Annotated in this window: 108 protein-coding genes and 6 tRNA genes (1 of these 114 only partly in view); 70 read left to right on the plus strand and 44 right to left on the minus strand. The window is 66.5% G+C overall.

Features of this window, described 5'->3' with window-relative positions; translation table 11 throughout:
• The 12 genes from AC1EJR_RS09630 to AC1EJR_RS09685 all read left to right on the plus strand — a co-directional run.
• The coding region (locus AC1EJR_RS09630) for a motility hub landmark protein FimV (RefSeq protein ID WP_477146989.1) at positions 1 to 2,252 on the plus strand (2,252 nt) is incomplete at its 5' end.
• Positions 2,253 to 2,384: 132 nt separating this feature from the next.
• A complete protein-coding gene (gene truA / locus AC1EJR_RS09635) occupies positions 2,385 to 3,206 on the plus strand; it encodes a tRNA pseudouridine(38-40) synthase TruA (protein ID WP_477106492.1) in 822 nt (273 codons plus the stop codon).
• The gene (locus tag AC1EJR_RS09640; RefSeq protein ID WP_092290126.1) at positions 3,193 to 3,939 is read left to right on the plus strand and encodes a phosphoribosylanthranilate isomerase; all 747 of its coding nucleotides are present in this window, start codon (positions 3,193 to 3,195) and stop codon (positions 3,937 to 3,939) included. The genes truA and AC1EJR_RS09640 overlap by 14 nt, the downstream gene beginning before the upstream one ends.
• Before the next feature lie 102 nt (positions 3,940 to 4,041).
• Positions 4,042 to 5,235 (plus strand): tryptophan synthase subunit beta, encoded by a 1,194-nt coding sequence (gene trpB / locus AC1EJR_RS09645; RefSeq protein WP_092290124.1) that lies wholly within the window; start codon positions 4,042 to 4,044, stop codon positions 5,233 to 5,235.
• Positions 5,235 to 6,119, plus strand: a complete 885-nt coding sequence (locus AC1EJR_RS09650) for a DNA-methyltransferase (protein WP_092290121.1) — start codon at positions 5,235 to 5,237, stop codon at positions 6,117 to 6,119. Before trpB ends, AC1EJR_RS09650 begins: the two co-directional genes overlap by 1 nt.
• Before the next feature lie 8 nt (positions 6,120 to 6,127).
• Positions 6,128 to 6,925, plus strand: a complete 798-nt coding sequence (gene trpA, locus AC1EJR_RS09655) for a tryptophan synthase subunit alpha (protein WP_441644002.1) — start codon at positions 6,128 to 6,130, stop codon at positions 6,923 to 6,925.
• A 193-nt stretch (positions 6,926 to 7,118) separates the two neighbouring features.
• Positions 7,119 to 7,991 carry an acetyl-CoA carboxylase, carboxyltransferase subunit beta gene (gene accD, locus AC1EJR_RS09660; RefSeq protein WP_092290111.1) on the plus strand — a complete coding sequence of 291 codons (873 nt, stop codon included), beginning with the start codon at positions 7,119 to 7,121 and terminating at the stop codon, positions 7,989 to 7,991.
• A gap of 84 nt (positions 7,992 to 8,075) precedes the next feature.
• Positions 8,076 to 9,386 carry a bifunctional tetrahydrofolate synthase/dihydrofolate synthase gene (gene folC / locus AC1EJR_RS09665; protein ID WP_477146990.1) on the plus strand — a complete coding sequence of 437 codons (1,311 nt, stop codon included), beginning with the start codon at positions 8,076 to 8,078 and terminating at the stop codon, positions 9,384 to 9,386.
• A gap of 50 nt (positions 9,387 to 9,436) precedes the next feature.
• On the plus strand, positions 9,437 to 10,180 hold the full coding sequence (locus tag AC1EJR_RS09670) for an SPOR domain-containing protein (RefSeq protein ID WP_092290107.1): 744 nt from the start codon (positions 9,437 to 9,439) through the stop codon (positions 10,178 to 10,180).
• 47 nt (positions 10,181 to 10,227) lie between these two features.
• On the plus strand, positions 10,228 to 10,725 hold the full coding sequence (locus AC1EJR_RS09675) for a CvpA family protein (protein WP_092290105.1): 498 nt from the start codon (positions 10,228 to 10,230) through the stop codon (positions 10,723 to 10,725).
• An 85-nt stretch (positions 10,726 to 10,810) separates the two neighbouring features.
• Positions 10,811 to 12,340 carry an amidophosphoribosyltransferase gene (gene purF, locus AC1EJR_RS09680; RefSeq protein ID WP_092290103.1) on the plus strand — a complete coding sequence of 510 codons (1,530 nt, stop codon included), beginning with the start codon at positions 10,811 to 10,813 and terminating at the stop codon, positions 12,338 to 12,340.
• Between the two features lie 24 nt (positions 12,341 to 12,364).
• A complete protein-coding gene (locus tag AC1EJR_RS09685; RefSeq protein WP_092290101.1) occupies positions 12,365 to 13,573 on the plus strand; it encodes an O-succinylhomoserine sulfhydrylase in 1,209 nt (402 codons plus the stop codon).
• 56 nt (positions 13,574 to 13,629) lie between these two features.
• On the opposite strand, the gene AC1EJR_RS09690 is transcribed toward AC1EJR_RS09685, so the two are convergent.
• A complete protein-coding gene (locus AC1EJR_RS09690) occupies positions 13,630 to 14,484 on the minus strand; it encodes an ABC transporter permease (RefSeq protein WP_477113290.1) in 855 nt (284 codons plus the stop codon).
• 1 nt (position 14,485) lies between these two features.
• Entirely contained in the window at positions 14,486 to 15,379 is an 894-nt protein-coding gene (gene nodI, locus AC1EJR_RS09695) for a nodulation factor ABC transporter ATP-binding protein NodI (protein ID WP_477113340.1), read from the minus strand.
• A gap of 127 nt (positions 15,380 to 15,506) precedes the next feature.
• Between nodI and AC1EJR_RS09700 the strand changes: the two genes are divergently transcribed.
• Both AC1EJR_RS09700 and AC1EJR_RS09705 read left to right on the plus strand, forming a co-directional pair.
• Complete coding sequence (locus AC1EJR_RS09700) at positions 15,507 to 16,037, plus strand: PaaI family thioesterase (RefSeq protein ID WP_092290095.1); 531 nt, start codon at positions 15,507 to 15,509, stop codon at positions 16,035 to 16,037.
• 38 nt (positions 16,038 to 16,075) lie between these two features.
• Positions 16,076 to 16,693 carry a LysE family translocator gene (locus AC1EJR_RS09705; RefSeq protein ID WP_092290093.1) on the plus strand — a complete coding sequence of 206 codons (618 nt, stop codon included), beginning with the start codon at positions 16,076 to 16,078 and terminating at the stop codon, positions 16,691 to 16,693.
• Positions 16,694 to 16,756: 63 nt separating this feature from the next.
• Here AC1EJR_RS09705 and rpsU read toward each other — a convergent pair whose 3' ends face one another.
• Positions 16,757 to 16,969, minus strand: coding sequence for a 30S ribosomal protein S21 (gene rpsU, locus AC1EJR_RS09710; protein ID WP_029044331.1), 213 nt, complete (start codon positions 16,967 to 16,969; stop codon positions 16,757 to 16,759).
• A gap of 486 nt (positions 16,970 to 17,455) precedes the next feature.
• Here rpsU and AC1EJR_RS09715 point away from each other — a divergent pair, with 486 nt between their 5' ends.
• Together AC1EJR_RS09715 and AC1EJR_RS09720 are read left to right on the plus strand one after the other, a co-directional pair.
• On the plus strand, positions 17,456 to 18,379 hold the full coding sequence (locus AC1EJR_RS09715) for an esterase/lipase family protein (protein ID WP_477146991.1): 924 nt from the start codon (positions 17,456 to 17,458) through the stop codon (positions 18,377 to 18,379).
• Between the two features lie 5 nt (positions 18,380 to 18,384).
• Positions 18,385 to 19,383 (plus strand): lipase secretion chaperone, encoded by a 999-nt coding sequence (locus AC1EJR_RS09720; RefSeq protein ID WP_477146992.1) that lies wholly within the window; start codon positions 18,385 to 18,387, stop codon positions 19,381 to 19,383.
• Between the two features lie 76 nt (positions 19,384 to 19,459).
• Here AC1EJR_RS09720 and AC1EJR_RS09725 read toward each other — a convergent pair.
• The 3 genes from AC1EJR_RS09725 to fdxA all read right to left on the minus strand — a co-directional run bounded on the left by AC1EJR_RS09725 (position 19,460) and on the right by fdxA (position 21,292).
• Positions 19,460 to 19,535 (minus strand) — tRNA-Asn (locus tag AC1EJR_RS09725).
• A 243-nt stretch (positions 19,536 to 19,778) separates the two neighbouring features.
• The gene (locus tag AC1EJR_RS09730) at positions 19,779 to 20,882 is read right to left on the minus strand and encodes an NAD(P)/FAD-dependent oxidoreductase (RefSeq protein WP_441643998.1); all 1,104 of its coding nucleotides are present in this window, start codon (positions 20,880 to 20,882) and stop codon (positions 19,779 to 19,781) included.
• Between the two features lie 86 nt (positions 20,883 to 20,968).
• Positions 20,969 to 21,292, minus strand: a complete 324-nt coding sequence (gene fdxA, locus AC1EJR_RS09735) for a ferredoxin FdxA (protein ID WP_092290086.1) — start codon at positions 21,290 to 21,292, stop codon at positions 20,969 to 20,971.
• A 378-nt stretch (positions 21,293 to 21,670) separates the two neighbouring features.
• On the opposite strand from fdxA, the gene AC1EJR_RS09740 reads away from it, so the two are divergent.
• From AC1EJR_RS09740 to rmuC, 6 genes are all read left to right on the plus strand, one after another.
• Complete coding sequence (locus tag AC1EJR_RS09740; protein ID WP_092290082.1) at positions 21,671 to 22,192, plus strand: hypothetical protein; 522 nt, start codon at positions 21,671 to 21,673, stop codon at positions 22,190 to 22,192.
• Positions 22,193 to 22,275: 83 nt separating this feature from the next.
• The gene (gene pncB, locus AC1EJR_RS09745) at positions 22,276 to 23,454 is read left to right on the plus strand and encodes a nicotinate phosphoribosyltransferase (protein WP_477109856.1); all 1,179 of its coding nucleotides are present in this window, start codon (positions 22,276 to 22,278) and stop codon (positions 23,452 to 23,454) included.
• An 80-nt stretch (positions 23,455 to 23,534) separates the two neighbouring features.
• Positions 23,535 to 24,221 (plus strand): LutC/YkgG family protein, encoded by a 687-nt coding sequence (locus AC1EJR_RS09750; protein ID WP_092290077.1) that lies wholly within the window; start codon positions 23,535 to 23,537, stop codon positions 24,219 to 24,221.
• A 132-nt stretch (positions 24,222 to 24,353) separates the two neighbouring features.
• Positions 24,354 to 25,793: a sodium:proton antiporter gene (locus AC1EJR_RS09755; protein WP_092290851.1), complete on the plus strand. Its 1,440-nt coding sequence runs from the start codon at positions 24,354 to 24,356 to the stop codon at positions 25,791 to 25,793.
• Between the two features lie 5 nt (positions 25,794 to 25,798).
• Positions 25,799 to 26,794 (plus strand): 2-hydroxyacid dehydrogenase, encoded by a 996-nt coding sequence (locus tag AC1EJR_RS09760; protein WP_092290073.1) that lies wholly within the window; start codon positions 25,799 to 25,801, stop codon positions 26,792 to 26,794.
• Between the two features lie 19 nt (positions 26,795 to 26,813).
• On the plus strand, positions 26,814 to 28,163 hold the full coding sequence (gene rmuC, locus AC1EJR_RS09765) for a DNA recombination protein RmuC (protein WP_477146993.1): 1,350 nt from the start codon (positions 26,814 to 26,816) through the stop codon (positions 28,161 to 28,163).
• Here the strand turns inward: rmuC and AC1EJR_RS09770 are convergent.
• From AC1EJR_RS09770 to AC1EJR_RS09790, 5 genes are all read right to left on the minus strand, one after another.
• Positions 28,141 to 28,422 carry a hypothetical protein gene (locus tag AC1EJR_RS09770; RefSeq protein ID WP_092290069.1) on the minus strand — a complete coding sequence of 94 codons (282 nt, stop codon included), beginning with the start codon at positions 28,420 to 28,422 and terminating at the stop codon, positions 28,141 to 28,143. The two genes, rmuC and AC1EJR_RS09770, sit on opposite strands and share 23 nt — an antisense overlap.
• Positions 28,423 to 28,633: 211 nt before the next feature.
• On the minus strand, positions 28,634 to 29,917 hold the full coding sequence (gene moeA, locus AC1EJR_RS09775) for a molybdopterin molybdotransferase MoeA (RefSeq protein ID WP_441590533.1): 1,284 nt from the start codon (positions 29,915 to 29,917) through the stop codon (positions 28,634 to 28,636).
• A 104-nt stretch (positions 29,918 to 30,021) separates the two neighbouring features.
• The gene (gene mobA, locus AC1EJR_RS09780; protein ID WP_441590532.1) at positions 30,022 to 30,621 is read right to left on the minus strand and encodes a molybdenum cofactor guanylyltransferase MobA; all 600 of its coding nucleotides are present in this window, start codon (positions 30,619 to 30,621) and stop codon (positions 30,022 to 30,024) included.
• Positions 30,622 to 30,669: 48 nt separating this feature from the next.
• A complete protein-coding gene (gene moaA / locus AC1EJR_RS09785; RefSeq protein WP_477146994.1) occupies positions 30,670 to 31,794 on the minus strand; it encodes a GTP 3',8-cyclase MoaA in 1,125 nt (374 codons plus the stop codon).
• 243 nt (positions 31,795 to 32,037) lie between these two features.
• Positions 32,038 to 35,256 (minus strand): Rne/Rng family ribonuclease, encoded by a 3,219-nt coding sequence (locus AC1EJR_RS09790; protein ID WP_477113291.1) that lies wholly within the window; start codon positions 35,254 to 35,256, stop codon positions 32,038 to 32,040.
• 894 nt (positions 35,257 to 36,150) lie between these two features.
• On the opposite strand from AC1EJR_RS09790, the gene AC1EJR_RS09795 reads away from it, so the two are divergent.
• Genes AC1EJR_RS09795 through AC1EJR_RS09810 form a run of 4 tightly spaced genes read left to right on the plus strand, consistent with a single transcriptional unit; the run spans position 36,151 to position 39,454 of the window.
• Complete coding sequence (locus tag AC1EJR_RS09795; protein WP_092290055.1) at positions 36,151 to 37,152, plus strand: RluA family pseudouridine synthase; 1,002 nt, start codon at positions 36,151 to 36,153, stop codon at positions 37,150 to 37,152.
• Between the two features lie 60 nt (positions 37,153 to 37,212).
• Positions 37,213 to 37,872, plus strand: coding sequence for an HAD-IA family hydrolase (locus AC1EJR_RS09800; protein WP_092290052.1), 660 nt, complete (start codon positions 37,213 to 37,215; stop codon positions 37,870 to 37,872).
• Positions 37,865 to 38,248, plus strand: a complete 384-nt coding sequence (locus tag AC1EJR_RS09805; protein ID WP_092290048.1) for a Rieske (2Fe-2S) protein — start codon at positions 37,865 to 37,867, stop codon at positions 38,246 to 38,248. The genes AC1EJR_RS09800 and AC1EJR_RS09805 overlap by 8 nt, the downstream gene beginning before the upstream one ends.
• A 42-nt stretch (positions 38,249 to 38,290) precedes the next feature.
• Positions 38,291 to 39,454 (plus strand): S49 family peptidase, encoded by a 1,164-nt coding sequence (locus AC1EJR_RS09810; RefSeq protein ID WP_477146995.1) that lies wholly within the window; start codon positions 38,291 to 38,293, stop codon positions 39,452 to 39,454.
• 6 nt (positions 39,455 to 39,460) lie between these two features.
• Here AC1EJR_RS09810 and AC1EJR_RS09815 read toward each other — a convergent pair whose 3' ends face one another.
• Positions 39,461 to 40,192, minus strand: coding sequence for an SAM-dependent methyltransferase (locus AC1EJR_RS09815; protein WP_092290043.1), 732 nt, complete (start codon positions 40,190 to 40,192; stop codon positions 39,461 to 39,463).
• Positions 40,193 to 40,195: 3 nt separating this feature from the next.
• Positions 40,196 to 40,798, minus strand: a complete 603-nt coding sequence (locus AC1EJR_RS09820; RefSeq protein WP_092290040.1) for a Maf-like protein — start codon at positions 40,796 to 40,798, stop codon at positions 40,196 to 40,198.
• 212 nt (positions 40,799 to 41,010) lie between these two features.
• Between AC1EJR_RS09820 and AC1EJR_RS09825 the strand changes: the two genes are divergently transcribed.
• The 21 genes from AC1EJR_RS09825 (at position 41,011) to nagZ (ending at position 60,511) form a co-directional block, all read left to right on the plus strand.
• Positions 41,011 to 41,628 (plus strand): YceD family protein, encoded by a 618-nt coding sequence (locus AC1EJR_RS09825; RefSeq protein ID WP_092290038.1) that lies wholly within the window; start codon positions 41,011 to 41,013, stop codon positions 41,626 to 41,628.
• Between the two features lie 122 nt (positions 41,629 to 41,750).
• Complete coding sequence (gene rpmF / locus AC1EJR_RS09830; RefSeq protein ID WP_008644820.1) at positions 41,751 to 41,930, plus strand: 50S ribosomal protein L32; 180 nt, start codon at positions 41,751 to 41,753, stop codon at positions 41,928 to 41,930.
• Between the two features lie 192 nt (positions 41,931 to 42,122).
• Positions 42,123 to 43,202, plus strand: a complete 1,080-nt coding sequence (plsX, locus tag AC1EJR_RS09835) for a phosphate acyltransferase PlsX (RefSeq protein WP_092290037.1) — start codon at positions 42,123 to 42,125, stop codon at positions 43,200 to 43,202.
• 78 nt (positions 43,203 to 43,280) lie between these two features.
• A complete protein-coding gene (locus AC1EJR_RS09840) occupies positions 43,281 to 44,261 on the plus strand; it encodes a beta-ketoacyl-ACP synthase III (protein WP_092290036.1) in 981 nt (326 codons plus the stop codon).
• A 79-nt stretch (positions 44,262 to 44,340) separates the two neighbouring features.
• A complete protein-coding gene (gene fabD, locus AC1EJR_RS09845; protein ID WP_477106505.1) occupies positions 44,341 to 45,270 on the plus strand; it encodes an ACP S-malonyltransferase in 930 nt (309 codons plus the stop codon).
• A gap of 18 nt (positions 45,271 to 45,288) precedes the next feature.
• Positions 45,289 to 46,038, plus strand: coding sequence for a 3-oxoacyl-ACP reductase FabG (gene fabG, locus AC1EJR_RS09850; protein WP_477146996.1), 750 nt, complete (start codon positions 45,289 to 45,291; stop codon positions 46,036 to 46,038).
• Positions 46,039 to 46,207: 169 nt separating this feature from the next.
• The gene (gene acpP, locus AC1EJR_RS09855) at positions 46,208 to 46,447 is read left to right on the plus strand and encodes an acyl carrier protein (RefSeq protein ID WP_477146997.1); all 240 of its coding nucleotides are present in this window, start codon (positions 46,208 to 46,210) and stop codon (positions 46,445 to 46,447) included.
• A 210-nt stretch (positions 46,448 to 46,657) separates the two neighbouring features.
• Positions 46,658 to 47,890 carry a beta-ketoacyl-ACP synthase II gene (fabF, locus tag AC1EJR_RS09860; protein ID WP_092290029.1) on the plus strand — a complete coding sequence of 411 codons (1,233 nt, stop codon included), beginning with the start codon at positions 46,658 to 46,660 and terminating at the stop codon, positions 47,888 to 47,890.
• Between the two features lie 183 nt (positions 47,891 to 48,073).
• Complete coding sequence (gene rpoE / locus AC1EJR_RS09865) at positions 48,074 to 48,673, plus strand: RNA polymerase sigma factor RpoE (RefSeq protein WP_092290028.1); 600 nt, start codon at positions 48,074 to 48,076, stop codon at positions 48,671 to 48,673.
• Between the two features lie 116 nt (positions 48,674 to 48,789).
• Positions 48,790 to 49,419: a sigma-E factor negative regulatory protein gene (locus AC1EJR_RS09870; protein ID WP_092290027.1), complete on the plus strand. Its 630-nt coding sequence runs from the start codon at positions 48,790 to 48,792 to the stop codon at positions 49,417 to 49,419.
• An 8-nt stretch (positions 49,420 to 49,427) separates the two neighbouring features.
• Positions 49,428 to 50,507 carry a MucB/RseB C-terminal domain-containing protein gene (locus AC1EJR_RS09875; RefSeq protein ID WP_092290849.1) on the plus strand — a complete coding sequence of 360 codons (1,080 nt, stop codon included), beginning with the start codon at positions 49,428 to 49,430 and terminating at the stop codon, positions 50,505 to 50,507.
• Positions 50,508 to 50,655: 148 nt separating this feature from the next.
• A complete protein-coding gene (locus tag AC1EJR_RS09880; RefSeq protein ID WP_092290847.1) occupies positions 50,656 to 52,149 on the plus strand; it encodes a DegQ family serine endoprotease in 1,494 nt (497 codons plus the stop codon).
• A 261-nt stretch (positions 52,150 to 52,410) separates the two neighbouring features.
• Positions 52,411 to 54,204, plus strand: a complete 1,794-nt coding sequence (lepA, locus tag AC1EJR_RS09885) for a translation elongation factor 4 (protein WP_477146998.1) — start codon at positions 52,411 to 52,413, stop codon at positions 54,202 to 54,204.
• A 71-nt stretch (positions 54,205 to 54,275) separates the two neighbouring features.
• Entirely contained in the window at positions 54,276 to 55,175 is a 900-nt protein-coding gene (lepB, locus tag AC1EJR_RS09890; protein WP_477146999.1) for a signal peptidase I, read from the plus strand.
• Between the two features lie 54 nt (positions 55,176 to 55,229).
• Entirely contained in the window at positions 55,230 to 55,628 is a 399-nt protein-coding gene (locus tag AC1EJR_RS09895) for a DUF4845 domain-containing protein (RefSeq protein WP_092290015.1), read from the plus strand.
• Between the two features lie 4 nt (positions 55,629 to 55,632).
• Positions 55,633 to 56,403, plus strand: a complete 771-nt coding sequence (gene rnc / locus AC1EJR_RS09900; RefSeq protein ID WP_477147000.1) for a ribonuclease III — start codon at positions 55,633 to 55,635, stop codon at positions 56,401 to 56,403.
• A complete protein-coding gene (era, locus tag AC1EJR_RS09905; protein WP_092290013.1) occupies positions 56,400 to 57,338 on the plus strand; it encodes a GTPase Era in 939 nt (312 codons plus the stop codon). The genes rnc and era overlap by 4 nt, the downstream gene beginning before the upstream one ends.
• A 5-nt stretch (positions 57,339 to 57,343) precedes the next feature.
• On the plus strand, positions 57,344 to 58,228 hold the full coding sequence (recO, locus tag AC1EJR_RS09910) for a DNA repair protein RecO (protein ID WP_441643994.1): 885 nt from the start codon (positions 57,344 to 57,346) through the stop codon (positions 58,226 to 58,228).
• A 4-nt stretch (positions 58,229 to 58,232) separates the two neighbouring features.
• Positions 58,233 to 59,015: a pyridoxine 5'-phosphate synthase gene (gene pdxJ / locus AC1EJR_RS09915; protein WP_092290012.1), complete on the plus strand. Its 783-nt coding sequence runs from the start codon at positions 58,233 to 58,235 to the stop codon at positions 59,013 to 59,015.
• Positions 59,012 to 59,428, plus strand: coding sequence for a holo-ACP synthase (acpS, locus tag AC1EJR_RS09920; protein ID WP_092290011.1), 417 nt, complete (start codon positions 59,012 to 59,014; stop codon positions 59,426 to 59,428). Before pdxJ ends, acpS begins: the two co-directional genes overlap by 4 nt.
• A 30-nt stretch (positions 59,429 to 59,458) precedes the next feature.
• Entirely contained in the window at positions 59,459 to 60,511 is a 1,053-nt protein-coding gene (nagZ, locus tag AC1EJR_RS09925; RefSeq protein ID WP_092290005.1) for a beta-N-acetylhexosaminidase, read from the plus strand.
• A gap of 72 nt (positions 60,512 to 60,583) precedes the next feature.
• Here nagZ and efp read toward each other — a convergent pair whose 3' ends face one another.
• Together efp and earP are read right to left on the minus strand one after the other, a co-directional pair.
• On the minus strand, positions 60,584 to 61,144 hold the full coding sequence (gene efp / locus AC1EJR_RS09930) for an elongation factor P (protein ID WP_092290000.1): 561 nt from the start codon (positions 61,142 to 61,144) through the stop codon (positions 60,584 to 60,586).
• Positions 61,145 to 61,268: 124 nt separating this feature from the next.
• On the minus strand, positions 61,269 to 62,438 hold the full coding sequence (gene earP / locus AC1EJR_RS09935; protein ID WP_477113293.1) for an elongation factor P maturation arginine rhamnosyltransferase EarP: 1,170 nt from the start codon (positions 62,436 to 62,438) through the stop codon (positions 61,269 to 61,271).
• 108 nt (positions 62,439 to 62,546) lie between these two features.
• Here earP and uvrC point away from each other — a divergent pair, with 108 nt between their 5' ends.
• The 5 genes from uvrC to AC1EJR_RS09960 all read left to right on the plus strand — a co-directional run bounded on the left by uvrC (position 62,547) and on the right by AC1EJR_RS09960 (position 65,868).
• Entirely contained in the window at positions 62,547 to 64,592 is a 2,046-nt protein-coding gene (uvrC, locus tag AC1EJR_RS09940; RefSeq protein ID WP_477147001.1) for an excinuclease ABC subunit UvrC, read from the plus strand.
• Between the two features lie 132 nt (positions 64,593 to 64,724).
• On the plus strand, positions 64,725 to 65,324 hold the full coding sequence (pgsA, locus tag AC1EJR_RS09945) for a CDP-diacylglycerol--glycerol-3-phosphate 3-phosphatidyltransferase (protein ID WP_477147002.1): 600 nt from the start codon (positions 64,725 to 64,727) through the stop codon (positions 65,322 to 65,324).
• A 188-nt stretch (positions 65,325 to 65,512) separates the two neighbouring features.
• Positions 65,513 to 65,588: transfer RNA gene (locus AC1EJR_RS09950), tRNA-Gly, on the plus strand.
• 62 nt (positions 65,589 to 65,650) lie between these two features.
• Positions 65,651 to 65,726: transfer RNA gene (locus AC1EJR_RS09955), tRNA-Gly, on the plus strand.
• A 68-nt stretch (positions 65,727 to 65,794) separates the two neighbouring features.
• Positions 65,795 to 65,868, plus strand: a tRNA-Cys gene (locus AC1EJR_RS09960).
• 89 nt (positions 65,869 to 65,957) lie between these two features.
• Here AC1EJR_RS09960 and AC1EJR_RS09965 read toward each other — a convergent pair.
• Positions 65,958 to 66,875, minus strand: coding sequence for a LysR family transcriptional regulator (locus AC1EJR_RS09965; protein ID WP_092289977.1), 918 nt, complete (start codon positions 66,873 to 66,875; stop codon positions 65,958 to 65,960).
• A gap of 97 nt (positions 66,876 to 66,972) precedes the next feature.
• Here AC1EJR_RS09965 and AC1EJR_RS09970 point away from each other — a divergent pair, with 97 nt between their 5' ends.
• Positions 66,973 to 68,058, plus strand: coding sequence for a YeiH family protein (locus AC1EJR_RS09970; protein ID WP_092289976.1), 1,086 nt, complete (start codon positions 66,973 to 66,975; stop codon positions 68,056 to 68,058).
• A 48-nt stretch (positions 68,059 to 68,106) separates the two neighbouring features.
• Here AC1EJR_RS09970 and AC1EJR_RS09975 read toward each other — a convergent pair.
• A tRNA-Leu gene (locus AC1EJR_RS09975) sits at positions 68,107 to 68,193 on the minus strand.
• Positions 68,194 to 68,371: 178 nt separating this feature from the next.
• Here AC1EJR_RS09975 and AC1EJR_RS09980 point away from each other — a divergent pair.
• From AC1EJR_RS09980 to AC1EJR_RS09990, 3 genes are all read left to right on the plus strand, one after another.
• Positions 68,372 to 68,701 (plus strand): hypothetical protein, encoded by a 330-nt coding sequence (locus tag AC1EJR_RS09980; protein ID WP_092289968.1) that lies wholly within the window; start codon positions 68,372 to 68,374, stop codon positions 68,699 to 68,701.
• Positions 68,702 to 69,028: 327 nt separating this feature from the next.
• The gene (locus tag AC1EJR_RS09985; RefSeq protein WP_477113294.1) at positions 69,029 to 69,259 is read left to right on the plus strand and encodes a hypothetical protein; all 231 of its coding nucleotides are present in this window, start codon (positions 69,029 to 69,031) and stop codon (positions 69,257 to 69,259) included.
• 185 nt (positions 69,260 to 69,444) lie between these two features.
• Positions 69,445 to 69,852, plus strand: a complete 408-nt coding sequence (locus AC1EJR_RS09990) for a heme-binding protein (RefSeq protein WP_092289966.1) — start codon at positions 69,445 to 69,447, stop codon at positions 69,850 to 69,852.
• Between the two features lie 201 nt (positions 69,853 to 70,053).
• On the opposite strand, the gene AC1EJR_RS09995 is transcribed toward AC1EJR_RS09990, so the two are convergent.
• The 4 genes from AC1EJR_RS09995 to AC1EJR_RS10010 form a co-directional block, all read right to left on the minus strand.
• On the minus strand, positions 70,054 to 70,380 hold the full coding sequence (locus AC1EJR_RS09995) for a hemin uptake protein HemP (protein WP_092289965.1): 327 nt from the start codon (positions 70,378 to 70,380) through the stop codon (positions 70,054 to 70,056).
• A gap of 225 nt (positions 70,381 to 70,605) precedes the next feature.
• A complete protein-coding gene (locus AC1EJR_RS10000; protein ID WP_092289964.1) occupies positions 70,606 to 71,019 on the minus strand; it encodes an ExbD/TolR family protein in 414 nt (137 codons plus the stop codon).
• 30 nt (positions 71,020 to 71,049) lie between these two features.
• A complete protein-coding gene (locus tag AC1EJR_RS10005; RefSeq protein ID WP_092289963.1) occupies positions 71,050 to 71,781 on the minus strand; it encodes a MotA/TolQ/ExbB proton channel family protein in 732 nt (243 codons plus the stop codon).
• 49 nt (positions 71,782 to 71,830) lie between these two features.
• A complete protein-coding gene (locus tag AC1EJR_RS10010) occupies positions 71,831 to 72,487 on the minus strand; it encodes an energy transducer TonB (protein WP_441590526.1) in 657 nt (218 codons plus the stop codon).
• A 458-nt stretch (positions 72,488 to 72,945) separates the two neighbouring features.
• Here AC1EJR_RS10010 and AC1EJR_RS10015 point away from each other — a divergent pair, with 458 nt between their 5' ends.
• Positions 72,946 to 75,246, plus strand: coding sequence for an AAA family ATPase (locus AC1EJR_RS10015; RefSeq protein ID WP_092289959.1), 2,301 nt, complete (start codon positions 72,946 to 72,948; stop codon positions 75,244 to 75,246).
• Between the two features lie 20 nt (positions 75,247 to 75,266).
• Here AC1EJR_RS10015 and murI read toward each other — a convergent pair whose 3' ends face one another.
• From murI to AC1EJR_RS10030, 3 genes are all read right to left on the minus strand, one after another.
• Positions 75,267 to 76,076: a glutamate racemase gene (murI, locus tag AC1EJR_RS10020; protein WP_477147003.1), complete on the minus strand. Its 810-nt coding sequence runs from the start codon at positions 76,074 to 76,076 to the stop codon at positions 75,267 to 75,269.
• 80 nt (positions 76,077 to 76,156) lie between these two features.
• Positions 76,157 to 77,680, minus strand: coding sequence for a fumarate hydratase (locus tag AC1EJR_RS10025; RefSeq protein WP_092289955.1), 1,524 nt, complete (start codon positions 77,678 to 77,680; stop codon positions 76,157 to 76,159).
• Positions 77,681 to 77,821: 141 nt separating this feature from the next.
• Positions 77,822 to 78,346: a TIGR00645 family protein gene (locus AC1EJR_RS10030; protein WP_092289953.1), complete on the minus strand. Its 525-nt coding sequence runs from the start codon at positions 78,344 to 78,346 to the stop codon at positions 77,822 to 77,824.
• 294 nt (positions 78,347 to 78,640) lie between these two features.
• On the opposite strand from AC1EJR_RS10030, the gene acs reads away from it, so the two are divergent.
• The 4 genes from acs to AC1EJR_RS10050 all read left to right on the plus strand — a co-directional run bounded on the left by acs (position 78,641) and on the right by AC1EJR_RS10050 (position 83,217).
• On the plus strand, positions 78,641 to 80,623 hold the full coding sequence (gene acs / locus AC1EJR_RS10035) for an acetate--CoA ligase (RefSeq protein ID WP_092289952.1): 1,983 nt from the start codon (positions 78,641 to 78,643) through the stop codon (positions 80,621 to 80,623).
• Between the two features lie 70 nt (positions 80,624 to 80,693).
• Positions 80,694 to 82,745, plus strand: coding sequence for a VC_2705 family sodium/solute symporter (locus AC1EJR_RS10040; protein ID WP_477104899.1), 2,052 nt, complete (start codon positions 80,694 to 80,696; stop codon positions 82,743 to 82,745).
• A 70-nt stretch (positions 82,746 to 82,815) separates the two neighbouring features.
• Positions 82,816 to 82,906 (plus strand) — tRNA-Ser (locus AC1EJR_RS10045).
• Between the two features lie 182 nt (positions 82,907 to 83,088).
• Positions 83,089 to 83,217: a hypothetical protein gene (locus AC1EJR_RS10050; protein ID WP_255370660.1), complete on the plus strand. Its 129-nt coding sequence runs from the start codon at positions 83,089 to 83,091 to the stop codon at positions 83,215 to 83,217.
• 11 nt (positions 83,218 to 83,228) lie between these two features.
• Here AC1EJR_RS10050 and AC1EJR_RS10055 read toward each other — a convergent pair whose 3' ends face one another.
• From AC1EJR_RS10055 to bcsB, 14 genes are all read right to left on the minus strand, one after another.
• The gene (locus AC1EJR_RS10055) at positions 83,229 to 83,462 is read right to left on the minus strand and encodes a hypothetical protein (RefSeq protein WP_092289943.1); all 234 of its coding nucleotides are present in this window, start codon (positions 83,460 to 83,462) and stop codon (positions 83,229 to 83,231) included.
• A gap of 167 nt (positions 83,463 to 83,629) precedes the next feature.
• Positions 83,630 to 84,343, minus strand: coding sequence for a GGDEF domain-containing protein (locus AC1EJR_RS10060; RefSeq protein WP_092290843.1), 714 nt, complete (start codon positions 84,341 to 84,343; stop codon positions 83,630 to 83,632).
• Between the two features lie 17 nt (positions 84,344 to 84,360).
• On the minus strand, positions 84,361 to 84,750 hold the full coding sequence (locus tag AC1EJR_RS10065; RefSeq protein ID WP_092289941.1) for a DUF1987 domain-containing protein: 390 nt from the start codon (positions 84,748 to 84,750) through the stop codon (positions 84,361 to 84,363).
• 22 nt (positions 84,751 to 84,772) lie between these two features.
• The gene (locus tag AC1EJR_RS10070; RefSeq protein WP_477147004.1) at positions 84,773 to 85,357 is read right to left on the minus strand and encodes a SiaB family protein kinase; all 585 of its coding nucleotides are present in this window, start codon (positions 85,355 to 85,357) and stop codon (positions 84,773 to 84,775) included.
• A 43-nt stretch (positions 85,358 to 85,400) separates the two neighbouring features.
• Positions 85,401 to 86,666: a SpoIIE family protein phosphatase gene (locus tag AC1EJR_RS10075; protein ID WP_441590522.1), complete on the minus strand. Its 1,266-nt coding sequence runs from the start codon at positions 86,664 to 86,666 to the stop codon at positions 85,401 to 85,403.
• Positions 86,667 to 86,784: 118 nt separating this feature from the next.
• Positions 86,785 to 87,054, minus strand: a complete 270-nt coding sequence (bcsR, locus tag AC1EJR_RS10080; protein ID WP_092445137.1) for a BcsR/BcsP family cellulose biosynthesis protein — start codon at positions 87,052 to 87,054, stop codon at positions 86,785 to 86,787.
• The gene (gene bcsG, locus AC1EJR_RS10085; protein WP_092289933.1) at positions 87,051 to 88,613 is read right to left on the minus strand and encodes a cellulose biosynthesis protein BcsG; all 1,563 of its coding nucleotides are present in this window, start codon (positions 88,611 to 88,613) and stop codon (positions 87,051 to 87,053) included. Before bcsG ends, bcsR begins: the two co-directional genes overlap by 4 nt.
• A 47-nt stretch (positions 88,614 to 88,660) precedes the next feature.
• The gene (gene bcsA, locus AC1EJR_RS10090; RefSeq protein WP_477113296.1) at positions 88,661 to 91,234 is read right to left on the minus strand and encodes a UDP-forming cellulose synthase catalytic subunit; all 2,574 of its coding nucleotides are present in this window, start codon (positions 91,232 to 91,234) and stop codon (positions 88,661 to 88,663) included.
• Positions 91,231 to 92,004 carry a cellulose biosynthesis protein BcsQ gene (bcsQ, locus tag AC1EJR_RS10095; protein ID WP_092289930.1) on the minus strand — a complete coding sequence of 258 codons (774 nt, stop codon included), beginning with the start codon at positions 92,002 to 92,004 and terminating at the stop codon, positions 91,231 to 91,233. Before bcsQ ends, bcsA begins: the two co-directional genes overlap by 4 nt.
• Positions 92,001 to 92,201, minus strand: coding sequence for a hypothetical protein (locus tag AC1EJR_RS10100; RefSeq protein ID WP_092289928.1), 201 nt, complete (start codon positions 92,199 to 92,201; stop codon positions 92,001 to 92,003). Before AC1EJR_RS10100 ends, bcsQ begins: the two co-directional genes overlap by 4 nt.
• A 6-nt stretch (positions 92,202 to 92,207) precedes the next feature.
• A complete protein-coding gene (bcsE, locus tag AC1EJR_RS10105; RefSeq protein ID WP_477113297.1) occupies positions 92,208 to 93,986 on the minus strand; it encodes a cellulose biosynthesis protein BcsE in 1,779 nt (592 codons plus the stop codon).
• Positions 93,987 to 93,996: 10 nt separating this feature from the next.
• A complete protein-coding gene (locus AC1EJR_RS10110; RefSeq protein WP_477147005.1) occupies positions 93,997 to 97,824 on the minus strand; it encodes a cellulose synthase subunit BcsC-related outer membrane protein in 3,828 nt (1,275 codons plus the stop codon).
• Positions 97,794 to 98,969, minus strand: a complete 1,176-nt coding sequence (gene bcsZ / locus AC1EJR_RS10115; protein ID WP_477147006.1) for a cellulose synthase complex periplasmic endoglucanase BcsZ — start codon at positions 98,967 to 98,969, stop codon at positions 97,794 to 97,796. The genes AC1EJR_RS10110 and bcsZ overlap by 31 nt, the downstream gene beginning before the upstream one ends.
• A 1-nt stretch (position 98,970) precedes the next feature.
• Complete coding sequence (bcsB, locus tag AC1EJR_RS10120) at positions 98,971 to 101,256, minus strand: cellulose biosynthesis cyclic di-GMP-binding regulatory protein BcsB (RefSeq protein ID WP_477147007.1); 2,286 nt, start codon at positions 101,254 to 101,256, stop codon at positions 98,971 to 98,973.
• Between the two features lie 338 nt (positions 101,257 to 101,594).
• On the opposite strand from bcsB, the gene AC1EJR_RS10125 reads away from it, so the two are divergent.
• Positions 101,595 to 102,446, plus strand: coding sequence for a D-amino acid aminotransferase (locus AC1EJR_RS10125; RefSeq protein WP_092289907.1), 852 nt, complete (start codon positions 101,595 to 101,597; stop codon positions 102,444 to 102,446).
• 57 nt (positions 102,447 to 102,503) lie between these two features.
• Positions 102,504 to 102,779: a hypothetical protein gene (locus tag AC1EJR_RS10130; RefSeq protein WP_441590516.1), complete on the plus strand. Its 276-nt coding sequence runs from the start codon at positions 102,504 to 102,506 to the stop codon at positions 102,777 to 102,779.
• 26 nt (positions 102,780 to 102,805) lie between these two features.
• Here the strand turns inward: AC1EJR_RS10130 and dgcN are convergent, their stop codons facing one another.
• Together dgcN and yfiR are read right to left on the minus strand one after the other, a co-directional pair.
• Positions 102,806 to 104,044, minus strand: coding sequence for a diguanylate cyclase DgcN/YfiN (gene dgcN, locus AC1EJR_RS10135; RefSeq protein WP_092289903.1), 1,239 nt, complete (start codon positions 104,042 to 104,044; stop codon positions 102,806 to 102,808).
• Complete coding sequence (gene yfiR / locus AC1EJR_RS10140) at positions 104,041 to 104,562, minus strand: regulatory sequestration protein YfiR (protein WP_441644005.1); 522 nt, start codon at positions 104,560 to 104,562, stop codon at positions 104,041 to 104,043. The genes dgcN and yfiR overlap by 4 nt, the downstream gene beginning before the upstream one ends.
• 183 nt (positions 104,563 to 104,745) lie before the next feature.
• On the opposite strand from yfiR, the gene AC1EJR_RS10145 reads away from it, so the two are divergent.
• From AC1EJR_RS10145 to AC1EJR_RS10160, 4 genes are all read left to right on the plus strand, one after another.
• Positions 104,746 to 104,961 (plus strand): hypothetical protein, encoded by a 216-nt coding sequence (locus AC1EJR_RS10145; RefSeq protein WP_092289892.1) that lies wholly within the window; start codon positions 104,746 to 104,748, stop codon positions 104,959 to 104,961.
• A gap of 139 nt (positions 104,962 to 105,100) precedes the next feature.
• Positions 105,101 to 105,523, plus strand: coding sequence for a YXWGXW repeat-containing protein (locus tag AC1EJR_RS10150; protein WP_092289890.1), 423 nt, complete (start codon positions 105,101 to 105,103; stop codon positions 105,521 to 105,523).
• An 87-nt stretch (positions 105,524 to 105,610) separates the two neighbouring features.
• Positions 105,611 to 105,835 carry a hypothetical protein gene (locus AC1EJR_RS10155; protein ID WP_092289888.1) on the plus strand — a complete coding sequence of 75 codons (225 nt, stop codon included), beginning with the start codon at positions 105,611 to 105,613 and terminating at the stop codon, positions 105,833 to 105,835.
• A 64-nt stretch (positions 105,836 to 105,899) separates the two neighbouring features.
• Positions 105,900 to 106,178, plus strand: a complete 279-nt coding sequence (locus AC1EJR_RS10160; RefSeq protein WP_092289887.1) for a hypothetical protein — start codon at positions 105,900 to 105,902, stop codon at positions 106,176 to 106,178.
• A 45-nt stretch (positions 106,179 to 106,223) separates the two neighbouring features.
• Here the strand turns inward: AC1EJR_RS10160 and AC1EJR_RS10165 are convergent, their stop codons facing one another.
• From AC1EJR_RS10165 to glpK, 3 genes are all read right to left on the minus strand, one after another.
• On the minus strand, positions 106,224 to 106,607 hold the full coding sequence (locus tag AC1EJR_RS10165) for a hypothetical protein (protein WP_092289886.1): 384 nt from the start codon (positions 106,605 to 106,607) through the stop codon (positions 106,224 to 106,226).
• A gap of 60 nt (positions 106,608 to 106,667) precedes the next feature.
• A complete protein-coding gene (locus AC1EJR_RS10170; RefSeq protein ID WP_477147008.1) occupies positions 106,668 to 108,296 on the minus strand; it encodes a glycerol-3-phosphate dehydrogenase/oxidase in 1,629 nt (542 codons plus the stop codon).
• A gap of 66 nt (positions 108,297 to 108,362) precedes the next feature.
• Positions 108,363 to 109,895, minus strand: a complete 1,533-nt coding sequence (glpK, locus tag AC1EJR_RS10175) for a glycerol kinase GlpK (protein ID WP_477147009.1) — start codon at positions 109,893 to 109,895, stop codon at positions 108,363 to 108,365.
• A gap of 54 nt (positions 109,896 to 109,949) precedes the next feature.
• Here glpK and AC1EJR_RS10180 point away from each other — a divergent pair, with 54 nt between their 5' ends.
• Both AC1EJR_RS10180 and purU read left to right on the plus strand, forming a co-directional pair.
• Positions 109,950 to 110,804 (plus strand): NUDIX hydrolase, encoded by an 855-nt coding sequence (locus AC1EJR_RS10180; RefSeq protein ID WP_441643981.1) that lies wholly within the window; start codon positions 109,950 to 109,952, stop codon positions 110,802 to 110,804.
• A gap of 68 nt (positions 110,805 to 110,872) precedes the next feature.
• Entirely contained in the window at positions 110,873 to 111,739 is an 867-nt protein-coding gene (gene purU, locus AC1EJR_RS10185) for a formyltetrahydrofolate deformylase (protein ID WP_477147010.1), read from the plus strand.
• Between the two features lie 172 nt (positions 111,740 to 111,911).
• Here purU and AC1EJR_RS10190 read toward each other — a convergent pair whose 3' ends face one another.
• Positions 111,912 to 112,682 carry a DeoR/GlpR family DNA-binding transcription regulator gene (locus tag AC1EJR_RS10190; protein WP_177219831.1) on the minus strand — a complete coding sequence of 257 codons (771 nt, stop codon included), beginning with the start codon at positions 112,680 to 112,682 and terminating at the stop codon, positions 111,912 to 111,914.
• A gap of 181 nt (positions 112,683 to 112,863) precedes the next feature.
• Between AC1EJR_RS10190 and AC1EJR_RS10195 the strand changes: the two genes are divergently transcribed.
• Positions 112,864 to 113,796 carry the 5' portion of an ABC transporter ATP-binding protein gene (locus AC1EJR_RS10195; protein ID WP_477147011.1) on the plus strand. It continues 186 nt past the right edge of the window, so 933 of the gene's 1,119 nt are visible here — the first part of the coding sequence; its start codon is at positions 112,864 to 112,866; the stop codon falls past the right edge of the window.

The following is a 113,796-nucleotide window of genomic DNA, read 5'->3' on the forward strand; positions in this document are numbered from 1 at the left end:
GTCCGGCTCCGGCCCCGCGCCAGCCGCGCCGCGCCGYCGCCCCGGCGGCCCCCGCATCGACCGACGGCGCTGCCGCCGGCGAGCCATACACGATCCAGCGCGGCGACACGCTGTCCAGCATTGCCGGCGATGCCGCGCAGGGCCAGGACGTGTCGCTCGAGCAGATGCTGCTCGCGCTGTATCGGAATAATCCGAATGCATTCATCGGCGGCAACATCAACCGGATCAAGTCCGGCGCGGTGTTGAAGGTGCCGAGCGCCCAGCAGGCGCAGTCCGTGAGCCCGCGCGAAGCTCGCCGCGAGGTCGTGGCGCGCACGCAGGGCTTCGACAGCTACCGCAGCCGTCTGGCCGCCGCCGCTGCCGCGAAGTCCGTGGAAGCGGGCTCGGGGCGTGAGCAGTCCGGCAACGTGACGGCGCGCGTGCAGGACACCACGGTGCCCGCCGCCGGTCCGCGCGACGAACTGAAGCTGAGCAAGGCAGACCGCGCCGCGCAGGCCAAGGCGCAAGCCCAGGCCGAAGCCGAAGTGGCCTCGCAGCGCAAGCTGAAGGACGCCGAGTCGAAGCTGGCCCAGCTCGAGAAGAACGTCACGGACATGCAGCGCCTGATGGAGCTGAAGAATGCCGAGATCGCCAAGCTGAACCAGGCCAAGGCGGCTCCGGCCCAGGCTGCTGCGCCGGCCACGCCGGCGGCCAGCACCGCGCCGACCGTGGTGCCCGCCGAGCCGGCCAAGCCCGCTGACACGGCGACTGCCGCGACGAGCACGGCCACGCCGACGCCGGCTCCGGCCGCCACGGCAGCTGCACCGGCCTCCGCAGCCGATGCCGCCGCGCCGGCCGCAGCCGCTGTGGCTGCAACGGCCGCCGCTTCGGCGCCGCAGGCAGACGCCGCCGCACCCGCCCCGGCCGCCGCCGCTTCCGCCCCTGTGGCCGTGAAGAAGCCCGCGCCGCGCGTGCAGCCCGCACCGGTACCGGAACCCTCGTTCMTGGACGAACTGCTGGGCAACCCGATGCTGCTGCCGGGCGCCGGCCTGCTGGTCGCGCTGCTGGGCGGCTATGCCGTCTATCGTCGCCGCCAGAAGCAGAAGACCGCTGACAAMGGCGGCTTCGGCGACAGCATCCTGTCGCAGGAAAGCACGGTGATGGCCGGTGGCCATTCGCTGTTCGGCACCGCCGGCGGCCAGAGCGTGGATACCTCGCAGCACAGCGTGTTCGGCGCCGATTTCCGGATCGGCAACAACTCGCCGGAAGCTACCGAGGTGGACCCGATCGCCGAGGCGGAGGTGTATATCGCCTACGGGCGCGACGTGCAGGCCGAAGAAATCCTGCGCGAAGCGCTGCAACAGAGCCCGGAGCGTCAGGCCATTCGCCTGAAGCTGCTGGAGATTTACAACACTCGCCAGGATGTGGAAGGTTTCCGAGTGATTGCAGAAGAAATGTTCGCCCAGACGGGCGGGCAAGGCGCGGACTGGCTGCAGGCCGCCGAAATGGGTCGCAAGCTGGACCCGAGCAATGCCTTGTATTTGTCGGTAGCGCCGGACGCCACGGCCGAAGTGGATACCACCACGCCGGTCGCGGACCAATGGCGCACGCAGGACCCCGCGCACAACCTCGAGCAACCGCCGCGCGAGCCCGCCATGGCGGATCTGGCGCTGCCGCTCGACGCCTTCCCGGCGCCCGCGCCGGGGGAGCCCATCGTGGCACCGGAGTCGGCCTCGCTGGTATTCGGTAACGAATTCCAAGCGGAACCGGTGGCACGTCTGGATGACGTACTCGACGAAAGCCACGACACCGGCCTCGACATGCCGGCTGACCTGGAAAGCCGCCACCTGGCCGAGGTGCCGGCGCTCGATACCCCGACGCGTTCGCGTCCGCTGGAGTTCGACATGTCGGGCATCTCGCTCGACCTGAACCCCGGCAGCGCCGGCAAGTCGGCGGGCAACGACCCGCTGGCCGACTCGGTGCCGCTCCCGGCGCCGACGATGCTGCAGAACGGCCGTCTGGCCGAGCCGATCGACCTGAGCCGCGTGACGTCCGAGGGCGGTGGTGACACCACCCACGGCGTGTCCGCCAGCACCCTGTCCGCCAACGGCATGGACGGCGGCCGCGACATGCAGATCAAGCTCGACCTGGCCCGTGCCTACATCGAGATCGGCGACAAGGAAGGGGCCCGCGAACTACTCCAGGAAGTGGTGGATCAGTCGCAAGACCCGCTCCAGGCCGAAGCGCGCACGCTGCTGCGCGAGGTGGCCTGACCGGTAGCGGTCACGCGTCGGAAAACGGCCTGCAAAGGCCGGTATGATGGAGGGCTTGCACGGCGCCACGCCGTTGCGGCCCGAAGCGATGCGCCGGAAGCGTCCCTTCCGGCGCATTTTCTTTTGGGATCCATGAATCGCATCGCCATCGGGCTTCAGTACGACGGGTCGGCCTTCTCGGGCTGGCAGGCGCAACCGCACCGCAATACCGTGCAGGACCACCTGGAAGACGCCATCGAGCGTTTTGCCGGGACTCGCCTGCTGACCACGGTGGCGGGGCGTACCGATGCCGGCGTGCATGCGCTCGGGCAGGTGATTCATCTCGATACCGAACTCTCGCGCGACAAGTTTTCCTGGGTGCGCGGCATCAATGCCTTCCTGCCGCCGTCGGTCGCCCTGCAATGGGCCGAGCCGGTGGACGAGGGCTTCCACGCGCGCTTCCTGGCGTTCGAGCGCAAGTATTACTACGCGCTCTACACCGGCCCGCACCGCGTGCCAATGCTGCATGGCCGCGCCGGCTACCTGATGCTCCCGCCGGGCCAGCAGCTCGACGTGGATGCCATGCGCGCCGCCGCGAGCTGCCTGCTGGGCGAGCACGATTTCTCGGCCTTCCGCGCCGCCGAATGCCAGGCCAAGTCGCCCATCAAGACGATGTACGACGTGACCCTGAAGGCCGACGGCAACTGGGTCTTCCTGCGCTTCCGCGCCAGCGCCTTCCTGCACCACATGGTGCGCAACCTGATGGGTTCCCTCGTAGCGGTAGGGCGGGGCCGCTATCCGGTGAGCTGGATGGCCGAAGTGCTGGCCGGCCGCGACCGCCGTCTGGCTGCGCCCACCTTCATGCCCGATGGCCTCTACCTGGCCGGCGTGAAGTATCCTGAGCCGTACCGGCTGCCCGCCGCGGACCCGTCCGCGAGCTTCTTCCACGGAGTCTTTACCGATGACGGCGCCTGATTTCAGCCAGATGCCCGGCCGCACCCGCGTCAAGATCTGCGGCCTGACCCGCGAGGACGACGTACGCGCCGCCGTGGATGCCGGCGCCGACGCCATCGGCCTGGTCTGCTACGCCGGCAGCCCGCGCTATGTGGACGTGGCGCGCGCGGCGGCACTGGCCGAGCGAGTCGCGCCGTTCGTCTCGGTGGTTGGCCTGTTCGTCAATGCCGATGCCGAGGAAGTGGCCCACGTGGCGGAGCGAGTGCCGTTGACGCTACTTCAGTTCCACGGTGACGAGACCCCCGAGCAGTGCGCGGAGATCGCCCGGCGCTGCCGGCTGCCCTTCATGCGTGCGGCCCGTGTTCGTCCGGGGCTCGATTTGGTAGAATTCGCCGATCAATACCGTGACGCCGCCGGCCTGTTGCTCGATGCCTTCGTGGAAGGCTATGGCGGTGGCGGCCACGTCTTCGACTGGACCCTGATTCCCGGCCAATGGCTTCCGACCGATCCGGCGCTGGTTTCCACCTCGCAGCCGGCACCCTCCGTGCCCCCCAAGGGCAGCCCGAACGCAAACGGCGCTCCTCGCATCGTTTTGAGTGGTGGGTTGAACGCGCAAAACGTCGCTGGCGCGATTGAGCGCGTGCGCCCCTATGCCGTGGATGTGAGCAGCGGCGTGGAGGCGTCGAAGGGCGTGAAGGACCACGCCCGCATTGCCGCGTTCGTGCGTGCCGTGCGCATGGCGGAAGCAGGGTGACCCGGGGCCTCCCGGACCCGTTCCCGCCGCCTGCCGGCCGCATCCCCGAATTTCAGCGCCCCTGCCCGAACCGGGCCGGTGCGCCATCCTGAGAGCCTGGACATGTACGACTTGCCCGATTCCCGTGGCCATTTCGGCCCCTATGGCGGCACCTTCGTTTCCGAAACGCTGGTTCACGCGCTGGACGAGCTGCGCGAAGCCTATGCGCAATCCCAGAACGATCCCGCGTTCGACGCCGAATACCGGCGCGAGCTGAAGCACTTCGTCGGCCGCCCGTCGCCGATCTACCATGCGCAGCGCTGGAGCGAGACGCTCGGCGGGGCCCAGATCTTCCTCAAGCGCGAAGACCTGAACCACACCGGCGCGCACAAGATCAACAATGTGATTGGTCAGGCGATTCTGGCCCGCAAGATGGGCAAGAAGCGCGTGATTGCCGAAACCGGCGCCGGCATGCACGGCGTGGCCACGGCGACGATCGCCGCGCGCTTCGGCATGGAATGCGTGGTCTACATGGGGGCCGAGGACGTGCAGCGTCAGGCCGCCAACGTCTACCGCATGAAGCTGCTCGGTGCCACCGTCGTGCCCGTGGAGTCCGGCTCGCGCACGCTCAAGGACGCGCTCAATGAAGCGATGCGCGACTGGGTGACCAACGTGGAATCCACGTTCTACATCATCGGTACCGTGGCGGGCCCGCACCCGTACCCGATGATGGTGCGTGACTTCCAGTGCGTGATCGGCGAGGAAGCCAAGGTGCAGATGCCCGAGCTGGCCGGCCGCCAGCCAGACGCGGTCATCGCGTGCGTGGGAGGTGGCTCCAATGCGATGGGCATCTTCTATCCGTATATCGACTATCCCGATGTGCAGCTGATCGGCGTGGAAGCCGCCGGCGACGGCCTGGAGACGGGCCGCCACGCGGCGTCGCTGACCGGCGGCTCGCCGGGCGTGCTGCACGGCAACCGCACCTACCTGCTGCAGGACGCCAACGGCCAGATCATCGAGACCCATTCGGTCTCGGCCGGCCTGGACTACCCGGGCGTGGGTCCCGAGCACGCGTGGCTCAAGGACATCGGCCGCGCGCAGTACGTGCCGATTACCGACGACGAGGCGCTCAAGGCCTTCCATGACTGCTGCCGCATCGAGGGCATCATCCCGGCGCTGGAGTCGAGCCATGCCATCGCCTACGCCTGCAAGCTGGCGCCGACGCTGCCGAAGGACAAGCTACTGCTGGTGAACCTCTCCGGACGGGGCGACAAGGACATGCACACCGTGGCCGAACGTGCGGGGCTGAAGCTCTGATGCAAGTGCTGCCTCCCGAATCCGACCTGCTGGACTCCTCCGCGTTGCGGCTCTATCAGGAAGACGTGCTGGAAGGGATCTCCAAGATCCCCGACGGCTCCATCGATCTCGTCGTGGCTGACCCGCCCTATGGGCTGGGCAAGGACTACGGCAACGATTCCGACCGCCTCTCGGGCCAAGCCTACCTGGAATGGTCCGAGCGGTGGATGGACGCCATCGTGCCGAAAATCGCGCCGCGCGGCTCGCTCTACCTGTTCTGCACGTGGCAGTACTCGCCCGAGCTGTTCGTGATGCTCAAGCAACGGTTGACCATGATCAACGAGATCATCTGGGACCGCCGCGTGCCGAGCATGGGAGGCACCACGCGCAAGTATTCGTCGGTGCATGACAACATCGGCTTCTTCGCCCGCCAGCGCGACTACTACTTCGACCTCGACCCGGTACGGATTCCGTACGACGCCGAGACCAAGAAGGCGCGCAGCCGGCCGCGCTTCGAGGGCAAGAAGTGGCTCGAGGTGGGATACAACCCGAAGGACCTGTGGAGCGTGTCCCGCATCCATCGCCAGGACCCCGAGCGCGCCGACCATCCGACCCAGAAGCCGCTCGAGATCGTGGAGCGGATGGTGCTGGCGAGCTGCCCGCCGGGCGGGCTCGTGCTCGATCCGTTCACGGGCAGCGGCACCACCGCCGTGGCCTGCGTGCGCCATGGCCGGCGCTTCGTCGGCTATGAGATGAATCCTGAGTACGCGCAACTGGTGCGCCAGCGGGTGGAGGCGGCGATCCCCCTGGTCACKCCCGCCGTGCCGGATCCGGTTCAACCCGCAGTACCCGCCGCCAATGACGATGCCGCGGAAGCCGATGCCGCCGTCCAACGCCTTATCTAATTCCTGACATGTCCCGCATCCAGAAGACTTTCGCGGCCTTGGCCGCGCAGCAGAAGAAGGGCCTGATTCCGTTCATCACCGCCGGGGATCCGGCGCCCGGCCTGACCGTGGACCTGATGCACGCGTTGGTGGCCGGTGGCGCCGATGTGATCGAACTCGGCGTGCCGTTCTCGGACCCGATGGCCGACGGCCCGGTGATCCAGCGCGCATCCGAGCGGGCGCTCGCGCAGGGCGTGACGCTGACGCAGGTGCTCGCCTGGGTCGCAGAATTCCGAAAAACCGACGCCAGCACGCCCGTCGTGCTGATGGGCTACGCCAACCCGATCGAGCGGATGGGCGACGAGGCCTTCGCCAAGGCCGCCCGCGCGGCTGGCGTGGACGGCGTGCTCGTGGTCGACTATCCGCCCGAGGAGTGCGAGGCGTTTGCCGCCCTGATGCGCGCCAATGAGATGGATCCCATCTTCCTGCTCGCCCCGACCTCCACCGATGCGCGCATCGAGGCGGTGGCGAAGGTCGCCAGCGGCTATCTTTATTACGTGTCGCTGAAGGGCGTGACCGGCTCGGCCACGATCGACCTGGAAAGCGTGGCGAGCCGCCTGCCACTGATCAAGCGCCACGCCAACCTGCCGGTGGGCGTGGGCTTCGGCATCCGCGATGCCCAGACCGCGCGCGCCATCGGCAGCGTGGCGGACGCCGTGGTGATCGGCAGCCGTCTGGTGCAACTGCTGGAAGACGCCCCGCGCGACCAGGCAGTGACCGCGCTGCGCGACTTCATCGCCGAAATCCGCCGGGCCCTGGACGCCTGAGCCACGGCAAAACGTGACGCCATGCCGACATCGACATGGCTTGATTGTGATCGATGTATCACAATCGATGCGATTTGCTTCGGCCAGACCGGCCCGGCATGGTAAATTCGCGGCCTGATTCCCTGTCGTCTCACCGTCAGCGCCTGCGCATGCAGGCTGGCGCGCGGACGGCGGCTATCCGTAAGGAGCTTTCATGAGCTGGTTGGATAAACTCCTGCCTCCCAAGATTCAACAGACCGACCCCTCCACCCGCAAGGGCATTCCGGAAGGGCTGTGGGTCAAGTGCCCGGCGTGCGAGTCCACGCTGTACCGGACCGACGTCGAGGCCAATCTGCACGTCTGCCCGAAGTGCGACCACCATATGCGCATCCGCTCGCGCGAGCGGCTGGACGCGCTGCTGGACGCCGAAGGCCGCTATGAAATCGGCCAGGAAATCGTGCCGGTGGACGCGCTGAAGTTCAAGGACACCAAGAAGTACCCGGACCGCATCAAGGCCGCCATGGAAGAGACTGGCGAGACCGATGCGATGGTCGTCATCGGCGGTGCCATCCACACCATTCCGGTGGTGGTGAGCTGCTTCGAGTTCGAGTTCATGGGCGGTTCGATGGGCTCCGTGGTGGGCGAGCGCTTCGCGCGCGGCGCGCAGGCGGCGCTCGAGCAGAAGGTGCCGTTTATCTGCATTACCGCCACGGGCGGCGCGCGCATGCAGGAAAGCCTGCTGTCGCTGATGCAGATGGCCAAGACCACGGCCATGCTGAACCAGCTGGCCAACGCCAAGCTGCCGTTCATCAGCGTGCTGACGGACCCGACCATGGGCGGCGTCTCGGCCAGCTTCGCCTTCCTGGGCGACGTGGTGATTGCCGAACCCAAGGCGCTGATCGGCTTTGCCGGCCCGCGCGTGATCGAGCAGACCGTGCGCGAGAAGCTGCCGGAAGGCTTCCAGCGTGCCGAGTTCCTGCTGCAGAAGGGCGCGATCGACATGATCGTCGACCGTCGCAAGCTGCGCGCCGAGCTGGCGCAACTGCTGGCGCTGCTGCAGAAGCAACCGGCGGACGCGGTAGCCTGACGCGATTCGTGTGAATGCAGGACAATGGCGCGGGTGCCCCCACCCGCGCCATTTTGTTTTTCCAGTTTTGAATCTGGTTTTCCCATGCCCATCTTCCACAATCTCCCCGACTGGCTGACCCATCTGGAAAGCGCCCACCCCGTGGGCATCGACATGGGCCTGACCCGCATCACGCGCGTCAAGGAAGCGCTGGGCCTGCGCATCGACGCGGTGGTCTTCACCGTGGGCGGCACCAACGGCAAGGGTTCGACGTGCGCGATGCTCGAGTGCATCCTGCTCGAGGCCGGCTACAAGGTCGGCATGCATACCTCGCCGCACCTGATCACGTTCAACGAGCGCGCGCGCATCAACGGGGAGATGGCCACGGACGCGCAGCTGCTGCCGCACTTCGAAGCCGTCGAGCGCGCCCGCACGAGCTTTGCCGATCCGGTCAGCCTGACCTATTTCGAATTCACCACGCTGGCCATCATCCACGCCTTCGCGGCGGCCGGGCTCGACGCCATCATCCTCGAAGTGGGCCTCGGCGGACGGCTGGACGCGGTGAATGTGATCGATACGGACTGCGCGGTCATCACCAGCGTGGACATCGACCATACCCAGTACCTCGGCGACACGCGCGAGAAAATCGGCTTCGAGAAGGCGGGCATCTTCCGCCCGAACGTGCCGGCGATCTGCGGCGACCCGATGCCGCCGAAATCGCTGATCGACCATGCGGAAGCCATCGGCGCGGAATTGTGGCTCGTGGGCCGCGATTTCCACCATCAGGCGGCCAAGGGGCAGGAACGGCAGCAATGGGACTGGATTGGTCCGGACCGCAAGCTGAACGGCCTGGGCTACCCGGCGCTGCGCGGCGCCAACCAACTGCTGAACGCCTCGGCGGCGCTCGCGGCGCTGCAGGCCATGCGTCCGCGCCTGCCGGTGAGCGCGCAGGAGGTGCGTAACGGGCTCGCCTTCGTCGAATTGCCGGGCCGGTTCCAGGTGATGCCGGGCCGTCCGGCGGTGATTCTCGATGTGGCGCACAATCCACATGCAGCCGCCACGCTGGGTCAGAACCTCGAGAACATGGGCTTCTTTCGCTACACCTACGCGGTGTTCGKGGCGATGGCAGACAAGGACATTGCCGGCGTACTAAGCCACGTGGCGGACAAGGTGGACCACTGGTGCTTCTGCGACCTGCCCACCGACCGCGCCGCCAGCGCGGCGGACCTGCGCGAGCAGCTTGAGGCAGGCGGCTTCCGCGAGGGCCCGGACAATACGGCCGCGTGCTTCTCCAGTCCGGAATTGGCGTATCGCGATGCCATCGAGAGAGCGACCGAGAATGATAGAATCCTGGTCTTCGGGTCGTTCTATACGGTGGCCGGCGTGCTCGCGTATCGCGCCACGCAGGCGAATTGATCGCCGCCGGAATGACATCGCACCGAATCACTCTCTAGGCATCGGCATCCATGGGCCTGCTTTCGCTGTTCTCGTCCCGCAAGGGCTCTGATCCGGCACCGGAGCGCGGTCGTCGTACGCGCGCGGATGTGGGCGCTGGCGTCGGCGCGTCGCGCCGGTTGAACGAGGAATACGCCGACGACACCCTCGACCCCGACTTCCCGCAGAAGCAACGCGCGCGGCGCCGCCTGATTGGCGCCGTGGTACTGCTCGTGGCGGCGGTCATCGTGCTGCCTATCGTCTTCGAACACAAGCCCCGTCCGGTATCGGAGGACGTGGCGGTCAAGGTAGCCAACGGGCAGGGCGCTACGCAGAAGCCGAAGGTGGAGGCGCGCAAGGCCGATCCGCTGCCACCCACGCCGTCCGCCACGCGCAATGACGCCGCGCTGGACGCCGGCGAGGAACTCGTCAGCGCGCCAGCCGCGGCCGACAAGCCGCGTGCCGATGCCAAGCCAGAAGCCAGGCCCGATACCAAGGTCGCCGAGACCAAGCCCGCCGACAAGCCGGCTGACAAGGCCACCGGCAGCGGCAAGTTCATGATCCTGATTGGCGCGTTCTCGTCCGAAGAGCGTGCGAAGAACTGGCTGGCCAAGCTCAAGGCGAGCAAGGTGCCGGCCTATGTGGAGAAAAAGACGCTTGCCGACGGCGAGCGGATCCTGCTGCGCGCCGGCCCGTTCACCGATCGTGACGCCGCCGATGCGGCCGACAAGAAGGTCAAGGCCGTGGGCCTGACCTCCAAGGTGGTGGAACTGTAAATCGCCCCCATCTGACGGGTCATCTGCCAGGAACAAGCGCCAGACGCATGGCTTTTACTTTTTTCGATTACGGCGTTGCCTTCATCCTCGTGGCCTCGGGCCTGATCGGCATCCTGCGCGGGCTGGTCCGCGAGGTGCTGGCCCTGGTGGGCTGGGTGGTGGCCTTCCTGCTGGCCTACCACTTCGGCGCGATGGCAGCCCAGTGGATGCCGGAAACGCTGCCCGGCGGGCAGCTCACGCGCAGTGCGCTGGGCTTCCTCGCAGTGTTTCTGGGTACCTGGATCGTGTCGGCACTGGCCGGCGCCATCCTCGGCCAGTTGCTGGAAACCACGGGCCTGAAGCCCGCGGATCGCGGCCTGGGGCTGGTATTCGGCCTCGCGCGCGGCGTGCTGATCGTGATGCTGGTCGTGGTGCTGGCCGGGCTCACCAAGCTGCCGGAAGAACAATTCTGGCGCGACGCGGTGTCGCGCCCCTATGTGATGCAGGCCATGGACGAGTTGCGGCAATGGCTGCCGCCGGACCTGGCCAAGTATGTAAAGACCTGAAGTCAACGCGGGTCCCGACGCCTCCTACCGGATTGCAGCCGGGACCGCGCCCCTGAATCAAAGTTGCCTTTCCTGGGAGTGCGGCATGTGCGGTATCGTCGGCGTGGTTTCCACCAGCCCTGTCAACCAATTGATCTATGACAGCCTGCTGCTGTTGCAACACCGCGGACAGGATGCAGCTGGCATCGCCACGGCCAACGGCAGCACCTTCCACATGCACAAGGCCAACGGCCTCGTGCGCGATGTGTTCCGCACCCGCAACATGCGCGGCCTGCCGGGCACGTCCGGCATCGGCCAGGTGCGCTACCCGACGGCCGGCTCCGCCTCGAGCGAGGAAGAAGCCCAGCCGTTCTACGTGAGCGCGCCGTACGGCATCATCCTGGCCCACAACGGCAACCTGACCAACTCGGAACAGCTGCGCGAGGAGATGTTCCGCCGCGACCGTCGCCACATCAACACGCATTCGGACACCGAAGTGCTGCTGAACGTGCTGGCCGACGAACTCCAGCGCGGCAGCGACGGCCTGTCCCTGGACCCCGAGGCGATCTTCAAGGCCGTCTCCGGCATGCATCGCCGCGTGAAGGGTGCCTATGCGATTACCGCCCAGATCGCCGGCTACGGCCTGCTGGCTGTGCGCGACCCGTTCGGCATCCGCCCGCTCTGCATCGGCAGCGTCGACACCCCGACGGGCAAGGAATACCTGATCGCGTCGGAATCCGTGGCGCTGGAAGGCATGGGTTATCGCATGGAGCGCGACGTGGCGCCCGGTGAGGCCATCTTCATCGACATGGACGGCAAGTTCTACAGCAAGCAGTGCGCCGAGAACCCGGTGCTGACGCCCTGTATCTTCGAGTACGTGTACCTGGCCCGCCCGGATTCGTGCATCGATGGCGTGCCCGTCTACGACGCGCGCCTGCGCATGGGTGACTACCTGGCCGAGAAGATCCGCCGCGAAGTGTCCTCCGGCGACATCGACGTGGTCATGCCGATTCCCGACTCGAGCCGCCCGGCCGCCATGCAGGTGGCCAACTCGCTCGGCGTGGATTACCGCGAGGGCTTCTTCAAGAACCGCTACGTGGGCCGCACCTTCATCATGCCGGGCCAGGCCGTGCGCAAGAAGTCGGTACGCCAGAAGCTCAACGCCATGGGCGTGGAGTTCAAGGGCAAGAACGTGCTGATCGTCGACGATTCCATCGTGCGCGGCACCACCTCGCTCGAAATCGTCCAGATGGCCCGCGACGCTGGCGCCAACAAGGTGATCTTCGCCTCGGCCGCGCCGCCGGTGAAGTACCCGAACGTGTACGGCATCGACATGCCCACGCGCAGCGAACTGGTGGCCCACGGCCGCACCGACGAGGAAGTGGCGCAGATGATCGGCGCCGACAAGCTCGTGTACCAGGACGTGGAAGCGATGAAGCAGGCCGTGCGCGACATCAATCCGGCGCTGCGCGACTTCGACGCCTCGTGCTTCGATGGCCGCTACATCACCGGCGATATCGACGAGGAATACCTGGTGCGCCTGGAGACGGCGCGCAGCCAGGCTGACCGCGACGGCACCAATGCCGACACGGAGCGCTCGCAACTGCATCTGCAGCGCTCGGGCAACCACGATTAATCCGATCAGAAGACAGCCAGCAGCATGAGTGAACCGTTCCAACCAGAGTCCCTCGGCATCGATACCCTCGGCGTGCGCGCCGGCACGCTGCGCAGCAGCGAGTTCATGGAGCACTCCGAGGCGATGTACCTGACCTCGAGCTTCTGCTTCCACAGCGCCGCAGAGGCGGCCGAGCGGTTTGCCAACTCGGAAGAGGGCTACACGTACTCGCGCTTCACCAACCCCACGGTGTCGATGTTCCAGTCGCGGCTGGCGGCGCTGGAGGGCGGCGAGGCGTGCATGGCCACGGCATCGGGCATGAGCGCGATCCTCTCCGTGGCGCTGGCGTCGCTGCAATCGGGTGACCATCTGGTCAGCTCGCGGTCGATCTTCGGCTCGACCATGACGCTGTTCAACACGATCCTGGCCAAGTTCGGCGTGGAGACGACCTACGTGGACACGGGCGACCTGTCCGCGTGGCGCGCCGCCGTGCGCCCGAATACGAAGCTGTTCTTCCTGGAAACGCCGTCGAATCCGCTGACCGAGGTCTCGGACATCGCGGCGATTGCCGACATCGCCCACAATGCGGGCGCGCTGTTCGTGGTAGACAACTGCTTCTGCTCGCCGGCGCTGCAGCAGCCGATCAAGTTCGGCGCGGACGTGGTGGTGCACTCGGCCACCAAGCACATCGACGGCCAGGGGCGGGTGCTGGGCGGCGCGGTGGTCGGCAAGCACGACTACATCATGGGCAAGCTTTTCCCGTTCGTGCGCACGGCCGGCCCGACGCTGTCCGCGTTCAATGCGTGGGTGATGCTCAAGGGCATGGAGACGCTGGCCATCCGCATGGAGCGGCATTCGCAGAGCGCGTTGGCGGTGGCCGAGTTCCTGGAGTCGCACCCGGCCGTGGCCAAGGTGTACCACCCGGCGCTGAAGTCCCACCCGCAGTACGACATCGCCATGCGCCAGCAGAGCGGCGGCGGGGCGATCGTCTCGTTCGAGCTGAAGGGCGCCACGCCCGAGCAGCAGCGCGCCAATGCCTGGCGAGTGATCGACAGCACGAAGGTGTGCTCGATCACGGGCAACCTCGGCGACACGCGCACGACCATCACGCATCCGTACACCACCACGCACGGCCGCGTGGCGCCGGAAGCGAAGGCGGCGGCGGGCATCACCGAAGGGCTGATCCGCTTGTCCGTGGGACTGGAATCGGTGGTCGACCTGAAGGCCGACCTGCTGCGCGGGCTCGGCCAGTAAGCCAGTAAGTCGTATCGTTTTAACCCCTCTCCCGGTGCCGGGAGAGGGCGTACCCCTCAGCGCAGCATCCTGCGCCGCAGCAGCACCAGCGCCACCAGCAGCGCGGCCACGGCGTACACCGCCAGCACGGCCAGGTGCAATCCCCCATGTTCCACCGGACGACCCAGCATCAGGGGGCGAATCAGCGCCACCGCGTGGGCCAGCGGCAAGACCTGCGTCGCGGCCTGGGCGCCGGTCGGCAATTGCTCCAACGGGAAGAACACGCCCGAGAGCAGCAGCATCGGCGTCATCACCAGCGTCTGGTAGAACATGAAGAAGTCGTAGCTCGGCGCCAGTGCCGTGACGATCATCGCCAGACTCGCGAAGGCGATGCCCGCCAGCACGATCACCGGCAGCGCCGCCAGCGCGCCCGGGAACTGCGCGTAGCCGAGCGCGCCCGCCACCAGCATGATCGCCACGCCGGACAGCACGGCCTTGCTGGCCGCCCAGAGGATCTCGCCCAGCACCACGTCGCCCAACGTCAGCGGGGCATGCATGATGGCCTCCCACGTGCGCTGCACGTGCATGCGGGAGAACGCGGAATACATCGACTCGAAGCTCGCCGACATCATCACGCTTGACGCCGTGGTGCCCGCCGCCAGGAAGGCGATATACGACACCCCGTGCACCTCCCCGACCAGCAGGCCCAGCCCCAGGCCGAGGCCGAACAGGTAGATCATCGGGTCGGCCAGGTTGCCGATCATCGACGGAATGGCGAGCTTCTTCCACACCATGTAGTTGCGATACCAGACCATCATCCAGTTGCGCGCATTGCGTGGCAGCAGCGGTTGGGGATAGTGCTGGCGGGGTGGCGGCGCGGGGCGTGGCACGGTGGCCGCCACGTCGGGCGTGCGGGGGTCCTGTTCGCTCATTTCAGTCTCTCATGTCGCGGCCGGTCAGCTTGAGGAACACGTCCTCAAGGTTGGCCGGCCGGTGCAGGTAGCGCAGGCTGCCATTCCCGTGCAGCGCGGCCAGCAGTGGGCCCGGTTCGCGCACGTAGCAGAACAGCGTCTCGCCCCGCATCTCCGTCCGTTCGGCTAGCGGCGTCACGCGTTGGCGCAGCGGCTCCAGTTCGTCGCCGTAGACCTCCACCACATCGCAGCCGATTTCCCGGTCGATCAGTTCGTGGGGCTTGCCTTCGGCAATCTTGCGGCCACCGTCGATCACGCAAAGGTGATTGCAAAGGCGCTCGGCCTCTTCCATGAAGTGCGTGGTCAGCAGGATGGTCTTGCCCGCCGCGATCAGCGACTTCAATCGCTCCCAGATCAGGTGGCGCGCCTGCGGGTCCAGGCCGGTGGTGGGCTCATCCATGACCAGCAGGTCCGGATCGTTGATCAGTGCCCGCGCCACGGTCAGGCGGCGGCGCATGCCGCCGGAGAGGTCGCGTACCTGCGCGTCGGCCCGGTTCTCCAGCCGCGCGAACTCCAGCAGCATCGGCACGCGCCGTGCAATCTCGGCGGATGACAGGCCGAAATAGCGCCCGAAGATGCGCAGGTTCTCGATCACGGAAAAATCCGGGTCGAGGTTGTCGAACTGCGGCACCACCCCCACGCGCATGCGCGCCTGTGGCGCCCGCTGCGGAATCGGCTCCCCGCACAGCATGAGCGTGCCGGAGGCCGGCGTGGTGAGGCCCAGCAGCATGCGCAGCGTGGTGGTCTTGCCGGCGCCATTGGGGCCGAGCAGGCCGAAACACTGGCCGCGCTGGACTTCGAGGTCGAGGTTGTCGACGACGACCGTGTCGCCATACAGCTTGCGCACGTTGCGCATCTGCAGGATGGGAGGGGTAGCAGCAGTCAAGGCGAAGGCCCGGTGAGTGCGATCCCGCCATTATGCCGGTTTGCGGGTATCGTTCCGGAGTGCGGGGCCAATCCTCCGCGATGACAGGGGAGACAAGATGAGTGTGGAAGAAGTGCTGGCCCAGTGGCAGGCCGACGAGGAGCGTGTTCGGGCACAACTGGCACCGGTGGGGCTGATTACGCGCGACCAGCTGCGCGCGCGCTCCGGGGCGGAGTTTTTCGACGATATCCTGTCTGGCAAGCTGCCGGGCATCCCCATCGGCAATCTGGTCGGCTTTGTGCCGGTGGCGTTCGAGGCGGGCCGCGTGGTGTTCCAGGGCACGCCGGGGCCGGAGCACTACAATCCGCTCGGCACCGTGCATGGCGGCTACGCGGCCACGCTGCTCGATTCCTGCGTGGGATGTGCCGTACACAGCATGTTGCCGGCCGGGAAGGGCTATACGACGCTGGAACTCAAGGTGAACTACGTGCGCCCGCTGACCAGCAGCACCGGCCCCGTGCGCGCGGAGGGCAACGTCGTGAGCCTGACCAACCAGATCGGCATTGCCGAAGGGCGGCTCACGGACGCGCAGGGCAAGCTCTACGCCTACGCCACCACCACGTGCCTGGTATTTCCGCTGCCGGTCTGAGCGGGGCGCGACGCAGATCCAACAACAAGGAGAACATCATGACGTTTGAACACTGGCTGGCGTTCGCGCTGACGAGCCTGGTGCTGCTGGTCATTCCGGGGCCGACGATCTTGCTTGTGATTGGCGATGCACTCGCCCACCGAGGCCGCAGCGCGTTTGCCACGGTGGCCGGGGTAGCGGCGGGGGATCTGACGGCTTTCACGCTGTCGATGGCCGGACTGGGCGCGGTGCTGGCGGCTTCGGCCACGCTGTTCACGGCGCTGAAGTGGGCCGGGGCGGCCTATCTGGTCTATCTGGGTGTGCAGGCGTTGCGCTCGGCCAGCCGTGCCAGCGCGCTCGACGTGCCGGCGCAGGCAGGCAGCGCGGGGCAGCGTTTCGCCAAGGCGTGGCTGGTGACKGCGCTGAACCCGAAGAGCATCGTGTTTTTCGTGGCATTCGTGCCGCAGTTCCTGGACGCGCATCAGGCGTTCTGGCCGCAGGCTGCGGTGCTGATCCCGACCTTCGTGGTGCTGGCCAGCGCCAACGCCATGGTCTACGCGCTGCTGGCGCGCTCCCTGGCCACCCGACTGACCACGCGCCGTGCGCAGGCCAATGTGCAACGTGCCGGCGGCATCACCCTGATCGGGGCCGGCGCGCTGATYGCCACGCGCACTTGATGGGTTGAATTGGGACGAAAAAAAACCGCCAGCATGCTGGCGGTTTTTTATGCAATGCGCGAATCAGTAGAGCTTCTTCGGCAGCATTTGCATGCGCAGACGCTTACGCAGACGCGACTCGGCAGCCTTCTTCTTGCGCTTGCGCTCGGTCGTCGGCTTTTCGTAGGCGGTACGGCTCTTCAGTTCCACGATCAGGCCAGTCTGCAGAATGGCGCGACGGAAACGACGCATTGCAACTTCAACGGGTTCACCCGGCTTCAGAACGATCTTAGTCAACTCAGTCCTTTGAGGGAATGCCGCGGGGCGGCGGGTTCATACGAGGGGGAAACGTCGTCGCTGTGGGGCTCCGGAGCCTTCTGCGACGGTGGTATTGCACGCTGCGGCGAATGCCGAGGTGCGCCCCCGTCGAACCTGCAAGCTTGGACCGGGGTCCGGACTGCCAGTGTCAGGGGTGAAGGGCCAAATTTTCCTACGTAGTAAAAAACTTGGCGAGATACCTGTTTCCTTGGATATTGCGCAAATGATACGCCGGTAAGCTTTTACAGGTATACGAGCCCGGAGTCAAGATCAAGGCGCGCACGGGCCGCATATCCGCGAAAAATGCGTGGAAAAGTGCCCGATAGGACGTGCGAAGGTGGGATGGATGGCGCCGATGGAGGGGCCCCGGCCACCTCCAGTCCACCCGCCGCGAGGGGGCAGGCGAAGGCTGCCGCTGTGCTTTCATGGATTCTCGCTAACCACAACAAGACGAGGAGAAGGGCCATGATTCGCAAGTTGCTGCGTCAGAGCGCATGCGCGCTGGGCATACTCGGGTGCCTGTTCACGGTGTCCAGCCCGGCACATGCCGGCTACACCACGACCAAGTATCCGATTGTCCTGATCCACGGCTGGGGCGGCTGGGACAGCCTCGCCGGCTTCTACAGCTACTTCTACGGCATTCCGCTGGCGCTGGAGGCCGATGGCGCCGACGTGTATGTCTTGCAGGTGTCGGCGGTCAACAGCACCGAGACGCGCGGCGAGCAGGCGCTCGAGCAGATCCAGCAGATCCTGGCCGCGACGGGCGCCGAGAAGGTCAACCTGATCKGCCACAGCCATGGCGGGCCGACCTCCCGCTATGTGGCCGGCGTGCGCCCCGATCTGGTGGCGTCGGTCACGGCGGTCGGCGCGCCGAACTGGGGGGTGCCGTTCGCCGACGCCGCCAATGGCCTCGGCAATTTCAGCCAGTCCGTGGTGAACAGCGTCACGACGGCTGTCGGCACCTTGATCGACCTGCTGTCGGGTGGCGGCCAGCCACAGAGTTCGGCAGCGGCGCTGGCCTCCCTGTCGACGCCCGGCATGAGCGCGCTCAACGCCCAGTTCCCGGGTGGGCTTCCCAGCACATACTGCGGCACCGGCGCGCCCGTCGCCAACGGGGTGCGCTACTACTCGTGGGGTGGGGACCGCGTGGTGACCAACGGCGCGGATGCCAGCGACGCCGCACTGATCGCCCTCAACGCGGCGAACACCGAGACGAGTGACGGCGCGATCCCGACCTGCAGCATGCACCTCGGCCAGTTCATCAAGGCCTATCACCTCAACCACCTCGACGAGATCAACCAGTTGGCAGGGCTGAGCAACGTGTTCGAGACCAATCCGATCACCATCTATCGCCAGCACGCCAACCGGCTGCAGCAAGCAGGGCTGTAATCGGTATGGGCATCCGTACGCGCGCTATGACTGGGGCCGTCGTTGCGGTGGTGGCCGTGGTGGCGATCCGGTCGCTGCCAGGCGACCCGGCATCGCCGCCCGCCACACCCGTTGCGACGACGGCTGCCGCCGTGCCCCAAGCGATGGGGCAGGTGGCATCGGACGATGACGCGACGGCTGCTTCCTTGCCGATTCCGTCCCACCTGCGGGGCGTGGCAGTCGACGGTGGGGTCGACCTCGATCGCAACGGCAGTCTGATCTTCAATCGCAAGCTCAAGAACCTGTTTCACCACATGATCGGCATGGCCGAGGGGGATCCCGCGCGGCTGTCTGGCGTGCGGGAGAGCCTCCGGACGTGGCTGCTGGAGCAGGCCACGCCAGCAACCGCGCGAGACGAAGTCATGGCGGCGTTCGATCGCTATATGACCTATCTCGAGGCGGCGTCCCACGTGCAACTACCGTCGCAATCGCCCGGCGATCTTGAACGCGTCTATCAGACCCTCGCCTTGTTGCGCCGTCAGCATCTGGGTCAAGTGATGGCCGAGGGCTTCTTCGCCGAGCAGGAATCGCTGGATCGCTATACCGTCKAGCAGCGCCGGGTCCTGGCGGATGACACGCTGAGCCCGGATGAGCGCAAGCAGCGCCTCGATGCGCTGGCGCAGCAGTTACCCGAGTCGCTGTCCCGGCCTTTGGCACAAACGCGCAAGATTTCGCAGCTGGCGCAGGACACCGAGTCACTGCGCGCAAGCGGTGCCAGCCAGGAGGCGATCGACCGCCTGCGAACCGAGCGCTTCGGCCCCGAGGCCGCCGAGCGATTCCGCGCGCTCGACCAGCAGCAGGCCCACTGGAAGCAACGTCTGGTGAGCTATCAGGCAGAGCGGGATGCGATACGCGCGGACAGCAGTCTCGCGCCGGAGGCCCAGGCGCGCGCGATCGATGAACTCGTCGCCAGGCGCTTCAGCGGCACCGAGGTCGTGCGGGTCCGGGGTTTGGGAAACTACTGAGAGGGGAGGGTGCTGCGAAGGGCAAGCAGAAAACAAAAAAGCCAGCAGGCGCTAACCTGCTGGCTTCTGTATTTCTTGGCTCCCCGACCTGKGCTCGAACCAGGGACCTACGGATTAACAGTCCGGCGCTCTACCAACTGAGCTATCGGGGAACAGCTGAGAAGGAAATTATAACCAGCCTCTCTTCGTTTCGTCAACAACTTTTCAACGTTTTATTATCCATCGAAAGCTGCTGCAAAAACTCTGGTTCGCCTCGAAACCGGCCTGCAGCGGGCGTTTCCGCCGATTGCTGCGTGTCGTGTTCGACAGCGAGGCCGCATTATAGCGAGCTTTTTGATTTGTGCAAACAAAAAAACCGCCCGAGGGCGGTCTTTCTGCATCGGCACTCGACAAGCTTAGTCGAACACCGGCGATTCCACGCCGAGGATCTTGTGCAGCTTCGGCGAAGTCGTCGTGTACTGCATGTGGATCTTCTTCTCGGGGAAGATGTACGGGGCGGCGCCGAACGCGGCCAGCGCGCACTCGTGGAAGCCCGACAGAATCAGCTTCTTCTTGCCCGGGTAAGTGTTGATGTCGCCCACGGCGAAGATGCCCGGGATGTTCGTCTGGAACTTCTCGGTATCCACCTTGATCTGCTTGCGCTCGAGCTCGAGGCCCCACTCGGCGATCGGGCCGAGCTTCGGCGACAGGCCGAAGAACACCAGCAGGTCGTCCAGCGGCAGGCGGCGGGTGACGCCATCGGCACCCGTGACCTTGATTTCGGTCATCAGGCCGTCGCGTTCCTCGTAGCCGCTGATCTGGCCCACCAGGAATTGCATCTCCATCTCTTCGCACAGTTCCTTCATCTTGGCGACCGATGCCGGCGCGGCGCGGAAGCCGTCGCGGCGGTGGATCATCACCACCGATTCAGCCTTGCCAACCAGGTCCAGCGTCCAGTCCAGCGCGGAATCGCCGCCGCCCACGATGACCAGGTTCCGGCCGTGGAAGCGGCTCGGATCCTTCACGCGGTAGAACAACTGCTTGCCGTCGAACTTGTCGATGCCTTCCACCTTCACGGTACGCGGCTGGAACGAACCCACGCCGGCGGCGATGAAGATGGTCTTGGTGATGAAGCGCGTGCCGGTCGAGGTCTCGACGAAGAAACGGCCGTCCTCGCGGCGCTCCACGACGGCGACTTCCTGGCCCAGGTGGAACGTGGGCTCGAACGGCTCGATCTGCTTGAGCAGGTTGTCGGTCAGCTCCTGGCCCGTGCAGATGGGCACGGCCGGGATGTCATAGATGGGCTTGTCCGGGTACAGCTCCACGCACTGGCCGCCCACTACCTTGAGCGAGTCGATCACGTGCGCCTTGATTTCGAGCAGACCCAGTTCGAAGACCTGGAACAGGCCAACGGGGCCGGCGCCAACGATCAGCGCGTCGATTTCCAGCGGCTGGCCGCCGGGATTGCCGCCGGCCTGCTGGGTCGCGTCGGCCACGGGATTTGGAATGCTCAAGTCCATATTCGTCCTGATACGTTTGTGGGCACGCTGTGCCCGGTATTGCGGAAAGCGCGTGGGGCGGCTTTCTTGTTGTGGTGTTGCCGGGCTCAGCGCTGCAGGTATTGCAGCTTGTCGGTGGCGTCCTTCCATTCCTCGGCCTCGGCTAGCGGGGCCTTGGTCTTGGTGATGGACGGCCACGAACGGGCCAGTTCGGCGTTCAGATCGATGAAATTCTGCTGATCGCCGGGGACGTCTTCCTCGGCATAGATCGCGTTGACCGGGCACTCGGCCACACACACGGCGCAGTCGATGCATTCGTCAGGGTCGATGGCCAGGAAGTTCGGGCCTTCGCGGAAACAATCGACCGGACACACATCAACGCAGTCGGTGTAGCGGCAACGGATGCAGGATTCGGTGACAACGTGAGTCATTTCGGTTCCAAAAAGCGGATCGGTCTTCGATGGGAAACAGTTCAGGCCACTTGTGATGCCGCCGCGCCCGGCCGCCGGACACGCGCGCACGCGCATGTCAATCGGTGGAAGTCGGGGCGCACGGGGGCCGTGGCCTTTCAAAGACCGATATTGTATCCGAGCCTTCCCGCAAGGATAGCGAGTCTATATAGCCGGGTCAGATAGTTTTCTTATTTCTTTATGTGCTTTTGGGCGCGAACCGGCCAAAAATGGCCCAGAATCGGCCTCGCAACCGCCTGTTGCGCCACGAAAGGCCCGCAACGGACTAGTATTCCCCTGTGTGGCCCGGGGGCTTTCGGGTCATTTTTTCGCCTTCTAGCTCGATTTTCGGGACGCGCCATGCCGATTTCGTACCGCCTGACCTGCCTGCTGATCGCCATTTCGCTGGCGCCGGCCGCCGGCGCGCAGCCGATGGGCGGAGGCGGCGGGAATATGGCCGACAGCGTTGTCTCGCGGCTCGTGGCATGGCGGGCGCGCACCGACCAGCCCGTGGCGCTGGCCGCGCTGACCGCCTTCGACTGGGACAGTTTCAGCGTGGTGCGGGCCCCGGCCGGCGACAGCATGGCCAACTGCAGCCGCGAGGGCCTGGTGCCGTGCGGGCCGGAATTGCATCCGCCGCCGGGCACGCAGGTGCAGGTGCTGCGGTTCGACCGGGCCGGCCAGCAGGTCTATCAGGAGCGGATCATGGTGCCATTGGGCAATTTTGCCGATCCGCTGCCCTCCGCGGTCACCCGCGCGCGGGCCACGCTGGTCACCTGCGCCGATGGCGGCGGCGCGCCGCTCTGGTGCCTGCAGTCGGGCGCGCAGCCGGGGGTGCCGACGGGCACGCAGCCGGGCCTGCGCTGGCTCGATGGCAGCTAGTCCATCCCGGGCCTTCCCTGGCCATTCGGCCAGTTTCGGTTAGCATGTGGACCTCGTCCCCGGCATGCCGTTTGCGCCACGCTATGATCATCCGCTCCCTGCTAGACACCGACCTGTACAAGTTCACGATGATGCAGGTGGTGCTGCACCGCTTCCCGCAGGCCCAGGTCGAGTACCGGTTCAAATGCCGCAACGCGGGCGTCGACCTGACCCCGTATATCGACGAAATTCGCGCCGAAGTGGCCAGCCTCTGCCAGCTCCGCTTCACCGAGGAAGAGCTCGACTACCTGCGCAGCATGCGCTTCATCAAGAGCGATTTCGTCGATTTCCTGGCCCTGTTCCACCTGAGCGAGAAGCACGTCGCGATCACGGCGTCCGAGAAGGGCGGCGGCGAAATCGAGATCACGATCCGCGGCCCGTGGCTGCACACGATCCTGTTCGAGGTGCCGTTGCTGGCCATCGTCAACGAGGTCTATTTCCGCCGTACCCAACCKGAGCCGGATCTGGCCGAGGGTCGTCGGCGCCTGGAGACCAAGCTCGCGCTGCTGAAGGCGGCACCGTACGCCGACTGCGTGATTGCGGACTACGGCACCCGCCGGCGTTTCTCGGGCGGCTGGCAGGAGGAGGTGCTGCTGACCTCGCGCGGCGTCCTTGGCGCGCAGCTCGCCGGTACCAGCAACGTCCACTTCGCGCGGCTGCACAATATGACCCCGCTCGGCACCATGGCCCACGAGTACCTGCAGGCCTGCCAGGCGCTCGGCCCGCGCCTGCGCGACTCGCAGGTCTACGCGCTCGACCACTGGGCGCAGGAGTATCGCGGCGACCTGGGCATCGCCTTGTCCGATACCTATGGATTCGATGCCTTCCTGCGCGATTTCGATCTCTTCTTCTGCAAACTGTTCGATGGCGTGCGGCACGATTCGGGCGATCCGCTCGAGTGGGGCGAGCGCATGCTCGCGCATTACGCCTCCCACCGCGTCGATCCGCGCAGCAAGACGCTGATCTTCAGCGATGCGCTGAACATCCCCAAGGTCATCGAGCTGTACGAGCGCTTCCGCGGCCGCTGCAAGCTGGCGTTCGGCGTGGGCACCAACCTGACCAACGACCTCGGCTACACGCCGCTCCAGATCGTCATCAAGATGGTGCGATGCAACGGCCAGCCCGTGGCGAAGCTCTCGGACACGCCCGAGAAGACCATGTGCGACGACCCCGGCTACCTGGCCTACCTGCGCCAGGTGTTCGCGATTCAGCCCCCGGCTTAACAACATTCACGCCCGGCGGCGCCCGCGTGCCGGCGCGGCCTTCTATAATCGGCCAGCCCCAGGAACCAACCCCTTACGCCATGGAAACCAACGCCGCCCGTGACCGCATCTTCGCCCGCATCCGCGCCGCCCAGGGCAGGGGGGCGAAGGTGACCACCGGCGAGCGCGAGGCCGTGGACGACTATCTCGCACGCCATCCGCAGGGCCCACAGCCGGACATCGCCGCCGATCGCATCGAGGCGTTCAGCCTGCAGGCGCAGAAGATGGCGTCCACCGTGGAGCGCGTGGCCACGCTGGCCGACGTGCCGGGCGCCGTCTCGCGCTATCTGGATGGCCTGGGCCTCGTGCGCCGCGCCGTGGCGTGGGACAGCCTGGGCGACCTGCCGTGGCAGGCGCAGGGGCTGGACGTGGCATGCCGGCCGCCGGCGCGCGATCCGCAGGTCGATCATGATCATGGCGACCTCGTCGGCATCACCGGCTGCTTCGTGGCGATTGCCGAGACCGGCTCGCTGATGCTGCTGTCGGGGCCGCAGACCTTCGCGTCGGCCGCGCTGCTGCCCGAGACCCATATCGCCGTAGTGCCGATTTCGCGCATCGTGGCGAACCTCGAGGAAGCCTTCGCGCGCATGCGTGCCGAGCATGGCCAGCTGCCGCGCGCCACCAATGTCATCAGCGGCCCGTCACGCACGGGCGACATCGAGCAGACCATCGTCCTCGGCGCCCATGGCCCGTACCGCGTGCACGTGATCCTCGTCGACCAGGACTGAGGGACAGCGCAGGTCCAATCCGAGGGCCGCCGGGCGTCACATTCCGGGTAATTCCAGCAGCATTTTCAGACCAGTCTCAAAGGGGTTTGCTTTACACTGGCCGCTTTCGAGACAAGGAGAACCTGCCCGATGATGCGACGCGCACGACGTGCCCTGGCACCGTGGCCCACCGCGATGCTTGCGGTCATCGCCCTGTTTCCGTCCATGGCCGGTGCCGCCGAGATCGATGGCGCCACGCTGTCGCCGCTCTGGGGCGTGCCGTTCGCCGGCGTTCTGCTGTCCATCGCGCTGTTCCCGCTGCTGGCCCCGCACTTCTGGCACCACCATTACGGCAAGGTGGCCGCGGCCTGGGGCGCGCTGTTCCTGGTGCCGTTCGCCATGCAGTTCGGCGTCCATGCCGCCGTGGCCAACACGGTGCACGCGCTGCTAGGCGAGTACATCCCGTTCATCGTGCTGCTGGGGTCGCTGTATGTGGTGGCCGGCGGCATCTGCGTGCGTGGCAACCTGCACGGCACGCCCCGGCTGAACACCGGCATCCTCGCGCTCGGGACCGTGCTKGCCAGCCTGATGGGCACCACCGGTGCGGCCATGCTGCTGATCCGGCCGCTGCTGCGCGCCAACGACAACCGCCGCCATGTGGCACACGTGGTGGTGTTCTTCATCTTCCTGGTGGCCAACGCGGGCGGTTCGCTGACGCCGCTCGGGGATCCGCCGCTGTTCCTGGGCTTCCTGAAGGGCGTCGAGTTCACATGGACGCTGCGCAACATCTTCCCCGAGACGGTGTTCCTGTGCGTGGCGCTGCTGGCGCTGTTCTATGTGGTCGACCGCCACTACTTCCTGAACAAGGAAGAGGAACTGCCGCGGGCGCAGGACCCCACGCCGGATTCCACGCGCCTTCAGATCGACGGCAAGATCAACTTCCTGCTGCTGGTGGGCGTGCTGGCACTGGTGCTGATGAGCGGGCTGTGGAAGCCGGGCATCGTGTTCGACGTGATGGGCACCGAGGTCACGCTGCCGGCGCTGATCCGTGATGTGCTGTTGGTGGGGATTACCATCGTGTCGCTGGTCGCCACGCCGCATAGCGCGCGCAGCGGCAACGAGTTCAACTGGGAGCCGATCCTCGAAGTCGGCAAGCTGTTCGCGGGCATCTTCCTGACGATCATCCCGGTCATCGCGATGCTCAAGGCCGGCACCGACGGCGCGTTCGCGGCGGTGATCCACGCGGTTAGCGATTCCTCCGGCCAGCCCATCGACAGCATGTACTTCTGGGCGACCGGTATCCTGTCCTCGTTCCTGGACAACGCGCCGACCTACCTGGTGTTCTTCAACACCGCCGGCGGCGACCCCGCCACCCTGATGACGCGCGACGCCTCGACGCTCGCCGCCATCTCGGCCGGCGCGGTGTTCATGGGCGCCAATACCTATATCGGCAATGCCCCCAACCTGATGGTGAAGGCCATTGCCGAAAGCCGCGGCGTGCGCATGCCGAGTTTCTTCGGCTACATGGCATGGTCCGGCGCCGTGCTGCTGCCGCTGTTCCTGGTGATGACGTTCCTCTTTTTCCACGTGTGACTGCCATGAAGCCCTCCGTCCTCGTTACCCGCGCGATCTACACCGACGTCATCGAACGTCTTTCGCAATATTTCGATGTCGACAGCAACCAGGAAGACCTGGTGCTGGACGCCGCCGCACTGAAGGCCCGCCTCGCGGGCAAGGCCGGCGTGCTGGCCAATGCGGCGGACAAGATCGACGGCGCGGTCGTTGCCGCGCTGCCGCAGCTGCGCGCGGTGTGCAACATGGCGGTCGGCTACAACAATCTCGACGTTCCGGCCCTCACCGCCGCCGGCGTGGTGGCGACCAACACGCCCGACGTGCTGACCGAAACCACGGCCGACTTCGGCTGGGCATTGCTGATGGCCACCGCCCGCCGCGTGACGGAGTCCGAGCATTACCTGCGGGCCGGCAAGTGGAAGCGCTGGAGCTACGACATGCTCGTGGGCATGGACGTCTACGGCAGCACGCTCGGCATCCTTGGCATGGGTCGTATCGGACAGGCGCTGGCCCGCCGCGCGGCCGGCTTCGGCATGAACGTGCTGTATCACAACCGCAGCCAGCTGCCGGCGGAGACCGAGCGCGCGCTCAATGCGCGCTACGTCAGCAAGGCGGAGCTGCTTGCTCAGACGGATCACCTCGTGCTGGTGCTGCCGTACAGCCCGGAGAGCCATCACGCGATTGGCGCGGCAGAGCTGGCGGCGATGAAGCCGACCGCCACCCTGATCAACCTCGCGCGCGGTGGCATCGTCGACGACGCCGCGCTGGCCGCCGCATTGCGCGATGGCCAGATCTTCGCGGCCGGCCTGGACGTGTTCGAGGGCGAGCCGAGCGTCCACCCAGACCTGCTGACCGTGCCAAACGTGGTGTTGACGCCGCATATCGCGAGCGCATCGGAAAAGACGCGTCGCGCGATGGCCAATCTGGCCGCCGACAACCTGATCGCGGCACTCGATGCCGGCCCCAAGGCAGGCAACCCGCCTTCGGTGATCAACCCAGAGGTCATGGCGCGCCGCCGCTGAATCGGATATTCCTGAATTGATGACGTTGATTTCCGTCCTGACGCTTGCCGCCACCCTCGTGGCGGTAATCCTGCTGGCGGTGCTGCTGTGGCGCGCGCGCGCCGGGGCGGCATCCGCGGAACTGCTTGATGGCCTCGACCGGCTCGAGCGCGTGTTGCGTGGCGAAGTGAGCGCGGCCGCCCGGGATGGCCGCGACGAGTCTGGTCGGCAGATGCTGCGCTTCCAGCAGACCTTGTCGGCGCACCTGACCAGTATTGCCACGGTGCAGAACCAGCAAATCGCGCAGATGTCCGAGTCCAACGATCGCAGGCTGGCCGAGGTGCGGGCCACGCTTGAGCAGAAGCTGCGCGACATCGAGGCAAATAACGCCGCGAAACTGGAGGAAATGCGACGCACCGTGGACGAGAAGCTCCATGCGACGCTCGAGCAGCGGCTCGGCGAGTCGTTCAAGCTGGTGTCGGACCGTCTGGAGCAGGTGCATCGTGGGCTGGGCGAGATGCAGGTGCTGGCGCAGGGCGTGGGCGATCTCAAGCGGGTGCTGACCAACGTGAAGTCGCGCGGCACGTGGGGTGAGGTGCAGCTTGAGATGCTGCTGGAACAGATCCTCACGGCAGACCAGTACGGCAAGAATGTCGAGACCGTGCGCAACTCGGGGGCGCGGGTCGAGTTCGCGATCCGGTTGCCGGGCCGTGACCCGTCCAGCGGACCGGTCTGGCTGCCGATCGATGCGAAATTTCCGAAGGAGCAGTACKAGCGCCTTGTCGATGCCCAGGAGCACGGTGACGTTGACGGCGTGGCCGTGGCCGGCCGTGAACTCGAGGTGGCGCTGCGCCGGGAGGCACAGTCGATTGCCGAGAAATATCTGGCGCCGCCGGCCACCACTGACTTCGCGATCCTGTTCCTGCCGACCGAGGGGCTTTACGCCGAGGTGCTGCGCCGCCCGGGCCTGACGGACCTGCTGCAACGCGATTTCCGCGTAACCGTGGCCGGGCCGACCACGCTGACCGCCTTGCTCAACAGCCTGCAGATGGGCTTCCGGACGTTGGCGCTGGAAAAGCGTTCCAGCGAGGTGTGGGAAGTGCTGGGTGCCGTCAAGACCGAATTCGGCAAGTTTGGCGAGGTGCTGGCCAAGACGCGCGATACGCTGGTGCGCGCGGCGCGCAATATCGAACAGGCCGAGGTGCGGACCCGTCAGATGGAGCGCAAGCTGCGCACGGTGGAGGCGCTGCCCGGGGAACTCGCCGAACAGCTTTTGGGAACCGCCGCAACGGCGGGATCACCGGAGGAAGTGCAAGCACCTCCGTCCCAGGAGGATGCCGGCGGGGCGCAAGCCGCCAACGGCGACGTTACTGGTGATCTTCGGGCGTGAGTTCGCGCACGTGCACTTCGATACCGCCGAAGCGGGCGGCCACCCAGTTGTAAGCCTTGCAGCCGAGCCACAACAGGCCGAAGCCAATCAGTGCATTCAGGATCAGCGCGGTGAAAACCGTAATCCCCGGCAGGTCGCCATAGCGGATAAAGGCCACGAACAGGCCCATCGCCACGATTGGCACCGAGAAGCACAAATAGACCAGGACCAGTGCGCGCGCGGTCTTGACGGGGTGGAGGTACGCGATCTCCTGATTCATGACGACAGACAAGATATTGGGGAGTTGATTTTTCGTGCTGCAAGTGTAGCGACTGGGGCTTGCGACGCATAGTCCGTCACTCGCGGGGGCGCACAAAAAACGACACCGCAACGTGCGCTGTCATACGACGACCGCCGATTCGGTCATTGATTCCGCTCATCAATGCGGCGCACCTATGCCTTGGGTGTTCCGCATGGCGGATTGCAACGAATTACATCAGCCCGTCGAACAGCATCACCTCGACCAGATCGCCAGCCGCGACGGCGTCCTGCTCGTGGCCCAGCACGATGAAGCAGTTGGCCTCGCTCATCGACCGCAGCACGCCCGAGCCTTGCTGGCCGGTGATACGGACTTCCCAGCCGCCATCGGCCGCCGGCGCCAGGATKCCGCGCTGGTATTCCGTGCGGCCGGGCTTCTTGCGGATGGCTGCCGCGCTGCGCACGCGCATCAGCGGCAGCGGCGGCACGTTGGCGCCCATCTGTCGGTGCAACGCGCCGCGCACGAAGTGGTAGAAGGTGACCATCACGGCCACGGGGTTGCCGGGCAGGCCGAAGAGCAGGGCCTCCCGACCGTTCGATGCAATGCGTCCGAATGCCATCGGGCGGCCCGGACGCATGGCGATCTTCCAGAAAGTGACATCGCCCAGCCGCGCCATGATCTGCTTGGTGTAGTCGGCTTCGCCCACGGACACGCCGCCAGACGTGATCACCGCATCGGCGTTTTCGCAGGCACTGCGGAATGCGGCTTCGAGCGCGGCGGGGTCGTCGCGGACCACGCCCATGTCGATCAACTCGACATTGAGCCGCCGCAGCATGCCGTGCAGCGTGTAGCGGTTGGAGTCGTAGACGCAGCCGGGGCCGAGTGGCTCGCCAATCGAGCGCAGTTCGTCGCCGGTGGAGAAAAACGCCACGCGCAGCCGGCGCCGGACCTTGATTTCGGCCACGCCGAGCGATGCCAGCAGGCCGAGGTCCGCCGGTTGGAGAATGCGGCCGGCGGCCAGTGCCGCCTGACCGCGGGCCAGGTCTTCGCCGCGCAGCCGGCGGTTGTCACCGGGGCGCACGGCATCGGCCGCAAAACGGATCTGGTTGCCGCCCGCCTGCACATCCACGAATTCCTGCGGCACCACAGTGTCGCAACCATCGGGCATGATCGCGCCGGTCATGATGCGCACCGCCTGGCCCGCCGTGGGCGCCGCGTCGAGCGCATTGCCGGCGTAGGCCGTGCCGATGACTTCCAGGACCACGTCGCCGCCGGATGCCAGCGCAGCGCTCTGGAAGGCGTATCCGTCCATCGCCGAGTTGTCGTGAGCGGGCACGTCGATGGAGGAGATCACGTCCTCGGCCAGCACGCGGTCGAGCGCGGTGCGAATCGCCAGTTGCTCGGTGCCGCGCACCGGCTCGATCACCTGGCCGATGATCGCGTTGGCCTGGGCCACGGGCAGGGCGGTCGGGTCGTAGTCAGAAAGGCAGGAGATGACGGATTGCAGGGATGGCATGAGCAGTCTGCGGCGAAAAGAAGCGAAAACAGCGAAAAATGGCGGAGAACGCGGGGGAAAACGCGGGTAAGGGCGGATGCCCGAGTCTAACCCGCGCGATGCGCTCAGCGGGCCTCGTGTGTGCGTAGTTCGTCCAGCGTATTGATGTTGGCGAACGCGTCGGCGTCGGGGAACGGCACCTCCGCGAGCCGGTGGCTGGCCGCCCAGGTTTCGATCTTGCGCCCGCCGCCATTGATGTAGGCGATCAGGCTATCGAGCGCAGTGACCGGCATCAGGCAGAACACCGGCTGGGTTTGCCGGTGCCCGTCGGCATCCACCGTGACCGGAATCGCCATCTCGGCACCTTCGGCCTCGATCGCCTGCGCCAGCCGCTCGACGAGGTCGGTGGGCAGGAACGGCGTATCGCACGGCGCCGTGACGAGCCAGCCGGTGCTGCACTGCTCGAGCCCGGCCATCATGCCGGCCAGCGGGCCCGCGAAATCGGGCACGGAGTCGGTGACCACGGGCACCCCGAACGACTCGTAGGCGGCGAGGTTGCGATTGGCGTTGATCAGCATCGCGCCGGTCTGCGGTGTCAGGCGCATCAGCGTGTGCATCGCCATCGGCACGCCGCGCAGCGGTTGGAGGCCTTTGTCGGTGCCACCCATGCGGCTACCCCGGCCGCCGGCCAGGATCAGGCCCGTGATGTCTTCGCGTGCGATCATGACTTTCGGAAAGTTGTGAGGCGGCGCCGGGGGCCGGGATGGCCCGGGTCAGCCGCCAATGTAGGACATCTCGATCTTGCGTTCGGCGCGCGCCAGGCGCACGGCCGGATCGCCCCGCTGCTCGGAATAGTTGTCGGTGCGGCCTTGCCAGACCTGGGCGATGGCATTGGCGATTTCCAGGTCGCTATGGCCGCCGCGCAGCAGCGCGCGCAGGTCGTAGCCCTCGGTGGCGAACAGGCACAGGTACAGGCGGCCCTCGGTGGACAGCCGGATGCGGCTGCAATCGCCACAGAACGCGTGCGTCACGCTAGAKATCACGCCGATTTCGCCGGCGCCGTCGCGATACCGCCAGCGCTCGGCCGTCTCGCCCGAGTAGTTGGCGGGAATCACCTCGAGCGGAAATACTTCGTCAATCCGCCGCACCACGTCGGCGGAGGGTAATACTTCGTCCATTTGCCAGTGGTTGCTGGCGCCAACGTCCATGAATTCGATGTAGCGGACTATGATGCCGCTGCCACGGAAATGGCGGGCCATCGGCACGATTTCGKCGTCGTTGGTGCCGCGCTTGACCACCATGTTGACCTTTATCGGCGCCAGGCCGACGGCTTGGGCGGTCTCGATGCCGTCCAGAACGTCGCGCACCGCGAAGTCAACGTCGTTCATCTTGCGGAACGTGGCGTCGTCGATGGCGTCCAGGCTCACGCTCACGCGCGACAGGCCGGCATCGCGCAACGACTGCGCCTTGCGCCCCAGCAGCGACGCATTGGTGGTCAGCGTCAGGTCCAGCGGCTTGCCCGAGACGGTCTCGATGCGCGCCAGCATTTCCACGAGTTTTTCGATGTTCTTGCGCAGCAGCGGCTCGCCGCCGGTMAGCCGGATCTTTTCCACGCCMTGCGACACGAACAGGCGCGCGGTGCGTTCGATCTCCTCGAAACTCAGCAACTCGGAATGCGGCAGGAAGGTGTAGTCCTTGTCGAACACCTCCTTGGGCATGCAATACACGCAGCGGAAGTTGCAGCGGTCCGTCACCGAGATACGCAGATCGTGCAGCGGCCGGCCGCGGGTGTCCGCCACGAGGCCCGAGGGTGTGTCGAGGCGGGACGGAATGCTTGGCACCATCGAGCGATAGCGATGGTCGCGCAGGTCGAGGATGGGAATGACGGTGTCGGTCATGGCCTGGGGGTGGCGACGCCGCTCTCCGGCGCGATGTGTGCATCCGGGGCGGTTCTGTCTGCCATTCTAGCCGAGGTGGCTGACGCGCCGGCGGCGACCGTGCACTTCGCAGGGGCACAGTGGGGCGGTGGCGGCGCCAGTACAGCGGTGTGATGCCCGCATCATATGTGGCGCCCCATGAAAAAAGGGACGGCTTCGGCCGTCCCTTTTCCCTTTTGGGCTGCCAGCTTGCGCTGGCCGACCTTACTGCTGTTGCTGCTGCTGGTCGCGCTGAGCGTCAGTTTCGACCATGACCATCGGACCTTCCGGCAGCGGGGGCAGCGGCTTGCGCTCGCGTTGCACACGCGGGGGCGGTGCTACGTTGGCGGCGGCGGCCTGGGCGGATTGCAGCTTGGCGGTGTCCGTGTGCACCCACTGGAGGCCGGCCGAAGCCAGCATCGGCTCGAGGGCATCGGCACGCAGCGGGGCGGCGGCCGGTGCTGCCACCGGGGTCGGCGCGACGGCAGGCGTCGCGATGACCGGCTCGGCAACCGGGGCGGCCACGATCGGGGCTGCCACGACCGGCGCAGCTTCGACCGGCGCCGGTGCCGGGGCTTCCACCGCCGGGGCGGTGTAGACCGGTGCGGGCGTCACGACCGGCGCGGCTTCGGGGGCGCTGACCGGTGCGAACACCGGTTCGGCCACCGGGGCCGGGCTCACGGGCTGGGCCGGTTGGCTCGGTTGGGCGTAGGCGGCCGGTTCCACACGGGCCACGGTTTCCACCGTCTCACGCGTTTCCACGGCTTCGGTGACTTCGGCGACTTCCGCCACGTGGGCCACGCGGGGGACTTCAGCCACTTGGGCCACGGCAACCGGTTCCGGCTGGGCCACGACTTGCGGTGCAGCCTGGGCGGCCACCGGGGCGAATTCCGTCTCGGTCACGCCTGCGGCCACTTCGGCCAGGTTGGACGTGTCGTTGGCGTCGCCATTCTCGCCGTTTTCGCCATCGGCGCCTTGCACACCATCTTCGCGCTCGCGGCGATAGCGGTTACGGCCACGACGGTTGCGGCGGCGGCGTTCTTCACCCTCAGCACCTTCCGTCGCCACGGCTTCCACGCCTTCCGGCAGTTCCGTCGCGGCGGCGGCTGCCACCACGGCCACGGCCGGAGCGGCTTGCGCCGCTTCGAATGCGGTCTGCGGCGCGCCTTCGGCGTTCAGGGCTTCCTCGGTCTCGCGGGTATCGCCACGCTCACGTTGACGTTCGCGTTGACGCTCGCGGCGTTCCTGGTTGCGCTCGCGGCGGTTGCCTTCCTGGCGGGCTTCGCCACCTTCGGGCTGACGGGCGATGGCCGGCGTGGCCTGCTGGCCGTCGCGCGGGGCGCGTGCCGGACGCTCACCACGTTCGGTGCGCTCGGTGCGCTCGGTGCGTTCACCACGCTCAGTCCGCTCGCCACGTTCTGCACGATCCCCGCGTTCCGCGCGCTCACCACGCTCGGCGCCACGTTGTTCACTGCGCTCGCCACGTTCACCGCGTTGGCCACGGCCCTGGCGTTCACCACGCTCGCCGCGTTCACCACGTTGTTCGCGATCACCGCGTTCGCCACGTTCACCGCGTTCGCCACGACCTTGGCCACGACCTTCGCCACGCTGGCCGCGTTCGCGACGACCGTCGCCGCGTGCCTGGGCGTCAGCGGCCGGCTTGGCCGGCTCGGCCACCGGGGCGGCGGCCGGACGTGCGCCGAACAGACCCTTCAGCCAGGCGATGAAACCGCCGGCTGCCACGGGCTGCGTAGCCGGTACCGGCCTTGCCGCAGCGGCTTCCGGGCGCGGAGCGCGCTCGGGGCGGGGCACCGACACCGGGGCCGGCGCGTCGGGCGTAATGCCCTTGACTGCGGCTTCCTGGCGCGGACGCGCATCTTCCTTCTTGCGGCTGCTGTAGCTCGTGTCCGCCTCGAGTTCCTTGGCGGCGGCCTCGGCCATGCGATAGCTGGCCGTGGATTCCTCCAGGCGCGGATCGTCGTGGCGCAGGCGCTCCAGCTTGTAGTGCGGCGTCTCCAGGTGCTTGTTCGGGATCAACAGCACGTTCACCTTGAAGCGCAGCTCGATCAGGTTGATTTCCTGACGCTTTTCGTTCAACAGGAAAGCGGCCACTTCCACCGGCACCTGGCAGTGGATGGCGGCCGTGTTTTCCTTCATCGCCTCTTCCTGGATGATGCGCAGCACCTGCAGGGCGGACGATTCGGTATCGCGGATGTGACCTGTTCCATTGCAACGCGGGCAGGTGATGTGCGAGCCTTCCGACAGCGAAGGACGCAGGCGCTGGCGCGACAGTTCCATCAGGCCGAAGCGGCTGATCTTGCCCATCTGCACGCGGGCGCGGTCGTGGCGCAGGGCGTCCTTCAGGCGCGTTTCCACGTCCTTCTGGGCCTTGCTGGACTCCATGTCGATGAAGTCGATCACGATCAGGCCGCCCAGGTCGCGCAGGCGCAGCTGGCGGGCGATCTCGTCGGCCGCTTCCACGTTCGTGCGCAGCGCCGTTTCCTCGATGTCCGCGCCCTTGGTGGCGCGGGCCGAGTTCACGTCAACGGAAACCAGGGCTTCGGTATGGTCGATCACGATGGCGCCGCCGGACGGCAGCATCACCATGCGGGAATAGGCAGACTCGATCTGGTGTTCGATCTGGAACCGCGAGAACAGGGGCACGTCGTCCCGGTACTTCTTCACGCGGTTCATGTTGTCAGGCATGACCACGCTCATGAAAGCGCGTGCCTGTTCATAGATCTCGTCGGTATCGATCAGGATCTCGCCGATATCGGGCTGGAAATAGTCGCGAATGGCGCGGATGACCAGGCTCGATTCCAGATAGATCAGCAGCGGGGCCTTGTTGTCGCCGGCGGCGCCGTCGATGGCCTTCCACAGCTGCAGCAGGTAGTTCAGGTCCCACTGCAGTTCCTCGGCCGCGCGGCCGATGCCGGCGGTGCGGGCGATGATGCTCATGCCGTCCGGTACGGTCAGCTGGCCCATCGTCTCGCGCAGTTCCTGGCGGTCCTCGCCCTCGATGCGGCGCGATACGCCACCGCCACGCGGGTTGTTTGGCATCAGCACCAGGTAGCGGCCGGCCAGCGAGATAAAGGTGGTCAGGGCGGCGCCCTTGTTGCCGCGCTCTTCCTTCTCGACCTGGACGATCAGTTCCTGGCCTTCGTGCAGGGCGTCCTGGATGCGCGCGTTGCGCACGTCCACGCCGTCCTTGAAGAACGCGCGGGCCACTTCCTTGAACGGCAGGAAGCCGTGGCGCTCTTCGCCGTAGTTGACGAAGCAGGCTTCCAGCGAGGGCTCGATGCGGGTGATGACGCCCTTGTAGATGTTGCCCTTGCGCTGCTCGCGCCCGGCGGTTTCGATGTCGATATCGATCAGTTTCTGACCATCGACGATCGCGACGCGCAATTCTTCCTGTTGCGTCGCGTTGAACAGCATGCGTTTCATCGCAATACCTCATTCCAGTGTCGCGGAAGTCACACGAAAGGTGTCCGCGACGATCCATGGAGCACGCGAGGAAATAGAGCGGGGGCGGGAGAATTGCCGGAGTCGCCGGCGCGCAATACAACGCGGCCGGGCGGGGCGCGGGTGAAAGAGAGAGGCTGTCGACGTCTAGGCAGGCGTCCGCTGGGTCGGGGAGAGCGCCATGGCACTGCTCCTGATACAGCGACTTGCGGCGGATGCCCGGAATGGCCGGGGGCGATGCGGCAACGCACAATGCAAACGGCACTGGCTTCGCGGCATCGCGGCCGGCCGGGAATGGCCAAGACGCGTCAAAGAGCAAGTTTTCCGGACGCGGCAAGCGGGGCCGAATGTCAACCTGACCTGTCTCCTGGCGGGCGCGCCGCTGCTTCTTGGAGTTCTGCGACCGGGCGCCGGTAATACGACTAGCCGATATTGCAGGTCGGTTGGCAGGCTCGCCTGCCGGCCGGCACCGAGTTCCCGGTGCGGGCGGTCTTCTCTCACCGATGTGGATGCCTGTCGGGCATCCACATTGAATTCTGTTCTACCTGGATCACTCTGTTTCCACGTGCCCGCCGTTTCTCGCCGAAGCTGCCTCTGGGCAACTTCCTGCGCGCCGGCGTGGCGCGTGCGTGCTGCTGATTTCCACCATTTGCCCATCTGGCGCCTGCGGGGTACGCAAAATGCGGGAGACGGGCCGGGTTGATGGCAACCCGAAGTGTAAAATGCGTGATCCTGCGCGGATATTGGTGGCAATCCCCATCGGTCTCGCCACCCGCCAGCCCAACGTGGGCCCGCGCCTATATTGCTCACAGAATCGCTTACACAGGTCGTGCGCTGCCGGTCTTTGGCCGGAACAGCCGGGAAATTATATTGAAAATGAATGAGTTACGCCATCAAATTGAAAAGGAGCCGCGCGTCGCGCCCGGCGCGCTCCAGGTGGTGTACGTCACGGTGGACGAAAGTGCCGAGGGCCAGCGCATCGACAACTTCCTGCTGAAGGTCTCCAAGGGTGTGCCCAAGAGCCATATCTACCGGGTATTGCGCTCGGGCGAGGTACGCGTGAACAAGGGCCGGATCGACGCCACTTACCGGCTGAAGCTGGGTGATGTGATCCGGATCCCGCCCATGCGGGTGGCGGAAAAGGCACAGGATGCCGATGCTTTCGTGCCGTCCTCGGAATTCCCAATCCTGTTCGAGGACGCCTGGCTGCTGATTATCGACAAGCCGGCCGGCGTGGCCGTCCATGGCGGCTCGGGCGTGGCGTTCGGGGTGATCGAGCAGTTGCGCCGCGCGCGGCCCGAGGCGAAGTTCCTGGAACTGGTACACCGGCTGGATCGGGAGACGTCCGGCATCCTGATCCTGGCGAAGAAGCGTTCGGCGCTGGTGCACCTTCACGAGCAGATGCGTGGCACGGGCATGGACAAGCGCTACTTCGCGTGCGTGGCCGGCGAATTTCAGAACACGCGGCAGCACGTCAAGCTCTCGCTATATAAATACAGCACGCCCGACGGCGAGCGGCGCGTGCGCGTGCAGGCCGATGGGCTGACCGCGCACACCATCTTCAACAAGGTGGAGGCCTTCCCGGGCTACACCCTGCTCGAGGCCGAACTGAAGACCGGCCGCACGCACCAGATCCGCGTGCACTTGCAGGCGTCCGGCTTCCCGATCGTCGGCGATGAGAAGTACGGCGATTTTGCGCTTAATAAGGCACTTTCGCGCAGCAATGCCAAGCCTGGCATCAAGCGGATGTTCCTGCACGCGCACCGAATGACGCTGGCGCACCCGTCCACGGGCGAGCCGCTGACCGTTTCGGCGCCGTTACCCGCCGAGTGTGTTGATTTTCTGCAACAATTGCGTCAACACCGCGCTGCGGACTGACGCGTCGCATCGCCGCCTCTGCAGCCGCCACACCACTTTCCGCATCGACCAAGGACCTCAATGGCCAGGCAGCGCTTCGACCTGATCGTCTTCGACTGGGATGGAACCCTTATGGATTCCACCCCGACCATCGCCAAATGCATCCAGCTGGCCAGCCGCGACCTGGGCCTGCCCGTGCCGGATGACAGCGCTGCGAGCCACGTGATCGGGCTTGGGCTGAAGGACGCGCTGTCCTATGCCGTGCCCACGCTCGACCCGGCCGACTATCCGCGCCTGGCCGAGCGCTACCGCTACCACTTCCTCACGCGCGATGCGGACCTCGTGCTGTTCGATGGCGTGCGCGAGATGCTCGAGGCCCTGCATGGCGAGCACTACTTCCTCGGCGTGGCCACGGGCAAGACGCGCGTGGGCCTGGAGCGGGCGCTGGCGGCCACCGGCCTCGGCAAGCTGTTCGATGGCACGCGTTGCGCCGACGAGACGTTCTCCAAGCCGCACCCGGCCATGCTGCAGGAACTGACGCGAGAGCTGGGCCAGGACGTGGCGCGCACGGTCATGGTGGGCGATACCACCCATGACCTGCAGATGGCGGTCAACGCCGGCGCGCACGGGCTGGGCGTCTGCTACGGCGCGCATCCGGCCGATTCGCTGCGCGCGATGGCGCCGGTGCACTGCGCCACGTCGATCGCCGATCTCCAGGAATGGCTGCTCACGCATGCCTGAGGCCAGCCTGCCGCCGCACCGCCTGTGCGCCAGCGACGAACTCGTCGATGGCGGCGCCGGCGTGCGGTTCTCGGTGCGCGTGGAAGCGCGCGAGATCGGCGCGTTCGTGGTCCGTTTCGACGGCGTTGCGCATGCCTACCTAAACCAGTGCGCGCACGTGCCGATGGAACTGGACTGGCAGGAGGGGCAGTTTTTCGATAGCGCGGGCCTATACTTGATGTGCGCGACACATGGCGCGGTTTATGCGCCAGACACCGGCCTTTGCGTGGGCGGCCCTTGCCGGGGCGCCGCGCTGGCCAAGCTCCGGACCGAGGAACGTGAGGGTGCTGTCTACTGGCTCCCCGAACCGCCTTTTTACCCGCCCGACGCCACCTGAATGATCCGCCGGGCCGCCGTCTGACCTTATCGAGTCCATCGCATGACAGAACAGCAAAAACCGCCGGTCGAACCGGGTCAAACGCAAGACGAACACGAACAACAGGCCGACGATAGCCAGCGCCTGGAAACGGCCCGGCAGGCCGATTTTCCACTCGAGCACGAGCTGCGCGCTGGGGACGACGCGGCGCGGCGCGAGGCCGACGAGCGCCGCGCGCGGCTGAGCGGGCAGGGCACTGCCGCCCCGGTGGGCGCTGGCAGCGCCACCGGCGGCTGGGAGCGCGACGTGCTGGAGAAGGTGCTGATGGCCACGCTGCGCGAGCAGCGCGCGGCGCGGCGCTGGAAGATCTTCTTCCGGCTGGTCGGGCTGGGCATCCTGGCGCTGATCCTGTACGCGGTGATCGACTTCAAGGGCGATGGTATCGCCAGCACCACGGGGCGCCATACCGCGATGGTGTCGCTGGAAGGCGAGATCGCGGCGGGCACGCCGGCCGGCGCGGAATCGATCAATGCCTCGCTGCAGGCCGCCTTCGCCGATACGAATGCGGCCGGCGTGATCCTCAAGATCAACTCGCCGGGCGGCTCGCCGGTGCAGGCGGGCATCATCAACGACGAGATCAAGCGCCTGCGCACCGTGTATCCGGGCAAGCCGTTCTACGTGGTGGTGGAGGAAATCTGCGCYTCGGGCGGTTACTACGTGGCGGCGGCGGCTGACAAGATCTATGTCGACAAGGCCAGCATCGTCGGCTCGATTGGCGTGCTGATGGATGGCTTCGGCTTCACCGGCCTGATGGAGAAGCTCGGCGTGGAGCGCCGGCTGTACACCGCGGGCGCCAACAAGGGCATGCTCGACCCCTTCTCGCCGCAGGTGCCGCGCCAGAAGGTCTATGCCGAGACCATGCTCAAGGAKATCCACCAGCAGTTCATCGACGTGGTGAAGGAAGGCCGCGGCGACCGGCTGAAGGACGATCCGGACCTGTTCTCGGGCCTGTTCTGGTCCGGCGAGCGCGCCGTGGCGCTGGGTCTGGCCGATGGCGTGGGCAGCACCGACTACGTGGCGCGTGACCTGTTCAAGGCCGAGGATATCGTCGACTACACGGTCAAGGAAAACATCGCCGAGCGCGTGGCCAAGCGGTTCGGCGCGGCCATGGGCAGCGCGGCGATGAAGACCATGATGATGTCGACCGGCGCGCAGTCGCTCCGGTAAGCACGACTAGGCGGCCAGCAGCGAGAAGATCGCCGGCCGCTTTTGCAGGGCAACCCGCTCCGGCCGCCAGGCCGACAGCGGCAGCGTGACGATGGTTTCGGTGGGCAGCGTCAGATCGACGGCCACCGATACCATCGTGGTGCCGGCGCAATGCTGGCGCAGCGCTTCCAGCAACGCGGCGTTGCGGTACGGGGTCTCGATAAAGACCTGCGTCTGGCGCGCCTTGCGCGAATGCGCTTCCAGTTCCCGCAGCTTGCGCGCGCGCTCGTCGGCGTCCACGGGCAGGTAGCCGTTGAACGCGAAGCTCTGGCCGTTCAGCCCGGAGCCCATCACCGCCAGCAGGATCGAACTCGGCCCCACCAGCGGCCGCACCGTCACGCCGCGCGCGTGGGCCAGCCGGACGAGGTCCGCGCCGGGGTCGGCCACGGCCGGCACGCCGGCTTCGGAGAGCAGGCCGCCATCGCGGCCCCCGACGATCGGGTCCAGCAGTGCGGCCAGCGCCTCGGCGCGCGTATTCACGTTCAGTTCGCGGATCTCGATCTGTTGGATCGGGTGCGCCAGCGGGCTGGTTTCGCCCAGCTTCTTCAGAAAGGCGCGCGCCGTCTTGGCGTTCTCGGCCACCAGGTAGTCGAGCCGCGCGGCGATCTGCTGCACGCCGGCGGGGATGACATCGGGCAGCGGATCGAATTCGTCGCGCTTGCCGAGCGTGTTGGGGATCAGGAACAGGGTACCGGCCATCGTTCAGGCTCCGAAGAACGGGTAGCCGGCGGCGCGCAGCATGCCGGTCAGCGCGATCAGCGGCAGGCCGATCAGCGCGGTGGGGTCGTCCGATTCCACGCGGGCGAGCAAGGCGATGCCCAGCCCCTCGGCCTTGGCGCTGCCGGCGCAGTCGTAGGGGGTCTCCAGGCGCAGGTAGGCGTCGAGTTCGGCATCGGGCAGGTCGCGGAAGGTCGCCCGGGTCTGCACATCGGCCAGTTGGGCTTCGCCGGTGCGGCTGTCGAGCAGGCATAGCGCCGAATGAAATGTGACGGTTCGTCCACGCATCTGCTGCAGCTGGGCCAGCGCCTTCTCGTGGCTGCCGGGTTTGCCGATCTGGGCGCCGTCGAGTGTGCAGACCTGGTCCGAGCCGATAACCAGCGCGCCGGGGTGGCGCGCGGCGATCGCCTCGGCCTTGCGGCGCGAGAGGCGCAGGGCCGTGGCTTCAGGCGCCTCGCCGGCCAGCGGGGTTTCGTCGATGTCCGGCACGGCCACGTCGAACGGAATGCGCAGCCGCGCGAGCAGTTCGCGCCGGTATGGAGAACTCGACCCGAGGATCAGGGGCGGGTGGATAGCGGAGGACGACATATATATAGAGGTAGCGTCGGAAGGAGAGGGGAATGGTCGGTTGTATACTTTGACCGGCTCCCGTTTTTCAGCTTATAATCGCGCGTTTAGCCACACAGGCACATTCGTGCCCGGCCGTGATCGGAAGCCATCGCGGCAGGCGTATCCGCCCTCGATGGCGTGGATCGTCCCAGGTGTGGCAAACAAGGCATTTTTCCAGCGATTCAGCGTACATGAGTCAGCCGACCCAGCCAGCGGCGTCCGCCGCGGCATTCGATCTGCGCGAAACCGATCTGTTCGCCTTCTGCCGCAAGGGTGGCAGCGTGGCGGGCGACGTGGCGACGCGCGATTTGCCGCGCATCTTAGCCGAGACGGCCGCGGATGCGCCAGCATCGGCACCGGACGAGACGTTTCACTACACGCTCACCGGCTTCATGCGCGAGGAAGCTGTGGAAGTTGGCGCAGCGGTGTCGCAGCGGCTGTTCGTCGACGTGACCGTGCAAGGCCGGGTCTGGCTCGATTGCCAGCGCTGCCTGCAGGTCTACCCGGAGCCGATCGACACGTCGATGCGCTTCGAGGTCATGGCCAGCGAAGAAGCGGCGGATTCGGCACCCATGGATGACGACGACGTCGACGTGATCGTCGGGTCGAAGAAGTTTTCGCCGCTGGAACTGATGGAAGACGAGGTGCTGCTGGCGTTGCCGTCGGCACCCAAGCATATGGTCTGTCCGGCCGTGCACGAGTCGCTCGTGACCGGCGCGGACGGTGAGGTGGAGCCTGAGGCTCCGCCCGAAGAGGAAAAGCGGCCATCGCCCTTTGCGGCGCTGGCCGGCCTGAAGACGAAGCACTGACGCCGCAACAGAGCGGCCGGCGCACCCGTCCTCGGGTAGCAGGTCAAGCATCCGGCCGGGCCCCGGCTACGCCTCGCGCAGGATGCGTGTGTTAATATCGGAAAATTCTCGAAGGAGTCATCATGGCAGTTCAACAGAACAAGAAGTCGCCGTCCAAGCGCGGCATGCATCGTTCGCACGACCATCTGTCGGTCGCACCCCTGGCCGTTGAGCCGACCACGGGCGAGACCCACCTGCGTCACCACGTGAGCCCGAACGGCTACTACCGTGGCCGCAAGGTCATCAAGACCAAGAACGACTGACCAGGTCGTCTGGCGTGACCCTGTGTCTCGCTCGCGCACGTTGTCAGGTGTAAAACAGGAAAGCGGCAAGCTCGTTGCCGCTTTTTTGTTGGGCGCTCGGCGCCCACCCGGCAACGTATCCGCGCGTCCGGCTGGTTGCGTCCCCGCAAACCGAGGCGGCGGATGCCGGTGCGCATTCCGTATCTGGAAACAATGACGATCAAGCTCGCTATCGACTGCATGGGCGGCGATCACGGAGTGTCCGTGACCGTGCCGGCGGCGATCAGTTTTCTTTCCCGTCACGATGACGCCGAGATGATCCTCGTCGGCTTGCCCGACGCCATCGGCGCGCAGCTCAAGAAGCTGCATGCCACCGATCATCCGCGCGTCACCGTGGTGGCGGCAACCGAGGTCATCACGATGGATGACCCGGTGGAAGTGGCGCTGCGCAAGAAGAAGGACTCTTCGATGCGCGTGGCGGCCACGCAGGTCAAGGAAGGCCGCGCCGACGCGCTCATCTCCGCCGGCAACACCGGCGCGCTGATGGCCGTGTCGCGCTATGTGCTGAAGACGCTCGAGGGCATCGAGCGGCCAGCCATCGCTACGACCATTCCCAATGAGCAGGGCTGGGGCACCACGGTGCTCGACCTGGGCGCCAACGCCGACTGCGAGCCGGGGCACCTGCTCCAGTTCGCCCGCATGGCGGAGGCCATGGTGTCCGTGGTGGATCACAAGGATCACCCCACGGTGGGCCTGCTCAATATCGGCGAGGAAGTGATCAAGGGCAACGAGGTGGTCAAGGCCGCCGGCGAGTTGCTGCGCGCTTCCGAGCTGAATTTCTACGGCAACGTGGAAGGCAACGACATCTTCAAGGGCACGACGGACATCGTGGTCTGCGACGGCTTCGTCGGCAATGTGGCGCTCAAGAGCACCGAGGGCCTGGCCAAGATGATCGGCGGCATGATCAAGGAAGAGTTCACGCGCTCCTGGTTCACCAAGCTGCTGGCCGCCGTGGCCATGCCCGTGCTGTCGCGCCTGGCGCGCCGGCTGGACCCTGCGCGCTACAACGGCGCCTCGCTGCTGGGCCTGCGCGGGCTGGTGATCAAGAGTCACGGTTCCGCCGACGCCCACTCTTTTGAATGGGCGATCAAACGCGGGTATGATGCGGCCAGAAACGGCGTAATCGAACGTATAGCAAGGGTCTTCGCCAACAAGTCCGGCGCCGCGGCGCCCGCGACCGGCGGCCCGGAGACCGACGCACCGGACCCACATCCCGATACCCATGCCGCCTGAAGCTTCGTGCCCCCTGAGTGGCGGGGGCCGTGGCGGCTGTCCAAGGGCGGCCCGGGTGAGCATCACGATCCGACAGACATGACCAAGTTCGCAAAAATCATCGGTACCGGGAGCTACCTGCCCCCGCGGCGTGTCACCAATCAAGAGCTGGCAGCACAGCTGGCCGAGCGTGGCATCGAAACCAGCGACGAGTGGATCGTCTCGCGCAGCGGCATTTCGGCGCGGCACTGGGCCGAGCCGGACGTCACGGCCAGCGACCTGGCCGTGCAGGCGGCCGAGCAGGCGATCAAGGCGGCCGGCATCGAGCGCCAGGACATCGACCTGATCATCGTGGCCACCTCCACGCCCGACTTCGTGTTCCCGAGCACCGCCTGCCTGGTGCAGCAGAAGCTCGGCATTACGAACCATTGTGCGGCCTTCGACATGCAGGCCGTGTGCTCGGGCTTCGTCTACGCGCTCTCCACGGCGGACAAGTTCATCCGCAGCGGCTCCCACAAGAACGTGCTGGTGATCGGCACCGAAGTGTTCTCCCGCATCCTCGATTTCAACGACCGCACGACCTGCGTGCTGTTCGGCGACGGCGCCGGCGCCGTGGTGCTGACCGCCTCGGACGAGCCGGGCATCCTGTCGTCGGCCATGCATGCCGATGGCAGCCACGTGGACATCCTCTGTGTGCCGGGCAATGTCTCGGGCGGCGCCATCACCGGCAATGCCTTCCTGCACATGGACGGCCAGGCGGTGTTCAAGCTGGCCGTGAACGTGCTGGACAAAGTGGCGCGCGAGGCCATGGCTGCGGCCGAGATCCAGTCGGATGAAATCGACTGGCTGGTGCCGCACCAGGCCAATATCCGCATCATGCAGGGCACGGCGCGCAAGCTGGGCCTGCCGGCCGAGCGGATGATCGCCACGGTGCACGAGCATGGCAATACGTCGGCGGCGTCGATCCCGCTGGCACTCGACGTGGCCGTACGCGACGGCCGCATCCGCCCGGGCCAGACCGTGATGCTGGAAGGCGTTGGCGGCGGCTTCACCTGGGGCGCGGTGCTGCTGCGCATGTAAGATGCGGTCCGGCGCGGCGTGCCTGAGAGGGCGCGTGCGCCCCGACACGCTCGTCTGAATCGTTAAGACTGGATTCCCGATGAAATTCGCATTCGTTTTCCCTGGCCAGGGCTCGCAATCGGTCGGCATGCTCAACGCGTTCGCCGACAACCCGGTGGTCCGCGCCACGCTGGAGGAAGCCTCCACCGCGCTGGGCCAGGACATCGGCCGCCTGATCGCGGAAGGTCCGGCGGAAGAACTGAACCTGACGACCAACACCCAGCCGGTGATGCTGACCGCCGCCGTGGCCGTGTACCGCGCCTGGCTGGACGCCGGCGGCCCGGCCCCGGCCCTGGTGGCTGGCCACAGCCTGGGCGAGTACTCAGCGCTGGTGGCTGCAGGCGTGATCCCGTTCGCCGATGCGGTGCCGCTGGTGCGCTTCCGCGCACAGGCGATGCAGGAAGCCGTGCCGGTGGGCCAGGGCGGCATGGCCGCCATTCTCGGCCTGTCCGATGACGACGTGCGTGCGGCTTGTGCCGAGGCGTCCGTCGCCGGCGTGGTCGAGGCCGTCAACTTCAACGCCCCTTCGCAGGTGGTGATCGCCGGCCACAAGGCCGCCGTGGAAAAGGCCTGCGAGATTGCCAAGGCCAAGGGCGCCAAGCGCGCGCTGCCGCTGCCAGTCTCGGCGCCGTTCCATTCGTCGCTGCTGAAGCCCGCCTCGGACCGCCTCAAGGAGCGCATGGCAGGGCTGGCGTTCTCGGCGCCGTCGATCCCGGTCATCAATAACGTGGACGTGGCCATCGCCAACGACCCGGCCCAGATCAAGGACGCCCTGGTGCGCCAGGCCGCCGCCCCGGTACGCTGGGTAGAGTGCGTGCAGAAGATGGCCGCCGAAGGCGTGACCCATGTGATCGAATGCGGCCCCGGCAAGGTGCTGGCCGGCATGACCAAGCGCATCGACGGCAACCTCGTCGGCGGCGCGATCTTCGACCCCGCATCGCTGCAAGACACGCTGGCGCTGCTGAAGTAAGCCAAGGAACATCGCAACATGAGCAAGACTCTGGAAAATCAGGTCGCCCTGGTGACGGGTGCGTCGCGCGGCATTGGCCGGGCCATCGCCCTGGAACTGGCGCGTCAGGGCGCCACCGTGATCGGCACCGCCACGAGCGAGTCCGGCGCGGCCGCCATCGGCGAATACCTGACGGCCGAGGGCCTGCAGGGCCGTGGCGTGGTGCTGAATGTGAACGACGCCGCACGCTGCGAAGCCGTGATCGAAGAGATCGTGAAGGCCCACGGCGGCCTGGCCGTGCTGGTGAACAACGCCGGCATTACCCAGGACCAGCTGGCGATGCGCATGAAGGACGATGACTGGACGAGCGTCATCGACACGAATCTGACGGCGGTGTTCCGCCTGTCGCGCGCCGTGCTGCGCCCGATGATGAAGGCCCGTACCGGCCGCATCATCAACATCACCTCGGTGGTGGGCTCCACGGGCAACCCGGGCCAGATGAACTACGCGGCGGCCAAGGCCGGCGTGGAGGGTATGGCCCGCGCGCTGGCGCGCGAGATCGGCAGCCGCAACGTCACCGTGAACTGCGTGGCGCCGGGCTTCATCGACACCGACATGACCAAGGTCCTGTCGGACGAGCAGCATACGGCGCTCAAGACCCAGATCCCGCTGGGACGACTCGGCCAGCCGGAAGACATCGCGCATGCGGTGGCGTTCCTGGCCGGTCCGCAGGCCGCCTACATCACGGGCACCACGCTGCACGTGAACGGCGKCATGTACATGAATTGATTGCATTACCCGACGTACATTTCGGCGAAGAAGCCGAAAGATGGCGGGCGAAGCAGTTGTTTTTCAAACCGAACGGGCGCGATTCTTGCAATAGATGGCAGGCGGATTTTTTGTGGTCCAAACCTGCTAAAATGCGCCCACTTTTTGTCGAACTTCCCTGGAGGGTTACATGGACAATATCGAACAACGCGTCAAGAAAATCGTGGCTGAACAGCTTGGCGTGGCCGAGGCAGACATCAAGAACGAATCGTCGTTCGTGAACGATCTCGGCGCGGACTCGCTGGACACGGTTGAACTCGTGATGGCGTTGGAAGATGAATTCKGCATGGAAATTCCTGATGAGGAAGCCGAAAAGATCACGACCGTGCAACAGGCCATCGACTACGCCACCGCGCACGTCAAGGCCTAAGCCGTCGTCTTCGTATTCCGAGCCACAGAAGGCACAAGGGTGGGGCCGTCACGGTCCTGTCCGGTTGTTTTCTGTGGCTTTCGTCTGTTCGAAGAAGCAGAATCGGAATGATCTCAAACCGTATTGCGCGCCGCATGCAATGACTAACGGCCCGATCGGCGAGATCCTGAATCAATCCAATTCCGCTTCACGCACTCGTAGGAAATCATAGTGAGCCGTCGTCGCGTCGTCGTCACTGGGCTTGGCCTTGTGTCTCCGGTCGGAAACACGGTTGCCGAAGGCTGGGCCAACCTGGTTGCCGGCAAGTCCGGCATCGCCACCATTACCAAATTCGATCACTCCGCGCTCGCCGTGCATTTTGCTGGCGAAGTGAAGGGTTTCAACGTCGAGGAATATGTTCCGGCGAAGGAAGCCCCCCGTATGGATACGTTTATCCATTTCGGTATCGCGGCGGGTACCCAGGCGCTGAAGGATAGCGGCCTGGAAGTGACCGAGGAAAACGCCGAGCGCATCGGCGTGCTGGTTGGCTCCGGCATCGGCGGACTGCCGATGATCGAAGATACGCAGATGGAGCTGGCCAATCGCGGCCCGCGCCGGATTTCGCCGTTCTTCGTTCCGGGCTCGATCATCAACATGATCTCGGGCCATTTGTCGATCTACCACGGCCTGAAGGGCCCGAACCTCGCGGCCGTGACGGCCTGCACGACCGGCCTGCACAGCATCGGCCTGGCCGCCCGCCTGATCCAGGCTGGCGACGCCGACGCGATGCTGGCCGGCGGTGCGGAGTCGACGGTTTCGCCGCTGGGCATTGGCGGCTTTGCCGCGGCCCGCGCGCTGTCCACCCGCAACGACGACCCGGCTACGGCCTCKCGTCCGTGGGACAAGGACCGCGACGGTTTCGTGCTGGGCGAGGGTGCCGGCGTGATGATGCTCGAGGAGTACGAGTCGGCCAAGGCACGTGGCGCCAGAATCTATGCGGAGCTGATCGGCTTCGGCATGAGCGGCGACGCGTTCCACATGACCGCCCCGAACACCGACGGCCCGCGCCGTTGCATGGTGGCCGCGCTGAAGAACGCCGGCGTCAATGCCGACGAAGTGCAGTATCTGAACGCGCACGGCACGTCCACGCCGCTGGGCGACAAGAACGAGTCCGACGCCGTGAAGCTGGCCTTCGGCGAACACGCCTACAAGATGGTGGTCAATTCGACGAAGTCGATGACCGGTCACCTTTTGGGCGGTGCCGGTGGCCTCGAGTCGGTCTTCACCGTGCTGGCGATCCACAACCAGCTTTCGCCGCCGACGATCAACATCTTCAATCAGGATCCGGAATGCGATCTTGACTACGTGGCGAATACGGCACGTGAGATGAAGATCGACGTGGCCGTGAAGAACAACTTCGGTTTTGGCGGCACCAACGGTACGCTTGTTTTCCGCCGCGTCTGACCGCGACGGGTATCACGGGGCTCGCCACGGCGAGCCCCGCTTCATTTCGGCATKCGGAACCAAACATGCGGACGGGCGGTCACAGAATGCGCTTCGCGACACCCGGTGGGTCCCGATTCGTAGGTAAAATACAACGTTTGTCGTGACGACAAAACCAAGAGATACACTGCAGGTGAACCATTCGTGAGCGAACGCGAAGCCGATCAGCTTCTAGTTGAACGCGTCCAGCAGGGCGACAAACGAGCCTTTGAGTTGCTGGTGGCCAAATACCACCGCAAGATCATCCGGCTCATTTCGCGCCTTGTCCGCGATCCCGCTGAAGTGGAGGATGTGGCGCAGGATGCCTTTATCAAGGCATACCGCGCGCTTCCCCAGTTCCGGGGCGAATCCGCCTTCTACACGTGGCTGTACCGCATCGCCGTCAACACCGCCAAGAACTACCTGGCCACGCAGGGCCGCCGCCCGGAGGCGTCCAGCGATATTGACGCCGAAGAGGCTGAAACTTTTGCAGACGGCGAGCAACTAAGGGATATCAATACGCCGGAGTCCATGCTCCACACGCGTCAGGTGGCCGAGACGGTCAACCGCGCGATGGAGGCGCTGCCGGAGGAATTGCGTACCGCCATCACCCTGCGCGAAATCGAGGGCCTCAGCTATGAGGAAATCGCCGAAGCCATGGGTTGCCCGATCGGCACCGTGCGGTCACGGATCTTCCGCGCCCGCGAGGCGATTGCCGACAAGTTGCGCCCCCTGCTGGGAACAGCCGAGGGCAAGCGGTGGTAGAGGTAGCAAGTTGAAGAATGTCGTGCAGCCAGCTTTGCAGCCAATTCCTGCATCGATAAACGACAAGCAGCAGTACGGGATTTATCGGTGTTCAATGGAATTTCTTGKGGTGGGAAATGGGTCAGGCTCATAAGCAGTCGGTTCATGTAGTGGAAGCATCGGAGCAAATCTCCGTTTTGATGGATGGCGAGCTGGCGCCGAACGAAGTGGACGCCGTGCTGGGTCTCGCGAAGAGCGACACCGGCATGACGGACTGGACCGTCTACCAGCTGATCGGTGACACGCTGCGTTCGGAAGAGCTGACGCACGCTGGATCGACCGATGCGTTTCTTTCCCGATTCTCCGCACGCCTGGAAGCCGAGCCCCATGTGCTCGTGCCCGCCGTGGCTGCCGCTGGCCGTCAACGCCTGCTGGTGCGCCCGTCGTGGGTGCGCCGCGTGATGCCGGGCACGGCCATCGCCGCCGCTGTGGCGGCCGTGAGCTGGGTTGTGGTGCCGCAGATGCGTGGTCCGGGTGATATCGGTACGCCCGATGCCGTCGTGGCCCGCGTCGAGCAATCCGCCACGCCGGCCAAGGCCGGTTCGATCGTGACCGTGGCTGCTGACAGCGCCCAGATGATTCGCGATCCGCGCCTTGACGAATACCTGCGTGCCCATCGCACGTCGGTCGCGACCGAAGCCTTTGTGCCGACCATGCGCACAGTGGCGAATGGCGCAAACTTCTCACAGGAAAATTCGCAGGAATAATGCCGGACATGCATAAAGGAATGTCGCTCGCCGACGTAGCGGGCGTACACAGAAGGAAGGGCCTGCGCAGGTCCTTTTTTCTGGCCTTGTGTCTGACCGCTGCCGCCGCAACGGCGCAGCCGTCTGACAATACGCTGAACCGACGCGACGCCACGGCGTGGCTCAACAAGATCCACCGTGCCGCCCAGCGCGAGAATTATGTCGGCACGCTGATCTATCAGCGGGGCAGCGTCATGCATGCGTCGCGAATCCAGCATTACAGCGATCTCGTCCACAACGAGTACGAACGCCTGGAAACGCTCGACGGCAAACCGCGCGAGGTGCTGCGCCAGAACGACGTCGTGCACAGCCTGATTCCGGAAGCCAAGCTCGTGGTCGTGGAGAAACAGGAGGCGAAGGACCGCTTCCCGGCGCTGCTCGCCACCAACAAGAGCGATGTGCTCGAGCTGTACGACATGCGCAAGCTGCCCGGCGAGCGCGTGGCGGGCGTCGAGTGCGAGGTGTTCTCGCTCGAACCGCACGACGCCGCGCGCTACGCGGTGCGCCTGTGGGCCGACAAGGGCTCGGGTCTGCTGATGCGCGCCCAGACCATCGGCGAGGGCGGCAAGGTGCTCGAGCAGGTGGCGTTCTCGCAGGTCGATATCGGCGTGCCGTCGGACAAGCAACGCATCCTGTCCGCCATCAAGAGTTCGCAGTCGTGGAACCGCTACGAAGTCACCTACCAGCCGGCCAATGTGGCCGACGAGGGGTGGATCATCGGTTCGCCGCTCAAGGGTTTCCAGAAGATCCGCGAAGTGCGCCGCCCGCTGGGCGATTTGCGCCCGCCCGCCCAGGGCAGCAAGCCGGGGCAGGTCTTCGAGGTGCTTCAGATCGTCTACAGCGACGGTCTGACCGGGTTGTCGATCTTTATCGAACCCGTATCGGAACAACGCGCACGCCGAGAAGGCGTGGCTTCGCTCGGCGCCACGCAGGTCGTGGTGCGCCGCGTGGCTGACTACTGGATCACGGTGGTGGGCGAGGTGCCGGCCGCCACGGTCAGGCAGTTCGCCGCCGGCGTGGAGTACCGCCCGCCCAAGACGGTACACTGAGCGCATGAGCGCGCTGGCGCCGGGGCAGCGAACCCCGGGCCGGCCGCTTGGTGCAGGCCAGTAGCGCTTGAAGTTCCGCCTTGCGGGGTCGATCGGCTCCGACGTCCGGCAAGGCATCCGTTTCTCGCTGATCTCCCGGGAGTTGTCGATGATTTCCAAATCCCCAGCCCTGGTGCGAACCATGGTCATGGCTGCCATGCTCGTGCTGGGTCCGGCTGTTGCCCAGGTGGGGCATGCCCAGGCGGCTGCCTCGAATTACAACCTGCCCGATTTCACCGACCTGGTGGAGAAGGCCAGCCCGGCCGTCGTCAACATCCGGACCACCGAGCGCATCCGCTCGCGTGGTGGCAATTCGCCCGAAGACGACGAGATGGCCGAGTTCTTCCGTCGCTTCTTCGGCGTGCCGATGCCGGGCGCACCGGGTGGGCCGACCCCGCCGCGCCGTGGCCAGCCGCCGCAGGGCGAGGAACAGAGCCGTGGCGTAGGGTCCGGCTTCATCATCAGCCAGGATGGCTACGTGATGACCAACGCCCACGTGGTGGCGGACGCCGAGACCATCTATGTGACGCTCCCCGACAAGCGCGAATTCAAGGCCAAGCTGATCGGCTCCGACCGCCGCACCGACGTGGCCCTGATCAAGGTGGAAGCGAACAACCTGCCGCGGCTGCCGCTTGGCGATTCGGACAAGATCCGCCCGGGTGAGTGGGTGCTCGCCATCGGCTCGCCGTTCGGGCTCGACAACAGCGTGACCGCCGGTATCGTTTCGGCCAAGGGCCGCGACACGGGCGACTACCTGCCGTTCATCCAGACCGACGTGGCCGTGAACCCCGGTAATTCGGGCGGGCCGCTGATCAATCTGCGCGGCGAAGTGATCGGCATCAATTCGCAGATCTATAGCCGTAGCGGCGGCTACATGGGCATTTCGTTCGCGATTCCGATCGACGAAGCGATGCGCGTGTCAGAGCAGCTTAAGTCGTCCGGCAAGGTGACCCGTGGCCGGATCGCCGTAGCCATCGGCGATGTGACCAAGGAAGTGGCGGACTCGCTGGGCCTGGGCCGTGCGCGTGGCGCACTGGTCGGCAGCGTGGAGCCGGGCGGACCGGCCGAGAAGGCTGGCATTGAGGCGGGCGACATCATCCTGAAGTTCAACGGCCGCGACATCGAAAAGGCGTCGGACCTGCCGCGCATGGTCGGCGACACCAAGCCGGGCACCCGTGTGCCGCTGCAGGTGTGGCGCAAGGGGCAGACGCGTGACGTTTCCGTGACGGTGACCGAACTCGAGCCGGACAATGCCCGTGCCGTGGCGCGCCGGGGCGACAAGCGGGGCGGTAGCGCGGACGAAGCCGCGCCGGCCGCCAAGCCGAACGCGCTGGGGATGATCGTCACCGACATAGCCGAGACCAAGCTCAAGGAGCTGAAGATCAAGTCCGGCGTGGAAGTGGAGGCGGCAGACGGCCCGGCGGCACGTGCCGGCATCCGTCCGGGCGATATCATCCTGCGCCTGGGCGACGCCGACGTGACCAACGCGCGCCAGTTCAACGACATGGTGAAGGCGCTGGACAAGAACAAGATGGCGGCCGTGTTCGTGCGCCGTGGCGACGCTACCCAGGTGCTGACGCTGCGCCCGAGTCAGGCGCGGTAAGACGGTCCGGGGGAGTCCCCGGGCCAGAACCACCCATCGCGCCGGACTCGATGTCCGGCGCGATGTGTTTTCAGGTGCGCGATACGCCATTTTCGGGCGCCTGCACGGAAAGTGCCGATCACGGTTCCGACACCATTTACCGCGCCGGAAGTCCTTGAAAATCCGGTAAAATCGCGGATTGGCGCACGCATTGCGCCCCACCTTATTTATGCTCCCGCGCCCCCGTCCCACCTGGCGCGCCGGCGCTCCCCAGAACGCTAGATGGACCACATTCGTAATTTCTCGATCATTGCCCACATCGACCATGGGAAATCGACCCTGGCCGACCGAATCATTCAACGGTGTGGCGGGCTGTCCGATCGCGAGATGGAAGCGCAGGTGCTCGACTCGATGGACATCGAGAAGGAGCGCGGCATCACCATCAAGGCCCAGACCGCGGCGCTTAGCTACAAGGCGCGCGATGGCCAGGTCTACAACCTCAACCTGATCGACACCCCGGGGCACGTGGACTTCAGCTACGAAGTCAGCCGCTCGCTGTCCGCCTGCGAAGGCGCGCTGCTGGTGGTGGATGCCTCGCAGGGCGTGGAAGCCCAGACCGTGGCCAACTGCTACACGGCCATCGAACTGGGCGTGGAAGTGGTGCCCGTGCTCAACAAGATCGACCTGCCGCAGGCGGACCCCGCCAATGCGATCCAGGAAATCGAGGACGTGATCGGCATTGACGCCCACGACGCCACGCCGTGCTCGGCCAAGACCGGCCAGGGCGTGGAAGACGTGATCGAGGCGATGATTGCCAAGGTGCCGCCGCCCAAGGGCGACCCCGCGGCCCCGCTGCAGGCGCTGATCATCGACTCCTGGTTCGACAATTACGTCGGCGTGGTCATGCTGGTGCGCGTGGTCAATGGGACGCTGCGCCCGAAGGACAAGGTCCTGCTGATGGCCACGGGCGCGCAGCATCTGGTGGAGCAGGTGGGCGTGTTCTCGCCGAAGTCGATGCCGCGCGAGTCGCTCTCTGCGGGGCAGGTGGGCTTCGTGATCGCGGGCATCAAGGAACTGAAGGCGGCCAAGGTGGGCGATACCATTACCACCATGGCGCGCAAGGCGACCGAGCCGCTGCCGGGCTTCAAGGAAGTCAAGCCACAGGTGTTCGCCGGCCTGTATCCGGTGGAATCGAACCAGTACGAGGCGTTGCGCGAATCGCTCGAGAAGCTGCGCCTGAACGACGCCTCGCTGCAATACGAGCCGGAAGTGTCCCAGGCGCTGGGCTTCGGCTTCCGCTGCGGCTTCCTGGGCCTGCTGCACATGGAAATCGTGCAGGAACGCCTCGAGCGCGAGTTCGACATGGACCTGATCACCACCGCGCCGACGGTGGTCTACCAGGTGCAGATGCGCGACGGCACGGTGCTGACCGTGGAAAATCCGGCCAAGATGCCCGATCCGAGTCGGATCGAGGYGATCCTGGAACCGATCGTCACGGTCAACCTGTACATGCCGCAGGACTACGTTGGCTCCGTGATCACGCTCTGCACGCAGAAGCGCGGCTCGCAGATCAACATGAGCTACCACGGCAAGCAGGTGCAGCTGACCTACGAGATCCCGATGGCCGAGATCGTGATGGACTTCTTCGATCGGCTGAAGTCGGTGTCGCGCGGCTATGCGTCGATGGATTACGAGTTCAAGGAATATCGCCCATCGGACGTGGTGAAGGTGGACATCCTGATCAACAGCGACAAGGTCGACGCGCTGTCCGTGATCGTGCACCGCTCGAACTCGCAATATCGCGGGCGCGAGGTGGCTGCCAAGATGCGCGAAATCATCCCGCGCCAGATGTACGACGTGGCTATCCAGGCGGCGATCGGGGCGAACATCATCGCCCGCGAGAACGTGAAGGCGCTGCGCAAGAACGTGCTGGCCAAGTGCTACGGCGGCGACATCTCGCGGAAGAAGAAGCTGCTGGAGAAGCAGAAGGCGGGCAAGAAGCGCATGAAGCAGGTGGGCACCGTGGAGATCCCGCAGGAGGCTTTCCTGGCGATCCTGCAGGTGGATGACAAGTAAGCCGCAGGCCAGCGCCAAGTCCGCTGGCTGGGTGACAAGACGATCTTCTAAAAAATCAACGCCAAGCCGTCATGAATTTTGCACTGATCCTTTTTGTGCTGGTGGTCATTACAGGCATTGCCTGGGTTGCCGACAAGCTGGTCTTCGAGCGCCAGCGCCGTAGCGTGGCGCATCTGGCCCTGGCCGAGTTCGACGCGCGCCGCGGCGACATGCAGGCGGTGCACGGTAGCACCGAGCTGGACGCCTCGCGCGCCCGGCTGGCCGAGGAAAAGCTGCGCCAGCCGTGGTGGCTCGAGTACTCGGCGAGCTTCTTCCCGGTCATCCTCGCGGTGTTCGTGCTTCGCTCCTTCGTGGTGGAGCCCTTCAAGATCCCGTCCGGCTCGATGATCCCGACGCTGCTGATCGGCGACTTCATCCTCGTCAACAAGTACGACTACGGCATCCGCCTGCCGGTGGTGAACAAGAAGGTCCTCGACGTTGGCACGCCGCAGCGCGGTGACGTKATGGTGTTCCGCTACCCGAAGGACGAGTCGCTCGACTACATCAAGCGCGTGGTAGGCGTGCCCGGCGACATGGTGCGCTACGAGAACAAGAAGCTGACCGTGAACGGCAAGCCGGCCGAGTACAGCGCCTTGCCCGACTACCTCGACGAGGAGCGGCTGTCCTATTCGAAGCATTTCACCGAGACGCTGCCGGGCGGCGTGGCGCATGGCATCCTGAACGATGCCGACCGTCCGGCGTTCGTGGCGGGCGCGGATCCCGATTTCCCGTTCCGCGAGAACTGCACTTACAATCAGCAGGGGCTGACGTGTAAAGTGCCGGAAGGGCACTATTTCGTCATGGGCGACAACMGTGACAACAGCCTGGATTCACGTTACTGGGGCTTCGTCCCGGACAAGAACGTCGTAGGCAAGGCGTTCGTGATCTGGATGAACCTCGGCAATTTTGGGCGCGTGGGGTCGTTCAAGTAACGGTCGGACGCCTCGCGCAGCGCAAATACACTCAAAAAACGAGGGAAGCGCAAAATGGGTCAGAAGTTGGGTTTTTCGGGGAAGAGGGGAAATATCCGCGTGGGTGTGCTTGAAAGATCACGTGGATTTTCGTTGGGGTCGTTGCTGATCGTCATCATTATCGTGATTGCGGTGGTGCTGCCGGCGGTAAAGGCGATTCCCAGCATGCTCGAATACTTCTCGGTCAAGCGGGCAGTGAATTACGCGAAGGATCGGTCGGTCAACCGCAAGGATGTGGCGGCCAACTTCGACAAGCAGGCCCAGATCGATCGCATCGAGGCGCTCAAGGGCGACGATCTCGACGTGATCGAGGACGAAGCCGGCAGGATACGCAGCATTGGTTTTTCGTACCGGACCGAGATTCCCGTCTATGGTCCGATGAGTCTATTGATTACCTATTCGGGAACGCAGTAACGACATGATCCTCGACGCCTTGCAGCAACGTCTCGGCTACCGATTCAGCAAGCCCGAATTGCTGCAGCAKGCGCTCACCCATCGCAGTCATAGCGCCCATCACAACGAGCGCCTGGAATTTCTGGGCGACTCGGTGCTGAACTGCGCCGTGGCCGACATGCTCTACGGCATGTTCGGCAAGCTCGATGAGGGCGATCTTTCCCGCGTGCGCGCCAACCTGGTCAAGCAGCAGGCGCTGTACGAGATCGCCCAGATGCTCCAGCTCTCCGACGCCCTGCGCCTGGGCGAGGGCGAGTTGAAGAGCGGCGGCTTCCGCCGTCCGTCGATTCTGGCGGATGCGCTGGAGGCCATTGTCGGCGCAGTGTTCCTCGATGCCGGCTTTGACGCCGCGCGGGCGCTGATCCGCAAGCTGTATATCCCCATTCTGGAGCAGGTGGACCCCCGTACGCTGGGGAAGGACGCCAAGACCCTGCTCCAGGAGTATCTGCAGGGCCACAAGATCGCCCTGCCGCAGTACAACGTCATCGCCACACACGGTGCCGCACACAGCCAGCAGTTTGAAGTCGAATGCACCGTGCCTAAACTGGAGGTGCGCGTGTTCGGCACCGGCGCCTCGCGCCGTGCGGCCGAGCAGGCGGCGGCCAAGCTCGCGCTGGATGAGGTGCAGAAGCTCGTGCCCCAGCTGCTCAAGCGCAGCCGGGCCGAGCGCACGGGCAAGACCCGCAAGCAGCCGGTGCCACCGGATCCCCAGTTGTCTCTCAGGTTGAAGGAATGACCGAATCTACCCCTCCGCAGCAGGACGCCCAGGCACCCTCGGATGCCAAGGCGTTCCGCTGCGGCACGGTGGCCATTGTTGGCCGCCCCAACGTGGGCAAGTCCACGTTGATGAATGCACTTGTCGGCCAGAAGGTCAGCATCACGTCCCGCAAGGCGCAAACCACGCGCCATCGCATCGTCGGTATCCAGACCACCGATGACGCGCAGTTCGTTTTCGTCGATACGCCAGGCTTCCAGACCCGCCACGCCAGCGCGCTGAACCGCTCGCTGAACCGCGCAGTCACGTCCACGCTGTCTACGGTGGATCTGGTGCTGTTCGTCGTGGAAGCCGGCTATTTCAGCGCCGATGACGAGAAGGTGCTGTCGTTGCTGCCGAAGAACGTGCCGGTGCTGCTGGTCACCAACAAGCTCGATCGCCTGGGCGAGAACCGCGCCGAGGTGATGATGCCGTTCCTGGAAAAGATGGGACAGCTGTTCCCGTTCCGGGAAGTGGTGCCGATGTCGGCGAAGACGCACGATCACATCACGCGGCTGCTGGCCATCATCCGTCCGTACCTGCTCGAAGGCGAGCCGATGTACGACGCCGATGCGATGACCGACCGCAGCGAGCGCTTCCTGGCCTCGGAAATCATCCGCGAGAAGGTCTTCCGCTGGACTGGCGATGAGCTGCCGTACACGAGCACCGTGATCATCGACAAGTTCGAGACCGAAGGCCGGCTGCGCCGCGTGTTTGCGACGATCCTGGTCGAGCGCGACGCGCACAAGGCCATGATCATCGGCAACAAGGGGGCCAAGCTCAAGCAGATCTCCACCGAGGCGCGCCTCGACATGGAGAAGCTGTTCGACGGCAAGGTCTACCTGGAGATGTGGATCAAGGTMAAGAGCGGCTGGGCCGACAACGAAGCCGGACTGCGGGCCTACGGCTACGAGTGAGCAAGATGCCTGACGCGCCCCGAGCCGCGCCCAGGCGCGCGCGGAGCGCCGATCCCATCGCCGAGGAGGCCGCCGAACTGCTGGAGGTGCAGGGCGGTACCGGGCTGTCCCCGGCCGTGGCCGCCGGCCGCGAAATGATGGACCGGGCCATGCGGATCGTGCCCGCGCGCACCGAGCTGCGCGTGACCAACGAGTCCGGCTTCGTGCTCCACGCCTATCCCTATCGTGAGACCAGTCTCATTCTGGACGTCTTCACGCGCGACCACGGCCGCATGGCCATGGTGGCGAAGGGCGCCAAGCGGCCGCATTCGGCGCTGCGCTCGGTGCTTCAGCACTTCCATCCGATTTCGCTCTCCTGGACCGGCCGCGGCGAGGTCAAGACGCTGACTAAGGCCGAATACATGGGCGGCATGCTGCCGCTGGCCGGCGATGCGCTGCTATCGGGCTTCTATCTCAACGAATTGCTATTGCGCTTCTGCCCGCGCGAGGATGCACATCCGGCGCTGTTCAAGCACTACATGATCACGCTGACGCGGCTCGCGCATGGTGAGCCGGCCAGTCTGGTGCTACGCAGCTTCGAGCGCGTGTTGCTGCAGGAGACCGGGTTCGCGGTGGCGTTCGACCAGTGCGTGAGCACCGGGGAGCCGGTGCAACCGGGCCTCGACTACGTGTATCACCCCGAACGCGGCGTGCGCCGCGCGCAGCCGAGCGATCCGTCGAGTTGGCCCGTGGTGTCCGGCCAGACCTTGCTGGACATGGGGCGGGACGACTACGGCCGCGCCCAGACCGCCACACAAAGCCGCGCCCTGATGCGTTTCCTGCTGCATTATTATCTGCAGGGTGCGCCGCTGAAAACGCGGCAAATCCTTATCGACCTGCAATTTCTGTAAAGCCATGATTTTTCACGCGAATCCCGGCGTCATCGACCTTGGCGTCAACATCGACCACGTGGCCACGCTGCGGAATGCGCGCGGCACCGCCTACCCTGACCCGATCGAGGCCGCCCTCCAGGCGGAAATCGCCGGCGCAGACGTGATTACGCTGCACCTGCGCGAGGATCGCCGCCATATCCGCGACGCGGACGTGCGCGCACTGCGCCCGAAGCTCGCCACCCGGATGAACCTGGAGTGCGCAATCACACGCGAAATGCTCGATATCGCCTGCGAAATCCGTCCGCAGGACGTCTGCCTCGTACCTGAGAAGCGCGAGGAAGTGACTACCGAAGGCGGTCTCGACGTCGCCGGCCATTTCGAGCAGGTCAGCGCTGCCTGCCGGCAACTGGCGGATGCGGGCATCCGCGTCTCGCTGTTTATCGATCCTGATCCGGACCAGATCGCGGCCGCGGCCGCGTGCAAGGCGCCGGTCATCGAGATCCACACCGGCCGCTACGCCGACGCCCATACGCCCGAGGAGCAGGCGGCGGAATTTCGTCGTGTGTCCGAAGGCGTGGACGCAGGCATCCGCCAGGGCCTCGTCGTCAATGCCGGCCACGGCCTGCATTACACCAATGTGCAACAGATCGCGGCACTGCCCGGCATCAAGGAGCTGAATATCGGTCATGCGATCGTCGCGCATGCGGTGTTCGTCGGTTGGCAGAACGCGGTGCGCGAGATGAAGGCCATCATGGTGGCCGCGCGCCTGGGCACCCGTTATCCCGTGCCGGGACAGGCGGCGTGATCTACGGCATCGGCACCGACATCATCCAGATCGATCGCGTGCAGGGCGTGATGGAGCGCACGCGCGGCCGTTTCGCGGAGAAGGTGCTCGGCCCGCGTGAGCTGAAGGTCTATCACGCGCGCAAGGCGCGCTCGGAGAAGCGCGGGCTGGCCTTCCTGGCCACGCGCTTCGCGGCCAAGGAGGCGTTCTCGAAGGCCATCGGCCTGGGGATGCGCTGGCCGATGACGTGGCGCGCCATGGAACTGCTGAACCTGCCGTCGGGCGAGCCCACGCCGCAATGCACCGGTGAGCTGGCCGACTGGGTGCAGGAACGCGGGCTGACCATCCGGGTCAGTGTCAGTGACGAACACGAGTACGCGGTGGCGTTCGCCATCGCGGAGCGGGGCGGCCAGCCGGCCGACACCGCATCCTGAACCTACGCAGCCTGAATTCAAGATATTCCTATGATCAAGAAAGTTTCCGGCAAGCATCCGGGCCCGGTGGTGCTCGACGTGGTTGGCAAGCAGCTYGACGCCGAGGACATGCGTCGCATCGCCCATCCGCTGACGGGCGGCGTGATCCTGTTCGCACGGAATTTCGAGTCGCGCGCCCAGTTGACCGCGTTGACGCGGGCGATTCGCGCGGTGCGCGAGGACGTGCTGATCTGCATCGATCATGAAGGCGGCCGCGTGCAGCGCGCCAAGACCGATGGCTTCACGCACCTGCCGGCGATGGCAAAACTCGGCGAATTGTGGGATCGCGATGTGATGACGGCCACCAAGGTCGCCATCGCGTGCGGCTACGTGCTGGCCGCCGAACTGCGCGCGTGCGACATCGACCTGAGCTTCACGCCGGTGCTCGATCTCGACCATGGCCGCAGCGCCGTGATCGGCGACCGCGCGTTCCACGCCGATCCACGCGTGGTGACGATGCTGGCCAACCATCTCACGCACGGCCTGCTGCTGGCTGGCATGAGCAACTGCGGCAAGCATTTCCCGGGTCATGGCTTCGTCGAGGCTGATTCGCACGTGGCCGTGCCGGTCGACGAGCGTGACGTCGAAGAGATTCTGGCCCTCGACGCGCGTCCGTATGACTGGATGGGCAATGCGCTGGCGTCCGTGATGCCCGCGCACGTGATCTATCCGAAGGTCGACCCGAACCCGGCCGGCTTCTCGCCGTTCTGGCTTCAGGATGTACTGCGTACGCGACTCGGCTTCGAGGGCGTGATCTTCAGCGACGACCTGAGCATGGAAGGCGCCAGCGTGGCCGGCACGGTGACCCAGGGCGCGCGAGCCGCGCTCGATGCGGGCTGCGACATGGTGCTGATCTGCAACCATCCGGAGCGCGCCGACCAGTTGCTGAAGGAACTGGACGATCTGAAGGGCGACAAGGTGTCGCAACGCCGCATCCGCAAGCTGTTCGGTCGCAAGCGTCCGCTGGACTGGAACAAACTGCAACAGGATGCCGACTATCGTGCCGCACTGCGCCTGCTGCGCGAGCATGACCTGATCGCCTGACACGTCGACGTCGGCGGGCAAAAACAAAAAGGGCAGCCGAAGCTGCCCTTTTTGCTGTCTCGCGGCGACGCCTTAGTTGGCGCGGCTGCGGTATTCGCCGGTACGCGTGTCGATTTCGATCTTGTCACCGATGTTGCAGAACAGCGGCACTTGCAGCTCGAACCCGGTGTTGATCTTGGCGCCCTTGAGCACCTTGCCCGACGACGTGTCGCCCTTGACGGCCGGTTCCGTGTAGATGATCTCGCGGACCAGCGTGGTCGGCATGTCCACCGAGATGGCCTTCTCGTTGTAGAACACCACTTCCACGTTCATGCCGTCTTCGAGGTAGTTCAGCGCGTCGCCCATGCTGTCCTGCTCGACTTCGAACTGGTTGTAGTCCGTGTCCATGAACACGTACATCGGGTCGGCGAAGTACGAGTAGGTGCATTCGCGGCGATCCAGCATCACCACTTCGAACTTGTCGTCAGCCTTGAACACCGACTCGCCCGGGGCGTCCGTCAGCAGGTTCTTGTACTTCATCTTGACGACGGCGGCGTTACGGCCCGACTTGTTGTACTCGGCCTTCTGCACGACCATCGGGTCGGAACCGATCATGAACACGTTGCCGACGCGGAGTTCTTGTGCGATCTTCATCTGAACTATCTTCCTGAAAAAAGTAATCCGGGGCGCTCATGACCCCGATTCGCGATATGCGGTATGGCGAAGGCGCGCGGCCGGCAGTTGCTCTTTTTGGCTCGCCATCATCAAAATCAACCCGTTATTTTACCCGATTTTCGCAAAAGACCACCAGATTTGCCGCGAGGTCGCCCAAGTGCTGCAATTGCCGCTGCCAGCGGTCCATGGCCGTAGCGAGAGCAGGCAATTGTGCGTGGAACTGCGCCCAGTCGGGCGCGTGCGGGGTGGCGCCATGGCCGTTCCAGGCATGGCAAAAGGCGGTCATGGCCTGGGCAGCCTCCGGCGAAACGCCGCACCGGCTGAATCGCTCGAGCCACGCATCGAGCTTCACATGGTGCGCCACGTCGTCCTGCGGGTAGATGTGCCAGACCATGGGCCGCGCGGCCCAGTGCGCGCGCACGCAGGAATCCTCGCCACGCACGAAGTTCACGTCGCAGGCCCAGAGCAGTTCGTCGTAGTTTTCCTGCCTCACGAACGGAATCACCTGGAGGGTCAGGTTGCCTTGCGTCAGCGAGGTGCCGGGGGCCACCTGCTCCGCCGGGGCGCCGAACCACGCGGCCGCCTGCTGCGCTGCCGGGCCTTGCGGCACCAGGCACTGCACGGGCGTGGCGCCGTCGCGCCATTGGGCCAGCAAGGCGGGTAGGGCGGGATTCGTATAGGCGAACAGGCTTACGCGCAACGCATCTGGCAGGGGGTGCGTGCCGAGCCGGTACCAGAGTGTCGATTGCGCGGCGCGGCTGGATAGGAAGGCATCGCGCTGCGCGCCCAGCATTGACTCCCGCAGCAGCCCGCCCGTGCCGTGCGCAAAGCCGGGGAAGAAGAAGTACTTCACGAGCGGCAGCTTCGGATGGGGCGAGGACAGCGCATGGTGCTCGCTGACCCATGCCTCGGCGCTCAGGTATTCCAGGTTGATCCATACCGGCGGGCGCGGCGCGGCGGCCATCGCGGCCAGGAAGGGCTCGGGCAGGTGGCAGGCGAACGCCTCGATKACGAGGTCGTGCGGCGGCAGCGGCTCGAACGGGGCACCGGGAGAGGCATCCCAGCGACGCACCTCCACGCCGCCCAGGTGCTGGCAGGCGCGTGCCGGGTCGATCTCCGGCGCCAGCCGCGCGAAGCTGCCCAGGTCATCCACCCAGAGTCGCACCGCGTGGCCGTGCTCCTGTGAGAGTTGGCGCGCCAGGCGCCAGCAAACGCCGATATCGCCGAAGTTATCGACGACCGTGCAGAAGATGTCGCAGGATTGAATGGGCATGGCGGCGTCCCGTTCCGCGAGGGCACGCGGAAGATTTGCTMTAAACTTGCGATTCTAGAGCGAGGCCAGCCCCTGCGCGCCTTGCCGCCCAAACTTTCTTGTCCCCCGATGCCCGAGCAGGAACCGGTTTCCCCGAACGACGCTTCGAACGATGCACCCGCCGAGGTCCGCGTGGATCTCCCGGCCGAGGCCCCCGCCGACATCCCGGCATTCGACCCCCGGCAGATCCTGGCGCGGCTGCCCGGCCTGCCGGGCGTGTACCGCTATTTCGACGCCGACGGCAACGTGCTCTACGTGGGTAAGGCGCGCGACCTGAAAAAGCGTGTCTCGAGCTACTTCAACAAGACCCAGCTGTCGCCGCGCATCGCGATGATGGTGGGGAAAATCGCTCGCATCGATACCACGGTGGTCCGGACGGAGGCCGAGGCGCTGCTGCTTGAGAACAATCTCATCAAGGCACTCGCCCCGCGCTACAACATCCTGTTCCGCGACGACAAGTCTTATCCATTCCTCAAGCTGACCGGCCACAAGTTCCCGCGCATGGCCTACTACCGGGGGGCGACGGACCGCAAGCACCAGTACTTCGGCCCGTTCCCGAGTGCCTACGCGGTGCGCGAAAGCATGCAGATCCTGCAGAAGGTGTTCCAGCTGCGCACCTGCGAGGACACGGTGTTCAACAACCGCACCCGGCCTTGCCTGCTGCATCAGATTCATCGCTGCACGGCGCCGTGCGTGCAGGCGATCAGCGAGGAAGATTACGCGCGCGACGTGCATAACGCCGCGCGCTTCCTCCAGGGCCGCGAGACCGAKGTGCTCGATGGCCTCCAGGTCAAGATGGAAGAGCACGCGGTGCAACTGCGCTTCGAGCAGGCCGCCGCTGTGCGCGACCAGATCGCCGCGCTCTCCACGGTGCTCAAGCGGCAGGCTGTGGAGGAGGTGGGGCAGGCGCGCGACATCGACATTCTGTCCGTGGCCGTGCAGGGTGGGCGTGCGTGCGTGAATCTGGCGATGGTGCGCGGGGGCCGCCATCTTGGCGACAAAGCCTATTTCCCCGCGCATGCCGACGAAGCGGCGATGATCGTCGAAGATAGCGACGATGCCGGGGAGGGCGAAGGCGAGCAGGTGGTGCCGGAAGCCGGGCCGCTGTCCGTGGACCGCATCGCGGCCCGCGTGCTGTCGGCCTTCATGGTCCAGCACTATCTCGATCAGGCGCCGCCGCCGATCATCGTGGTGAGCCATCTGCCAGCCGATGCCGCGCTGGTGGAGGCCCTGTCGATGCAGGCAGGCCGCAAGATCGCGCTGGTGCGGCAGCCGCAGGGCCAGCGCAAGATCTGGCTCGAGATGGCGACGCAAGGCGCGGCGCTGGCGTTGGCGCGCCGGCTGGCGGAGCAGGGCAGCCAGGAGGCGCGCACGCGTGCGCTTGCCGAGACCATCGCCCTGGATATGGAAGACCTGACGATGCTCCGCATTGAGTGCTTCGACATCAGCCACACGGCGGGTGAGGCCACCCAGGCATCCTGCGTGGTGTTCCACCACCATGAGATGCAGAACAGCGAATATCGGCGCTACAACATCCAGGACATCACGCCCGGCGACGACTATGCGGCCATGCGTCAGGTGCTCACGCGCCGGTACCAGAAGCTGGTGGAGCAGATCCAGGAAGATGGCGGCGAGTTGGGCGGAGAAGGCGCCCCGGACGGCGTGCCGCGCATGCCGCGCGTAGTGCTGATCGACGGCGGCAAGGGGCAGGTCGAGGTGGCGCGCCAGGTGTTCGAGGAGCTTGGGCTCGACATCGGCCTGCTGGTCGGCGTGGCGAAGGGCGAAGGCCGCAAGGTGGGGCTGGAGACACTGGTCTTCGCCGATGGCCGCCCGTCGCTGGAACTGGGGCAGGGCAGCGCAGCGCTGATGCTCGTCGCCCAGATCCGCGACGAGGCCCACCGCTTTGCCATCACCGGCATGCGGGCGCGGCGCGCCAAGGCGCGCAACACGTCGCGGCTGGAGGAAATCGAGGGTGTGGGCGCGCGCCGGCGGCAAAAGCTGCYGACGCGTTTCGGCGGCCTGCGCGGCGTCATGGCTGCCAGCATCGACGAACTTGCCAGCGTGGAAGGCATCTCGCGCACCCTGGCCGAGGAGATCTACCGCCAGTTGCATTGACCGGCCCGCCCGGCCGGTTGCCAGCCATTTCAGCCCGAAACTGGCGGGTTCGGCTGGAAATCGGCGACAATCGCGGCATTCGCCTTCCAGACCATCGCCGGATCGGCCCGTTCCTTTTCCAACGCTCCGCCCATGCCCCTGAATATTCCCATCCTGCTGACCTGGCTTCGCGTGGCCATGATCCCTCTCGTGGTCGGGGTCTATTACCTGCCTGAAACATGGTTGCCGATGCATACCAAGAACGTGACCGCGGCCGCGTTCTTCGTCATCGCCGCGGCGACGGACTGGCTGGATGGCTTCCTGGCGCGACGCTGGAACCAGACCTCGTCGTTCGGCGCGTTCCTGGACCCGGTGGCCRACAAGCTCATGGTGACCGCGGCGCTGCTGTCCCTGCTGGCGCTGGGCCGCGTGGCGGACCTGATCGCGCTGGTCATCATCGGACGTGAAATCACGATTTCCGCGCTGCGTGAATGGATGGCGCAGATCGGCKCGTCCAAGAGCGTCGCCGTGAATTTCCTCGGCAAGCTGAAGACCACGGTGCAGATGATTGCGATTCCATTGCTGTTGTTCAACGACTCGCTGTTCGGCATCGATGCCTCGTTGCTCGGCGGCTGGATGATCTATCTGGCGGCGGTGCTCACGCTGTGGTCGATGTTCTATTACATGAAGCTGGCGTGGCCGCAGATCCGCGAGCGCAGCAATGTCACGGGTAGTGCGGGCGCGCAGAAGTAAAAGTGAAGCGTTGCGCGAAAAAGTCCTTGACGCCCCGGCCCCCTCTTTGCAATAATCTCGTTCTCGCTGCTGACGACGAAAGACGAAAGCAGCAAGATAAGCGGTACTTAGCGCGAAATACCAGCACAAAGCTGCGTGTTTAAAAGAAGTTGCGCGATAGTCTGCTTTTCTGTAAGATGCAGGGCCCTGCGGGAGTAGCTCAGTTGGTAGAGCGCAACCTTGCCAAGGTTGAGGTCGCGAGTTCGAGACTCGTCTCCCGCTCCAGGTTTAGTAAAGTTCGACAGCGTTATCGTCGGGCTGGTAGTGAAGTAGTAGAAAGTTTGTACGCGGGAGTAGCTCAGTTGGTAGAGCGCAACCTTGCCAAGGTTGAGGTCGCGAGTTCGAGACTCGTCTCCCGCTCCAATCCCAAAGGGAAGCGTGGCTTCCCTTTTTGTTTGACAGGATTGTCGTACAATCCTGCATCGTCACCTGGCGGGGTGGCAGAGTGGTTATGCAGCGGCCTGCAAAGCCGTGTACGCCGGTTCGATTCCGACCTCCGCCTCCAAGTTTTACCGACGTTTCAAGCCTACGGCGCCCATTGTGGCGCCGTTTTGCGTTCTAGCCGTTCAGTTGTTCTAACGCCGGTATCGCAGCTCAGGCACACAGCACGGGTGCCGCGCCGCGCAGGTATTCGGTAAAGGCGAGCAGCCCCTGAGTCGGGAATTTGTCCTGATGCACGACCAGTTGCAGCGGCCGGATCACGCGCGGCAGGCCGGCGCGCAGCGGTACTAACTCACCGCGCGCGATTTCATCGCCGACGACATGCAGTGACAGGCAACTGACGCCAAATCCGCTCATGACGGCGCGCTTGATGGCTTCGGTGTTGCCTAGCTCCAGCGCAAAGCGCAGCGCGCCCAGGGCGGGCACGAGGCGCGATTCGATGATCTCGCGCGTGCCGGAGCCCGGCTCGCGCACGATCCAGTCGGCCTCGCGCAGCATGTCGTGCAGCAACTCGGGCTGCTCGGCCACCATCGCCAGCGGATGCGCCGGCCCCACGATCACCACCATCTCGTCATCGCACCAGTGCATGCTGCGTAAGTCCCGCTCATGGCTGGTCCCTTCGATCAGGCCGATATCGGCCTCGAACTTGAGGAGGGCGTGCAGCACGTCCTGCGTATTGCCGATGCGCATGTCCAGTTCGCACGGCCCGGTCTGCGCATTGCGGAACCCCGCCAGCAGGGCAGGGAGGATGTAGCTGCCGATGGTGTTACTGGCCGCGATGCGCAGCTGCACGCCGCCTTCCGAGGCAAATCGCTCGAGTTCGTGCGCCTGGTCGAGCAGGGACAGCGCGCGCGGAAAGAATTGGCGCCCGGTTTCGTTGATGCTCAGGCGGCGCGCTACGCGGTCGAACAAGGGGCCGTTCAGCGCACGTTCCAGTTCGGCCAGCGACGCGCTGACGGCCGACTGGGACATCGCGAGCGACTCGGCCGCGGCCGTGGTGCTGCCGTGCTGGGCCACGGCCACGAAGACCTGCAACTGGCGCAAGGTAAGGCGAAGCGGGCGTTGCTCCATGGCTTTATCGATAATAACGGTAAGTCATAACGATATTACCCGTTTTACTGGTCAAGGCGGCATGCGTACCCTTCAGGCAATCCCTAGAAGAACTGCTATGTCCACGACCCCTGCCACCCCGCTCACGCTCGCCCCCACCGGTTTCAACCTGTGGCGTATCCGTCTCGTCACTTTGCTGCCGCTKGGTGCCATTGCGGGCTTGGCGCTGGTGCTGGCCGATCATCCCGCCGTGTCCCAATACGGGCTGTCCGCGTTGACGCTGGCGATGTGCGCCGGCATGGTCGCGGCCAATACGATGCCGAAGCACTGGCTGACGCCCCTGGCACCGGGGATGCAGTTCGCGCGCCATCATCTGCTGCGGCTTGGCGTGGCGCTGTATGGCCTGCGCCTCACGTTCGGGGCGATCGCGGCATTGGGCCTGGGCGGCGTCGTGGTGCCGCTCGTGATGCTGGTGGCCACGCTGCTCTTCGGTACGTGGGTGGGATCGGCGTTTTTCGGCCTGAGCCGGCGCGAGGCCATCCTGGTGAGCGCGGGCAGCGCGGTATGCGGCGCGGCGGCGGCCATCGCGGTCTCGTCCGTGGTGCGTACCGATGACAAGCAGACGGCGGTGGCCGTGGCCACCGTGGTGCTGTTCGGCACGGTCGGCATGCTGCTCTATCCGTGGCTCTACGAGCTGGCGACGCAACACTGGCATCTCCCCGTGACGGAACGCGCGTTTGGCATTTTTACGGGTGCCACGCTGCATGAGGTGGCGCAGGTGATCGCCTCCGGCAAGATGGTGAGCGATGCCACCGCTGACGCCGCCGTGGTGGCCAAGATGGTCCGCGTGCTGGCGCTGGGTCCGTTGCTGTTGATCATGGCGCTGTGGCCGCGTGCAAGCGGTGGCGACGCGGGCGGCAACGGCCGTCGCAACTGGCGCGCGCTGCTGAAGTCCGTGCCGTGGTTCGCGCTCGGTTTCGTCGCGGTGATGGCGGTGAACTCTGCCGGCATGGTGCCGGGCGAGTGGAAGCCTGGCCTGGTCGCCCTGGACAACTGGCTGCTGGCCTGCGCGATGCTGGCCATCGGACTCCATACCCGAATCGGTGATCTGCTACGTGCAGGACGCAAGCCGCTGGCGCTCGCCGCGGTGCTGTTTGTCTTCCTGATGGTGGTCGGCGCGCTGCTGTGCGCGTGGCTCGTCTGAGCGCTGCGCTGCGCGGTGTAGCGCGATGGGTAGCGATATGGAGCGCGCTGGTGCGGCCGACGGGACTCGAACCCGTAAGCCCGTAAGAGCGGCAGATTTTAAGTCTGCTGAGTCTACCAATTTCTCCACGGCCGCACGGCAAGCCCGGTATTGTGGTGGCTTCGTCCGCAGGACGCAAGCCAACACGCGCCACTTCGCCATGTGACGTTGCTGTTACCGCCGGTAACAATGTAGAACCCGCCGTTTCACCTCGAAAATCGCGAACCCCTACAATACGAGTTATCAGCTTGACCTAACTCAAAGAGGCACGATCATGAAACGTTGGTTGTTCGCAGCATTCGGTGTAGCCGCCGCGCTGGCGTCTGGCGCTGCAATGGCACGCGTGAACGTGGACGTGGCAATTGGCGTTCCGGGTGTGGTGGTGGGTGGTCCCGCCTACTATGCGCCGCCGCCGCCGGTGTACTACGCGCCGCCGGCTCCGGTTTATTATGGCCCGCCGCCTGTCGTGGTGCGTCCGGCGCCGGTCTACTACGGTCCCCGCTATTACCCGGGTCCGCGCTACTACTACGGCCCGCCGGGATATCGCGGCGACCATTACCATGGTCACGGCCACGGTCGGGGCCATGGCCGCTGGCGCGACTAAGACGCGAATCGCGACCGGACGCAGTGGTGTAATCGTTCAGTAAGGTCGTTGAAAGGCCATCGTCGGAAAAAGCCCCTTCGTGGGGCTTTTTCTATTTCTGCGTGACGCTCTCTTGGCGGCTCGCCGGCGTTTTCTGACATTCGATGGTGGAAGATTGCGCCGGGGAGTTCCCGAAGATTTTTATTGCTCAAAGAATTTGATGCGTCCGCTCAATGCGGCTGGACTTCGGCCTCAGGGTTTCCCCCTAAACTCCTTGGGTGACGCCGCTCCCACAAGCATCCGCCTGATGGCGCGACGCCCGCGACTAACATCAATAAGGGGATTCTCATGAAGATCAAGCAACGCATCGCTGCCGTCGCCGCCCTCGGCGCGCTTTCCGTGCTGTCGGTATCGGCCTTTGCCGCACCGGCCAAGTTCGACGTCTACAGCGGTGGCCAGCGCGTGACCGATCAACGCGATGCCTACACCGATGGTGCCCGCGCCAACGACAAGCGCGATGTCTACACCGACGGCGCACGCGTGACCGATCCCCGTAGTTTCTTCAGCGACGGCGCCTGACCGGCTCGTCTCAACCGGATCCAGAAAAGCCCGCCGCCTGCGGGCTTTATCTTTTGGCGGCCGCTCGACAAGGGCTGCGGGATAACCGTCAAGTCAAAAGTCCTTGTACCGGTCATGTCACCATTGTTGCCCCGGACGGCGCGATATACTGCGGCCTCACACTGATGAACAGACTGGAGAGAGGTATGCAGCAAAAAACCGTACTGACGGCCGATGACGTGAAGAAGTTGCTGGCGGCTGCCGAGGTCGAAGCCAAGGCCAACAACTGGGCTGTCACGATTGTGGTCGTCGACGACGGTGGCCACCCGCTCGGCTCGCTGCGCCTGGACGGCGTGGCCCCGATCTCGGCCTACATCGCCACGGAAAAGGCCCGCACGGCTGCGATGGGCCGTCGTGAGTCGAAGATCTACGAAGACATGATCAACAACGGCCGCTACTCGTTCATGACCGCTCCGCACCTGCAGGGCATGCTCGAAGGTGGCGTGCCCATCGTCGTGAACAGCCAGGTCGTGGGCGCCGTAGGCGTGTCCGGCGTGAAGTCTACCGAAGACGCGCAGATCGCACGCGCTGGTATCGCTGCGCTCGGCGTCTGATTGCACGGCGGGATCGCATTGCGAACCCGCCAATGCAAAAGCCCCGCAGGCGCAACGCCTGCGGGGCGGTATAAAAAGGCGGCATGGCTGGCATCGGCCTGACAGGCAAGGGGTTTGGAAATCTTCCCTGTCAGCGTGTTCCGATCGTCTGGCTACTGCCCAACACCCCGCGAAGGGGTGGTCCCCACAAAAGACTGTCGATTATTTGGTCAGGATCAGCTTGCCGTAGCGCGTCACGCGCAGCGTGTACACGTCGCCGTTATGCAGGATCGGCAGCGTCGTGGCGCCGCGCATGATGGCGTCCAGCGGCACGGCTTGCGCGGTGTTGCCTTCGGCCGGTGCATCGGCGCGCATCAGCGCTTCCAGGCGGGCGGGCAGGCCGGCTACCGCCGACTTCACGGTCTCGATAGCCGACGATGCCGTCGACGGTTCGCGGCGCGCCTGCGAGGCAACCTCGACGCGGCGCAGGGACAGGCGGCGGCGCGTGACTTCACGCGGTTGCGACATCGGCAGGCTGATTGTGCTCATGGTCTTCTCCGTGGAAGCGCTTCACGTAGGGGAAGCGATGCGTGTTGGTTACGATGAAGAAGATCATAAATGAGAATTGTTATCATTACAAGTGATCTTCACTAACCGTTACACCTGTGCCAAGGCCGTCACGGATCGACAGGAAATCGCAACCTGGCTCGCTGCCGGGCGCCAACAAAAAGGGCACCCGGTGAGGGGTGCCCTTCATGTTCGAGGCGGGGGAGATCAGTGCTTCGGTTCCGTGATGAAGCCGATCTTGCCGAGCCCGCCGTGCTGCGCGGCGGCCATGACTTCAGCCACGCGCTCGTAGCGGACCTCGCGGTCCGCGCGCAGGTGCAACTCGGGTTGCGGCTCCTGTTGCGCGGCTTCCGCGATGCGTTGTTCCAGCGCAGCCTCGTCAACTTCCTGCTGGTTCCAGAACACCTTGCCCTGCGCGTCGACCGAGACGTTGATGTTCTGCGGCTTGGTGTCGTTCGGTTGGTTCGTCGCGCGCGGCAGATCAATCTTCACCGCGTGGTTGATGACGGGAATCGTGATGATGAAGATGATCAGCAGCACCAGCATGACGTCGACCAGCGGCGTCATGTTGATCTCGCTCATCACCTCGTCATCGTCACCGTCGAGCGTGCCGAATGCCATGATGCGTTCCTTCTGGCGCGAGTGTCGCGCTTAGTTCTTGACAGCCAGCCGCACCGAGCCGTCGTCGGCCGTGCGGGCGGAGGAGCCCGGGCGCACGCGGGCGCCGGTCACGAAGTAGGCGTGCAGGTCGTGCGCAAAGCGGTTCAGCTTGTTGATGACGCCCTTGTTGCCACGGCTCAGTGCGTTGTAGCCGAGCACCGCCGGGATCGCCACGGCCAGGCCGAAGGCGGTCATGATCAGGGCTTCGCCCACGGGGCCGGCCACCTTGTCGATGGTCGGCACGCCCGAGGCGCCAATGCCGATCAGCGCGTGGTAGATGCCCCACACCGTGCCGAACAGGCCGACGAACGGCGCGGTGGAGCCCACCGAGGCCAGCACCGCCAGGCCCGACTGCATGCGCGACACCGCCTCGTCGATCGAGCTCTTCAGCGAGCGGGTCAGCCAGTCGGAGATGTCGAGCTGGTCGTGCAGTTGCGGCTGGCTGGCGCGGTGGTGCTGCGCCGCTTCCTTGCCGGTCATGGCCAGCGTGCGGAACGGATTGGCATCGCTCGCGCCGAGTGTTTCCAGCGCGTGGTCGAAGTCATCCGAGTGCCAGAAGCGCTTTTCCGCGCCATTTGCCATCTTCTTGAGGCGAACCAGATCCCACGCCTTGGTGAGAATCACGATCCACGACAACAGCGACATGATGAGCAGAATGATGGCGGTCGCTCGCATGACGAAGTCGCCTTGCGACCAGAGGTGGGAGAGTCCGAGGTCCTGCATGGTGGTTCCTGGTGTCAGTGTTTGGGAAAGATCGGAAAATTCCGGGAAATCAGTTCAGCTCGAAGTTGATCGGCTGCTGGGCGGTCACGGCCACGGCGCGGCCATTGTCCAAATAGGGCTTGCAACGCATGCGCTGCACGGCATCCACTGCAGCCTGGTCCAGTCGGCTCGAGCCGCTCGACGTGACCACCGCGGTCTTGACCACGCGGCCAGACTCATCGGTCGTCAGACGAACAACAGCCTTGCCGGTTTCACCCATTCGGCGCGATTGCGACGGATAGGCCACTTGCGGCGGCGAACAGGCGATCTCGCCGATGCCGACAGCGCGCGGCGCGGCATTGGCCGATACGGGCGGCGAAGGCGGTTCGGCAGGCGCCGGCGGGGCAGGGGGGGGCGGCGGGGCTTCGATGGCCGTCGGCGAGGGCGGCAGCGAGGCCACGGGTTCCGGGGTCGGCTGCGGCTTCGGCGGCGTCGGGCGCGGTGTTACCACCTTCACCTGCTTCGGGGGCGTCTGCGGTTGCGGCTTGGGCGGCTCCGGCGCCGGAGGCTGCTTGGGCGGCTCCATCGGGATGATACGGGCGATGATCTCGGGCGCGATGACCGCTTCGGTCAGTTTGCGCGCCAGGCCGCTCTGGATCAGGTAAAGCAGCCCGACGTGGAACAACAGGACAGCAACAGTGATCTTGAGGAAACGTTGATCGAACATGAGAGATACGACAGGTATTCGAAATGGGCAGGCGGCGCGCGTCTGTACTCGCTCACTTGCGATAGAACAGGATCAGCGAGATGCCACATCCGACCAGCAGGCTCAATAGCAATTCCATGATAACGCTCCTGATGTACAGCCACGTGAACCGGAGAAAACCGTGAAACGGGGTTGCTGGGGAGCGCCACTCTTGGGCAGCGTAGCGGCACAGTATAAACGATAATGATTCTTATTTGTTGCGCATTGTGCAATGCAATCGTCGAATTACGATATCCGATTGCGTGAGGTGGGTGCGTGGGCGCCCGCGCGTCGGTGGGTGTCTGCAATGCCCCATCGGCGGCAAACCGCGCTAGGATGGAAGAAAGCAGCGTGATAACAGCGTGACAAACATCGGCAGCCTGGTACTGGTGGCGCCCCCGCGGTCCGGACGCCCGCCAGCCCAAGCGAAGGGAATGGCCATGGACTTCACCCGTTTTGCTGAAGACGACCGCTCGACGCTCCTGCGTGCCGCGCCCGGCGTGGCGGGGACCTCGGCCCTTGACTGGATGTGCGCCCAGTTCGCGCTGCGCGTGGTCTGCGCGCTGGGGCCGCGCTTCAATCTGCGCAGCAATATCAACGACGTGCTGACGGTCAGCGCCCAGGAAATGGTCTGGCCCTATGGCGTGGTGCTGCGCGTCCAGCGCTTCCTGTCCGCGCGCTGCGCGGACATGCCCGCGTGGAAGGGCGCCTCGCGGCTGACCCCAGAAGAGTTCCTCGAGCGGCATGGCCAATGGAATAGCGCCTTCGACGAAAGTGCGCTGTTTTACTATCTCGATGAGTACGTGAAGCACCATGCCAAGGACATGTTCGCCGTGTTCGATGCGTCGGCTGCCGCGATTGCCTCGCGCCTCCACGGCGAGCGGGTGCTGCTGGTGCGCAACATCGACATGCTCAGCCATGTGCTGAACCTGCCCGAGCATGAACGCAAGCTGCTGCTGTATGCCGCGCTGGCCAAGTACAAGCGCGATCTGCGCGCGGTGATGGTCGATTGCAAGGTCGCGCACAGTCAGGAGGCGTTCCAGATCCTGGCCGGCCTGACCGGCGCCAGCCCCGCCGATATCGCTGTTTCACTACGTCCCGGCTCGCGGCTCGAGACGCTGAACCTGATCGAGCAGCCGCTGCCCGAGAACAGCGTCACGGACCTCGGCGACCTGATGCGCCTGTCCGATCGTCTGCTGCACGTGCTGCTCGGCAACTACGCCAGCGACGCGGAGATGATGGCCGTGTTCACGCGGCCCGCTGCGCCGCCGACGCTGGGCACGAGCGACTATCCGCATGTGGAGACCGACGCGCGCTACCTGTCCGCGCTGCTGGGCAACGCCACGCGCCAGAACGCCGCAGGGGTGAACGTGCTGATCTACGGCCCGCCGGGCACCGGCAAGACCGAGTTCGCGCGGCTGCTGGCGCGCGAGGCGGACTGCGAACTCTACGAGGTGGATTGCTTCGACCGCGACGGCAACTCGCTCTCCGGCAAGGACCGCTATCGCTCCCTGCAGGTGTCGCAGGCCTTCCTGCGCGGCCGGCCGCGTACGGCCTTGTTGTTCGATGAGGTGGAAGACGTATTCCCAGGCAGTGCGCGCGAGCTGATGAGCCTGTTCGGGCAGGAGGACACGCGCGGCTCGGTCAACGGCAAGGCGTGGGTCAACCAGACGCTGGAGCAGAATCCGGTGCCGGTGATCTGGATCTCGAATTCGATCCGTCAGATCGATCCCGCGTACCTGCGGCGCTTCCAGTTCCATCTGGAATTAAAGATTCCGCCACCTCTGGTGCGCGAGAACATCATCCGCAAGCATCTGGGCGGACTCGATGTCAGCGACGCGTTCATCGCCACGCTGGCCGCGCGCAAGACGCTGACGCCGGCGCAGGTGCAATCGGCGGCGCGGTTCGTGGAACTGGCGCGCAGCGACGTCGATGAACCCGTGGAGGCGCTGATCCTGCGCCAGCTCGAACACGCCGACCGCGCGATGGGGCTGCGCCCCGAGGCCGAGGCGCGGCCCGTGGTKACGCGCTACCGGCTCGACAACCTCAATATCGAATCGCGCTACGCGGTGGAAAAGATCGTCCAGGCGCTCGGCGCGCGCCAGCGCGGCACGCTGTGTTTCTATGGGCCGCCGGGCACTGGCAAGACGGCGCTGGCCGAGCACATCGCGGCGGAACTGGACCTGCCGCTGATGATCCGCCGCGCTTCTGACCTGATGAGCAAGTACGTCGGTGAGACGGAGCAGCAGATCGCGGCGATGTTCGCGCGTGCAGAAGAGGACGGTGCGGTGCTGTTGCTCGACGAGGCCGACAGTTTCATGCAGAGCCGGCAGCAGGCGGTGCGCAACTACGAGGTGTCGGAAGTCAACGAAATGCTCCAGGGCATGGAGCGCTTCAATGGCATCTTCCTCTGTACGACCAATCTGTTCGACCGGATTGACGAAGCGGCGCTGCGGCGGTTCTCGTTCAAGATCCGCTTCCTGTCGCTCAAGCCGCAGCAACGCGTGACGATGTTCGTGGATGAGGCGCTCGAAGGCGATCCCGCGCGCATGACCGAGACGATCCAGCGCGAACTCGATTCGATGGATTGCCTGACGCCGGGCGACTTCGCCACGGTCAAGCGGCAGTCGGTGGTGCTCGGCGAAGCGCTGACCCCGGACGAGTTTCTGGCGCAATTACGACAGGAACACGCGATCAAGCCCGAGGTGCGGCATCACAAGCCGCTGGGGTTCATCCAATAGCCGGCAAGGCGTCGCCGGGATCAGAGCGGCGGCGCTGGCTCGATGACTACGGTTTCTGCGAGGGTATCCACGTTCAGCAGCGTCGCCGCCATCGCACGCAGGTGCGCGGCGTCGCGTGTGGACGCATAGCGGTCTTGCGGCACCGCATCGGGTGCGGCGGCGAGGTCGTGTTCAACGAGCTTGCGCGCAAGTTGCCGGGCGATGGCACTGCCGGTGTCCACTAGGGCGAGACGATTGCCGACCATCGCGCGGATGGTGTCGKAGAGAAACGGATAGTGGGTGCAGCCGAGTACGAGCGTGTCGGCGCCGGCGTCCAGCATCGGGGTCAGCAGGCCTTCGAGCCGCGCGCGCACCGCAGGGCCAGAGACATCGCCCTGTTCGATACGGGCGACGAGGTCGAGACCGGCCGCGCACAGATAACGGCTTTCGCCTTCCAGCGACGTCAGCAATCGATTGAACTTGGCGCTGCGCAGCGTGTTGGCCGTGGCGAGCACGCCCACCACCTTGCTGCGGCTGGCCGCCGCGGCCGGCTTCAGGCCGGGTTCGACGCCGATGATCGGCAGCGGCAATGTCTCGCGCAGGGTTTGAACGGCATGCATCGTGGCCGTATTGCAGGCAATGACGAGCGCCTTGCAGCCCTGTGCCACCAGCCATTCGCAGACTTGCAGCGTGCGCGCCTCGACGAAGCGTTCGGGTTTTTCGCCATACGGCGCGTAGCGCGAGTCGGCCACGTAGAGCAGGGACTCATGCGGCAGCAGCGCGCGGATTTCGCGCAGCACCGAGAGGCCGCCGAGGCCGGAATCGAAAACGCCGATGGGAGAGGGATTCACGGAAGGGAGGAGAGTGGCGTTCCCCTTCCATATCTATATATGGAAGGGGAACGCCGGCAGGGCCGCAGGGCCCTGGCCGGTTATGCCGCAGCGACCGGAATCTTGCCGATCTTGGCTTGCCACTCGGCGGGGCCGGTCTTGTGCACCGACGTACCCGAGCTGTCCACGGCCACCGTCACGGGCATGTCCTTGACGTCGAACTCGTAGATGGCTTCCATGCCGAGATCTTCGAAGGCCAGCACCTTGGCGCCGCGAATCGCCTTCGACACCAGGTAGGCCGCGCCACCCACGGCCATCAGGTAGGCCGACTTGTGCTTCTGGATCGATTCGATCGCCACCGGGCCGCGCTCGGCCTTGCCGATCATCGCGATCAGGCCGGTCTGGGCCAGCATGGTCTCGGTGAACTTGTCCATGCGGGTCGCCGTGGTGGGGCCGGCCGGGCCGACCACCTCGTCACGCACCGGATCGACCGGGCCGACGTAGTAGATCACGCGGTTGGTGAAGTCGATCGGCAGCGATTCGCCCTTGGCCAGCATGTCGGCGATGCGCTTGTGCGCGGCGTCGCGGCCGGTCAGCATCTTGCCGTTCAGCAGTAGCGTCTGGCCGGGCTTCCACGAAGCGACTTCCTCGGGCGTCAGCGTGTTCAGGTCCACACTCTTCGACGTCTCGGTGTTCGGCGCCCATTCCACCTGCGGCCAGGCCGACAGGTCCGGGGCTTCCAGCTTGGCCGGGCCGCTGCCGTCCAGCGTGAAGTGCACGTGGCGCGTGGCCGCGCAGTTCGGGATCATCGCCACGGGCTTGGAAGCCGCGTGGGTCGGGGTAGCCATGATCTTGACGTCGAGCACGGTGGCCAGGCCGCCCAGGCCCTGCGCGCCAATGCCGAGCGCGTTGACCTTTTCGTACAGTTCCACGCGCATTTCCTCGACCCAGTCCTGCGGGCCGCGGGCGATGATGTCCTGGATATCGATGGACTCCATCAGCGATTCCTTGGCCATCAGCATGGCCTTCTCGGCCGTGCCGCCGATGCCGATGCCCAGCATGCCGGGCGGGCACCAGCCGGCGCCCATGGTCGGCACGGTCTTCAGGACCCAGTCGACGATGGAATCGGACGGGTTCAGCATCACGAACTTCGACTTGTTCTCGGAGCCGCCGCCCTTGGCCGCGACCTGGATGTCCACGGTGTTGCCCGGCACCACCTCGTAGTGGATCACGGCCGGCGTGTTGTCCTTGGTGTTCTTGCGGGCGCCTTCGGGCGGGCTCACGATCGACGCGCGCAGCACGTTGTCCGGGTGCGTGTAACCGCGACGCACGCCTTCGTTGATCATGTCCGACAGGCCCATCGTGGCGCCATCCCAGCGCACGTCCATCCCCACCTTGACGAAGATCGTGACGATGCCGGTGTCCTGGCACAGCGGACGCTTGCCTTCGGCGCACATGCGGCTGTTGGTCAGGATCTGCGCAATCGCGTCCTTGGCGGCCGGACTCTGCTCCAACTCATAGGCACGGCCCAGGCTGGTGATGTAGTCCATCGGGTGGTAATAGCTGATGTACTGCAGCGAGTCGGCGACGCTCTGGATGAGGTCTTCTTGCTTGATGACGGTCATTTTTGTGGGGGAGGGCAGCGGTGAAACACAGCCCGGGATGATACACCGTGGCGGCGCCGGCTGCGGGAATGCATACAGCCGTCGACACCCGGAAAGCGGCACCGAAAGTGGCGAATACGCCATCTGGTGCGAGGGGGAGCGTTAGTGCGCCTGCTGCGGCACGTGCGGTTGGGACACCATGCGGTCCACCCATGCCATGGCCAGTGCCGAAGCCAGGAAGGCCACGTGGATGATCACCTGCCACATGATGGTGTGGTGAGAGCGTTGTTCGGCGTCGATGAAGGTCTTCAGCAGGTGGATCGACGAAATGCCGATCAGCGCCATCGACAGCTTCACCTTCAGCACGCCGGCATTGACGTGGTCAAGCCACTCGGGCTCGTCGGGGTGATTGTCGATGCCCAGGCGCGAGACAAAGGTCTCGTAGCCGCCCACGATCACCATGATCAGCAGGTTGGAGATCATCACCACGTCGATCAGGCCGAGCACCACCAGCATGATCTTGGTCTCGTCGAACGTGGTGACATGGGACAGCAGGTGCCAGACTTCGACCAGGAAGTGATAGACGTAGACGCCCTGCGCGACGATCAAGCCGAGGTAGAGCGGCAGCTGGAGCCAGCGGGAGGCGAAGATGATACGGGGGATGGGGCGGAGCGGGGTGTATGACATGGGGTGCGCAAACGTGAAGTAAATGTCATCAGACAATCAAAGGCGGGTCTGATTGTACCTTGTGCGTCCCATCGTCCAGATGACAGGTTTGCGCTGCGGCACGTGCCGGTGCTAGCCTAGTAGAGCCGGCTGCACTTGTGGCCAGGTTGCGCCCCCGCCTCCCTCCGATCTGATTTGCTGCATCGCAGCACTGCATGCGCCGTCGCGCATGGCGACTCCGTCAGGTTTAAGTAAGCCGCCGGGCGTACCTTCCAGCCAAAAGCAAGCAGTCCTAAGCCAAACAGGAGACAAGCCATGTCGGCCATCGAATCGGTGATGCAGGAGCATCGCGTTTTCCCACCCCCTGAGTCGTTCGCCAAGACGGCGGCTATTCCCAGCATGGCGGCCTATCAGGCCCTGTGCGACGAAGCCGAGCGCGACTACGAGGGGTTCTGGGCGCGCCACGCCCGCGAGCTGCTGCACTGGGACAAGCCGTTCACCAAGGTGCTCGACGAAAGCAACGCGCCGTTCTACAAGTGGTTCGAGGACGGCCAGCTCAATGCCTCGTACAACTGCCTGGAACGCAATATCGAGCAGGGACTTGGCGAGAAAATCGCCATCGTCTTCGAGGCGGATGACGGCACCGTGAGCCGTGTCAGCTACAAGGAACTGCTGGCCAAGGTCAGCCGTTTTGCGAATGGTCTCAAGGCGCTCGGCGTCAAGAAGGGCGACCGCGTGGTCATCTACATGCCGATGTCCGTGGAAGGCGTGGTCGCCATGCAGGCCTGCGCCCGCATCGGCGCCACCCATTCGGTGGTGTTCGGCGGATTTTCGGCCAAATCGCTGCAGGAGCGGCTGGTTGACGTGGGCGCCGTGGCGCTGATCACCGCCGACGAACAGATGCGCGGCGGCAAGGCGCTGCCGCTCAAGGCCATCGCCGACGAAGCCCTGGCGCTGGGCGGCTGCGAGGCCGTCAAGCACGTAGTGGTCTATCGCCGCACCGGCGGCAAGGTGGCCTGGACCGAAGGCCGCGACCGCTGGATGGAAGACGTCTCMGCCGGCCAGCCCGACGCCTGCGCCGCCGAGCCGGTGGATGCCGAGCATCCGTTGTTCGTGCTCTACACCTCCGGATCGACGGGCAAGCCGAAGGGCGTGCAGCACAGCACGGGCGGCTACCTGCTCTGGTCGCTGATGACGATGCGCTGGACCTTCGACATCAAGCCGGACGACCTGTTCTGGTGTACCGCCGACATCGGTTGGGTCACCGGCCACACCTATATTGCCTACGGCCCGCTGGCGGCCGGCGCCACGCAGGTGGTGTTCGAGGGCGTGCCGACCTTCCCGAACGCCGGCCGCTTCTGGGACATGATCCAGCGCCACAAGGTCAGCATCTTCTACACCGCGCCGACGGCCATCCGTTCGCTGATCAAGGCCGCCGAGGCCGACGAGAAGATCCATCCGAAGCAGTACGATCTCTCCAGCCTGCGCCTGCTGGGCACGGTGGGCGAGCCGATCAACCCGGAAGCGTGGATGTGGTACTACAAGAACATCGGCGGCGAGCGTTGCCCGGTGGTCGACACCTTCTGGCAGACCGAGACCGGCGGCCACATGATCACGCCGCTGCCGGGCGCCACGCCGCTGGTGCCGGGCTCGTGCACGCTGCCGCTGCCGGGCATCATGGCGGCCATCGTCGATGAAACCGGGCAGGACGTGCCGAATGGCAGTGGCGGCATCCTGGTCGTCAAGCGTCCGTGGCCGTCGATGATCCGCACGATCTGGGGCGACCCGGAGCGCTTCAAGAAGAGCTATTTCCCCGAGGAACTGGGCGGCACGCTGTATCTGGCTGGCGATGGCTCCATCCGCGACAAGGAAACTGGCTACTTCACGATCATGGGCCGGATCGACGACGTGCTGAACGTGTCGGGCCACCGCATGGGCACGATGGAGATCGAATCGGCGCTGGTGTCGAACCCGCTGGTGGCCGAGGCCGCCGTGGTCGGTCGCCCGGATGACATGACCGGCGAGGCGATCTGCGCCTTCGTCGTGCTCAAGCGCACGCGCCCGACCGGCGACGAGGCGGTGAAGATCGCCACGGAGCTGCGCAACTGGGTCGGCAAGGAAATTGGACCGATTGCGAAGCCGAAGGACATCCGCTTTGGCGATAACCTGCCGAAGACCCGTTCGGGCAAGATCATGCGCCGGCTGTTGCGCTCGCTGGCCAAGAACGAGGAAATCACGCAGGATACGTCCACGCTCGAGAATCCGGCCATCCTCGATCAACTGAAGCAAGCGCAATAAGCGCCCCCGCCCGTGCGGGTTTCCTCCCATCCGATGCCGGCCGCGTGCCGGCATTTTCTTGAGTTCGCCCATGGCTGATGCCCAGTCGCGCTTCCGGCGCCGGCTGTTGCTCTACTACGGTCTGTTCACGCTCGGGCTGTTCGGCTTCATCGGCATGATGGGGCTGCTCGAGCATTCCAACGCCGACGCGCTGTGGCTCGGCTATGTCTTCCTGTTCGTCACAATTGCGATCTACGCCTGCATCGGCCTGATCTGCCGCACCTCGGACCTCAACGAGTATTACGTGGCGGGGCGACGGGTGCCGGCGCTGTTCAACGGCATGGCCATCGCCGCGGACTGGATGAGCGCGGCGTCGTTCATCGGCCTGGCCGGCATCCTGTTCGCCTCCGGCTACGAGGGGCTGGCCTACGTGATGGGCTGGACCGGCGGCTACTGCCTGGTGGCGTTCCTGTTGGCGCCGTATCTGCGCAAATATGGCGGCTATACGATCCCGGACTTCCTCGCGGCGCGCTACGGCAACGGCAAGCCCGGCGGCAACCTGCCGGTGCGGGCGATTGCGGTGCTGGCGGCCTCGCTGTGCTCCTTCGTCTATCTGGTGGCGCAGATCCAGGGCGTGGGGCTGATCGTCACGCGCTTTATCGGCGTGGAGTTCGCCGTGGGGGTGTTCTTCGGGCTTGCCGGCATCCTGGTCTGCTCGTTCCTGGGCGGCATGCGGGCGGTCACGTGGACCCAGGTGGCGCAGTACATCATGCTGATTGTGGCGTTTTTGCTAACCGTGTCGATGATTGCGTGGAAGCATCATCGCGAGGCGCTGCCGCAGGTCAGCTATGGCTCGCTGCTGGGCCAGATCGAACAGGCCGAGAAGCGGCTGGAGCACGATCCCGCGGAGCGGCAGGTGCGGGAGTTGTTTCGCCAGCAGGCGGTGATGCTGCAGGAGCGCATCGCGCGGCTGCCGCAGTCATTCGACGAAGAACGGCGCGTGCTGGACGATCGGCTCCAGGAACTGCGCACGCGCAACGCGCCGCTGCGCGAGATCAAGAGCGTGGAGCGCGAGCGGCTGGCGTTTCCCGTGGATGTCGCCGACGCCCAGCAGCAGTGGAGCCAGATGCGGGAGGAGGCGCTGGCGCGCAGCCATGCCGCCACGCCATCGACCGAGCCTTACCCGGCGGCGTCCGAGGCGGAGCGGAAGACCAAGCGGCTCAACTTCGTCCTGCTGGTGTTCTGCCTGATGCTCGGCACGGCCAGCCTGCCGCACATCCTGACGCGGCTGTACACCACGCCGTCGGTCCGGGAAACGCGCAATTCGGTGGCCTGGGCCGTGTTTTTCATCGCGCTACTCTATGTGTCGGCACCCACGCTGGCGGCGCTGGTCAAGGCCGAGTTCTTCCAGCACCTGGTCGGCACGCCGTTCGCGGAGCTGCCGCAGTGGGTGGTGCAATGGCGCAAGGTCGACCCGCCCGTGTTCGGCATCCGCGATGTGAATGGCGACGGCATCGTCCAGTGGGCGGAAATCCTGATCCAGCCGGACATGATTGTGCTGGCGGCGCCCGAGATCGCCGGGCTGCCGTACGTGATCTCGGGGCTGGTGGCGGCCGGCGCGCTGGCGGCGGCGCTGTCCACGGCGGACGGGTTGTTACTGACGATTGCCAACGCGCTGTCGCACGACGTCTACTACCACATGATCGACCGCCAGGCGAGCCACCAGCGCCGCGTGACGACCGCCAAGATCGTGCTGCTGGCGGTGGCGCTGTTCGCCTCCTACGTGACCTCGCTGCGGCCTGGCAACATCCTGTTCCTGGTGGGGGCGGCCTTCTCGCTGGCGGCGTCGAGCTTCTTCCCGGTGCTGGTCCTGGCCATCTTCTGGCGCCGAACCACGGCGGCCGGGGCGGTGGCGGGCATGGCCACCGGGCTGGGCGTGGCGATGTACTACATCTTCGTCAACTACCCGTTCTTCACGAAGATGACCGGAATCTTCGGCAACCGCTGGTTCGGCGTGGACCCGATCGCCTCCGGCGCCTTCGGCGTGCCGGCCGGGTTTGCCGTGGCCATCCTCGTGAGCCTGGTCACGCCGAGGAACGCACCGGTCATCGACCGGCTCGTCAATTACCTGCGAAAAGGGTAGGGCAGGTCACAACCACATCCCCGAGGGGGCTGGACAGCCCGAACGGCTCTGCTATAATCGCCGACTTCCCGGAGAGATGGATGAGTGGTTTAAGTCGCACGCCTGGAAAGCGTGTATAGGTTAATAGCCTATCCGGGGTTCGAATCCCCGTCTCTCCGCCAGAACAGCCAGTAGCAAAAAGCCGCCCATCGAGGCGGCTTTTTGCATTTCCAGGCGGGATTCCAACATAACGGTGTTGGAGCGCCTGATGGACCAGGCCGCGGCGCACCCTCGGCGACGTCGGGTCAGCAGCCGGCGCCAGGCCGGGCTACCATACCGTGACCATTCGTCCGAGGAGTCCCGCATGTCMAAGGAAAAATCCGGCGTCGCCTTTCCCACGCTGATCGCCTTTGCCGTGGCCGGCATGGCGTTCACCGCGTCAGTCATCCTCGCGTACTACGCGACCCATCCCCAGCGCATCACGAAGTCATAGCCCGCGCGGGCTCAGGTTCGCTGGGCCTTCCGTTTCTGCACCTTGGCCGCCACCGGCATGACCGGGGCGCGCCGCGTGACGACTTCCACCAGCAGGAAGCCGTCCATCTCGGTTTCGTAGACGGTGCGCCCGCAGATGGGGCAGGGTGCGTGTTCCTTGCGTGGGGTCCTCACAAGGCCCAGCCGGTATTCGCGGATGTGGAGCGTCGCGCCGCAGACGCATTCCACTGGCTCGATGTGGTGCATGCCTCTCCTTGTCCTGGCCGGCGAGGTGACCTGCGCCGTCCTGATGTCAGGGATCACTCTGGATAGTAGTCAAGGCTTGCCGTATCGGAAACGTTTGGCTTCGCGAGGGCAAACCACCGTATTCCAGATGACAGTGTCCGACCAGTCAATGGATCAGCAAAACAGGGTCATGCGGCGGCTTGCATCACGCGGTTGCGGCCGTTGCGCTTGGCGTCGTAGAGCGCCTCGTCGGCGCGGCCATATGCGTGCTCGAAGGTGCGGCCCTGGGCGGACCAGCTCACGCCGAAGCTCGCCGTGACCGGGCAGTCCACGGGGGAGGGGAAGCGATGCGTGGCGATGGCATGGCGCATGTCCTCGGCCAGCGCCAGCGCGTCTTCGAGCGGCACGCCTGGCAGCAGCGCGGTGAACTCCTCGCCACCCACGCGCCCGATGGCGCCCTCGGCATCCACGGTGTCCTTGAGGCAGGCGGTCACGCCGCAGATCACCGCGTCGCCCACGGGGTGCCCATAGGCATCGTTGAGCCGCTTGAAATGGTCGATGTCGAGCACGATCATCGACAGGCTCCCGCGCGCCAGCGCCGCCGTGGCGCGGTCGATCACGGCGCCACGGTTGAGCGCGCCGGTCAGCGTGTCGTGCGTGGCGCGGTATTCGAGTTCCTGAGCCAGTTCCTGGAGCCGGTGGTTAAGCCGGTTCATCTCCAGTTCCTCACGGTCGCTGCGGCGGATCAGCCGGCGCGTCTCGCGCATCAGCCGCTCGTAGTAGCTGATGAGCTGCCCCAGCGTATGCCGATACGATTCCTCGCCGGCATCGACATCGCAGAACACGGCCTTGGCATGCGCCAGGACGCTGTTCTCCGATTCGAACAGGTCGGGCTCGGACATGATGGCGGCGGGCGGGTTCAACTGCCGGTGGTCGCTACGTCGTGGAACGCAATCGCAGGGAAGTCGTCGTGCAGTTCCTGGCCGAATTCGAGGATGGTGTCGTCGTCCTCGTCATGGAACCAGTGCAGTTCGATGCGGTTGCCGCGCTCGGCGGCGTCGTTCAGCGCGTCGAAGATGCTGAACAGCATCTTGGTGCTCGAGCTGTTGAAATAAGTCAGCGCCACGTTGACCGTGACCGAGACCCCGTCGCACGCCGCCAGGTACTTGCGCAGGCGGGCGATGGCCTCGCCGTAGAACACGGCAGCGTTCTCGGGGTAGGACTCGCCCTTGAGCGAGAGGATGTGCCGCTCGAAGTCGAAGCTCACCTCGGGCGAGGAGGGCGTGGCGGCGATAAACAGGTTTTCCATGGCAGAGGCTCTTCCCGATAGGTCAGATCGTGGCGACGAGCTGGAACATCGTCGATCCCGGATCCGTGTCGATCGGTTGAAAGTTGTATTCGAGGGGCGCGCTGGCATCGCGCGCCATCGTCAGGAAGCCGAGCCCGGCGCCCTTGCTGCCCTCCGGCGCCTCCGCGCGCAGGGTCTGCTTGTAGGCTTGCTTGATCTGGTCCAGCGTCATCGTGCGCAGCGGCTCCAGCGTGGCGCGCAGCTGGTGCACACGCACCGTCGCCACCGGATTGGAACACATCAGGCGGTAGTGCTCGTCCACMATGCTGATGCACACCGAGCCATGGCGCAACTGGCCGCGCTGCTGCTCGCTCTCCGGCGTGGGTGCGGTCAGGGCGTCCGAGGAGTAGTGGACGATGTTCTGCGCCATTTCCACGAAGGACGAGAACAGCTTGCGCCGCGTGGTGCCATCGACCCCGCTTACGGCGAGCTGCAGGCGCACCGCGTCGGACATGGCGGCGATGATGTTCTGCGAAAAGTAGCCGACGTAGTAGAAGATCACGTTGCGTTCCCGAGCCATCGCGAAAAACGGCTCATATTCCTTGTCAATCGATTGTGCGGCGTTCATGTGTCGTGCGGCCGGTGGGGCGCTGTAAGAGTCTGGCGCGGTGTTATCGGGCGCGGAAGCAGAAGAAGGTCAGGTCGTCGCGGCGCCGGTGCTGGCCCTGCCAGGCGCGATGCACCTCGAGCACCGCCTGGCTGATCTGCGCCGCCGATGCCGCGCGGCTGGCGCAGATGGCTTCGCGCATGCGGCGCTTGCCGAACGAGATCTCGCGCGGGCCGCCGATCTGGTCGATCAGCCCGTCCGTGGTCACGAAGGCCACCGTGTCGGGCGGCATCGGCACGGCCGCGTTCTGCCACGCGTAGTCCATGCCGGTGTCGACGTAGCCGACGCCCATGCGGGCGCCGTTGATCATCTGGCCCTCGGTGTCACCGGGCTGCAGCACGAACAGCGCGCACTTGGCGCCCGCGAAGGTCAGCGTGCGCGTGGCGTTGTCGAACCAGAAGAAGGCAGCGTCCATGCCGTCGTCGGATTCGGCGATGCCGCGCTCGCCCCGCTGGCCGTCCTGCCCGTCGAGCGGTCCGTCGATCTGCCCGAGCATCTGCTTGATGCCGCGATTGACGGCCGCCAGCAGCGCGCCGGGGTCGCGCGGGCCCTGCTGCTCGATGGCCTGCGTCAGCAGCGACGAGGCAATCAGCGTCATGAACGCGCCCGGCACGCCATGGCCGGTGCAATCGGCCAGCGCGGCGAACCAGCCGTCGTCGAATGCTGCGAAATGATAGAAGTCGCCGCCCACCACGTCGCGCGGCTCCCAGACCAGTGCGGCGTCCGGCAGCGTGGCGGCCAGCGTCTGGCGTGAGGTGCGCAGCATCGCCCGCTGGATCGTGCTGGCGTAGTCGATGCTCTGCATGATCTGCCGATTGCGCTCGGCCTGCATGTCGGCCACCACGCGCATCAGCTGCAGGCCGTGTCCCAGACCGATGAACTTGCCGTCGCGGGCGATGATGAAGCCTTCCGCCAGCGCCTTCTCGCCATACTCGACCGCGCGGAACGTCAGCGCGTCGATGCTCATGGCGGCGTCCACGATCAGCGGCTCCTTGTCCATGAACGCGATGCAGCTTTTGCGGTTGTAGAGTTCCTGGTGGTACGGCTTGCTCATCTGCGACAGGAAGATCGACCGGTTGATCAGGCCGATGGGCTTGTCGCGCTCGGTCACGGGCAGGCAGTTGAGGTCGCGGTGTAGCGCAAAGACCTCGAGCACGTCCTGATTCGTGTGGTCGGTCGTCACGGAAGGCGTGATGACGGCCAGATCCTCGGCACAGGGCTGCCGGAAGCGCAGGCGGGCAGCGGAGGGATCAACCAGGACGCCAGACATGACCGAAGGAACCAGGGTGGGGAAAGTGGCCCAGAGTCTACGGCGGATGCATGTCGGCTATGTGACGGTTTTCCTTGTAAATCAATGGTTAAAGCCCCACTCGAGTGGGGTGGCGGCATTAGCGCTCGGCGCTGGTCGACGGGCCGTCCGCGTCGGTCGCCGCGTGCCCAAGCGTGTGCCCCAATGTGTGCCCCAGCGCGCGCCCCAGCAGCGGCCAGCGCTGCGCCGCCGCCCGGGTCTGCACCGCGTCCTGCTGGTCGAAGTATTGCCGCGCGTCGAAGCCCTCGACATGCCGGTCCAGGGCGTCGATGTCGCTGTAGGCGCCAGGGGTGCCGCGCGGCACCGGCGGGGTTTTCTGGGGTTTTGGGGACTTCGGGGGCTGGCTCATTTCTGCTCCACCCAGACGCCATCTGGCGTATGAATCACATAACCCTTGCTCAGCTTCATGGTCACGGTGCCTTCGTTCTCGCCGACCATCATCGTCTGCGGCAAGTTCTCGCTGTAGCTGGCGGTGGGCGGCGCGCCCTGGCGGAACGGGCTGTCTGCCACGAGGTTGAACAGCAGCTGCGACAGCGCCAGGAAGCTGGACGGCGCGTCGATCGTCACCATGCCGCCCGTGGCTGTGGTCGGCAGGCCCACCAGCTTCACGCCCACCGGCACGTGGACGATGCGCGGCGTGGGAATCTCGCGCAGCCCGGAGATCTGGTTTTCGTCGCCCCGCAGCGCCGCGCCATGCTCGGGCACGAACACCACCACCGCCTTGCGGCCGGACTTGCTGATGGTCTCGATGATCCGGTCGACGTCCTCGAGCAGCTTGGCCAGCCGCAGCGGATAGGACTCCAGGCTGGTCAGCCGCTTGCCCGGCAGCCGGTTGCCGTCGTGCAGCGTCACCGTGTTGTAGTAGAGCGCCACGGGGCCGCTGTTCTGCTGGAGGCGGCGCTTGTACCAGTGGTCGAAGGTGTCGTAGTCGCCCAGCACCGGGGAGTCGTCGAAGGCGCGCATCGCCACGGGCACGCCTTCGTTGGACTCGGGCTGGATGCCCGCCACGCCCACTTCCTTGTCGACAAAGCTCCGGAAATTGTCGAAGCGGCCATCGTGGTTCAGCAGCACGTGGGGGCCGAAGCCGGCCTGGGCGAGTGCCTCGAACAGATGGCATTCGGCCGGCGCCGGCGAGTACAGGCTGGCGTGGGGTTCCTGGCCGCACGAGGCGCGCAGCAGCCGGATGGCCGCCGGCCCGCTGTAGCTCGCGGCGGAGCTGAAATTCTTGAACAGGTAGTCGAAGCGCGTGAACAGCGGGTGGTTGCTGGCCTTGGCGGCGTCCATGTCGTCCCAGGACAGCGAGCAGATGTGCAGCACGATGATGTCGAACTGCGCGTCGGGCGTGGCCGTTAGCGGCTGGGCGGTGGCCGAGCGGGTCGATTCCTGCTCGCGGAAGGCGGCCAGCTGGGCATCGTAGCCGCCGCGCACCGCGAAGTCGGCGCGTGGGGTGTCTGCCGCGCGCGCGGTCATCTGGTTGAGCCGCGTCGGCGGGTTGCCGTCGCCGGTGCCGTGCCAGAACGGGATGGCGATCAGCGCCAGCAGCACGAAGGTGGTCACCCGCACCCAGCGGTTGATGATCAGGTAGAGCAGCACCGCCAGCGCGATCGCCACCACCATCTGCAGGGAGACGATGCGCTGCGCCAGTTCGAGCAGGTACTCGGGCGTGAACGCGCTCACGTTCGAGAACTGCGACACCACGCGCGCGAACGGCGGCAGCGTCGATTCCCGGTAGGCCAGCATCGCCCCGACCACGATGGCGATGAGCTGGCGCAGCACCCGCAGCGGCCGCGACTCCATCGGCACCGCCAGGAACAGCGCGAACACCAGGTTCGTCAGCCAGTGCGGCTGGAGGTGGCCCGTGTGAAACAGCCAGAGCTTGGCGAGGAAGTAGAGGTTCCAGATTCCCATGGCGATGTGTGGTTCGGCTCCTGCGGCGTGATGGCCGGCGTGATGAATTAAGGCTGGCGGGGGCGGCGGCGCCCGATCAGCAGGTCGACCGCTTCCGCGCAGGCGTCGTAGAGGCGCAGCAGGCCCTGGTAGCCCATCTCGATCACCTCCTTGAGGCTGCGCAGCGGGGCGTCGGCGTGTTCGTCGTCCAGCCAGTCGATCCAGGCGTCGGCGCGGCCGAAGGTGCACTGGATCAGTTCGATCTCGCGCTCGGCCGTCAGCCCCTCCATGCGCACGCCGAGGTGGCGGTTGACGTTGCGCGTGACCAGGCCGGGGAAGTGGTAGGTGCGCGTGCCGCGCGCCAGGCAGACGCCCACGCGCGCGCCTTCGTCCAGCATCACCTCCACCGGCAGCAGCAGGCCGAGGCCGCCCATCGAGTAGTTCTCGGTGCGGCAGGCGAGCGTGGCGCCGTCCGGCAGCAGCAGCGTGGCCGGCACGCGCATCGGAATGCGGTGGGAGACCCGCACCTGCCGCGCCTCCCGCGCCACGCCCACGGCGGCGCCAAGCATGATCAGGTTGGCCAGCGCCCAGCCCATGTTCATCAGCACCGTGGCCGGCTCGTCGGTGCTGCCGAACAGCAGGTGGCCGACGCCAACCGCCAGCCCGATCACGTTGAGCGCCAGCAGCACCAGGTAGGGCTTGGAGATGGTCCAGTCGAGGTAGTCGTCGGCAATCTGCCCGCCCTTGGCGGTGACGTTGAACTTGCCCAGGCGCGGGTTGATGAAGGCCACCGTGGTCGGCAGCACGATGTACCAGGCCAGCACCGATTCGTAGACTTCGGCCCAGAACGAATGGCGGTAGCGGCCCTGGAGCCGCGAGTTGGTCACGTTGGCCACGAACAGGTAGGGCAGCACGTAGGCCATGATCAGCAGCGCCGAGGTGTTGATCACGTGCAGGCCGAAGTACAGGTAGGCGATCGGCATGGTCAGGAAGATCAGCCGGGGAATGCCGTAGAAGAAGTGCAGCATCGCGTTGCTGTAGCAGATGCGCTGGAACAGGTGCAGCCCGCGCCCGAGCAGCGGGTTGTCGATGCGGAAGATCTGCGCCATGCCGCGCGCCCAGCGGATGCGCTGCCCGATATGGCCGGACAGGCTCTCGGTGGCCAGCCCGGCCGCCTGCACCGTGCGCAGGTAGGCGCTGTTGTAGCCGAGCCGGTGCAGCTTGAGCGCCGTGTGGGCGTCCTCGGTGACGGTCTCCACGGCAATCCCGCCGATCTCCAGCAGCGGCGCGCGCTTGATGACCGCGCAGGAGCCGCAGAAGAAGGTGGCGTTCCAGAAGTCGTTGCCGTCCTGGATCAGGCCGTAGAACAGGCTGCCCTCGTTCGGCACGCGCCGGAAGGTGTCGAAGTTGCGCTCGAACGGGTCTGGCGAGAAGAAGTGGTGCGGCGTCTGCACCAGCGCGCACTTCGGGTCGGCCAGGAACTCGCCCATGGTCATCTGCAGGAAGGAGCGCGTGGGGATGTGGTCGCAGTCGAAGATGGCGATGTACTCGCCGTCCGTCTTCGCCAGCGCCTTGTTGATGTTGCCGGCCTTGGCGTGGAAATTGTCTTCCCGCGTGAGGTAGCCCACCCCGGCCGCCGCCGCGAACTCCCGCATCGCGGGCCGCCGGCCATCGTCGAGGATGAACACGCGCAGCTTGTGCGCCGGCCAGTCCATGCTCAGCGCCGCGTACACGGTGGGTTGCAGCACAGCCAGCGACTCGTTGTAGGTGGGGATGTAGACGTCCACCGTCGGCCATGCCTCCGGGTCGGCCGGCAGCGCCTTGGGCTGGCGGTTCAGCGGCCACGCCGTTTGCAGGTAGCCCAGCCCCAGCACGATCCAGGTGTAGACCTCGGCCGCATAGAGGAGGTAGCCCACGGCGGCCTCGGTGGCCGTGGCGAACTGCAGCGTCTGCGTGGAGCGCCACCAGATATAGCGGCCCGCCATCAGCGCGGAGAGCACCATCATCGCCAGCGTCGGCAGCCGGCCGGGAATGCGCCGCAGCACCATCAACCCGATCCAGACGATGGCGAACAGCAGTAGCTGGCTCGAGAACGTCAGTGGCGTGGTGCTGATGACCGCGCAGGCCAGGCAGGCGAGCACCAACGAGGTGGGCACCGCGAACGGGATGCGGCCCACGCGCGTGGCGACGGCCTCCACGCCATCGCCCACGCGCGCCCAGTCCACGCGGGGCAGCCGCGCGGCAATGCGGCGCCGCATGCGCGTCACCGCGTAGTAGATCGGCCCGAGCAGGCGCTCCAGCCAGCGCCGGAACGGTGTGACCCCCGGCGGCGCGGCAACCTGGCGACGCTTGCGGAGGTCGGCGGCCAGCCGGTAGCGCGGACGAGGCGGGCGGATGAACAGCCGCCACAGCCACGCGGCGGGGTCGCGGCGGCGGCCCATGCCGAGCCGGGCCAGCGCGCGCCGGTACAGCAGCGCGGCCCATTCCGCAGGAATATCGGGCTTGCCGGGGCGGGGCGGCTGGAACACGGCGCGCAGCACCCAGATGCCGCCGTGCGCCGGCGCGGTGACGCCAAGGTGGCGCGCCAGCCGGTCGCGCGCGACGGCCAGCCAGCGGTGGAGTCGGGCGGGCTTGTCGCTCATCGTTCGCGCTCCTGTGGCGGGGCGCCGATCCAGTGGGACACCCACGACGCCAGCCCTTGCAGGTCGTGCGCCGCCTGCGAGTGTGGCGCGCTGCGGCAGAAGTTCTCGCTGCGCGCGAAGGCTTCCGGAATGCCGCTGTCCTCGTGGACGGGGCAGGCCAGCATCGCATTGCCGAGCGTGGCGCGCAGCAGCGTGACGATATCGGCATGCAGCCGCCGTGCCGGCTGGAGTCGCGTGGCCACGTAGCAGGCGGTGTGGCCGCGCCGCGCCAGCGCATCGGTCAGCCGGCCCAGCCCGACGCAGACTTCGGGCTGCGGCGGCAGCAGCACCAGCACGAGGTCGGCCGCGGCGATGGCCTGGCCCGCGTGCGGCGAGGGCCAGGGCGGCGTGTCGATCAGCACCGCGCCGTGCGCCGGCATGGCCACCTGGGCGATCAGCCCGCGCAGCCAGTGCGGCCCCGCGCGCAGCAGCTTGCCGGCCTGGATGTCATCGTCGTCGCTGTCCTGCTCGCCCCAGGGCACGAACAGCACGCCATCGTCGCTGCGCAGCCCGGCCTGCGCCCACGCGGTGGGCGATCCGTCGGCCAGGCAGCCGGACAGCCCCGCGCGCGCCGCGTCGCGCAGGCCGAAGTGGTAGCCCAGCAGATTGCGCGGATCGCATTCGAGCGCCAGCACCGGGTGCCCGCGCCCGGCCAGCAGCGAGGCCAGCGAGGCCGTCACCATGGTGCGTCCGGCGCCGCCGGCGGGGGAGACGATGGCGATGGTCTTCATCGCGGCGGCTCGCGGTCCGGGCGGCGCTTGCCGCGAATCACCATGCCGTGCAGTTGCGGCGGCAGGCGTACGGTGCGGCGTGGGCGCGGCGTGGTCCATTGCGGGAACCAGCGCAGCAGGTCGAAGCGCCAGATCACGAACGCCAGCGGCGCCGCCAGAATCAGTCCCCAGATGAAGTAGCCAAGGAAGATGGACATGTCGCGTCAGTCCTGTCGAAGCAGCGGCACGGGGTGCGGCTGCGGCATGGCACGCGGCTGCGCGGGCGGGGTGTCGCGCAACGGCAGCGTGGGGATCTCCGCCACCGGCGGGGCTTCGCCGCCGTCATGCGCAACCAGCGCGGCGGTGGTGTCAGGCATCGGCGCCGGGCGGGGCGCCTCTTGCTGGCGCGCGAGCCAGCTGCTGTAGTCGGGCGGCGGCACCTCGGCGATCTCGGCCTCGAAGCGGCCCAGCGTGGCGCCGATGGACTCCAGGTCGCCATTGCGCACGTCGCCATGGAACAGCTCGCCCAGCGGCTGCTGGAACACGCGCCGGCACACGGCATCCACGTCGTCCATGCGGCAGGCGAAGAAGAAGGCGTAGAGGCTGTCGCTGCCGGCCGTGCAGAGATCGCCTGCGCGGTTCATGCGGCAGGCGCGCAGCGCCTCCACATGGGCCACTTCGGGCAGCAGCGGCAGTTGCAGCAGCACGTGGGGCAGCCGGATCATGCGGCTGCGCTCCACGGCGTCGCGCACCAGCGAGACGAACTCGGCGGGCGGCACGTAGCCGCTGGTCGAGGTGGTCAGCACGGCGGACAGCGCGTTGCGGTAGTCGGCAAGAATCGGCCGCGAGAACACCTGCCCCTGCAGGCCCTCGATCATGGCCTGCACCCGGGCGAACGGCGTGCGCTGGGCGATGACGAGATTGGCGCCGAGGTTGAGCATCAGCAGCTCGTAGTGCTGGCGCATGGCCTCCTTGTCCTCGCGCACGGCAATCTTCAGCGCGCGCCCGGCGCTGCGCCGCAGCCGGTGCACCTGCTCGGCCAGCGCCTCGAGTTCGCGCCCGCCGCCGTAGTGCAGCAGGACCGTGGCCGCCACCGCGCGGGCGGCGCTGGCCACGGCGGCTTCGTTGCTGTCCACTACACGCCAGTGCTCGGGGATGTAGCGCTCGCGCAGCACCGCGTCGCGGCTGACGATCACGCGCTGCTCGTCCGGCGCGAGCATGCCGGCTTCCTCGATCGTGTCGGTGAAGGTCTGCGCGGCCACCATCAGCCGGTGCTCGTGCGGCGCAAAGCGCAGCGGCACGATCTCGCCTGCCACCACGGCCTGGTTGTCGCGCCAGAACGCCACCTCCCAGGTGTACTGCCCCTGCTGCTGCGAGAGCTGCACCGCGCCGGCAAAACGGCCGTGGAAGCCCTGCAGGTCTGGCGCCGGCTGGCCCGGCTCCGGCGCCGGCGGCCCCATCACCAGCAGCACCGCGCAGCGGTGGCGCGCGCACCATTCGCCCAGGCGCTGGCCTTCCTGAGCCAGCCGCCCCGCATCGTGCCAGGCGAAGAACCCCTCCGCCCCTTCGATCAGCATCATGCTGCCCTGCGCCCCGCACTGGTCCACCAGCGCCTGGAGTGCCTCCATCAACCCGTCGATGGCGGGCCGGCTGGCGTCCGTGGGCGGGCGCAGCGCGCACAGGTTGGCGCGGCCGTGGAGGGCGCGGTTGGCGTCGATGTCGAGCCCATGGGCACGTAGCTGGGCGGCGATGTCGGCGGCGTCGCGCGTGGAGAGTACCGTGGCCGGCGCGCGCAGCGCCGTGGCGGCGGTCTGCCAGAACAGCGCGTCGCGGGCGGGCGAGGGCTCGGCATAGACCACGTGCGCGCGGGCCGGCGTGAGCGTGGCCAGCGCCGGCGACAGGCCGTCGATGGCCAGCCCCGTGCGCGCCTGGAAGCGCGCGCGCAGGCCCGGCAGGGCCGTGGCGGGGATGGCGGGGGCAGCAGTGCGGTCGGTGTGCTTCATCGATCCCCCATCAATAGGCCGAGTACGGCCGCACCGGGTTCGGCGGGAACGGCACCGGGTCGCGGCGACGATCGAACAGGTAGCGCAGCCAGACCATCGCCCGGTTCGGCGCGTAGTCGCGCGAGCGGTCGATCTGGAAGCCTGCGCCGGCCACCCAGTGCGGTGCGAAGGTGTATTCCACCGTGGCGCCGAGCGTGTAGCTGAAGCCGCCGCCCGAACCGCCCGTGTAGATCGGATTGCCGGCGAGCTGTTGCAGGTCGGGACGGGTGGGGAAGTAGGGCGCGTCGTCCTCGTAGGTGAACGACCAGCCGGCCGAGCCCTGCAGCCGCCACGACCAGCGCGCGTAGCGCCCGGTCCAGTCGAGCGGGATGCCGAACGAGAGGTAGCGCTGCGGGCTGTAGTAGCCGCCATGGCCGAACGAGTAGAAGCGCTGGTTGTCGCTGTAGCGCCAGTAGTTCAGCACCAGCCCGCTGGTCACGCGCTGGTCGCGCCGGGCGTAGACGGGCAGGTCGAAGCCGGTGCGGACCGTGAACTCGCGGTTCGTCACCACGTTGTGGCCGGTGTAGAGCCCGGCGCCCACGTCGCCGAATACGCTTACGCGGCCGATGTCACGCGCGTAGCGCAGGTGGATGCCGTTGCGCACCACGCCGCCCCAGGTCTCGCCGGTGACGGGGTCGGTGGCGCCGCCGTAGGAGATCAGCGAACTGGTCACGGCCCGCCGCGAGACATCGACGGAGGCGGACGAGACGCCCAGATCCGCCCGATAGCGGAAGCCGCCCACCACGGTCTGTTCGGTAAAGCCGAGCGGCGTGGTACCGAGGTCCGCCCGCCAGCTGTTGTCGGCGCCATCGAACTCGTAGCCGGCGGCCAGCGCCACGCCACGGTCGGTCTGGCCGATGGTGCCGAGGCCCGTGTTGCCGAGCGCGGCGATCTTGCCGAACTCGGACGCCTTCGAGAAGTTGCTCGCCTGCAGCGTGCCGGCGTCGAGCAGCACGGTGTCCGCATGGAAGAACATGTGGCCGGTGTAGCCCTGCGGAATGCGCACGAACAGCGGGATCTCGGTGGCGTGCAGCCGCGAGATGCCGGCATCGCCGGATTTGTTCGACTGCATCACGGCGGTCGCCACCTCGCCCTGGCGGCGCGCCTCCAGCCCGGCCAGGGCGCGGCCGGCCGGCGTGCCTTCGGGGCCAGCCAGGACGCCTTCGCGCTGCTCCAGCCCCTGTGCGGTGCGATAGTGCGCCGCCGCGTCGTTGAAGTCGCCACGTGCCTGGGCGATGCGGCCCTGCTGCACGGTGATGTCGGCGCGGTCCGGGTAGCGTTGGGCGAGGTCGTCGACCACGGCGCTGGCCTCGTCCGTGCGCCGCATCGCCGTGAAGCGCCGCGCCACCGAGAGCCGGGTGTCGATGTCGTCGTCGGGGGTATCGGCCAGCACCGCGCGCACGATCTCCAGCGCCTGCGCCTCCTTGCCCTGCCGTTCGAGCATGCGCGCGAGCGTGAGCCGCGCGTCGGCATCCTTGGGATCTTTGGCGAGCACCGCCTGCGCGGCCTCCGCCGCACCCCGGTAGTCGCCGCCGGCCTCGCGCAGATCGGCCAGCGTCAGCAGCCAACGGCGGTCGGCCTGCTGGGCCTCGGGCACGGCGTACAGCGTCTGCCGTGCCCGCGTCAKGTCGCCGTCGGCCATGAGCCGGTCGGTGCGGCGCAGCGCCAGCCGCAGTGACTGATCGTCGAACGATGCCTKCTGCGCGGCGGTGATGCCGGGCAGGGCGCGCGATTCKGCGATCCACGCCTGCAGCGCGTCGTCGCGGTCGGCGGCGGCCAGCAGTTCGCCGTAGCGCAGGCGGATGTCGAGGTGGGGATCCTCGGGGTGCGCGGCCAGCCAGTCGCTGACCAGCCGCAGGCCCTTGTCGGTCTCGCCCAGCCCGATCCATTCGCGGCCGATGGAGGCGAGCATGTGCGGTTCGTCGCGCGCCGCGATGGCGGCCTGGTCGAGCAGCGCCCGGGCCTCGTCGTCGCGGCCTTCGGCCAGCCGCAGTCGTGCCTCGCGCAGCAGCTTTTGCGCCGCGAGGTTGCTGGCGAGCCCGCGCATGCCTTCGCTGCGTTCGGCCTCGGGCACCGCCGCCAGCACGGCTGTGGCGGCGTCGATGTCGTCCACGGCATTGAGATAGAGCGCCGTGGCGTAGCGCATCTCGGCGGTGGGCGCGGCGGCGACCCCATCTTCMATGACGCTGCGGCCCAGCACCGGCAGGTTGAGGTCGCGATAGAGACGGGCCAGCGTGTAGCGTGTCCACGCGGCATCGGGCGCCAGCCGGATGGCATCTTCGAGCCGCTGCAGCGCCGGGCTGCGCTTCTTCTGCGCGATGAGCTGGTCGGCCTGCACGGACAGCAGGTCAGCCCGCAGCGCGCGCAGTTCCGACTCGGAGCCCTGCATGCGGTGCGACGCGTCCGCGATCAGCGGGCCGATCTCGTCTTGCCGCTGCTGCGTCTGGAGCAGGGCGACGAGGCTGCGCAGCGCGCCCATGTCCGGCTTCGGCCGGGCCAGCATCTGGCGCAGCAGCGTCTCGGCCTCGGCATCCTTGTGCTGGGCGATTAGCGCGTCGGCCAGAATCGCCTGCGCGTTCTCATTGCCGGGCTGCAGGGCCAGCGCCTCGCGCGCCAGCGCTTCGGCCTGCACCGGCTTGCCCTGGGCGTTGGCCTCGCGCGCACGCGCCACGGTGCCCCAGAACGTGGCCGTGTCCCGCAGGCTGCGCCATTTATTGCGATTGTCCGGATCGAGCGTCATCGCCCGGGAAAACAGTTCGCGGGCTTCATCGTGGCGGCCTTCGCGCAGCCGCACCAGGCCGAGCCCGCCGACCACCTCGCCGTCCTGCCGGCGCTTCTGGTACGCCTTCTGGAGGGCGATGTCGGCCTCGTTGAGCTGCCCGCGCTCCAGCTGGGCCAGCCCGCGCTGCCGCGCCTGCCAGGCGGGATCGGCTTCGAGCTTGCGCTGGGCTTCGCGCTGGGTGCCGAGGCTGGCGAGCGTCTGCTTGGCGGCCTCGTCGTCGGGCACTTCCTTGAGGTAGCGCTCGAACCACACGTAGTAGGCCGGATCTTCGTTGACGCTGTACAGCGTGCGCCGCCAGATGTCGAGCGCGCTCTTGCGGTCGCCATCGGGCCGCTGGGTGAGGTCGTAGAGGATGGCGAGCCCTTCCTGCCGGGTGGCCTCGCGGTCGGTCAGCAGGCTGCCCAGCGCCAGCGCGAGGCGCGAATCGTCCGGCTCCTGCTTCACACGGCGGCGCAACTCGGCAATCGCGCGCGGGCGGCCGGCGGTGGTGCCGGCCAGGATGCGGTAGTAGTCCACCGCCAGCTCGCCGCCCGGCGCGCCGCGCGGGAACAGCGCCTGCAGCCGTGTGGCGGCTTCCTCGGACTTGCCGCTGCGGGCGAGCAGCCGCACCTGCGCCATCTCGCGCTTGTCGCGCGTGGCGATGCGGTAGGCGTCTTCGAGGTCGCGCGTGGCGGCGCTGTCTGGCGCCACCTCGCGCATGCGCCGCAGCACCTTGTCGGCTTCGGCGGGGCGATTGGAACGGATTTCGATCAAGCCCAGCATCTTGAGCGCCTCCGGTTGGCGCGGATCGATCAACAACGCCTTCTCCAGCACGCCGCGCGCCATGTCCGCACGGTTGCATGCCTCCCACATGCGTGCCGATGCCAGCAACTGCGCCATCTCCCGGCGCGTGGTGGCGCTGGCGGCGGCTGGGGCCGATGCGGCGTCGGCAGCCGCTGCCTCCCCCGGCAGCGCGGCGCTGGCCAGCAGCAGCCACAGCGTGGGAGCTAGCGCCTTGCCGGGCATGCGGTGTTCCACGCCGGCACCAGCTTGCCGTCCGCCTCGAACCGGTACAGGCCATCCACATGCCCCAGCCCGAACAGCGTCAGCACCTKACTGTAGTAGCCGGAGGGCGACTGCGCGGCCAGCGTGCGCGTGCGCTGGGCCTGGGTGCGCGCGGCGTCCGGCTGGCCCTGCGCCAGCATGAACGGTGCGATGGCCGCCGAGAAGCCCGCATTGCCCGCGTTCGGCCCGAACGTGCCCGCCTGCGTGTCCACCCGCTCGGGCGGGTGGCCGTTGGCGAGCACGTAGTCGGCCATCGGATGCAACGTACGCAGCACACCAGCGCGCAGCGGGTCGCCCGCAGCGGTCATGCCGGCCCACAGGTAGACCCGGATCGAATCATAGGAGCCCGTGGCCTGCGTGTCCGTATCGGGCCGGAAGCCGGCGCCTTTCTGATACAGCACCCAGTCGGGCGAGAAGCCGCGCGGCGCGGTGTCCACGATCAGCCGCCCCGCGCTCTCGACCATGGCCTGCCAGCCGCGGTCCTCGGTCAGCACGGCGGCCAGCCGGCGCATCACCGGCAGCGGCACGTAGCTCGGGTTCAGCCGCCAGCTATCCGGGGTGGGATGAAAGCCGACCGGGCCCGGCAGCAGCGTGCGGCCCAGTCCGGGCAGCACGGCCGATTCCTCGCGCAGCGCGCGCCGGGCGACCAGCGTGCCCAGCGCCGTGAAGCGGCGTTCGCGCCAGAGCCGGCCGGCTTCGAGCAGCGTGTAGGCGATCCACAGGTCGGCGTCGCTGGCCGCGTTGGTGTCGATCATGCCCCAGGTGCCGGCCTCGGGGCCGCTGTCGCGCTTGCCCCAGATCCACGCGGGCAGGTGGGCGCTCAGGTCGCCGCGCGCCAGGTTGTTCTCGGTCCAGCCGAGCAGTTTGTCGAAGGTGGCGCGGTCGTTGGCCACGAGCGCGAAGAACAGCGCGTAGGCCTGCCCTTCGGAGACCGTGGCCTGGCGCTCGGTGCTGGCATCGACCACGCGGCCGTCCGGGCTAATGGTGTCGCGCCGGAAGGCATCCCAGTCCGGCCACGGGCAGGTGGCCGCCAGGCTGGCGAGCGATAGCCCCGCCAGCGTGGTCATCACCATGCCGCGAGCGATCTGCCTGAGCCAGCGGGGCAGCGCACGCCGCATGTCACCCTCCGTTGCGGCGTGCCGCGATCCGGCCCAGCGCCCAGAACAGGGTCAGCGCCACCAGCAGCCCGGCGACGAGGCCGGCGATGGCCAGCAGCGCCGGGTGGTCCGCCATGCGCACCCACACGCGCGCATACCAGGGCAGGGTGCCGACGTAGTAGCGCTCGCCCAGGCGCAGCCCCTCCACCTCGCGCTGGCGGACCACGGTGAGGTCGCCGCGGATCTGGGCGACCTTGCCGGCGTCCTCGAGCACATCGAGCACATCGCGCACGTTCTCCGGCGCGGTGGCGGTCACGGCGACCACGCTGCGCTGCGCCGCGTACGGTGACTCGAAGCCGATCAGCGCCGCCAGCGGACCATCGGCCGAGAGGATGGCGCGCCCGGCGGGTGACACGTTGTGGTCTGCCTCGCCACTGAGCCAGTTGGTCCACGCCCCGCCGCGCTGGTCGCGCAGCGTGATTTCGGTGCGGCCCTGCTGGACCAGGATCGGCAGGGACTTGCCCCACTGCGCCAGGATCTCGCCGGCGCTGCCCGTGCCCACCATCAGCAGGTTGCGGTCCTTCACGGTGTCGATGGCCTTGGCCGGCGCCACCGCCACGCGCAGCGCCGGCAGGCCGGTCCACTTGCCCATGTGGCCGAGCAGCGTCAGCATCGCCTCCTGGTCGAGCGCGCTCGGGGCGTCCGGCATGACCACGGCGGTATCGGCCAGGTCCGCCAGCCGGGTGAACGGATAGCCGCTGTTGGCGAAGAAGGCGAGGTTGGGCAGCGCGGCGTAGTGGGAGAAGCCGCTGAAGTCGATCGACGAATCGGGGTCGACCGCCGCGCGCGCCACGTTGGCCGCCGTGGACGCGCACAGGCCGGTCTTCTGCGAGTCCATGTGGAAGCGGAACTGCATCTGGTTGTTGCTGCCCACGCGGAAGGCCGGGATCAGGATTTCGTTGCTGACGGACGCGCTGCCGCCCGAGATCAGCGGCACGCTGACCAGGCTCTCGTCGTTCTGCGCGGTCAGCGGCTTGAGCCGGTACGAGCGCACGAGCTGCTCGTTGATATCGACGCTGAGCACCGAGTCGTTGTAGGTGGACGGCGCGGTGTAGCGGTACCTCACGTTCATCGGCACGGCGCGGTCGTTCCAGCCGTACAGGTCGGCCGGCACGCGCAGGTTCACCCGGATCGGCTCGGGGCTGGCGCCGCCTACCTGGAGCTGCTGCGGGTCCGTGACGAGTTCCTTGAACAGCACGGGGCGGTCCACCGGCGCCCAGGCCGGCGCGTCGTAGGGCTTGCGCGGTTTGCCGAGTTCCACCGACTGCACGCCGGCGCGGTTGCCCGCCATGGCAGCCTTGCCAAGCACCAGCGCATTGGCCGCCACCTGCAGTTCCTGCGGATTGCGGCCCGCGAGCACCAGCAGCTTGCGCGCCGGATTCGACGGATTCGGCATCACGCTGACCGAGGCGCCCTGGATCTCGGGCAACTGGAGGCCCGCCGGGATGGCGTTCGGCATCGCAAAGACAACGGCGTGGGCATCGGCGGGCGGCTGGCTGCGTGACGGGAAGCGCAGCTCCCGATAGCTGGCCAGCGCGCCGAGCCAGGACGACACCACGCCGGCGGCCTGCAGCGTGGCCGCATCGGCATTGGCTGGCAGCACGAAGGGCACGGTGACGCGGCTGTTGTCACGGCGGTCGAAAAACGGGGCGGGCAGCAGCGCGAGGTTGTCCGGCAGCGTGACGGGCAGCTTGGTCAGCGTCAGCGTGGTGGCCGGGCTGATGTCCGCCCAGAGGCTGGAGTGGTAGGGGTCCTCGCAGTGATCGACCGTGTAGTGGGCGATCATCTGCACGTTCAGGCGATTGAAGTCCGTGAAGTAGCGCGGGTCGAGGTCGATCTCGCGCGTGATCTGCTGGCCCGCCTGCTMCTTCTCCAGCGGCAGGGTGGCCACGACTTCGTCGTTGAGGCGGATCTTCAGGTGGGAGAGCGGATAGACCAGCGAGGGCGAGTAGGTGAAGACCAGCTTGAGCCTGGCGGCCGTGACCACTTCATCGAGGCGCACGCCGATGTTCAGCGTGCGGTCGGGGTCCACGCCGCGCAGCGGGATGGGCTGGTTGGCGCCCATCTGGGCCAGCGTGAGCACCTGGGTGCGGCCCGGGGCCGGTGCAGCGGCTGCCGGGCTCGAAGCTGCCGTTGCCGCAGGGGCCGGGGCTGGCGTTTGCGCCATCGCGGACGCGGCACCTGCGGCCATGCACAGCATGGCGAGCCGTTTGCCGCCACAGCGCAGGTCTGACACGAGAAGAGTCATATCGAGTGCCCTGTGAAGGTGGCGCAGCCGCACCATCAAAGAAGACCGAAGCGCCGCGCTCACGGGACTGCGTGACGAATATAGCACGCAGTTTTCGGCGAATTACGAGGTGGTGCGKGGCGTGGATCGTGAATTAAAAAGAATTCAATTCACATCGCCGCATTCGGGCAAAAGATTGAATTCAGTGGCTCCTGTTTGCGCGAACGGGTCAAGCGTTTGGCGTCATACGGGCGCGGATTGGCGAGAAATGGTGCAGCGTCGATGCACAATTTGCATAAGGGGAGGAAGCGCCATGTGGAAGAATGACAATCTCCTACCCTCATCGCCGTCATCGCGCCATGTCCGAAGCCATCGTCTACCTGAACGGGGACCTGCTCCCGTTGTCCGAAGCCCGCATTCCCGTCCTCGACCGCGGGTTCATCTTTGGCGACGGCATCTATGAAGTGATCCCGCTCTACAACGGCAAGCCGTTCCGGGGCGCGCAGCATCTGGCGCGTTTGAAGCGCAGCCTGGCGGCCATCGGCATCGACGATCCCTATACCGAAGCCGAATGGCTCGCGCTGATCGGCCGCGTGGTCCAGGCCAACGGCCTGTCGGACCAGATGGTCTACATGCAGGTCACGCGCGGCGTGGCGAAGCGGGCACATGCGTTCCCGAAGGAAGCGGTCACGCCGACCGTGCTGATCATGACCAACCCGATGGCGCTGCCACCGGCGTCGGCGGTGGAGCAGGGCGTGGCCTGCGTGACGATGGAAGACCGCCGCTGGCTGAACTGCCAGATCAAGTCCACCTCGCTGCTCGGCAACGTGCTGGCTGCGCAGGAAGCCGCCGCCAACGGCGTGACCGAGGCGATCCAGTTCCGCGACGGCCAGCTCACCGAGGCCTCGGCGTCGAACGTGTGGCTGGTGCAGCAGGGTCGCGTGGTGGCCCCGCCGAAGGACAACCTGATCCTGGAAGGCATCCGCTACGGCCTGATGGAGGAACTCTGCGCCGCCATGGACATCTCGTTCACCTCGCGCCGCATCTCGCGCGACGAGGTTTTCGCGGCGGACGAAGTCATGCTGTCGTCGGCCAGCAAGGAGCTGCTGCCGGTGGTCACGCTCGACGGCCGCGCCATCGGCAACGGCAAGCCCGGCCCGGTGTTCCAGCGCCTCTACGCGGCCTACCAGGCGGCCAAGGCAGCGCTATAACGCACGGCGTGCCCGTGCTAGGATGGCCGCGGACGAACCACCGAGAGGAGGCCAGTCATGGCCAAGCGCGAGCGCAGCCGGCGCGTCATCATGGAAGAGGTGAGCCGGCGGGTCCAGCAGATCGACGAGATTGCCGACGAAGGCCGACACATCCAGGTGCCGGACCCGCAGCCGCACCCGCGCGATGTGCGCGGCCGGAACTGGGACATGGCCCGCTTCGGCAATGCACGCGGCTTCGAAGCCGCCATCCGCAATGTCGTGGATGACGTCCGGGACGAGTTCGACCTGACCGACGAGCCGGTCTCCACCGCGCCGAACCCGTTCGGCGACTGAGGATTGTGGATGGCGGATGGTGCGGCTCAGGCCGGCGCCACCGCCTCTGCGTAGCGCCAGGTGGCGCCGGACTGGCGCTTGGCGCCGTACATCGCGGCGTCCGCCGCATGCAGCAGCGCGGTACCGCCGCGCGCGTGCACCGGATAGACCGCCACCCCGATACTGAGCGTCGCCCCGATGCTCGCCCCGCCCGCCACGCCGAACGGCTCGGTCATCGCCGCCAGGATGCGCTGGGCGGTCAGCACGGCGTCGTCGGCCTCCCGCAAGGTTCCCAGCAGCACCGCGAACTCATCGCCGCCCAGCCGGGCCGCGCGGTCGGTCTCGCGCAGGCAGGCCCGGATGCGCTGGGCGATGCCCACCAGCACCGTGTCCCCCACGGCATGGCCGTGGCGGTCGTTGATGCCCTTGAAATCGTCACTGTCCAGATAGAGCACGGCCACGCGCTGGCCCAGCGCCGCCGCGCTGCGCACGGCCTGGTCGAGTGCCTCGGTGAAGGCGGCGCGGTTCAGCAGGCCGGTCAGGCTGTCGTGCGTGGCGCGATGTGCCAGCGAGCGGTTCTCGTGCTGCAACTGTCCCTGCCAGGCCTCCAGTTCGTCGAGCAGCACGTTGAAATCCTCGCCCAGCGCATTGAGTTCGTCGATGCGCGCCGGCGGCACGCGCTGGCCGAACGCGCGTTCGGATCGCACCGCATGGGCCACGCGCATCAGGCTGCGCACCGGATCGATGATGTGCACGAGCATGCGGCTGGACAGGTAGTGCGCGCCCACCGCCGTCAGCAGCAGGCAGGCCATCAACCCGAGCATGCCTTTGAGCAGGAAGTGGAGCAGCGCCACGGGGTCGCCGACCACGCGCACGCTGCCCACCTGCTGGGATTCGTGGAAGACCGGCTGGTCCACCGGGCCCGAGGTCAGCAGGTCCCGGGCGAACTGGTGCAGGTCTGGGAAGCGCGCCGAACCATGGCGATGCCAGCTGGCCACCGGCTGGCTGTCCCGATCGAAAATCCAGGCCGCGGTCACGTCTTCGCTGGCGGCGATCATCGCCAGGGTCTCGGCGGCGGCGGCTTCATCGCGGAACACGATCGGCGCCTCCACCGTATAGGCGATGGAGCGCGCCACCAGCCGCAGGTTGTGGTCGGCATAGTCGCGCAGCGCGGTCAAGCCCAGGCCGGTGAGCGTGGTGCCGGCCGTGAAGACAGCGATCAGCGCCACGCTCAGGTGGAAGCGGCGCAGGGTGCCATAGAGCGACGGCCGGGCGGCGCGGGTCATGATGCCGGCGCCTTGCGGCGACCCAGCTGCAGCACGCCGGGGTGGACGTGGATGCCGCTGCGGCCGAGGGCATCGAGGTTGACGCGGAACGAGACCTGCCGCTCGCGGACATTGAGGCAAAACATGCTGCCTGCGTCACATTCGAAGTCTTCCTCGGCGATGATCAGTACCGGGCGGCCGGTCAGGTCGGCCGAGATCTTCTCGCGACGCGGGGCGGACATCGCGCCGACATAGAGCGCGTCGCAGTCGGGCGCCGGGTTGCTGGCCATCGGATCGAGCTGCCGCGTGGCCACCAGCCGGCCTGTGGAGAGCGCGCCGCCCTCCATCAGCTTGCCGGCATAGCGCGCGACGGGGTCCACGCAGAGCCGCAGGGTGTCGCGCTCCACGGGCCAGCGCGCGTAGCCGAGCAGGGACATGACCACGCGCGCCACGGCCTCCGGGCGCGGCAGCGCCGGGGCGGCCGGTGCCAGGTCGTGCGCGGCCAGCCGGGGCGTGGCCAGCAGCAGCGCGGCGAGCATCGGCAAGGCGGGCAGCAGGAGGGACAGAGACTTGGCGCGCGGCACGGGCAGGGGTGGGGGTGGGGGTGGGGGCCAGTAGGGTGGGGTCCATTGGGATGTCGGCACCGGGCCGGCAAACTGTAGCGGGCGCGCCCATGTGGATGTGCTAGAGTCGTTTGAACGCGTTTKTCCACGGAGGGCACCATGGCAACCGAATCCCAATCGCAACAAAAAGGGCAAGTGAAGGCGTTCGTGCAGACCGCGCCGCAGGCAGGGCGCTATGTCTGGATCATTGCGCTGGTGGACTTCAGCGCCCAGCAGGTCCGGCGCACCATTGTGTCCGACGACACGTTCACCACGGCCGACGCCGCGCGCGTGGCCGGCGACGCCCAGCTCAAGGCGATGGCCGCCGATCACTGACGGTCGCTCATCCGGCGTGCCCGGTGACTGTCACGCCACCTCGTTTCCCGATATCCTTTCGCAAGGCGGGCCCCATCGGTCCGTGCCCGCTGCTGCCTGTTTGCCATCGAAAACCCGAAGACAGATAGAAGGAGAAGGAATGCCCAGGCTTCAAGACCAGGTCCAACGCCATCTCGTCCGCGCCATGACAGGCGCGACGCTGCTCGCAGCCACCCTGGCGTTCGCGCCGGCGGCGATGGCGCAGGTCAATATCAATATCGGCATCGGCACCCCGCCGCCGGCCCCGATCTACGAGGCCGTGCCCGCGCCGCGCCCCGGCTATGTCTGGCAGCCCGGCTACTGGGCCTGGGACGACCACGGTCACAAGCACAAGTGGAAGCAGGGCAAGTGGGCCAAGGATCGGCCGGGCTATGTCTACGAGTCGCCGCGCTGGGTGGAGGCGAGCAATGGCTGGGTGATGCAGCCGGAGCGCTGGAACCAGGGGCCGGGCGACCACGGCAAGCACAAGGACAAGGGCGGCAAGGGCTGCCCGCCGGGCCACGCCAAGAAAGGCGAGTGCTGAGTCACGGTCTTCTCATCATGCGGTAACTGCCGCGCGGGGCGCCATGCTAGGATTTCCGCGAGATGATTCCACCCGGAGGCATGAGACATGGCAAAGCAGGTCTTCTCGCGTGCGCAGTATCTCGACATCCTCAACGACAGCCTGCGTCGGCATCCGGGCTGGCAGCCCGGCATGGCGTTTGTGTTCCTGCCCCCGGGCGCGGATGCGGGCCAGGCCTCGGGCGTAGGCTGCACCGGGCCGCTGGAGGCGCTGCCGGTCTATTGCGAGATCGAACGCGTGGCGTCGGGCCTGATCACGGTGCAGCCGGAATAAACCGGCCACCCGGCCCGCCCCGGTACAATGGCGCCCTTACTTAATTCCCCTCGGACAAATTCCCGTGAAGAAGACGGACCTGGAAAAGAACAAAGGCCTCAAGATCGCCCATGAGATGAAGCACGCTGCGGCGGTGCGTGGCGGTGGCGCGGGTCAGGCGGCAACGCTCGCCCGGCGCGAGCAGCGCAAGCTCGACCAGCAGGCCGGCCTGGTGCCGTTTGCATGCAAACTGGAAGGGAAACTGGCGACGCGCCTGCAGGAACTCGCCAAGGAGCACCCGGGCGGCATGAACGGCCTGATGGCCGAAGTGCTGGAAAAGGGGCTGGCGGGCGTGACCGCCTGAAGCTGGGATGGCCCCTCTCCCTGTGGAAGAGGGGCGCTGAAGGCTTTAGCCTTCGTCTTCCTCGTCGTCGAGGAAATCGCGGCGCAGCAGCCAGTTGGTGATGGCTTCGTCGCAGACCTTCTTGAGCTTGCCTTTCTCGGGCAAGCTGTCAAACAGCTGGAAGTTCACCAGCGCCAGCCCGGCGTCGGTGATGTAGAACAGGCGGTCCGGCTCGTCGTAATGCACGAGGCGGCCGTCGATGCCGGACTCCTCGCTGTCCGCCGGCATGTCCTCCAGCTCCACCACACGGCACGTGAAGCGCGGGCTGCGCGTGTGGGTCAAATATTCAAATTCGTCATGCATGATCTCGCCGCCCTTGCCGGCGATGACAGCGAAGCCCCAGATGAACCGGGGCATCGGCAGATCGGACAGATCGTCAATCTCGTCCATGGTGTTCTCCCTGATGCGATACCCGGCATTATCGCCCAAGTCTTGGCGCCAGCTGCGCCTTTATAGCAGGTACCCCTTCGCCAGCGCGCCAAAGCTCTCCAGTTCGCGCGCCTGCCAGGCCGCGTCGTGCCCGAGTTCCTCGGCCAGGATGGCGGCCACCCGCGGGGCGCCTGCCAGTGCTGCGCGGGCGTCCAGGAACAGCGCGCGGTTGCGGCGGGCCAGCACGTCTTCCACGCGCCGGGCCAGTTCGTGGCGGGCGGCAAAGCGGACGTGGGCCTCGGTCAGGCCGGTTTCGGGCACCACCAGGACGTCGGCGCCGGGCAGCGCGTGCACCAGCGGCAGGTCGGCGCCGTAGTAGCGGTCTGGCGACCCGGAGCCCGGCGCGGGCAGGTCCGCCGGCAGGCCGGTGGCGCCGTGCAGCGGCAGATCGGCCGTGCGGCCCGGTGCCGCGGGCAGTAGCTGGCGCTGGATCGCCGTTTCCACCACGTCCTCGGCCATCTTGCGATAGGTGGTCCACTTGCCGCCGGTGACCGTGATCAGGCCAGCCTTCGACACCAAAATCGTATGTTCGCGCGACAGCGAGGCCGTGGACGCCTCGCCAGTCGCCTTGACCAGCGGCCGCAGGCCGGCCCAGACGCTGGTCACGTCGGCGCGCGTGGGGTCGCGGGACAGGTAGCGCGCCGCCGTCTCCAGGATGAAATCGACGTCATCGGCGCCCGCGCGGGGCTCCAGCGGCAGGTCGTGGCGCGGCGTGTCGGTGGTACCGACGATGGTGTGGCCGTTCCAGGGCACGACGAACAGCACCCGGCCGTCATCGGTCTTCGGAATCAGGATCGCGCGGTCGCCGGGCAGGAAGCTGCGCGGGATGGTCAGGTGCACGCCCTGGCTCGGCGCCACCATGGTCCGCGCCTGCCCGTCCTCCATCTGCCGCACGGCATCGACCCACACCCCCGTGGCATTGATCACGCAGTCCGCGCGCAGCGGGAAGGTCTCGCTGCCTTCGCCGTTGCCATTGCCATTGCCATCGAGGGCATCCTGCGCGGTCACGCCGGTGATCACGCCGTTTTTCTGCGAGAGCCCGGTCACGCGCATGTAGTTGACCGCCGTGCCGCCCACGTCGAACAGCGTGCGCATCAGCGCCACGGCCAGCCGTGCATCGTCGAACTGGCCGTCGAAGTAGAGGTTGCCGCCGCGCAGCGGCCGGCCGCCGACGTGTTCGGCCAGCGTGGGCGCGGCCTCCAGCGTCTCCCGATGGTTCAGCCAGCGGCTGCCGGACAGGTTCAGGCTGCCCGCCAGCATGTCGTACACCTTGAGGCCGATGCCGTAGAACGGCTGGTCGAACATCTGGTAGGCCGGCACCACGAAGCCCAGCGGCCAGACCAKGTGCGGCGCGTTGCGGGCCAGCAGGCCGCGCTCGTGCAGCGCCTCGCGTACCAGGCTGATGTTGCCCTGGGCCAGGTAGCGCACGCCGCCGTGCACGAGCTTGGTGGCCTTGCTTGATGTGCCCTTGGCGAAGTCGGCCGCCTCCAGCAGCAGGGTGCGATAGCCGCGCGACGCGGCGTCCACGGCCGTGCCGAGCCCGGTGGCGCCGCCGCCGATGACGATGACGTCCCAGCGGGCCTCGCGCCGCAGGGTGTCGAGCAGGGCGGCGCGCGAGGGGGGCTGGATGGGGAGGGCGGGTGTGGGCATGGTGGTTCGGTGCAAATCGATCGTATGTCGGCGAAGTTTGGCGATGGGTCGCGTGGTGAGGCGCGGTCAGGCGGCCGGCGCGTCGTCGCGCGCCCAGTCACGGGCGCGGTCCACGGCGCGGTGCCAGCGGCCCAGCCGCTGCGCGCGCTCATCGGCGGAGAGGCGTGGCTCGAAGCGGTGCTCCACCTGCCACTGGCGCGCAATCTCTTCGGTATCGGCCCAGTAGCCGGTGGCCAGCCCGGCCAGATAGGCGGCGCCCAGCGCGGTGGTCTCGGTCACGCGGGGGCGCACCACCGGCGTGCCGAGCAGGTCGGCCTGCATCTGCATCAGCAGGTCGCTGCGCGAGGCGCCGCCATCCACCCGCAGCTCGGCCAGCGCGATGCCGGCGTCCTTCTGCATCGCGTCGAGTACATCCACGCTTTGCAGGGCGATCGATTCCAGCGCGGCACGGGCGATATGCGGCCCGCCGGTGCCCCGCGTGATGCCGACGATGGTGCCACGCGCGAAGGGGTCCCAGTGTGGCGCGCCGAGCCCGGCGAAGGCCGGCACCAGCACCACGCCGCCGGTGTCCTCGCACTGCCGCGCGAGCGGCTCCACCTCGGGCGCGCTCTGGATCAGCTTCAGGCCGTCGCGCAGCCACTGGATCGTGGCGCCGCCCATGAACACGCCGCCTTCGAGGCAATATTGCGTGTCGTTGCCGATCTGCCAGCCAATCGTCGTCAGCAGCCGGTTGCGCGAGGTCACGGGCTGACTTCCGGCGTTCATCAGGATGAAGCAGCCGGTGCCGTAGGTGTTCTTCGCCATGCCGGGCGAGAAGCAGACCTGACCGAAGGTGGCCGCCTGCTGGTCTCCGGCGATGCCTGCGATGGGGATCTCGGTGCCGAACAGCCGGGCCGAGGTGCGCGCCACCTCGCCGCTGGAGGGCGCCACCTCCGGCAGCAGGCTGCGCGGAATGTCGAGCAGGCCGAGCAGTTCGTCGTCCCAGCGGAAATCGTGGATGTTGAACAGCAGCGTGCGTGATGCATTCGACACATCCGTCACGTGGCGCTTGCCATCGGTCAATTGCCAGATCAGCCAGCTATCGACAGTGCCGAAGGCCAGTTCGCCGCGTTCGGCGCGGGCACGGGCGCCTTCGTAGTGGTCGAGCATCMAGCGCAGCTTGGTGCCCGAGAAATAGGCGTCGATGATCAGGCCGGTCTTTTGCTGGAAGGTGTCGCCGTGGCCCTCGGCCTGCAAGGCTTCGCACATCGGCGCGGTGCGGCGGTCCTGCCAGACCAGCGCGCGGCCCACCGGCTCGCCGGTCTTGCGGTCCCACAGCACGGTGGTCTCGCGTTGGTTGGTGATGCCGATGGCGCGGATCTGGGTGCCGCTGACGCCGGCATCGCCCAATACCTCGTGGGCCACGGCCAGCTGCGACTGCCAGATTTCATAGGGATCGTGCTCGACGTGCCCGGGATGCGGATAATATTGCCGGAACTCGCGCTGGGCGATCCGCACCACATTGCCGGCGTGATCGAACAGGATGGCGCGCGAGCTGCTGGTGCCCTGGTCGAGGGCCAGCACGTACTGGGGCTGCTGCGATGAAGGCGTCGGGGTCATGCGTTCCATCCGGAATTGAATTGCGGCCGGGTTTGCCGGCCAGACATCGCTGCCATGGCCGAATCCTTGTTCCAACCGTCAGATATCGTGAGTGTGGTGCGCGCCGGCGTGACCGCGCGCAGCCCGTTCGAGCCCGCCGCCCACTTGCGGCTGACCGTGGCCGGACAGCAGGTGGGGTGGATGCCCCGCGTCCATGCGGAACTGTTGCGGCGCATCCCCGGCATGCTGGGCGATGGCTCCGCGGGCGAGCCGGACGCCGTGACGCTGCTCCCCGCCTGCACCACCTTCGAGACCCGCAGCGCGGCGCTGGCCACGCTGGCACGGCAACTGGCCGACGCCGGCCACGTGCGCGGCTGGCGCAACGAGTTGTTCGCGATCACCCCGGCCCTCGCCGCGCCGGCGTTCGCCGTGGTGGAGCGCGCTGCAGCGCGCTTCCTCGGGCTGCTGACCTTCGCCTCGCACATGAACGGGATCATCGCCGGCGAGCGGGCGATGTGGATTTCCCGCCGCAGCGAGAGCAAATCGGTCGACCCCGGCATGTGGGACAACCTCGTGGCCGGCGGCATGCCCCACGGCAGCCATCCGCTCGAAACGCTGATCCGGGAATGCGACGAGGAATCCGGCATTCCGCCCGATCTGGCGGGCCGGGCCGCGCCCCACGGCGTGATCGAGGTACTGCGCGAGATCCCCGAGGGTGTGCAGTGGGAGCACGTATACATATATGACCTGACGCTGCCGCCGGACTTCGTGCCGGTGAACCGCGACGGGGAGGTGGCCGAGCACCGGCGTATCGAGCCGGGCGCATTGCTTGCTATCATGGCGGACCGCGCCATGACCGTGGATGCCACGCTGGTGACGCTGGATACGCTTATCCGGCGCGGCTGGACGCCCAGCGCGCCCCCAGCCTGACCCGCCCCAGCCTCGCTGCGCATCACGGTGCCGGCCTGCCACATGATGATTTGCCCGATTTGCCTACGATGAGCGCCACCGGATTTATCCTTACCCTTTCGTGCCCGGACCAGCCGGGCATTGTTCATGCTGTTTCCGGCCTGCTGTTCCAGCACGGCTGCAATATTGTCGATTCCGACCAGTACGGCGACGAATTCACGGGCCGTTTCTTCATGCGCGTGCATTTCATGCCCGCCCCCGGCGGCCCGGACCTCGCCGCGCTGCGCCAGGCCTTCGCGCCGGTCGGCGACCAGTTCGGCATGCAGTGGGATGTATTCGACGCCACCGTGAAGCCGCGCGTGATGATTATGGTGTCCAAGATCGGCCACTGCCTGAACGACCTGCTGTTCCGCGCCAAGGCGGGCGGGCTGCCGGTGGAGATCGCCGCGATCGTCTCGAACCATCGTGACTTCTACCAGCTCGCCGCGTCGTACGACGTGCCGTTCTTCCACCTGCCGCTGATGAACGCGTCCGCCGAGCAGAAGTCCGCGCAGGAAGCGCGCGTGTTCGAGGTGGTGCGTGACCAGAACATCGATCTGGTGGTGCTGGCGCGCTACATGCAGGTGTTGTCCGACGACCTGTGCCGCAAGCTGGCCGGCCGCGCGATCAACATCCACCATTCCTTCCTGCCGAGCTTCAAGGGCGCCAAGCCGTACTACCAGGCGCACGACCGGGGCGTGAAGCTGATCGGCGCCACGGCGCACTATGTGACGGCCGACCTCGACGAAGGCCCGATCATCGAGCAGGAAATCGAGCGCGTGGACCACAGCATGGACCCCGAGCAACTGACCGCCGTCGGCCGCGACGTGGAATGCGTGGCGCTGGCCCGCGCGGTCAAGTGGCATGCCGAACACCGCATCCTGGTGAACGGGCACAAGACCGTCGTCTTMAAGTAAACGGACGGTATCGCACCAAGGGGCGCTGACGCTCTCCCCCGGCCCCTCTCCCGCAAGCGGGAGAGAGGAGCAAACCGGCAGCGCGTGACAGGCCGAGGGTGTTCCTCCCCTCTCCCTCCGGGAGAGGGGTCGGGGGAGAGGGACGGCGCCGGTCAAGGACACCGCCCCCGCTTCATTCCCCGTCCGCCACCACACAATTCACTCCACTGTCCGCCAGCATCTGCACAAACGGCGGCCGTAGCGGCTCGTCCGTGAACAGGCGGTCGATGCTGGAGAGTGGCGCCAGTTCCACCATCGCCTGACGGTTGAACTTGCTGGCATCGGCCGCGAGCCACACCTCGCGCGAGTGCTCCATGATCGTGCGCGCCACCTTCACTTCGCGGAAATCGTAGTCACGCAGCGTGCCGTCGGTCTCGATGCCCGAGATGCCGATCAGGCCGATATCGACCTTGAACTGGCGGATGAACTCCACCGTGGCCTCGCCGATGATGCCCCGGTCGCGCGAGCGCAGCACGCCGCCGGCCACGATGACCTCGCAATCGGGGTTGTCGGCCAGGATATTGGCCACGTGCAGGTTGTTGGTGATGACGCGCAGCCCGCGGTGATGCATCAGCGCGCGGGCAATTTCCTCCACCGTCGTGCCGATGTTCAGGATCAGCGAGCAGCCTTCCGGCACCGCCGCCGCCACGGCCCGCGCGATGCGCACCTTGCCCTCGGCATGCAGCACCTGCCGCTGCCGGTAGGCGATGTTCTCGGTGGTGGACCCATCCATCCGCACGCCGCCATGAAAACGCGCGAGCATGCCGTTTTCCGCCAGCAGATTCACATCGCGCCGCACGGTTTGCAGCGTCACGCCGAACTTGCGCGCGAGTTCGTCGATGGAGGCAAAGCCCTGGTTGCGGACTTCCTCGAGCAGGGCGGTCTGGCGGGGATTGAGCGTCATGTGCCGCATTCTAGTTCAAACACAAACGAAAACAAATGATGCACTGCACGATTGTTTTGTGTTCGTTTATTTGCTAAAACGAGCGGGATGCCATGAATAGTGCCCCTCGGTCACGGTTCTGAATGTGATCGAACAAGCACGCCAATGCAGTTCGAACACGAATCGAACCGATGGAGACCGGATGCAACTGAGCCTGGACGGCGTTGCGCAGCAGGTGGGATCGCAAGCCTATCTTTATCCGATGTCACTGGCGCCTGTACGCGGGGCCGTGACCATTCTCCTTGGGGCCACCCAGGCGGGCAAGACCTCGCTGATGCGGGTCATGGCGGGGCTGGACAAGCCCAGCGCGGGCCGGGTACTGGCCGACGGGACCGACGTGACCGGCGTGCCGGTGCGCGAGCGCAATGTCTCGATGGTCTACCAGCAGTTCATCAACTACCCCTCGCTTACCGTCTTCGACAACATCGCCTCGCCGCTGCGGCTGCGCAACGTGCGCGGGCCGGAGCTGGACACCCAGGTCCGCGCAATCGCCGGCCGGCTGCGCATCGACCACCTGCTGGCGCGCTACCCGGCGGAGTTGTCCGGCGGCCAGCAGCAGCGCGTGGCGCTGGCCCGGGCGCTGGCCAAGAACGCGCCGCTGATGCTGCTGGACGAGCCGCTGGTCAACCTCGACTACAAGCTGCGCGAGGAACTGCGCGAGGAGCTGACCCAGCTGTTCGCCCATGGCGACGCCACGGTCATCTACGCCACCACCGAACCGGCCGAGGCGCTGCTGCTCGGCGGCTACACGGCGGTGCTCGATGCCGGCGAACTGCTCCAGTACGGTCCGACCCCCGAGGTCTTCCACTATCCCGCCTCGCTGCGCGTGGCGCGGGCGTTTAGCGATCCGCCGATGAACCTCGTCGAAGGCCGGCTGGAAGCGGGCCGCGTAACGCTGGCCGGGAACATCGTGATTCCGCTCCCCGACGTGCAGGCGCCCGATGGCCCGGTCACGGTGGGCGTGCGCGCCGMCGCGCTGCGGCTGGCCGCCGTGCCCGGCGCGGTGGCGGTGCCGGGCAAGGTGGCGCTGGCCGAACTGTCCGGCTCCGACACCTTCGTCCACCTCGATACGGCG

Source organism: Cupriavidus sp. 05T42 (assembly GCF_056396345.1).

Excerpts from the sequence above, each read along its gene's own strand:
- truA (WP_477106492.1), top strand. The coding sequence starts at position 2,385 with ATGAATCGCATCGCCATCGGGCTTCAGTACGACGGGTCGGCCTTCTCG.
- AC1EJR_RS09640 (WP_092290126.1), top strand. The coding sequence starts at position 3,193 with ATGACGGCGCCTGATTTCAGCCAGATGCCCGGCCGCACCCGCGTCAAG.
- trpB (WP_092290124.1), top strand. The coding sequence starts at position 4,042 with ATGTACGACTTGCCCGATTCCCGTGGCCATTTCGGCCCCTATGGCGGC.
- trpA (WP_441644002.1), top strand. The coding sequence starts at position 6,128 with ATGTCCCGCATCCAGAAGACTTTCGCGGCCTTGGCCGCGCAGCAGAAG.
- accD (WP_092290111.1), top strand. The coding sequence starts at position 7,119 with ATGAGCTGGTTGGATAAACTCCTGCCTCCCAAGATTCAACAGACCGAC.
- AC1EJR_RS09670 (WP_092290107.1), top strand. The coding sequence starts at position 9,437 with ATGGGCCTGCTTTCGCTGTTCTCGTCCCGCAAGGGCTCTGATCCGGCA.
- AC1EJR_RS09675 (WP_092290105.1), top strand. The coding sequence starts at position 10,228 with ATGGCTTTTACTTTTTTCGATTACGGCGTTGCCTTCATCCTCGTGGCC.
- purF (WP_092290103.1), top strand. The coding sequence starts at position 10,811 with ATGTGCGGTATCGTCGGCGTGGTTTCCACCAGCCCTGTCAACCAATTG.
- AC1EJR_RS09685 (WP_092290101.1), top strand. The coding sequence starts at position 12,365 with ATGAGTGAACCGTTCCAACCAGAGTCCCTCGGCATCGATACCCTCGGC.
- AC1EJR_RS09690 (WP_477113290.1), bottom strand. The coding sequence starts at position 14,484 with ATGAGCGAACAGGACCCCCGCACGCCCGACGTGGCGGCCACCGTGCCA.
- nodI (WP_477113340.1), bottom strand. The coding sequence starts at position 15,379 with ATGCGCAACGTGCGCAAGCTGTATGGCGACACGGTCGTCGTCGACAAC.
- AC1EJR_RS09700 (WP_092290095.1), top strand. The coding sequence starts at position 15,507 with ATGAGTGTGGAAGAAGTGCTGGCCCAGTGGCAGGCCGACGAGGAGCGT.
- AC1EJR_RS09730 (WP_441643998.1), bottom strand. The coding sequence starts at position 20,882 with ATGGACTTGAGCATTCCAAATCCCGTGGCCGACGCGACCCAGCAGGCC.
- fdxA (WP_092290086.1), bottom strand. The coding sequence starts at position 21,292 with ATGACTCACGTTGTCACCGAATCCTGCATCCGTTGCCGCTACACCGAC.
- AC1EJR_RS09740 (WP_092290082.1), top strand. The coding sequence starts at position 21,671 with ATGCCGATTTCGTACCGCCTGACCTGCCTGCTGATCGCCATTTCGCTG.
- AC1EJR_RS09750 (WP_092290077.1), top strand. The coding sequence starts at position 23,535 with ATGGAAACCAACGCCGCCCGTGACCGCATCTTCGCCCGCATCCGCGCC.
- AC1EJR_RS09760 (WP_092290073.1), top strand. The coding sequence starts at position 25,799 with ATGAAGCCCTCCGTCCTCGTTACCCGCGCGATCTACACCGACGTCATC.
- AC1EJR_RS09770 (WP_092290069.1), bottom strand. The coding sequence starts at position 28,422 with ATGAATCAGGAGATCGCGTACCTCCACCCCGTCAAGACCGCGCGCGCA.
- mobA (WP_441590532.1), bottom strand. The coding sequence starts at position 30,621 with ATGATCGCACGCGAAGACATCACGGGCCTGATCCTGGCCGGCGGCCGG.
- AC1EJR_RS09790 (WP_477113291.1), bottom strand. The coding sequence starts at position 35,256 with ATGAAACGCATGCTGTTCAACGCGACGCAACAGGAAGAATTGCGCGTC.
- AC1EJR_RS09795 (WP_092290055.1), top strand. The coding sequence starts at position 36,151 with ATGAATGAGTTACGCCATCAAATTGAAAAGGAGCCGCGCGTCGCGCCC.
- AC1EJR_RS09800 (WP_092290052.1), top strand. The coding sequence starts at position 37,213 with ATGGCCAGGCAGCGCTTCGACCTGATCGTCTTCGACTGGGATGGAACC.
- AC1EJR_RS09805 (WP_092290048.1), top strand. The coding sequence starts at position 37,865 with ATGCCTGAGGCCAGCCTGCCGCCGCACCGCCTGTGCGCCAGCGACGAA.
- AC1EJR_RS09815 (WP_092290043.1), bottom strand. The coding sequence starts at position 40,192 with ATGGCCGGTACCCTGTTCCTGATCCCCAACACGCTCGGCAAGCGCGAC.
- AC1EJR_RS09820 (WP_092290040.1), bottom strand. The coding sequence starts at position 40,798 with ATGTCGTCCTCCGCTATCCACCCGCCCCTGATCCTCGGGTCGAGTTCT.
- AC1EJR_RS09825 (WP_092290038.1), top strand. The coding sequence starts at position 41,011 with ATGAGTCAGCCGACCCAGCCAGCGGCGTCCGCCGCGGCATTCGATCTG.
- rpmF (WP_008644820.1), top strand. The coding sequence starts at position 41,751 with ATGGCAGTTCAACAGAACAAGAAGTCGCCGTCCAAGCGCGGCATGCAT.
- plsX (WP_092290037.1), top strand. The coding sequence starts at position 42,123 with ATGACGATCAAGCTCGCTATCGACTGCATGGGCGGCGATCACGGAGTG.
- AC1EJR_RS09840 (WP_092290036.1), top strand. The coding sequence starts at position 43,281 with ATGACCAAGTTCGCAAAAATCATCGGTACCGGGAGCTACCTGCCCCCG.
- fabD (WP_477106505.1), top strand. The coding sequence starts at position 44,341 with ATGAAATTCGCATTCGTTTTCCCTGGCCAGGGCTCGCAATCGGTCGGC.
- AC1EJR_RS09870 (WP_092290027.1), top strand. The coding sequence starts at position 48,790 with ATGGGTCAGGCTCATAAGCAGTCGGTTCATGTAGTGGAAGCATCGGAG.
- AC1EJR_RS09875 (WP_092290849.1), top strand. The coding sequence starts at position 49,428 with ATGCATAAAGGAATGTCGCTCGCCGACGTAGCGGGCGTACACAGAAGG.
- AC1EJR_RS09880 (WP_092290847.1), top strand. The coding sequence starts at position 50,656 with ATGATTTCCAAATCCCCAGCCCTGGTGCGAACCATGGTCATGGCTGCC.
- AC1EJR_RS09895 (WP_092290015.1), top strand. The coding sequence starts at position 55,230 with ATGGGTCAGAAGTTGGGTTTTTCGGGGAAGAGGGGAAATATCCGCGTG.
- recO (WP_441643994.1), top strand. The coding sequence starts at position 57,344 with ATGCCTGACGCGCCCCGAGCCGCGCCCAGGCGCGCGCGGAGCGCCGAT.
- pdxJ (WP_092290012.1), top strand. The coding sequence starts at position 58,233 with ATGATTTTTCACGCGAATCCCGGCGTCATCGACCTTGGCGTCAACATC.
- efp (WP_092290000.1), bottom strand. The coding sequence starts at position 61,144 with ATGAAGATCGCACAAGAACTCCGCGTCGGCAACGTGTTCATGATCGGT.
- AC1EJR_RS09965 (WP_092289977.1), bottom strand. The coding sequence starts at position 66,875 with ATGGAGCAACGCCCGCTTCGCCTTACCTTGCGCCAGTTGCAGGTCTTC.
- AC1EJR_RS09980 (WP_092289968.1), top strand. The coding sequence starts at position 68,372 with ATGAAACGTTGGTTGTTCGCAGCATTCGGTGTAGCCGCCGCGCTGGCG.
- AC1EJR_RS09985 (WP_477113294.1), top strand. The coding sequence starts at position 69,029 with ATGAAGATCAAGCAACGCATCGCTGCCGTCGCCGCCCTCGGCGCGCTT.
- AC1EJR_RS09990 (WP_092289966.1), top strand. The coding sequence starts at position 69,445 with ATGCAGCAAAAAACCGTACTGACGGCCGATGACGTGAAGAAGTTGCTG.
- AC1EJR_RS09995 (WP_092289965.1), bottom strand. The coding sequence starts at position 70,380 with ATGAGCACAATCAGCCTGCCGATGTCGCAACCGCGTGAAGTCACGCGC.
- AC1EJR_RS10000 (WP_092289964.1), bottom strand. The coding sequence starts at position 71,019 with ATGGCATTCGGCACGCTCGACGGTGACGATGACGAGGTGATGAGCGAG.
- AC1EJR_RS10005 (WP_092289963.1), bottom strand. The coding sequence starts at position 71,781 with ATGCAGGACCTCGGACTCTCCCACCTCTGGTCGCAAGGCGACTTCGTC.
- AC1EJR_RS10010 (WP_441590526.1), bottom strand. The coding sequence starts at position 72,487 with ATGTTCGATCAACGTTTCCTCAAGATCACTGTTGCTGTCCTGTTGTTC.
- AC1EJR_RS10025 (WP_092289955.1), bottom strand. The coding sequence starts at position 77,680 with ATGACCGTCATCAAGCAAGAAGACCTCATCCAGAGCGTCGCCGACTCG.
- AC1EJR_RS10030 (WP_092289953.1), bottom strand. The coding sequence starts at position 78,346 with ATGTCATACACCCCGCTCCGCCCCATCCCCCGTATCATCTTCGCCTCC.
- AC1EJR_RS10040 (WP_477104899.1), top strand. The coding sequence starts at position 80,694 with ATGGCTGATGCCCAGTCGCGCTTCCGGCGCCGGCTGTTGCTCTACTAC.
- AC1EJR_RS10055 (WP_092289943.1), bottom strand. The coding sequence starts at position 83,462 with ATGCACCACATCGAGCCAGTGGAATGCGTCTGCGGCGCGACGCTCCAC.
- AC1EJR_RS10060 (WP_092290843.1), bottom strand. The coding sequence starts at position 84,343 with ATGTCCGAGCCCGACCTGTTCGAATCGGAGAACAGCGTCCTGGCGCAT.
- AC1EJR_RS10065 (WP_092289941.1), bottom strand. The coding sequence starts at position 84,750 with ATGGAAAACCTGTTTATCGCCGCCACGCCCTCCTCGCCCGAGGTGAGC.
- AC1EJR_RS10075 (WP_441590522.1), bottom strand. The coding sequence starts at position 86,666 with ATGTCTGGCGTCCTGGTTGATCCCTCCGCTGCCCGCCTGCGCTTCCGG.
- bcsR (WP_092445137.1), bottom strand. The coding sequence starts at position 87,054 with ATGAGCCAGCCCCCGAAGTCCCCAAAACCCCAGAAAACCCCGCCGGTG.
- bcsG (WP_092289933.1), bottom strand. The coding sequence starts at position 88,613 with ATGGGAATCTGGAACCTCTACTTCCTCGCCAAGCTCTGGCTGTTTCAC.
- bcsA (WP_477113296.1), bottom strand. The coding sequence starts at position 91,234 with ATGAGCGACAAGCCCGCCCGACTCCACCGCTGGCTGGCCGTCGCGCGC.
- bcsQ (WP_092289930.1), bottom strand. The coding sequence starts at position 92,004 with ATGAAGACCATCGCCATCGTCTCCCCCGCCGGCGGCGCCGGACGCACC.
- AC1EJR_RS10100 (WP_092289928.1), bottom strand. The coding sequence starts at position 92,201 with ATGTCCATCTTCCTTGGCTACTTCATCTGGGGACTGATTCTGGCGGCG.
- bcsE (WP_477113297.1), bottom strand. The coding sequence starts at position 93,986 with ATGAAGCACACCGACCGCACTGCTGCCCCCGCCATCCCCGCCACGGCC.
- AC1EJR_RS10125 (WP_092289907.1), top strand. The coding sequence starts at position 101,595 with ATGTCCGAAGCCATCGTCTACCTGAACGGGGACCTGCTCCCGTTGTCC.
- AC1EJR_RS10130 (WP_441590516.1), top strand. The coding sequence starts at position 102,504 with ATGGCCAAGCGCGAGCGCAGCCGGCGCGTCATCATGGAAGAGGTGAGC.
- dgcN (WP_092289903.1), bottom strand. The coding sequence starts at position 104,044 with ATGACCCGCGCCGCCCGGCCGTCGCTCTATGGCACCCTGCGCCGCTTC.
- yfiR (WP_441644005.1), bottom strand. The coding sequence starts at position 104,562 with ATGCTCGCCGCGCTGCTGCTGGCCACGCCCCGGCTGGCCGCGCACGAC.
- AC1EJR_RS10145 (WP_092289892.1), top strand. The coding sequence starts at position 104,746 with ATGGCAACCGAATCCCAATCGCAACAAAAAGGGCAAGTGAAGGCGTTC.
- AC1EJR_RS10150 (WP_092289890.1), top strand. The coding sequence starts at position 105,101 with ATGCCCAGGCTTCAAGACCAGGTCCAACGCCATCTCGTCCGCGCCATG.
- AC1EJR_RS10155 (WP_092289888.1), top strand. The coding sequence starts at position 105,611 with ATGGCAAAGCAGGTCTTCTCGCGTGCGCAGTATCTCGACATCCTCAAC.
- AC1EJR_RS10165 (WP_092289886.1), bottom strand. The coding sequence starts at position 106,607 with ATGGACGAGATTGACGATCTGTCCGATCTGCCGATGCCCCGGTTCATC.
- AC1EJR_RS10180 (WP_441643981.1), top strand. The coding sequence starts at position 109,950 with ATGGCCGAATCCTTGTTCCAACCGTCAGATATCGTGAGTGTGGTGCGC.
- AC1EJR_RS10190 (WP_177219831.1), bottom strand. The coding sequence starts at position 112,682 with ATGACGCTCAATCCCCGCCAGACCGCCCTGCTCGAGGAAGTCCGCAAC.